This window comes from Streptomyces sp. NPDC018263 (genome assembly GCF_055562575.1).
On sequence record NZ_JBVHFA010000001.1, the window covers coordinates 506,636 to 618,293 of the forward strand.

Below are 111,658 nucleotides of genomic sequence, written 5' to 3' on the forward strand. Positions count from 1 at the left end.
CGTATGACAGCGCAGCCGCGGGGTACCCGCCCGAGCCAGAGGTACCGGAAGACGTCTTCCGGACGGAAGCTGGAAGAAAGGGAGGCCGTCATGGCCCACGACCCCACCGATCCGGACGAGATCGAGAGCCGCGACGACGACACCGCGTCCGGGATCGTCGATGTCGAGGCCGCCGAGCACGACGCCGCCGAGCAGCGCGCCCCCCTCACGGAGGAGCGGGACGAGCCGCTGACCGAGGTGGACCCGGACCGGGGCAGCGAGGGCGACCTCATCGAGCAGGCCCGCGTCGTGCGGACCGACGAGGAGGACTACCGCTGACCGGACGCGCACCGGGGCCGGGGCCACGGCTTTCGCCGTCGTCCGGTACGTGAAATTCTGCGCTCGCACCGCGCACGCCGGGGTTACCGAAAAGTACGATGGCCGCGCGGCCGACACCGCATGAGGACGACATTGGGAGGCGGCGTGACAGCCATCGAGCAAACAGAGGCAGCACGCCCGCGCGGCACCCGTCTGCCGCGCCGAGCCCGGCGCAACCAGTTGCTGGGCGCTGCCCAGGAGGTTTTCGTCGCCCAGGGCTATCACGCGGCCGCGATGGACGACATCGCCGAGCGCGCCGGAGTGAGCAAGCCGGTGCTCTACCAGCACTTCCCCGGCAAGCTGGACCTCTACCTCGCCCTGCTGGACCAGCACTGCGAGGCCCTGATCCAGGCCGTGCGCGCCGCGCTCGCCTCGACGACCGACAACAAGCAGCGCGTACGGGCGACCATGGACGCCTACTTCGCGTACATCGAGCACGACGGCGGCGCCTTCCGCCTGGTCTTCGAGTCGGACCTGACGAACGAGCCGGCCGTGCGCGAGCGGGTCGACAAGGTGACCAACGAGTGCGCGGAGGCGATCTGCGAGGTCATCGCGGAGGACACCGGCCTGTCCCGCGCGGAGTCGATGCTGCTGGCCTCCGGGCTCGGCGGGCTCGCCCAGGTGGTGGCGCGGTCCTGGCTGCACAGTGACCGCAGCGTGCCGCGCGACCAGGCGGTGCAGTTGCTCGCCTCGCTGGCGTGGCGCGGCATCGCCGGTTTCCCGCTGCACGGCACCGACCACCACTGACGCGCCGGTGAGGCGTGTTCGCTGATGGCGTTCCCGCCGGAAGCATGCGCGTCCCCTCACCGGGCTAATGTGTGCTGCGTACGGCGCGGCAGATCGCGCACATCACTGACCGTCGGAGGGACATAGCCGTGGAGGTCAAGATCGGCGTGCAGCACGCGCCCCGCGAGATCGTTCTGGAGAGCGGTCAGAGCGCCGAGGAGGTCGAGCGCGTCGTGGCCGACGCCCTGGCCGGCAAGTCGCCGCTGCTGAGCCTGGAGGACGAGCGCGGCCGCAAGGTCGTCGTCCCCGCGGACCGTCTGGCGTACGTCGAGATCGGCGCGCCGACCGCCCGCAAGGTCGGTTTCGGCACGCTCTAGGCGCGACACCCGTGAAGGGCCCGGTGGCACTCGCCACCGGGCCCTTTTCGCTGCGCCCGGGCGCAGCCGGCTCGCGCACGGCTCGCGCACACGGTGAGCCCAGGGGAGGATTGCAACGCGCAGGTCACGGGTATGTCGGGCTGTGACCGCATGAGCACGCAGACGTGGGAGGGACCCCTCGATGATCCTCGAAGTGCTCGGTTCGGCCGCGCTCGGACTCGTCCTCGCCTTCGCGGCGGCGCACCGCCTGCCGCACCGGCTGCCCACCCGCCCGCTGGTCTTCGCCACCGCGGTGGCGGGTGCGCTCTTCGGGGACTTCGTCACGCACAGCGCCCTCGGCCCGGCCCCGGTCCTGCTCACCCTGCTCGGCGCGGCCGTCATGGCCGCCGCGTCCCTGTCGCTGCTGTTGCGCCCGGCCGGGCGGCTCCGCCGGCGATCCGCGCCCGCGTAGCCGCCCCTGACGCCGGGTCAGGCCGCGAGGCCCAGCGCGGCCATCCGCTTGGTGTGGGCCTCGGTGATCCGGGTGAACATCCGGCCGACCTCCGCGAGGTCGAAACCGTCCGCGACCCCGCCGACCAGCATGGTGGACAGCGCGTCCCGGTCCGCGACGACCCGCTGCGACTGCGACAGCGCCTCGCCCATCAGCCGCCGCGCCCACAGCGCGAGCCGCCCGCCCACCCGCGGGTCGGCGTCGATGGCCGCGCGCACCTTCTCCACCGCGAACTCCGCGTGCCCGGTGTCGTCGAGGACGGCGAGGACGAGTTCCCGGGTGTCGGTGTCGAGGCGGGCCGCGACCTCGCGGTAGAAGTCACTGGCGATCGAGTCGCCGACGTACGCCTTGACCAGGCCCTCCAGCCAGTCCGAGGGCGCCGTCTGCTTGTGGAAGCTCTCCAGCGCGGCGACGAAGGGGTCCATCGCGGCGGTGGGCTCGGCACCGATCCCGGTCAGCCGGTCGCGCAGCCGCTCGAAGTGGTGGAACTCCGCCGAGGCCATCTTGGCCAGCTCCGCCTTGTCCGCGAGGGTCGGCGCCAGCTTGGCGTCCTCCGCGAGGCGCTCGAACGCGGCCAGCTCGCCGTACGCGAGCGCGCCGAGCAGGTCCACGACGGCGGCGCGGTACTGCGGGTCCGCCGCGGCCGTCGCCCAGTCCTGGGCGGCGACACCGGTGGCGGCGCCCGCGTTCTCGGGGTTCTCAGGCTTGTCAGAGCTAGTCATGAGGCGCACAATAGCCCGCTCGACCCGTCCCGGAAGCCCCTGGTCAACCACTGTGACCACGACTACGTGACCAATTCGGCCATCGCGTGTGCGGCAATCCGGGGTATGGTGGTATTGCGCCTGCTGAGTGCGCCGACGCTGTTCGGTGCGCTCGGCGCCCTGTGGCAGTGGCGCACGTATGAGGATGCCCGGTCGGTGGCCCGATCGGCTCCGACCTGACAGCCCTCCTGGGCCGTACGGCACCGCGCGTACGGCGAGCGGAGGGACATCCTTAGCGGTTCGAGCGCTAGAGCGTCGGCAGAGGTCCCGTGTCTTACGGCTTGCCCCGGTTGGTTCGCCCGTACGGCGGCCGACGTGCCCGGCACGGTCAGACATGATCCCCGCGCTCGCCTCGCGCCGCACACACAAGAAGAGGCAAAACCCTGACTACGACATTTCGTGACCTCGGCATTCTTTCCGAGACCGCCGAGGCCCTGGAAGCCGTCGGCATCATCAATCCCTTCCCCATCCAGGAGCTGACGCTCCCGGTCGCCCTCTCGGGCAACGACGTCATCGGGCAGGCCAAGACCGGTACGGGCAAGACCCTCGGTTTCGGCCTCCCCCTGCTGGAGCGCGTCGTCGTCCCCGCCGACGTCGAGGCCGGCCGCGCCGCCCCGGAGGCGCTGACCAGCGCCCCGCAGGCGCTCATCGTCGTGCCCACCCGCGAGCTGTGCACCCAGGTCACCAACGACCTGCTGACCGCCGGCAAGGTGCGCAACGTGCGCGTCCTCGCCATCTACGGCGGCCGTGCCTACGAGCCGCAGGTCGAGGCCCTCAACAAGGGCGTCGACGTCGTCGTCGGCACCCCCGGCCGGCTGCTGGACCTCGCGGGCCAGAAGAAGCTGGACCTCAGCCACGTCAAGTGCCTGGTGCTGGACGAGGCCGACGAGATGCTCGACCTGGGCTTCCTGCCCGACGTCGAGAAGATCGTCAACATGCTGCCGGCCAAGCGCCAGACCATGCTGTTCTCGGCCACCATGCCGGGCGCGGTCATCGGTCTCGCCCGCCGCTACATGTCCCGCCCCACGCACATCCGCGCCACCGCGCCGGACGACGAGGGCGCGACGGTCGCCAACATCAAGCAGTTCGTCTACCGCGGCCACTCCATGGACAAGCCGGAGATGATCGCGCGCATACTGCAGGCCGAGGGCCGCGGTCTGGCGATGATCTTCTGCCGTACCAAGCGCACCGCCGCCGACATCGCCGAGCAGCTCCAGCGCAGGGGCTTCGCCTCCGGCGCGGTCCACGGCGACCTCGGCCAGGGCGCCCGCGAGCAGGCGCTGCGCGCCTTCCGCAACGGCAAGGTCGACGTGCTGGTCTGCACCGACGTGGCCGCGCGCGGCATCGACGTCAGCGGCGTGACCCACGTCATCAACTACCAGTCCCCCGAGGACGAGAAGACCTACCTGCACCGCGTCGGCCGCACCGGCCGCGCCGGCAACAAGGGCACGGCCGTCACGTTCGTCGACTGGGACGACATCCCGCGCTGGCAGCTCATCAACAAGGCGCTGGAGCTGGACTTCAACGAGCCGGTGGAGACGTACTCGACGTCCCCGCACCTCTTCTCCGACCTCGACATCCCGGCCGGCACCAAGGGTGTCCTGCCGCGCTCGGAGCGCACGCGCGCCGGGCTCGAAGCGGAGATGGTGGAGGACCTCGGCGAGACCGGCGGCCGCGGTGCACGCGGTGGCGGCGGCCGTTCCGGCCGTGGCGGGCGTCCCGAGGCCGCGCCGGAGCGGGAGCGCACCGAGCGGGCCGAGCGGGGCGAGCGCACTCCGCGTCGTCGCCGTCGCATGCGCGGCGGTGCCCCGGTGGAGGCCGGTGCCGCTCCGGCGGAGACCGTGTCCGCCGAGGAGCCGCAGGCTCCCCGCACCCCGCGCCGCCGTCGCCGTACGCGCGCCGGGGCGTCGGGCGAGGCGGCTGCCGCCCCCGCCGTCGTGGAGACGGTGGTGACGCCGGAGGCCGTGGCCGTGGTCCAGGAGACCGAGGCGCTGGAGGCTCCGGCCCAGCCGCGTCGCCGCACCCGCAAGCGTGCGGAGGCGGCTCCCGTGGCCGAGGCCGTCGTCGAGGCGCCGGTCGTGGAGGCGGTCCCCGAGGCCGCCGTGGCCGAGGCTCCGAAGCAGCCGCGTCGCCGGACGCGCAAGGCAGTGGAGGCGGCTCCCGAGGCCGTCGCGGAGGCGCCGGTCGCGGAGGCGCCGAAGCGCCGTACCCGTAAGGCGGCTGCCGCTCCCGAGGCGGTCGTGGACGCGGTCGAGGCCCCCGAGGCCGAGACCAAGCCCCGCCGTACGCGGAAGACCGCCGTTGCCAAGGCCGTCGAGACGGCCGAGGTCGCCGAGGTCGTGGAGACCAAGCCGCGCCGCACCCGCAAGGCCGCCGCCGCCAAGACCACCGCGATGGAGCCGGTCGAGGCCCCCGAGGCCGAGGCCAAGCCCCGCCGTACCCGTAAGACGGCCGCTGCCAAGGCGGCCGAGACGGCCGAGGTCGCGGAAGTCACGGAGACCAAGCCGCGCCGGACGCGCAAGACCGCCGCCGCCAAGGCCGTCGCGACGGAGATCCCGGCGCAGGCGTCCGAGGAGCCGGAGGCCAAGCCGCGCCGCCGTACCCGCAAGGTCGCGGCCGTGGAGCCCACCGAGGCGTAAGCGGCACCCGGAAAGGCCCGGCTCCCTCTCAGAGAGGGAGCCGGGCCTTTCCGCTGTCAGTACTGCGTCTGCAGGTGCTCCCAGAAGCCGTCGCGCAGGGACCGGCGCAGGTCGGCCTGGCCGCGCAGGGAGTACTGGAGCAGCCCCTCCGCCTCCACCAGGAGGTCCTGGTCGACCGAGCCGGGCAGGTACGGGTGGCCGGGGAGAAGTTCCATCAGGCTGTCCCGGCCGCGCGAGGCCAGCCACTTCGCCGCGATCTGGGCGCCGACGAAGCGCACGTCCTCACGGGTCGGCCGGTTGCCCGTGGCCTCGTAGGCGGCGGACGTGCGGCGGGAGACGTACGGCTTGCAGAACTCCAGGTCGAAGGTGCGCTGGCTGTCGACCTCCCACAGCAGCGGCTCGGCCTGGTTGCGCCCCTCGGGTGCCTCGATGCCCCACAGATGGACCCGCGCGCCGTACCCCTGCGCCGCCTCGACCGCCGAGACCAGGTCCTCGTCGCCGCCGAGGAGCGCCGCGTCGCTGATGGCGCGGTGCCGGGCGAGGGACTCCAGGTCGGTGCGGATCAGGGAGTCGACGCCCTTCTGCTGGTTGTGGGCGTTGAGGTTGCCCAGGCGCACCTTGACATCGGGCAGCTCGGCGATCGACTGCTGCTCGGCGGTGTGGATGCGGCGCCGGGCGCCGTCGTACCAGTACACGCGCAGCAGGCGGCTGTCGGCGAAGATCGAGCGGGCCTTGTCGATGAGCGCGTCGATGACACCCTCGGCGTCCAGGTCGAAGGCGCGGCGGTCCTCGGTGCCGGCCACCAGCCGTCCGGCGGCCGCGTAGAGATAGCCCGCGTCCACGAAGATCGCGTGGGTGGAGGGTGTTTTCGCCACCTCGGCGAGCATGCGTTGCAGCAGTTCGTTGGTGTGGTCGATGCGGGCACCCAGAGCCGCCAGGTCGTCGTTCATCGGGTCCATTGTCCCGGCCGTCACGCTGCGAACACAACCGGTCCCCGTCAGTCCCGTCGAGAGGTCTTTTTACCGGACAGTAATTAGCCCGTGAAAAAATTTCCTTAGCGTAGGGAATGTTTGCGGTGGGCCGGTCGTTGTCTACACATGTGACACCGCGACAACACGTCGCACACCAGTAGTTCTCCACTGGAGGATGACCAGACGAAGGGAGAAGCCTTCATGCGCTTCGAAATCATGCGACTCGACGAGGTCGACGGCTCGACCGTGGACAGCACCGTCGTGGACGCCGCCTCCGTCAACCGGATCGTGCAACAGGCGGCCGCCATCGGCCAGCGCCTGTGGATCCGCCCCGCTGAAGGCTGCCCGGCCTCGTAGGGCGCACGACACTCAAGCCTTCCGGGGAAGCCGAGGCCGAGTCTCAGCTTCCCCGGATCACCTGAGTGACTCCGTTGATGATCTGCTGCACGGCGATCGCGGAGAGCATCATGCCCGCGAGCCGTGTCACCAGGACGACACCGCCGTCCTTGATGACCTTGATGACCAGCAGCGAGTAACGCATCACCAGCCACAGCACGACATGGATGGCGATGATCGCCGCCCACACCGAGACCTGCGTGGCCACACTTCCGGCCTTCTGTACGGCCAGGATCACCGAGACGATCGCGCCGGGCCCGGCGAGCAGCGGCATGCCCAGCGGGACCAGGGCGACATTGACGTCCTTGGTCTGCTTGGGCTCGTCGGTCTTGCCGGTGAGCAGATCGAGCGCGATCAGCAGGAGCAGCAGTCCGCCCGCGATCATCAGCGCCGGGACCGAGACGTGCAGGTAGTCGAGGATCTGGTGGCCGAGGACGCCGAAGACGGCGATGACTCCGCCCGCCACACAGACGGCCTGGAAGGCCATCCGCTTCTGGACCTTTGCGGGCCGCCCCGCGGTGAGGGCGAGGAAGATCGGGGTGATCCCCGGCGGGTCCATGATGACGAAGAGGGTCAGGAACAGGGAGCCGAAGACGGCGAGGTCGAACATCGTGTGCCTTGCATGATGGAGCCACCGCCGCACGACGCCCTGAGCCCCTCAAGGGCAGCAAGCGGGCGCGCACGGCGGACGTGCGGGTGATCGGGTGAGGGAGAAGCAGCAGGGTGGCGCTGCGGGGCGACGGCCCCGCCCGCGCCGGGGGCTCAGGCCCCGCCGGTCCCCGGTACGGGGAACGCGCCGGTCGCCCGGCGGATGATCTCGCCGTAGACCTCGGGGTCGGTGGTGTTCTCGCCGAGCGCGACGGTCTTGCGGGTGCCGTGGTAGTCCGAGGAGCCCGTGACCAGCAGGTCCAGATCCTTCGCGAGGCCGCGCAGCCGGGTCCTGGTGGCCTGGTCGTGCTCGGTGTGGTCGGCCTCGACACCGTCGAGCCCGGCGGCGGCCATCGCGGCGATCGCCTCCGGCGGCACCGTGCGGCCGCGCTTGGCGGCGGCCGGGTGGGCGAGGACGGTCACACCGCCCGCGCTCTTCACCAGCCGGATCGCCTCCAGCGGATCGGTCTCGTGCTTGTCGACGAAGGCGCGCCCGCCGTCGGCCAGCCACTCGGCCGTGAACGCGTCGCTCACGGTCGGGACGACACCCAGCTCCACCAGCGCGGACGCGAGATGCGGGCGGCCCACCGTGCCCCCGGCGGCGATCCGCTCGACCTGCTCCCAGGTGACCGGTACGCCGAGCGCGTTCAGCTTGGCGATCATCGCGTGGGCGCGCGGCACCCGGTCGTCCCGGACCAGCTCGCGCTCGGCGAGCAGGGCGGGCTCCTCGGGGTCGAAGAGGTAGGCCAGCAGATGCAGGGAGACGCCGTCGATCCGGCAGGAGAGTTCGGCGCCGGTGACCAGGGTGAGCCCCTCGGGAAGGGCGGCCTCGGCTTCGGCGTGCCCCCGGGTGGTGTCGTGGTCGGTCAGCGCGACCACGTCCAGTCCGGCTCCGGCGGCCGCGCGCATCAGCTCGGCCGGGGTGTCCGTACCGTCGGAGGCGGTGGAGTGGCAGTGCAGGTCGATGCGCACGGCTGCTCCAGACGGCTCGACGGGACGGTGAGGACACCTAAGGATAGCCGCGCCGACGGCATGCCCTGTCACCCCCGCTCCCCGGAGGCGCCCCCTACAGGTCGGGCCGCATCAGCCGGGGGGACAGCGCCCCGCAGGGCACCAGGTCCACCTCGGGGCCAGCGTCCCGCAGGTCGGTCAGCACCAGCTCGTCGTACATCAGCAGGCCGGACTGCGCGGGCCAGGTGACCGCCCACAGCCAGACGCCGAGCGCCTCGCCGGCGAAGACGGCGCGGTCGTCCGGGACGCCGTCGACGTGCCAGAGCGGGGTGGGACGGCCGGCCGCGAGCACCTTGGCCTGCGGGGGCTTCTCCACGTCCAGGTAGGGGCCGGGGTCGGGGCCGTCGAGGCCCGCGTACCGGGCGCCGAGGCCGACGCCCAGCTCCTCGGCGACGAGGATCAGCTCGCCCGGACCGCCGAGCGGGCCGGGACCGGAGCAGGCCACGACGGTGGCGCGGCCGCCGCCGGGGGCGTCACCGGCGTAGGCGACGCCGGTGAACAGCCAGCCGACCGGCAGCGGCCACGGCATCCACAGCGGGACATGGGTGCGCTGCACCACGGCGGTGAGCGCCTCGACGCTGGGCGGGATCACGGGTTGCAGCGGGTACACCGCGCCGTGCGCGTCGCACTGCCACGTATCGGCGAATAGGCCGGGAGCCCGGACCCGGCCACCACACCTCGGGCAACTGGGTTCGCCCCTCATAGAGCCCCACGGTCCTACCCCGGCCGCCGCACGTCAAGGATGATCACCCGTACGGCCCCGGCGCGATTGCGGGGTGCGGCCAACACCGCCCCATCGCACGGCACTTGGTGAGCTTGCTCACCCCGGCCCCGCTCAGGCCCCGGCCTCCAGCGGGACCGAGGCGCGGTTCGGGTCGCGCAGATCCGTGCCGTGGGTCAGCCACCGCTCCTGCAGCGCCCCCGCGCCGTGCACCCGCTTCCACGCGGCCTCGTTCGGCGTCATCGGCAGCAGCGGCAGGAAGCGCACCGGGTCCAGCGGGGCGTCCAGCTCCAGGTCCTCCACCAGCCCGCCCGGCTCCCCCACCAGGACCGAGGTGAAGGGCGCGCCGGGCCACAGCGGCTCCCCCACGTCCAGCGAGGCACCGGGTGCCACGATGACGCCCTCGACCTGCGGCGACGCGGCGAGCACGGCGAGCGGACGGAGCACGGGGCCGGTGTCGACCACACCGGCCCGGACCGAGAGGACCAGCTCGGCACGCGGCCCCTCAATGGGGTCGGCGACCATGGCCGTGGGGTCGCTCATGGGGTGCGCCGACATGCCCAGCGTGGCGTAGCGGACCACGTCCCCCTCCTGGAAGCGCAGCACCTCGATGCGGTCGGCGCCGAGGAAGGTGACCGAGGCGCGCGCGTCCGGTTCACCGAGCGCCGAGTTCAGCCGCGCCTCTACCAGAGGAAGAACATCAACCATGCGGTGAGCATAGAACTCGTCAGCGGCAGGCAAAGCTGCGCCTTGACACGATGGGCTGCTGCTACGCTGAGCCGGTGGTTCGGGGCCGCGTGCACATGCTCGCCGTCGAGTCCCCGACGCCGATGAGACTCCCTTACGAGGGACCGGCCGGAGGAGGTGGGGCTGTCATGGATCGAAGTCGACCGTGCAGTACCACTCGTTCTTCCGGCTGTTGATGTCATTCCTGGCTGACCGCCACCTTTTCGTTCGCTTCGCCGTCCGGAAGAGCACTTCGTTTCGCTTTGCCTGATCTGCCTGATCTGACTCAGTCCTGCATCAGTAGCGAAGTCGCCACCGCGACGGTGCGGTGCTCCCCGCTTTGTGGACGTGCCAAACGCATGCAGTCCGAACGTCCCCATTCCGGGTAGTTCCACCCGTCGCAGGCGCACTTTCGTTGCCCGCCCGCGAAGGAGCCTGCCCATGTCGATGATCCGCGACCTGCGAGCCGTGGTCCGACCGTCCAGCCGCCCGGTCCCGCCCAAGGAGGCGGCCGCTCCCTTCGAACCCGACACCACCACGTCCTCGGCCGTGGTCGACTGCGCCGTCTACCGCGACGGCGCCCGGGTGGAGAGCGGACGGCCCCTCAGCCCGCAGGAGGCGATGCGCGAGGCGCGCCGGGACGGCGGCTTCGTCTGGATCGGCCTGCACGAGCCGACCGAGGCCGAGTTCGCCGGTATCGCCAGCGCCTTCGGACTGCACCCGCTGGCCGTGGAGGACGCCGTCCAGGCCCACCAGCGCCCGAAGCTGGAGCGGTACGACGACTCGCTGTTCACCGTGTTCAAGACCGTCCACTACGTCGAGCACGACCAGCTCACCGCCAACAGCGAGGTCATCGACACCGGTGAGGTCATGTGCTTCACCGGCCGGGACTTCTTCATCACCGTCCGGCACGGCGGCCAGGGCTCGCTCCGGGCACTGCGTCACCGGCTCCAGGAGGACCCCGAGCTGCTCGCCAAGGGCCCCTCGGCGGTGCTGCACGCCATCGCCGACCATGTGGTGGACGGCTACATCGCGGTCGCGGACTCGGTGCAGGACGACATCGACGAGGTGGAGACGGAGGTCTTCTCCCCCGGCCGCAACGGCGGTGTCTCGCGCGGTGTCGACTCGGCCCGGATCTACCAGCTCAAGCGCGAGGTACTGGAGTTCAAGCGCGCGGTCGCCCCGCTGCAGCGCCCGATGCAGTTGCTGAGCGAGCGGCCGATGCGGCTGGTCGACCCGGACATCCAGAAGTACTTCCGCGACGTCGCCGACCACGTGGCGCGGGTGCACGAGCAGGTCATGGGCTTCGACGAGCTGCTGAACTCGATCCTCCAGGCCAACCTGGCGCAGGCGTCCGTCGCGCAGAACGAGGACATGCGCAAGATCACCGCCTGGGCCGCGATCATCGCCGTGCCCACCATGGTGTGCGGGGTCTACGGCATGAACTTCGACCACATGCCCGAGCTGCACTGGAAGTACGGCTACCCGGTGATCATGTGCGTCACGGTCGCCCTGTGTCTGGGCATCCACCGCACGCTGAAGCGCAACGGCTGGCTCTGAGCACTCCTGGATAGGCTGGGCGCATGACCAGCGAGCCGCCCGCCCAGGCCCTTTTCGACCAGGCCCTCATCGAGGAGGCCACCAAGAAGTCCGGCCTGATCTGGGTCCGGGGCGCGGGAGCGCCCGCCGCGCGCCCGCTCTGGCACGTCTGGCATGAGGGCGCGGCCCTGCTGGTCGGTGACGGTCCCGGCGAGCAGCCGCTGCCCTCTCTCGCCGACGGCGGCGCGGCCGAGGTCGCGGTGCGCAGCAAGGACAAGGGCGGCCGGCTGGTCACCTGGCGGGCGACCGCGTACCGGCTGGACCCCGCCTCGCCCGAATGGGAGGCGGCGGTAGCGGAGTTGAAGGGCAAGCGGCTCAACGCCCCCGGCGCCGAGGAGATCCCGGCCCGCTGGGCCCGCGACTGCACGGTGCTGCGTCTGGTCCCCACCGGCCAGGTGGAGCCGCCGCCCACCGGCAGCCTGGCCGAGCCCCCGCTGCCCACCCCGGCCACCACCCGCGTCCCGGTACCGCCCGCGCTGCCCAGGCTGCTGGCCCGGCGGCGCAAGCGGGGCTAGGGCGTGTCTCGTGGGTCAGGCCGGCGACAAGACACCCCCAGGCCGACAGGCTTCAGGAGTCGGGGAGTTGGCGGCCGTAGTCGACCGTCTCGGACTTGGCGGGCTCGGCGGCGGGGAAGTCCTTGCCCCACTCGGAGAAGGTGAGCGTCCCGGCGCCGCCGCCGCGCACCAGGCGCAGCGGGTAGGGCTTGCCCTCCAGGGAGACGTCGAGGGTGCCGCCGGGGCCGCCGTCGCCGGTGACCCGGATCGTGCGGGTGCCGGCCTGGGTGTGGTGGCCGGCCGTGGCGAGCTTGCCGTGCAGGGTGAGCAGCGCGGGCAGCAGCACGTCCTTCTCGGTGAAGCCGCTGAACTTCCGGTACGCCGGGTCCTTCTGGGGGACCTTCACGTACTTGCCGTCCAGCTTGCCCGCGGCGGAGGTGTCCCCGCCGTGGTTCCAGAAGGCGGCGTCGGCCTTGACGTACAGCTCGTCGCCGACGCGCAGCAGTTGGAAGGTGGAGCCCTTGGAGGTGACCGAGCCGCTGCCGCCGCCGGACTTCAGCCGCATGTCCAGCTTGAAGGCGACCCCGCCGGTGACGACCGTCCCGGCCAGGTGCACCGCCGGTGCCGCGTCGGCCGCCGCCCGGCTCTTGGTCTGGATCTTCTGCGCGGGCAGCCGGCCCACCCCGTTGGTCCCGGCGTCCGGGTCCTCCTCGCCGCATCCCGTCAGCATCGTCAGCGCCGACACGGCCAGCACGCACAGCGCGGCCACCCGCGCGGTCCGCGCCACTCTCCAGGTGTGGGCCTGGAAAATCGCAGTCACAGGTGGGGCTGCCTCTCTGCCGGTGCCGAATGGGCGTACGGCAGCGTACCGGGGGCACGCGCCCCGAGCGGAGCCCGTCCGTCCGGACCCCCCACCGGGGCGTTTCCGATCGGTACGGGCTAGCCTGAAGCGCACAAGCGTGGCCATATCGGAGCGAATCCGCACCAAATATCTACGCACCAAATATCTACGCAGCCCGTCCCCCGCGTCCCGAGCACGGCAAAGGAAGCACAGATGGCAGCCGGTGTCCCCCGGATCTTCGTCTCGCACCTCGCCGGGGTCCCCGTCTTCGACCCGGCGGGCGACCAGGTCGGCCGGGTGCGCGACATCGTCGTCATGCTGCGCGTCGGCCGCCGTCCGCCCCGCGTGCTCGGGCTGGTGGTGGAGCTGTCCACCCGGCGCCGCATCTTCCTGCCGATGACCCGCGTGACCGGCATCGACTCCGGCCAGGTCATCTCCACCGGTGTGGTCAACGTCCGCCGCTTCGAGCAGCGGCCCACCGAGCGCCTGGTCTTCGGGGAGCTGCTGGACCGCCGGGTGAAGCTGGTGGAGACCGGCGAGGAGGTCACCGTCCTCGACCTCTCCGTGCAGCAGTTGCCGGCCCGCCGGGAGTGGGAGGTGGACCGGGTGTACGTCCGCAAGGGCAAGAAGGGCGGCGCCTTCCGCCGGGCCAAGGGCGAGACGCTGACCGTGGAGTGGTCGGCCGTCACCGGGTTCTCCCTGGAGGAGCACGGGCAGGGCGCGGAGAACCTGCTGGCCACCTTCGAGCAATTGCGCCCCGCCGACCTCGCGAACGTCCTGCACCACCTCTCCCCCAAGCGGCGCGCCGAGGTGGCCGCCGCCCTGGACGACGACCGGCTCGCGGACGTGCTGGAGGAGCTGCCGGAGGACGACCAGATCGAGATCCTCGGCAAGCTGAAGGAGGAGCGCGCCGCCGACGTCCTGGAGGCCATGGACCCCGACGACGCCGCCGACCTGCTGGGCGAGCTGCCGGAGGAGGACAAGGAGCGCCTGCTGAGCCTGATGGAGCCCGAGGACGCGGCCGACATGCGGCGCCTGATGTCGTACGAGGAGCACACCGCGGGCGGGCTGATGACCACCGAGCCGATCGTGCTGCGCCCCGACGCCACGGTCGCCGACGCGCTCGCGCGGGTCCGCAACCCCGACCTCTCCCCCGCGCTCGCCGCCCAGGTGTACGTCTGCCGCCCGCCCGACGAGACGCCCACCGGGAAGTACCTGGGCACCGTGCACTTCCAGCGGCTGCTGCGCGACCCCCCGTACACCCTGGTCAGCTCGCTGCTCGACGACGACCTCCAGCCGCTGTCCCCGGACGCCACGCTGCCCGTCATCGCCGGGTTCTTCGCCACGTACGACATGGTCGCCGCCCCCGTGGTGGACGAGTCGGGGTCGCTGCTGGGCGCGGTGACCGTGGACGACGTACTCGACCACATGCTGCCCGAGGACTGGCGCGAGACGGAGTTCCACCTGGACGAGCTGCCGGAGGAGGAAGCCGGCCGCGGGGCGGGCACACATGGCTGAGCGTGAGGCCGGCCGCGAGGGCCGCGACCGTTCCCCCGCGGGCGCCACGGCGACCCGGCCGCGTACGCCGCGACTGGACCAGCCGCGCCCGCCGCGCCGCAGGGTGCTGCCGGAGTGGGACCCGGAGGCGTTCGGCCGGCTGTCGGAGCGGATCGCCCGGTTCCTCGGCACGGGCCGCTTCATCGTCTGGATGACGGTCGTCATCATCGTCTGGGTGGTGTGGAACGTCGCCGCGCCGGACGCGGTGCGGTTCGACTCCTACCCGTTCATCTTCCTGACCCTGATGCTGTCCCTCCAGGCGTCCTACGCGGCGCCGCTGATCCTGCTCGCGCAGAACCGGCAGGACGACCGCGACCGGGTCAACCTGGAGCAGGACCGCAAGCAGAACGAGCGGTCCATCGCGGACACCGAGTACCTGACCCGCGAGATCGCCGCCCTGCGCGCGGGCCTCGGCGAGGTCGCCACCCGCGACTGGATCAGGTCCGAGCTGCAGGACCTCGTGAGGGAGCTGGAGACGGAACGGACCGGCCGGCCGCCGGGGCGTGACGCAGACGACCGCTGAGGCACTGGCGGTCGGCCCACCCGAGCGCCGTACCATCGTCGTATGGCTACGGAAGACGCGGTGCGCGAGGCGCTGTCGACGGTGAACGACCCCGAGATCAACCGACCCATCACCGAACTCGGGATGGTCAAATCGGTGGAGATCGGCGCGGACGGAGCGGTCGCGGTCACGGTGTACCTGACGGTCTCCGGCTGCCCCATGCGCGAGACGATCACCCAGCGGGTGACCGACGCGGTCTCCCGCGTCGAGGGTGTCACCCGGGTGGACGTCACGCTGGACGTGATGAGCGACGAGCAGCGCAAGGAACTGGCCAGCGCGCTGCGCGGCGGACAGGCCGAGCGCGAGGTCCCCTTCGCCAAGCCCGGCAGCCTCACCCGCGTCTACGCGGTCGCCTCCGGCAAGGGCGGTGTCGGCAAGTCCTCGGTGACGGTGAACCTGGCGGCCGCGCTGGCCGCCGACGGCCTGAAGGTCGGCGTGGTGGACGCCGACATCTACGGGCACAGCGTGCCGCGCATGCTGGGCGCGGACGGCAAGCCGACCCAGGTCGAGAACATGATCATGCCGCCGTCGGCGAACGGCGTGAAGGTCATCTCCATCGGCATGTTCACCCCGGGCAACGCCCCGGTCGTCTGGCGCGGCCCGATGCTGCACCGGGCGCTCCAGCAGTTCCTGGCGGACGTGTACTGGGGCGACCTGGACGTGCTGCTGCTGGACCTGCCGCCGGGCACCGGTGACATCGCCATCTCGGTGGCCCAGTTGGTCCCGAACGCGGAGATCCTGGTCGTCACCACCCCGCAGCAGGCCGCGGCCGAGGTCGCCGAGCGGGCGGGCTCGATCGCGGTGCAGACCCACCAGAAGATCGTCGGCGTGGTCGAGAACATGTCCGGGCTGCCCTGCCCGCACTGCGACGAGATGGTGGACATCTTCGGCACCGGCGGCGGCCAGCTCGTCGCGGACGGCCTGACCCGCACCACGGGCGCCACGGTCCCGGTGCTGGGCAGCATCCCGATCGACGTGCGGCTGCGCGAGGGCGGCGACGAGGGCAAGCCCGTCGTGCTGACCGACCCCGACTCCCCGGCCGGCTCGGCCCTGCGTGCCATCGCGGGCAAGCTGGGCGGCCGTCAGCGCGGCCTGTCGGGGCTGTCGCTGGGCATCACCCCGCGCAACAAGTTCTGAGCCCGGACACGACGGGAGGGGGCACCGGCGGATTCCGCCGGCGCCCCCTCCCGTGTGTTCTCAGGCGTACGCGCCGATGTCCTTGACGACGGCGAAGCCGAGCCCGTAGGCGCTCATGCCCCGGCCGTACGCGCCGACGTGGACGCCCGCCTCGGTGGCACCGGCGAGCACCCAGCCGAACTCAGACTCCCGATAGTGGAACGGCGTGGCAACCCCGTCCACCGGCAGCGAGAGCTTCGCCCACTCCGAGCCGTCGAGGTCGTCGGCCAGCGCCCAGGCGGTCTCGGTCTGCTGGTCCAGCCAGTCGTCGCGCAGGGTGTGGTCCATCTGGCCGGGCCAGGTGACGGACAGCAGCCCCACCCCGGCCAGCCAGGCCGCCGAGGAGACCGAGGTGGCCTCCAGCAGCCCGGTGCCGTCCGCGCTGCGGCGGGAGGGGTTGACCGGCACGGTGACGACGACGGCGAACTTCTCGCGTGGCTCGTCCGAGGAGTTCGCGCTGTGCTCGTTGCGTACGGAGGGCTCGTCGCCGTGCCCGATCGAACCGTGCTCCACCGCACCGTCGGCGGCCAGGCCGACCTGGAGCAGCCAGCGCTGGCCCGTGAACGCCTCGTCGAGGCCGTACCAGGGGAAGGGTGCGCGCAGATAGCCGTCGACCGTCCGGCCGCCGAGGGGGCCGCGCCGGCCGCTCTCGGTGGCCGGCGTCTGCGCGCTTACCCGACTTGTGGTCTCCATCTGCCCGGACGCCTCCTCGTTCTCGTCGGACCGGGGCAAGGGCCCGCCCCCCTTCGGGCGTACGCGCCCGGTCCGCACAACAACTCGGCAGCATATCCACACCGCTGGGGCCTGCCCGGAATGCGACGGGCGCATGGGGCTCCGGGGACGGCCGAACGCGGGAGGTCCGGTCGGCGCACACGACGAAACCCGCCCGGTGAGGCGGGTTTCGTGGCGTGTCGTGATCCGTTCGGGCGGCGCGGGGCCGACCGGGTGATGCCCTCCGGTACGGGCGTCAGGTCGCGTCGGCGTCGAAGGGCGGGCGGTCGTCCTTGGCCGGCTCCGGCTTCTTCGTCATGTCGACCCGGCCGCCGGAGGGGGCCGCGGTGGTCGGGGCAGGGAGCGCCGGGGCGGTGTCGTGACCGTTCACGGAGTCCGTCAGCTCGGCCATCTCGCGCTTCAGGTCGAAGGTACTGCGGATGTCCTTGAGGCCCAGATCGTCGTTGTCGAGCTGCTTGCGCAGGAACGCCTTGGGGTTGAGGTCCTCGAACTCGAAGTCCTTGAACTCCGGGCCCAGCTCGCTGCGGATGTCGTTCTTGGCGTTGTCCGAGAACTCCCGGATCTTCCGGAGCGTGCGCGTGACGTCCTGGATGAACTTGGGGAGCTTGTCCGGACCGAAGACGAGCACGGCGAGGACGATGAGCGTGACCAGCTCAAGCGGCCCTATGTCATTGAACACCTGAAAGCTCCTTGCGTGTCCTCGGTCGCTCAACCGTACCCGGCACACCCGTGGGACCGGTACCGCCCCGAGGTGAGACTTGCGTCAGTTCTGCCCGGCCGCCCCCAGCCTCAGCGTGACGCTCCGCTCGGCGCCGGGGCGGCCAACGGTCAGGCGGAGCCGGTCGCCGGGGCGGTGGGCGCGGATCTTGACGATCAGCTCCTCGCCCGAGTGGACGGGGTGTCCGTCGACCCCGGTGATCAGGTCGCCGGGCTTGAGTCCGGCCCGGTCGCCCGGTCCGCCCCGCTGTACGGCGGGGCCGCCCGCGCCGCCCTCGGTGTCGATACGGGCGCCGTCACCGGCGTAGTCCATGTCGAGGGTCACGCCGATCACCGGGTGGGTGGCGTGCCCGGTGTTGATCAGCTCCTCGGCGACCCGGCGGGCCTGGTTGGCCGGGATGGCGAAGCCGAGGCCGATCGAGCCGGAGCGGCTCTCGGCGGAGTCGGAGTCCCGGTCGGCGGAGCGGATGGCGGAGTTGACGCCGATCACGCGGGCGTGGGCGTCGAGGAGGGGGCCGCCGGAGTTGCCGGGGTTGATCGGGGCGTCGGTCTGGAGGGCGTCGACGTAGCTGACGTCGGTGCCGTCGCCCTTCTCGCCGCCCGCCGTGATGGGGCGGTCCTTGGCGCTGACGATGCCGGAGGTGACGGTGTTGGCCAGGTCGAAGGGGGCGCCGATCGCCACGACGGGGTCACCGACGCGTACGGCGTCGGAGTCGCCGAGGGTCAGCGGGGTGAGCCCCTGGACGCCCTTCACCTGGACGACGGCCAGGTCGTAACCGCTGTCCCGGCCGACGACCTCCGCCTCCGCGGTGTCGCCGCCGCTGAACGTCACGGTGATGTCGCCACCGCCGGACGCGGGTGCCACGACGTGGTTGTTGGTGAGGATGTGGCCCCGCCCGTCGAGCACGAACCCCGTCCCGGTCCCGGCCTCGTCGCCACCCCGCACATGCAGCGTCACCACGCCGGGCAGCGCCCGCGCGGCTATCCCCGCCACGCTGTCCCGCTCCCGCCCGTCCGGCACGGCTCCGGCCCGCGGCAGCGTCACGGTGGTCGTCCCCTCCCGCTCGACCCAGGCCCCGACGACCCCGCCGATGCCACCGGCGAACAGCGTGACCCCGACAAACACCCCGAGAACCTTCCTCCACCCAGGCCACGCGTGCCGCGCCTCGGCCACGGGGGCGCCGGAGCAGTGCAGGGGGGCGCTCTGACGGGAGGGGGGCGTGGGGTCCCAGGGGTCGTAGCGGGGGGCTGCGGGGTCGGGCTGGGGCGCCGGGGACTGGGCAGGCGCCGGGGACTGGGCGTCCGCGTGGAGCGTGGCGGGGGCCGGGGGCGCGGTCGGGTGCGGCACGGGGGCCGGGGGGACCGGTGCATTCGCGTGGGGCGCGGCGGGCGCAGGGGGCGCGGGCGGCTGCGGGACGGGCGGGGCGGGGGCCCAGGGGCCGGGCTCGCCGTGGGGTGGCACCGGGGCGCCCTGAGACGGCGTCGGGTCCGGGCGGGGCGTCGCTCCGGGAACACCGGGCTCGACCGGAGACACCGCCGTGCCCTGGGCCGGGGTCGCCATGGGGTGCTGAACGGGCGGCGCGGGCGCCCAGGGGCCCGGCCCGCCGTACGGCGGGGTCCCGTAGGGGTCGGGGTCGTGCAACGGCTTGGGACGCCCGGAGCCGGCGTCACCCGCACGCGGGTCGGCGCGGCGGGCGTCGAGGGCCTCGTCCCCCGAATCCCACATGCTGTCGGGCAGTGGCTCGGCAGGGTTGTCGGGGACCTCGTCCCCGCCCCGCTCCGCAAGTCGGTCCGCCTCGGCCGGGTGCCGGGTGCCGGGCTCGTGGACTGTTCCGGAACCGGCGGAGCCGGCGGCAGCCGCCGGCTTGGCGAGTTCGAAGTCTTCGCTGGGCCCGGCCGGCTGCGGGTGACCCTCGTTCATGCTCTCCCCAGTCACGGTGTGGAGGCCGTACGGGGACGGCCTCACAGGATTCAACCAGGGATCGGGGGGTCAGGGGGCCGAGGGTGACGGGGAGTTGGTCGGGGCGGCTGCCGCGGTGGTCTCGGTGGACGGGGTCGCCAGGGTCCAGGAGTCCAGGGAGAACGGGGTGGTCTCGCCGAGCGGGCGTATCAGGGGGGAGACGGCGGCCGCGCCGGCCATCACCGGCATGGCGAGGTCCCGCGCGGTGTCCTGGACCCGCGCGTCGACCGGCGCCGGGATGCCCGGCAGCAGCGGCGCGGTGGCGGAGACCTGCGCGGCCGGGGTGCGGTTGAGCGTGCCTCCGCCCTGCGCGAGCAGCGGCGCGGCCGAGCGGCGCCGCTGAGTCTCCGGAGCACCCGTACCCGCCCCGGAGGCCGAGCGCGACGGCGCCACGTTGCTCCCGTTGCCCGAGCCGCTGCGGGCGTCGGCCGCGAGGTCGCCCGGAAGGGCGGTGGTGACTCCGCCGAGGGCCACGGCGGCCAGGGACACCGCTCCCGCGGCCGCCGCCGCGAACCGCAGTCCGCGCGAGGAGGGCCGGTCGGCGACGGGGTGGATACGGAAGCCGCGCTGCTCGGGGGCGTGCCCGGAGTCGGCCGGTACGTAGCTGAAGGCGAACCGCTCGCCGGGCCCGTCGGCGTCGCCGCCGGGGAGGCCCTGGAGGCGGGCGAGGAAGGACTCGGAGGGCGGCGGCGGGGCGGCCTCCGCGAAAACGTTCTTCAGCCGGCGCTGTGCGTCGGCCTCCGCCCGGCACCGGCAGCAGGTGGCCAGGTGGGCGAGGACGCGGTCGCGCGACTCATGACCGAGTTCTCCGTCCACCAGGGCGGAGAGCCGGTCTCCCAGATGCTGTTCCGCGAGGTGCGCCTCCGCGGGATCGGTTCCGGTTCCACTCACGCGGGCGTGCCCCCTCCCCCCAGCGCGGGCACGCGGGGCATGAACGAGCGGCGCTCGGCCTTGCGGGCCTCGGGGGAACGGTGGGCGAGGGCCTTGCGGAGCTGCGAACGCCCCCGGTGGATACGGGAGCGGACGGTGCCCAGCTTGACCCCCAGGGTCGCGGCGATCTCCTCGTACGACAGCCCCTCGATGTCGCACAGCACCACGGCCGCGCGGAACTCCGGCGCGAGGGTGTCCAGCGCCTGCTGGACGTCGGCGTCGAAGTGGGCGTCGTTGAAGACCTGCTGCGGGGACGGCTCGCGGCTGGGCAGGCGCTCGGCCGCGTCGTCGCCCAGGGCGTCGAAGCGGATGCGCTGCTTGCGGCGGACCATGTCCAGGAAGAGGTTGGTGGTGATGCGGTGCAGCCAGCCCTCGAAGGTGCCCGGCGAGTACGTCGACAGCGAGCGGAAGACCCGGACGAAGACCTCCTGCGTGAGGTCCTCGGCGTCGTGCTGGTTGCCCGTCAGGCGGTAGGCGAGGCGGTAGACGCGGCCGCTGTGCGTGCTGACGATCTCCTCCCAGGTGGGCGGAGTCCACGCCTGCCCGTCCGCGTCGGTGGCGAAGGTCGCGGTCTGGGTCTCGCCTGCGGCGGGACCGGTGGCGTGGTGGTCTGCAGCGGTGTCGGTCACGGATCTCGGCCTGCCCGACCCGAGAAAGCGCCGCAGCACTCCCCCTCGGTCCTCGGGTGCGGCCGCACCTCCCCTGTCGGCTCTGGTGGTGTCCAGTGGAGCCCCTACCATAGCCACCTCGCCCGTTAGCTCCGGATAAGCGGTTTTACGAAAATTTGACACGCGCCGACCCGGCTCGTCCGCCCGCGTCAGCATGTGCTCCGCACCCTCCGTCACCTCTCACCCCCCGTCGCGTGCCGGCCGCGCTCTTCGCGCGTGGTCTCTCCTGGGTGAACGCTCGGTCCCATCAGCGGGTTCCCGGCGCAACGGATACAGTCACGCCGAGGCAATCACGGGGACAGGAGAGGGTCATTACCGGCAACCGGCAGACGAGCTGGGCGTTCGCCGACGCCTTTGTCGCCGAGGACGAAGCGCTGCGCTGGGCCCGGGACCGTGCCCGCGACGCGGGGCTGCGCTCGGTGGCGCCCAGCACGGGCGCCGCGCTGCGACTGCTCGCCGCCTCCGTGGACGCCAAGGCGGTCGCGGAGATCGGCACCGGCTGCGGGGTGTCCGGAATCCACCTGCTGCACGGAATGCGCCCCGACGGCGTCCTGACCACCGTCGATCAGGAGCCGGAGCACCAGCAGTCCGCCCGGCAGGCGTTCCGCGCCTGCGGCTTCGCCAGCAACCGCGCCCGCTTCATCCCCGGCCCCGCCCTCGACGTGCTGCCCCGCCTCGCGGACTCGGGCTACGACCTGGTCTTCTGCGACGGTGACCGGCTGGAGTACTCGGACTACCTCGCTGAATCGTTGCGCCTGCTGCGGCCGGGCGGGCTGGTGGTCTTCGAGGGCGTCTTCGCCAGCGGCCGTACGGTCGACTCCGGCCCGCAGCCCACCGAGGTGGTCCGGCTGCGCGAGCTGCTGCGCACGGTGCGCGAGAGCCCGGAGCTGGTGACCTCGCTGCTGCCGGTCGGCGACGGCCTGCTCTGCGCCGTCAAGCGCTGATCCCGCGGCGGCGGCCCCCAGGACACGCGACTGCCCCGGCACCTGAACGGGTACCGGGGCAGTCGGAAGGAAAAGATCGCGGCGCGTCAGACGACGACCTTCTTGAGGGCGTCGCCGAGCGCCTCTGCCTCGTCGGGGGTCAGCTCGACGACGAGTCGACCGCCGCCTTCGAGCGGAACGCGCATGACGATGCCCCGCCCCTCCTTGGTCACCTCGAGCGGGCCATCACCCGTCCGCGGCTTCATGGCCGCCATGCTCGTACCCCTTCCTGAAACCAGGCTCATCGTCTGCCGACGACCCCACGGAGGGCACCCGCGGTCCAGGAGGGACACGCGACACCGGCATCGAACACATTGCTTCCCAGCCATTATCCCGCATCCCAGGACCCGATGACCAACATCGGTCCGCATCGCTTGGACAACGCGCGCGAGCAAAACCACTCAATTCGGGGATGTGCCTGCGATACTGCGCCGCCCCCGGCACACTCCCCGGCCACCTCTGTGGCGGTTTTGTTAGACGCAGGTCACACGTCCGGTGCGACTGCCGGGCCCGGATCTCCGCCATGCTGTCCCCGGACAACGACGTACCGGCCGGTACGTCGTCACGCGAAACGGACGAAACGGAGGGGACGCTCCATGGCCGACACCGTGCTCCACGAGGTCAACGACGGGCTCGCCACGATCACGCTGAACCGCCCCGAGGCGATGAACGCGCTGAACATCGCCACCAAGAACGCGCTGCGCGAGGCCGTCGAGGCCGCGGCGGCCAACGACGCGGTGCGGGCGATCCTGCTGACCGCGGCGGGCGACCGGGCGTTCTGCGTCGGCCAGGACCTCAAGGAGCACATCGGACTGCTCGCCGCCGACCGGGAGGGCGGGGGCGGGGGCCGGACGATGAGCACCGTCAAGGAGCACTACAACCCGATCGCGCGGGCGCTGGCGGGCGCGAAGAAGCCGGTGATCGCCGCGGTCAACGGCGTGGCGGCCGGCGCGGGCTTCGGCTTCGCGCTGCTCGCGGACTACCGCCTGGTGGCGGACACGGCCTCGTTCAACACCTCGTTCGCGGGCGTGGCGCTCAGCGCGGACTCCGGCATCTCCTGGACGCTGCCCCGCGTGATCGGCACGAGCCGCGCCACCGACCTGCTGCTCTTCCCGCGCACCGTCAAGGCCCAGGAGGCGCTGGAGCTGGGCATCGCCAACCGGGTCGTCCCGGCCGCCGAGCTGCGCGCCGAGGCGGAGAAGGTGGCCCGCGCCCTGGCGGAGGGCCCGACGGTCGCCTACGCGGCGATCAAGGAGGCCGTGGCGTACGGGCTGACGCACTCGCTGGACGAGGCGCTGGAGAAGGAGGACGAGCTCCAGACCCGCGCGGGCGCCTCCGAGGACCACGTCATCGCCGTGCAGGCGTTCGTGCAGAAGGAGAAGCCCAAGTACGTGGGCCGCTGACACCCTGAACGGCCGGGCGGGGAAAGCCACTCGGGCCCCCGCCCGCCCCTCAGCCGCGCGTGCCCGCGCCCCGGCTGACGCAGGCTTCGAGGTGGTCGTCGACCAGGCCGCACGCCTGCATCAGGGCGTACGCCGTGGTGGGGCCGACGAACCTCAGGCCCCGCTTCTTCAGCGCCTTGGACAGCGCGGTGGACTCCGGGGTCACCGCCGCCACGTCGCCCAGCACCCTGGGCACGGGCCGCCCGGCCGGGTCGGGGGCGTGGGACCAGATCAGCTCGTCCAGCTCGCCCTCGGACCAGCCCGCCAGCACGCGCGCGTTGGCGAGCGTGGCGTCCACCTTGGCGCGGTTGCGGATGATGCCGGGGTCGGCGAGGAGGCGCTCGCGGTCCGCCTCGGTGAAGGCGGCGACCTTCTCGATCCGGAAGTCCGCGAAGGCGAGCCGGAAGGTGGGCCGCCGCCGCAGGATCGTGATCCAGGACAGCCCGGACTGGAACGCCTCCAGGCTGAGCCGCTCGAAGAGGGCGTCGTCCCCGTGCACCGGGCGCCCCCACTCGTCGTCGTGATACGCGACGTAGTCCTCGGTGGACAGCGCCCAGGGGCAGCGCAGCGCGCCGTCCGCCCCGGCGAGGGCCTCCCCGGTGCTCATCGGCCGTCCTCCGGGCCGGGCTCGTCCGGCCGGGGCCGCACCGCGCGGGCCCCGGCGAGGGCGCTGAGGAGGTCCGCGATCCGGGCGTCCCGCTCGCCGAGTTCGGCGGCGAGGCGGCTGAGCGCGTCGTCCACGTCGGCCATGCGGTAGCCGCGCGCGGCGACCGGGAAGCGAAGGCTCTCCACATCGGCGCCGTGCAGCGGGCGGTCCGCGGGCAGCGGGTCCTGGAGCCGCTCGGGCGCCGCGTCCTGGAGCGGGGCGCTCTCGCCGCCGCCCACCACGGCGAGGGCCACCGCGCCGACCACGACGGCCAGCGCGAGGACCAGGAACAAGAACATCAGCATCGCCAGGGTTCCCCAAGCTCGATGTGCCGGACACCGGGCCCTTCGGACCCCGCGTCCGGAAGCCGGATGTGTCTGGGTCCGATCGTGCCATGCGAGGCTGACAGTCCGGGTCTTGAGGCGCCGGACGTCCGAGGTACGAGGAGAGGTCACAGGGGATGCTCAGGCTGGGCAAGCGGGAATTCGGGGCGCACGAACCGGTGATCATGGCGATCGTCAACCGGACCCCGGACTCCTTCTACGACCGGGGCGCGACGTTCGCCGACGACGCCGCCCTCGCGCGCGTGGAGCGCGCCGTGGCCGAGGGCGCGGCCATCGTCGACATCGGCGGGGTGAAGGCCGGGCCGGGCGAGGAGGTCACCGCCGAGGAGGAGGCCCGCCGCACGGTCGGCTTCGTGGCGGAGGTCCGCCGCCGCTTCCCCGACGTGATCATCAGCGTGGACACCTGGCGCGCCGAGGTCGGCGAGGCGGTGTGCGAGGCGGGCGCGGACCTCCTGAACGACGCATGGGGCGGCGTGGACCCCGGTCTCGCGGAGGTCGCCGCCCGCCACCGGGTGGGGCTGGTGTGCACGCACGCCGGGCGCGCGGAGCCCCGTACCCGGCCGCACCGGGTGGCCTACGACGACGTGATGGCCGACATCCTCGACGTGACCGTGGGGCTGGCGGAGCGGGCGGTGGCGCTGGGGGTGCCGCGCGAGTCGGTGCTGATCGATCCGGGGCACGACTTCAACAAGAACACCCGGCACAGCCTGGAGGCCACGCGCCGGCTGGACGAGATGGTGGCGACGGGCTGGCCGGTGCTGGTGTCGCTGTCCAACAAGGACTTCGTCGGGGAGACGCTGGACCGCCCGGTGAAAGAGCGGCTGATCGGCACGCTGGCGACCACGGCGGTCTCGGCGTGGCTCGGGGCGCAGGTGTACCGGGTGCACGAGGTCGCCGAGACCCGGCAGGTGCTGGACATGGTGGCGTCGATCGCGGGCCACCGGCCCCCGGCGACGGCCCGCAGGGGTCTGGCCTGACAGGGACTTGTTGTAGGGGGACGGCCGTAAGGGGCCGTCCCCCAGGGGGCGCGCCTCGGTACTACCGGGCCGCTTCCTTGGACACCAGGGCGACCGCCTCGTCCACGTCGTCCGTCACGTGGAACAGCAGCAGGTCCTTCTCGGCCGCCTTGCCCTGCGCGACCAGCGTGTTCCGCAGCCAGTCCATGAGCCCGCCCCAGTACTCGCTGCCGAACAGCACGATCGGGAAGCGGGTGACCTTCTGGGTCTGCACCAGGGTGAGCGCCTCGAACAGCTCGTCCAGCGTGCCGAGGCCGCCGGGCAGCACCACGAAGCCCTGGGCGTACTTCACAAACATCATTTTTCGGACAAAGAAGTACCGGAAGTTCAGCCCGATGTCGACATAGGGGTTCAGCCCCTGCTCGAAGGGCAGCTCGATGCCGAGGCCGACCGAGACGCCGCCCGCCTCCAGCGCGCCCTTGTTGGCCGCCTCCATGGCACCGGGGCCGCCCCCGGTGATCACCGCCCAGCCGGCCTCGACCAGACCGCGCCCGAGCCGCACACCGGCGTCGTACTCGGGCGAGTCCACCGGGGTCCGGGCCGAGCCGAACACGCTGATGGCGGGCGGGAGTTCGGCCAGGGTGCCGAAGCCCTCGATGAACTCCGACTGGATGCGCAGCACCCGCCAGGGGTCGGTGTGCACCCAGTCGGTGGGGGCGCGCTCGTCCAGCAGCCGCTGGTCCGTGGTGCTGGCCTGCACCTGGCCCCGCCGCCGGAGCACCGGTCCGAGCCGCTGCTCGTCCGGTGGGCGCTTCTTCCCCTCGGGGTTTCCGGTAGCCATGTGCGCTCCCTCCGCTTGCCGGTATTTCGTCCTCAGCCTAGATCCGCAACCGTTACGGAGGGGGGACGTGAGCATGTCCGGAACGCGGCGCCGCGCGGTGCGGGCGTCACGCGGTCAGCCAGGCGCGCAGCCGCTCCTCACCGGCGAGGACCTTGGCCACCTCGACCCGCTCGTCTCGCTTGTGCGCCAAGTGCGGGTTGCCGGGGCCGTAGTTGACCGCCGGGATGCCGAGGGAGGCGAAGCGGGAGACGTCCGTCCAGCCGTACTTGGGCATCGGGGTGCCGCCGACCGCCTCGATGAAGGCCGCGGCCGCCGGGTGGGACAGGCCGGGCAGGGCGGCGCCGCTGTGGTCGTCGATCACGAACTCCTCGACGCCGCAGTCCGCGAACACCTCGCGGACGTGCGCGACGGCCTCCTCCTCGGTGCGGTCGGGGGCGTAGCGGAAGTTGACGGTGACCACGCACTCGTCCGGGATGACGTTGCCGGCCACTCCCCCGCCGATACGGACCGCGTTCAGGCCCTCGCGGTACTCCAGCCCGTCGATCACCGGCCACCGGGGCTCGTAGGAGGCGAGGCGGGCCAGGGTCGGGGCGGCGGCGTGGATGGCGTTGGAGCCCATCCAGCCGCGCGCGGAGTGGGCCCGCTCGCCCTTGGTCTTCAGCAGCACCCGGAGCGTGCCCTGGCAGCCGCCCTCGACCTCGCCGTCGGAGGGCTCCAGCAGCACCGCGAAGTCGCCCCGCAGCCACTCGGGGCGGGCCTCGGCGAGGTGCTTGAGGCCGTTCAGCTCGGCGGCGACCTCCTCGTTGTCGTAGAACACGAAGGTCAGGTCGCGGTTGGGGTCCGGCACGGTGGCCGCGATCCGGAGCTGGACCGCGACACCGGCCTTCATGTCGCAGGTGCCGCAGCCCCACAGCACGCCGTCCTCGTCGAGGCGGGAGGGGACGTTCTCCGCGATCGGGACGGTGTCGATGTGCCCGGCCAGGATGACGCGTTCCGTGCGGCCCAGCTCGGTGCGGGCGAGGACGTTGTTGCCGAAGCGCTCCACCGTGAGGTGGGGCAAAGCGCGCAGCGCGGCCTCGATCGCGTCCGCGAGGGGCTTCTCGGTGCCGCTCTCCGACGGGATGTCCACGAGCCGGGCGGTCAGCTCGGCGGCGTCCAGCGTGAGGTCAAGGGTGGTGTCGGCCATGCTCGTGACCCTAACGCCCGTCCGGGGCGGGGGCCGCCGTGTCACCGGCACGGGCCCGCGGCGAGGGCCACAGCGGGCTCCAGTACCTTGTACGCGTGTCAGAGCCGTCCCCCTCTCGCCCCAAGCGTCGCGGCCGTGTGTTCCGGATCGGTGCGGCCCTGCTCGTCCTCGCCGGTGTCGGCGCGTACCTCGTCGTCCAGTACGTCACCGGGGGCGGCGCCGCGCGCGGCTGCACGGTGGTCTCCGTACAGGACGAGACGGTGTCGTACTCCTTCACGCCCGAGCAGGCCGTGAACGCGGCCACCATCGCGGCCGTCGGCACCGGGCGCGGCATGCCGCAGCGCGCTGTGACCATCGCGCTCGCCACCGCGCTCCAGGAGTCGGGACTGCGCAACATCGGCCACGGGGACCGGGATTCGCTCGGCCTGTTCCAGCAGCGGCCCTCGCAGGGCTGGGGCACCGAGCGGCAGATCATGGACCCGGCCTACTCGGCGGGCATCTTCTACGCGCACCTGGCCCATGTGCCCGGCTACGCCGAACTCCCGCTCACCGTCGCGGCGCAGAAGGTGCAGCGCAGCGGTTACCCGGAGGCGTACGCCAAGCACGAGCCGGACGCCGAGCTGCTGGCCGCCGCCCTCACCGGCCGCTCGGCGGCCACCCTGACCTGCGACGGCCGCACCTCCCGCACCGCCCGGGCGGCGAGCCCGGACGCCGTACGGACCGCGCTGGTACGGGACTTCGGGCGGGACGCGCTCCAGGAGACCGGCGCGGTGGTGGGCGGTACGGCCGTCCCCTCGCCCTCTCCCTCGCCCAGCGTGACCGCGTCGGCGCACGGGCGGACGGTGACCGTGCCGGTGCCGCAGGGCACCCGGACGGACGCCCACGGACGTACCGAGCGGGAGCGGGGGTGGCAGCTCGCGCAGTGGGCGGTGGCCAACTCCTCGGCGCTGCGCATCACTCGCGTGACGTACGAGGGGCGGGAGTGGACCGCGTCCAACGGCGGCGGGGACTGGCATCCGGCCAAGACCCCGACGTCCGGGGCGGCCGGGGCGGAGTCCTCACTGGCGTCCGTCCGCATCGTCACGGGGTCCTAGGGGGCCTGCGGACGCTTGTGCGGGGGCACCCCCGTAGGGGTTGCGGGGGCTGTCGGGGGGCGCGTGCGGGGGCGGGGGTGCGGGGACGACCCTCGGGCCTTGCGCCTCAAGGGGTGGAAGGATTCTGCGGGGCCTCTTCGCGACGGTCTTTGCCCGTTTTTATCCACACCTGATAATGCGATGCGTTATCCAGTCTTTACCTTCGGCGTCCGCAACCTTCGGCGGGTTCGAGCGGTAGTCAGTGCGTCCGGGCTCGGACACCACACCGTTCTCTCCTGTCGAATGGAGCATCATGTCCCTCCCCCTGACCCGCCGTATCGCCCGTGCCGCGCTGCTCGTCGCCGCGGGGGCGGCCGCCGGGGTCGGCGCCGCCGGTACCGCCGGTGCGGCCACCAACCAGCCGGCCGTGCCGGACCTCGGCGGTCTGACCAAGCTGGACGGTGCGACGCACGTGGACAAGGCCGTGGGCGGGCTGGCGGACAGCAAGGCCGTGAAGAAGGCCGTGCCGGCGCCTGCGGCGGGCAAGGCGGCGGGGAACGTCCTGGGCGGCCTCCCGCTGAAGGGCCTGCCGCTCGGCTAGTCGCTCGCCGCGAGGGGGTCCAGGGTTCTGCCCTGGGCCCCCTTGGCGTTTCCCGGGGCGGCGCCCGGCGCTGTAGGGCTGTGCCCACCCGTTCCGCCCTGCGGAACGACTGCCCACAGCCAGGGCGGCCAGCGGAGATCGCTGCTCGCCGCAGTGGTGCTACGCCGTCAAGCGAGAGATCGCCGCGTCGATGCGCTCGTCCGTCGCCGTCAGGGCCACGCGGACGTACTGATCGCCCGCCTCGCCGTAGAAGTCGCCCGGGGCCACCAGGATGCCGAGGTCGGCCAGGTGCGCCACCGTGTCCCAGCAGGACTCGCCCTTGGTGGCCCAGAGGTAGAGGCTGGCCTCGCTGTGGTCGATGCGGAAGCCGTGGGACGTGAGCGCCGCGCGGAGCTTGGCACGGCGGGCCGCGTAACGCTCGCGCTGGAGGCGTACGTGGTCGTCGTCGCCGAGGGCGGCCACCACCGCGGCCTGGGTCGGCGCGGAGGTCATCATGCCGCCGTGCTTGCGGATCTCCAGCAGCGGCATCAGCACCGCCGGGTCGCCCGCGACGAAGGCCGCGCGGTAACCGGCCAGGTTGGACCGCTTGGAGAGGGAGTGGACGGCGAGGAGGCCGTCGTAGGAGCCGCCGTTGACGTCCGGGTGCAGGACCGAGACCGGGTCGGCCTCCCAGCCCAGTTCCAGGTAGCACTCGTCGGAGACGATCAGTACGCCGTGCTCGCGGGCCCAGGCCACGATCCCGGTCAGCTCCTCCTGGGAGAGGACCTTGCCGGTGGGGTTGGACGGCGAGTTCAGCCAGAGCAGCTTGAGGTTCGTGGGGTCCAGCTCGCGCGGGTCGTCGTAGACCTCGTACTCGGCGCGGGCGAGGCGGGCGCCGACCTCGTAGGTGGGGTAGGCCAGGCGCGGGTAGGCGACCTTGTCGCCGGGACCGAGGCCGAGCTGGGTCGGCAGCCAGGCGACCAGCTCCTTGGAGCCGACGACCGGCAGCACGTGCCGGTGGGTGACGTCGCGGGCGCCGAGGCGGCGCTCCAGCCAGCCGGTGATCGCGTCGCGCAGCGCGGGCGTGCCCCAGACCGTCGGATAGCCCGGCGAGTCGGCCGCGTCGACCAGCGCCTTCTGGATCAGCTCGGGAACCGGGTCGACCGGGGTGCCGACGGAGAGGTCGACGATGCCGCCGGGGTGCGCGGCGGCGGTCTTCTTGTACGGCTCCAGCTTGTCCCAGGGGAAGGCGGGGAGCCGGTCGGAGACTGCGGACACGGGGCTTGCTCTCTCTTTCCTAGGGTGCGCGAAACGCCTCGGTCCCGTACGTCCCGGGGTGACCGGGCCGTACGGGACCGAGGCGGCGCGCTCATACGGGCCGCCGGGCCTTGCCGACCGGTTACTCGCCCTGGGGCGGGAGCGCGGCGATGAAGGGGTGGTCGCGCTCGATCAGACCCAGCTTGCTGGCGCCGCCGGGGGAGCCCAGCTCGTCGAAGAACTCGACGTTCGCCTTGTAGTAGTCCTTCCACTCCTCCGGAGTGTCGTCCTCGTAGAAGATCGCCTCGACCGGGCAGACCGGCTCACAGGCACCACAGTCGACGCATTCGTCCGGGTGGATGTACAAGGACCGCTGGCCCTCGTAGATGCAGTCGACCGGGCACTCCTCGATGCACGCCTTGTCCTTGACGTCGACACAAGGCTGCGCGATGACGTAGGTCACGCTGTCGTTCCTCCTCGATAGGGCGCTGGCGGGCCTCCTCAGGCTCCGCCGCCTGGCGCGCGGGAGCGCGGCGTCGTCGATGCCCGCACCTAGTATCTCCGTTCCGGAGCGTGATCCGAACAGGAGGGGTGGAGCGACCCGTGGAAATCTCGGTGACAGGACTGCTCAAGGTCCTCATCACCCCGGCAGACGTGGGCAAAAGGGTATCTGTACGGCAGTTGACGGGATCGGGTGCGGCGGGCGAGAAGTTCACCGACACGGTAGGCGTTCTCACATCCTGGGACGACGACGGCGTGCTCATGATCACACGGCGGGACGGCCGGGTGGTCAGGGCCGAAGCGTCGTCGCTGGTCGCGGGCAAGGTCGTACCGTCCGCCCCGGCGCGTCGCCGGGGGCCGTCGGCGGGGTACGAGGAGCTGGCGCGGATCGCCGCGCGGGCGTGGCGTCCGGTGGAGAGCGAGCGGCTCGGTGAGTGGGAGCTGCGGGCCGCCGGCGGCTTCACCCGGCGGGCCAACAGCGTGCTGCCGCTCGGCGAGCCGGGGCTTCCGCTCGACGCGGCCCTGACTTCCGTAAGACGCTGGTACGGCGAGCGCGGACTGCCCGCCTACGTCCAGACCGCCACCGGTGCCGAGGGCACGCAGGAGCTGCTGTCGGCGGAGCTGGCGCGGCGCGGCTGGACGCGGGAGGTCACGGCGGAGCTGTGGACCGGAGCGCCGGCGCCGGTCGCGGACCGGGACGGCGGCGCCGACGTGGTGCTCTCCCGCGAGGCGGACGAGGCGTGGCTCGCGCGGTACGGGCGCGAGGGAGTGAGCGAGGTGGCCCTGCGGGTGCTGCACGGCGGACCGTCGGTGTGGTTCGCCCGTGTGCCCGGCGCGGACGGCGAGCCGCCGGCGGCGATCGGGCGGTGCGTGGTGGACGGCCGGTGGGCCGGTTTCGCCGCGGTCGAGGTCGATCCGGCCCGGCGGCGCCAGGGGCTGGCCACGGCCGTGATGGCCGCGCTGGCCCGGCGCGCGCTGGACGAGGGCGCCTCGGCGGCGTGGCTCCAGGTCGAGGAGGACAACGAGGGCGCGCGACGGCTGTACGACGGTCTCGGCTTCGCCCGGCATCACGCGTACCACCACTACCGGGAGCCGGACACGGCCGGCTCCGGGCGGTCGTAGGAGGCCGTCGTGGAGCCCCAGGAACCGGCCCGCCGCCCCGCTTTCCCGCCGCCGTACCCGCCTCCGCCGGAGCGGTCGGCGGAGCTGCGGCGCCGGTTCGCGCAGGAGGCGCGGTCGCAGTGGCCCGACCTGTCCGCGCTGTGTCTCATGATCGGCGCGGAGGGGGACGGCACGCTGGACGAGGCCGGGATGGACGCGGCCCAGATCGAGCTGGACGAACTCGCCGGGCGGCTGCCGTTCCGGCCGGGCGAGCCGCTGGCGTGGGCGCGGGCGGTGGGCCGGCTGCTGGGCGGGACCGAGGGCTTCTGCGGGACGGCCGGGGAGTACGAGCGGCTGGAGTCCTCGCTGCTGCACTCCGTGCTGCGGCGGCGGCGCGGGCTGCCGATCCTGCTGTCGGTGGTGTGGATGGAGGTCGCCCGGCGCGCGGGCGCCCCGGTGTACGGGGTCGCGCTGCCGGGTCACTTCGTGGTCGGCTTCGGCACGGCCGGGGACCGGGTACTCGCCGACCCCTTCGAGGGCGGGCGGGTGCTCAGCGGGGCGGACACCGAGCTGCTGGTGGCCGGGGCGACGGGCGCGCCGCTGGAGCCCTCGATGCTGGTCCCGGCGGCCCCGCTCCAGGTCATCCAGCGCATCCTCAACAACATCCGCGCCTGGGCCACCGTCCGCCCCGAACGCTCCGACGTCGCCCTCTGGGCGGTGGAACTCGCCATGCTCCTCCCCTCCCGCCCGGCCCGCCTCCGCTACGAACGGGCCCGCCTCCTCGTCCAGCGCGGCGCCTTCACGGAGGGCGCGGCCGAACTGGAGGCGTACGCGGAACTGGTCTCGGTGGTCGACCCGACGGCCGAGGAGAAGGCACGAGCACAGGCCCACGCGGCAAGAGCCCTGCTCAACTGACCGGCTTCAGAGCCAGCCCTTTTCGCGGGCTATGCGGACGGCCTCCGCGCGGTTGCGGGCGGCGAGTTTCTGGATGGCGGTGGAGAGGTAGTTGCGGACTGTGCCCTGGGAGAGGTGGAGGGTTTGGGCGAGTTCGGCGTTGGTGGAGCCGTCGGCGGCGGCGCGGAGGATCTCGCGTTCGCGGTCGGTCAGGGGGTTGGCGCCCTCCGCGAGGGCCGCGGCGGCCAGGGTGGGGTCGATGACGCGTTCGCCGGTGAGCACCTTGCGTACGGCGGCGGCGAGTTGGGCGGCGGGGGCGTCCTTGACGAGGAAGGCGTCGGCGCCCGCCTCCATGGCGCTGCGGAGGTAGCCGGGGCGGCCGAAGGTGGTGAGGACGACAAGCTTCACGCCGGGGTGCGCCCGGTGGACCTGGGCGGCGGCCTCGATCCCGGTGCAGCCGGGCATCTCGATGTCGAGCAGGGCCACGTCCACCCCGTGCTCCCCCACGGCGGCCAGCACCTCGTCCCCGCGTGCGACCTGCGCGACGACCTCGATGTCGTCCTCCAGCCCGAGCAGCGCGGCGAGCGCCTCGCGGACCATCGACTGGTCCTCGGCGAGGAGGACCTTGATCGTGCTCGTCATGACCCGGATATTACGTCCGCGACGACGGCCGAGGGGACGCGGGCGACCACCCGGAACCCCTTGGCGGACCGCCCCGCCTCCAGCGTGCCCCCGGCCCCCTGGAGCCGTTCCGCGAGCCCGGTGAGCCCGTTGCCGGGCCCCTTGCCCGGCCCGCCCGAGCCGTTGTCCTCGACGGACAGCTCCAGCACCGGCCCGTCCAGGGTGTGCCGGTGCAGCAGCTCCACCGCGCACCGCTCGGCCCCGCTGTGCCGGACCACGTTGGTGACGGCCTCCCGCAGCGTCCACGCGAGCGCGGCCTCGGCCTCCTCGGGCAGCCCGGCGAGGTCGGGCTCGCCGGGGATCTCGGCGATGACCCCGGCAGCCGCCAACGCGACCTGCGCACCGGCCAGTTCGGCGGCGAGCCGGGGCCGCCGGTACCCCGTGACGGCCTCCCGTACATCGACCAGCGCCTGCCGGCTGACCCGCTCGATGTCCGCGACCTGCTGGGCGGCGTCCCCCGGGCGGCCTGGCAGCATCCGCCCCGCCAGCTCGCTCTTGAGCGTGATCAGGGACAGCGAGTGCCCCAGCAGGTCGTGCAGGTCACGGGCGAGCCGCAGCCGCTCCTCGTTGGCGGCGAGCTGCGCCACGGTCGCCCGCGCCTTGCGCAGTTCGACGGTGGTGCGGACGAGCTGCCGTACGCCCGTCATGGCGAAGCCGATCAGCACCACCAGCAGGATGAGGTTCCGCGCCTCCTCCTCGTCGCTGTGCAGCCCGACCAGGTACATCACGGCCGCCGAGGCCGGGATCGCCCAGTAGGTGGCCTTCGTCGGGAGGGTCGCCCCGCAGGCCACCGAGAGGTAGACGAAGAGGCCGAGCCAGGCGCTGCCGAGGGTGTAGGCGAGCAGCGGCGCGAGGATGCCGAGAACCAGCAGGAGCAGGACGACGGCCGGGCCGGAGAAGGTCCGGCCCATGTTGCGGAAGACCAGCCCCAGGTAGGCCACGACGAACGCGGCGAGTCCGACCGCTCCGGCCCAGGTGGCCGCCGTCCCGTGGCCGCCGCTCACCAGGTCGTGGACGGGTGAGCCGAGGAAGACCAGCCACACGCCGATCCACAGCAGCTTCGCCCACAGCTCGCGCCGCCCCCGCGGCGGACGCCCCACGGGGGTGTCCGTCTCGCCGCCGGCCCACCGGTCCTCCGTCATCGCGTTCACGCCTTCAGCGTGTCCTTCCGGTACAGCCAGGCCGCGCCGCCCGCGAAGAGGACGAAGTACACGGCGAGGACGGCGACGTCCCGCGCGTGCGGGGCCTGGCTCTGCTCGACCGCGCGTCCCAGGGCAGCGTACGCGTACGTCGGCAGCCACTCGGCGATGTCCTGGAGCCACCGGGGGAACCCGGCCGAGGGCATCCACAGGCCGCCGAGGAGGGAGAGCGCGAAGTAGACGATCATCGTGATGGGCCGTACCGCGTCCCCGGAGGCGAGGTAGCCGATGGCGACGCCGAGCGCGGCGAAGACGAGGCTGCCGGCCCAGATGACGCCGGTGAGGGCGAGCCACTGCCAGGCGTCGAGCCGTACGTCCTTCACGACGGCGGCGACGATGAACACCATCACGATGGACGGCAGGCTCACCACGGCCGCGCCGGCGGTCTTGGCGAGGACGTAGCCGTGGCCGGGCAGCGCGGTCAGCCGGAGCTGGCGCACCCAGCCGCTCTCCCGCTCCTTGGCGATGCGCTCGCTGTTGCCCATCAGCACGGCGGTCAGGGCGCCGAAGGAGGCCATGGAGACCATCAGGTAGGTGGCGACGGTCAGGCCGGTGCCGTCCACCTTCTCGTCGGTGCCCGAACCGCCCGCGAAGATCAGGAAGATGATCGAGGGATAGAGCACGGAGAAGAACAGGAACTTGCGGTTGCGCAGGGCGCGGGCGAGCTCCAGCTTGATCAGGGCCCGTGAGGCGAGGATGCCGGTCATGCGCGCTTGGCCTCCTCGGCCTCGGTGATGGCGACGAAAGCCTGCTCCAGGCCGAGCCCGGCGACTTCCAGGTTGCGGGGGCAGAGGCCGAGCCCGTAGACGGCGTGCACGGTGGCGTCGGCGTCGGAGGACTGGATGCGGACGGTCTGCCCGGAGACGTCCAGCGAGGTCAGCGCGGGCAGTCCGGCCAGCGCGGTCGCGTCGATGACGCCGGTCAGGTCGAAGGAGACCCGGCGGGCGCCCGCGCGGGCCTTGATCTCGGCGGCGGTGCCGTCGGCCAGCAGGCGGCCCCGGTGCAGGACGAGCACGCGGTCCGCGACGGCGTCGGCCTCTTCGAGGTAGTGCGTGGCGAAGAGGACGGTGCGGCCCTGGTCGGCCTGCTCCCGCATGGTGGCCCAGAACGCGTGCCGGGCGGTGACGTCCATGCCGGTGGTCGGCTCGTCCAGCACGATCAGGTCGCTGTCCCCGGCGGTGGCCAGGGCGAAGCGGACGCGCTGGGCCTGGCCGCCGGAGAGCTTGTTGACCTTGCGGTCGGCGATCCGCGTGATCCCGGCGCGGGCCAGCACGTCGGAGGCGGGGTAGGGGCGCGGATGCAACGAGCAGGCCAGTCCGATCAGTTCGGCGACCGTCACGTCCTCCATCAGCCCGCCGCTCTGGAGCATCGCCCCGACCCGCCCGGCGACGATGGCCTCGCGCGGGCCGGTCCCGAACACGGTCACCGTGCCCTCGTCCGGCTGCTTCAGCCCGAGCAGCAGATCGAGCGTGGTGGACTTCCCCGCCCCGTTGGGCCCCAGCAGCGCGACGGTCTCCCCGGGCCGCAGCACGAGCGACAGCCCGTCCACCGCCGGCACGTCCCCGTACGCCTTGCTCACCCGCTCGAACCCGGCCACCCCCGGCGCGGCGGTCGCGGTCGGTACCGCTGTCGTTGTCATGCCGTCCATGCTGGCGGTCAGGGGGGTGCGGGCGGCAGTGCCGTCGGTCCTGAGTGGCGGATGACAGATGTCATACGACGGCGAGGGCACCCGGAGCGGCTCCGGATGCCCTCGCTGTGCCGTGCGGGACTAGTTCGGCTTGGTGTCGATGGTGCCGATGCGCTCCGCCGCGGTCTTGCCGACCAGGGCCTTGCGCAGGGCCGCCACCACGTCCTGCGGGAGCACGTCCCGCTTGCCGGTGGCGCTCTCCACCTTCACGCCGTCGAAGGTGGTGCCGTACGCGGCCCTGAGCGCCTCAAGGTTGTAGGTGTCGGTGAGCTTGCCGCCCACCGCCTTGAACCCGAGGATCTTCGGCAGCGAGCGGGGCCCGAAGTTGATGCTGTGCGCCGCGTCGACCTGGACGGTGACGATGTTCGACATCGCGGGTTCCGCGAACGCCTTCATCTCGCGGTCGACCTCGGCGTTCGGAACCGTCGGCTGCTTGGTGGTGGTGGGGACGGTGACCGGGGTGGCGGTGCCGGTCTCGATCAGGGTGCGGTACGCCTGCTCGACGGCCTTGCTGGAGCCGGCCGCGTCGATGGCCTTGCCGGGCTTGCCGTAGACGGCGACGGCCTTGCCGGACTCGAACTTGATGCCGCCCTCGACGACCGAGCCCGAACCGCCGCCCGCCTGCTGGAGGGCGACCTGGAGCTTCTCCTCGTCCACCGGGGTGACCGGCTGGACGACCCGCTTCTGCCCGAAGAGGGAGCCGATCACGGAGAGCGGGTTGTAGTCGCTCTTGGCGGCGTCGCTGACCGTGGCCTGGTAGTCGAACTGCAGGCCCGCCTTGTCCGGGGTGAGCGCCACGTTGCCGCCGCCGACGGAGAGCTGGAGCGGCTTGTTCACCCGGTCCCGGAAGGCGTCGTCGAGCTTCTTGACCGCGTCGTCACGGGTGCCGCCGCCGATGTCCACGCCGAGCACGGTGGTGCCCTTGGGCACGTCGGTGCGGTTCATCAGCAGCCCGGCGCCGTAGGCACCGCCCACGACGACGACCACACCGGCGACCAGCAGCATCAGCTTGCTGCGGCCCTTCTTCTTGGGCTGCGGCGCGGCCTTCGCCTGCGGCGCGGGCGGCTTGGGGGCCGTGTACGCCGGGCGGTCGGCGGCCGGACCGAACGGGTCCGCCGCGTCGCCGGGGACGACCGGGATACCGCTGGTGACGGTGTGTCCGGAGACGGCGCCGTGCGGGGCGCGGCCGGGGGCGCCCGGGGCGGCGGCGAGCTGCTGCGGGGTGAGGATCGCGGTGTCGTCGCCGAGGGGGGTGCCGGCCTGCGGAGCCTGGGGGGCCTGGGGGGCGCCCTGCGGGCTCTGCGCACTCTTGGGCGGGGCGCCGCCGGGCGCGCGGAACGCGGGCGGGCCGTCGAAGGGCTCACCGGGCTCCATGCCCCGCATGCCGGGGGCACCGGGTGCGTTGCCCGGCACCGGACGGGTCGGCAGCGGGCCGTCGCCGGTGACCGGGCCGCCGGTCGGACCCGTGGGGCCGTTCGGGCCGGGGGCGCCGTGGCCGCCCGGGCCGTTGAAGCCGTTCGGACCGCCGGGGCCGCCACGGCCGTTGGCGCCGGGCGCACCCGGTCCACCGGCCGGGGCGCCGCCGTTGTCGGAGAAGAACGGCAGGTCGTCGCGGGCGGGCTCGCCCGGGCGCGTGCCCCCGCGCGGGCCTGCGGCCAGCGCCTCCGTCACGTCGAACGAGCCGGTGCCGCCGCCGTGGCCCGGCGCGACGGGGCCGCCGGTGGCGCCGGACATGCCGGAGCCGTTGGTGCCGCCGGAGCGGGGGGCGTTCGGGGCGGGGGCGCTGGGCCGCTGCGCGGAGGGGCCGGGGCCGAGCGCGGGCGCGCCGGTGCGCGGGACGCCCGTACCGGCGGCTGAACCGCCCGGCATTCCGGCGCCGTTGGTGCCACCGCCGCCGGAACCGCCCTTGGGGGCGCCGGACTTGCGGGGAGCGAACCAGTCGCTGGTCTTCTCCTCCGCCTGCGGGGCGGCCTCGGCGGCCGGTTCGGGCGCGGGCGGCGCGGCGGGCTCGGGCTGCGCGTCGACGGCCGGCTCGTCGCCGCCGCTCTCCCCGCCCGGGGCACCCTCGACGGTCTTGCGCATGACGACCGGCGGAATCGGCCGCGATCCGGGGATGTTGATCCGGACGCGCGTGGTCAGCGTGGTCTCCGTCTTGCGCTCCTCGGGACGCGCGTCCGGACTTCCCGCGCCGGTCCCGTCGCCGGAAGCCATGGGGGTCCCGTACGGCGGGGTGCCGGAGGGGTATGCGGCTCCGCCGCGCCCGTTGGGCCCGGAGGACGGAGTGTCAGTTTCACGACTCAAGGCAGGTTCTCCCGGTTGGCTCCGCCGCCCGTCACGACCTCAGCGGGCATCTCGGCGGCGCGCACCACCATACTGGCCACCTCTGGCGCGAATCCCACGACCGCCGGGGAAATCCGCACCGGACCCCCACGAGGGGCACGCGAAGTGGTACGTCACTTGCCAAGTCGGTTGGCATCGCCCTCGGGTTGCCGTCCGGGGGCCAAGGTGGCGCAGATCACAGCGAGGGCCATACCGCCGAGCAGGAAGATGTACGAGCCGCCGCCCGCGCCGAAGAGGAAGTCGCCTTCCGGGCGGCTGGCGGTGAGCAGGATGACCGCGATGACCCAGCCGAGCACCGGCGCGACGGCGCCCGAGCGGGCGCGCAGCGCGTAGCCCCCGCCGAGGAACAGTCCGCCCGCGCCCGCGAGGGCGAGCAGCAGGCCGAGCGGGAACCAGGCGGCCTGCACCAGCGCCCCGGCGACGCCGACGACCGCGCCGAGCAGCGCGAGCCCGAGCAGCGCGGCCATCCGGCCCAGCGACGGGCGTCGCAGCGGCTGGGCGAGCATCGAGCTGCTCATGACGCCACCTCCACCCCGGCGAAGAGGTCACTCTCGCCGGGTTCGGCACTGCCCCGCACCAGCTCGTAGTACTCGGTGCCGAACAGCGGCTGGGCGAGGTCGTTGGAGAGCGCGAAGTACTCGCCCGCGACGGTGATCTGGGTGGCGTGCGCGCGCATCGCGGCGGCCTTGGCGGCGGCGTACGCGGTGCCGTCGACGGCGGTGGTGATCCGCTCGTCCGGGACCACGCCGGGCAGGTCGGCGATGTCGGCGCTCTTGCCGAACGGCAGGCCGGGCAGCTCGTCGGCGAGCCGCGCGAAGGCGTCCTCGACGACCGTGCGGGGCATGCGGTTCCAGTAGACCTTGTCCACCTGATGCCCCCGGGCGGCGGCCAGCTCGACGGCGCGCATGGCGACGCGGTGGGCCTGGATGTGATCGGGGTGCCCGTACCCGCCGTTGTCGTCGTACGCGACGACGACCTGCGGCCGGACCTCCAGCAGCACGTCCGCGAGCGCCCCGGCGGCCTCATCGAGGTCGGCCTGCCAGAAGGCGGCGGGGTCGTCGTTGTCCGCCAGCCCCATCATCCCGGAGTCCCGGTACCCGAGCACCCGCACATCACGGACCCCCAGCTCGGTGAGGGCGGCGTCCAGCTCGCCCCGCCGGTACGCCCCCAGCGCATCCCCCTCCAGATGCCGCAGCTCCGGCGGGATCACCTCCCCCCGCTCCCCCAGCGTGCAGGTCACCAGGGTCACGTGCGCCCCCTCGGCCACGTACTTGGCCATGGTCGCGCCGTTGTTGATCGACTCGTCATCAGGATGCGCGTGCACGAGCAGCAGACGCCGGGCGGGCAGTTCGGTCATGGGGTCCAGCGTACGAGGCGGGACGGGCGAAGGTGCCTCCGGCGGTCCCCTCAGGGACCGTGCAGCTCGGTCTCCCACGCCTCGAACGGAGGCTCCGCCTCGTAGCCGGGATCACATGTCATCCGGATCCACTGAGCGACGCGGTACTGGGCGTCGCCGTCATTGAGCGTCTCTCCGTGTTCGTCGACCTCGAGGACGTTGGCGTAGATCGCGAAGATCATCTCCAGGTCCGAGCCGTACTGGAGCAGGTGGGCGCGGTAGTCGATGCCGTCCAGCAGCTCGACGTCCAGCGTGCCGTTGCCCAGGTAGAACGCGAAGAACCGCAGAGCGGACCGTACATCTGTCGAAAGGTGTGCCACGCGATCATCTTCAGCCACCCGGCTTCGCCTCAGCGGGGCGGGTGCTCCCGGCAGTCGCGGCAGTGGCCCGGCTCGGGGGCTCGGAAGACGCGGTCGCAGCCGTCGCAGGTCTGGAAGGGGTGCTGGACGGGAGGTGGGGCGACGGCGGGTGAAGCGAACCGGGGTGGGGGCGGCAGATGCCTGGTCAGCCGGTGGGCGAGCAAGGCAGCGGGGCGTTGCAGCGGCTCCGTCGGCAGGCCGTTGATCAGAGCGTGGCGTACGGCTGACGGAGTGACGTCCCGCTCCAGCCAGGCGGCCACTCCGGGGGCGAGGTGGGCCGTGTCGGTGATGGAGAGCAGCAGGCGGGTGTCATGGCGGCGGAGGTCCGCGAGGACGTCGGTGGCGGCCTGGAGGAGTGCGGGGGCGGAGCAGGAGGGGGACGGTACGGCGGGGAGGGCCTTGGGGCGCGCGACCGGGGCACGGCGCGGGCGGGGTTCGTGCACCTCGCGGACGCCGCCCGGCTGGTTGCAGGAGATGGTGCGGGTGATGATGCGGCCGCCGGGGGTGCGTTGGCGTTCGCGGCGCAGGTAGCCGTGGTGCTCCAGCTCGCGCAGGGCGGCGGCGATGCGGGTGACGCCTTCCGGGAAGCGGGCCGCGAGCGACTTGATGTCGATACGGGCGCCTCGCGGCAGCGACTGGATGTGCGTGCCGAGGCCGATCGCCAGCAGGGAGAGCTCCGCGTGCTGGGCGAGGTGGTTGCCGATCACCGTGAAGCGGGCGGTGTGGCGGGAGTTGTCGTGGATGAGACCACCCCGGTTCGGGTGGTCATGCCCCGCAATACGGGACCGGAGGCGCGAGGGCGCGCTAGGGTTCTGGTTACCCATCGGGAAGCTCTTTCTTCCTTGATGGTCAGGCCCTCGCACTGGGAAGCCACTCCCGGCGGGGGCCGACGTATGTCTGCGGTTGTGTTGCGCTGAGCGTAGAGCCGCCAAGGGTGTCAATTGCCAGCGGAAACAGCGATGTTCACCCGCCCGAGTGAGGCTGCCGCCGTGGGCGGGAGGGGTGGGGCTTGGTGGGGTGCTTTCCCCAGGTCTTCCAGGTCTTAATGACCCCCCGCCCCACCGGAGCACGGCGCACCGGGTTCCGGTACGCCGAGATCCAGTTCAGCCCAAACGATCTTGCGCGGAAACCGGTCCTCGGCCACCCCCCAGCGGTCGGCCAGGGCGGCCACCAGCAGCAGCCCCCGGCCCGTCTCGTCCTCCGCCCCCGGCTCCCTCCGCACCGGCCGCCGGTCACCCCGCGTGTCCGTCACCTCGATCCGGAGGGTGCCGCGCGCGGCATGCAGCGCGAGCCGGAAACTCCGCCCCGGCAGCCGGCCATGGGTCGCCGCGTTCGCCGCCAGCTCCGCGACGATCTGCGCGGCCGCCTCCCAGGGCAGTCCCCAGCCACGAAGCTGCTCAGCGGCGAGCAGGCGGGCGAGACGGGCACCTCGCGGCGTCGAGGAGAACAGCACGCTGAAGTCGCGTGCGCGGGCATCGAGTTGGGCCGCAGCCCCGGTGTTTTCCTGATTCACATCACCCAGGGTGTCCGCCCCGCCCTACCGTGAAGAGTGATCGCACCGTTGCGTACGGTCACTGTCGGCGGCTTGTCCGGTGGTGTCCACGCTGTCGGCAGGGGCAAGGAGGAGTGCGGATGTCAGTGGACGACGAGGCGGTACGGCCCGCTTCGGAGACGGACGAGCCCGGCTGGGAAGTCGAGGCGGACGACGACTGGGGCGCGGCGGTGATCGCCACGGTGGGCCGCCAGTTGAAGCTACGACGCGAGGCCGCGGGGCTGCGAGCGGCGGAGTTCGGCACGCGGATCGGGTACGGGGAGGACCTGGTCTACAAGGTGGAGGCCGGCAAGCGGATTCCCCGGCAGGAGTATCTGGACAGGTCGGACGAGGTACTGGACGCGGGCGGGTTGATCTCGGCCGCGTGGGACGACGTGAAGAAGGTCCGATACCCCAGGAAAGTTCGAGAGCTGGGCAAGCTGGAGGCACAAGCGGTCGAGATCGGGGTGTACGAGTGCAACAGCATCAACGGGCTGGTGCAGACAGGGGCACACGCTCGCGCCCTGTTCGAAGCCGCACAACCGCCCTACTCACCGGACGAGGTTGAGCGCATGGTGGCCGCGCGAATCGCTCGTCAGTCGGTGTTCCAGCGCTCGCCCGCCCCAGCACTCAGCTTCGTCCTGGAAGAGGCGGCTCTGAAGCGCCCCATCGGGGGCACAATGGTGTGGCGCCAACAGCTTGAACGTGTGCTGGAGGTAGCCAAGTTGCACAACGTCGTGCTTCAGATCATGTCGAACAAGTGCACCACCCATTCCGGGTTGGACGGTCGGATCGAGCTGCTGAAATTCGCAGACGGTTCAGCGGTGGGCCGGTCAGACGGTGCGTTCAACGGCAGGCCGATCTCTGAGCCCAAACACCTGCGCATCCTTGAGCTGCGGTATGGCACGATCCGGGCTCAGGCACTCCCACCAGAGGAGTCGCTGGACCTCATCGAGAAAATGCTGGGAGAGACATGATCCACAAGACCACTGCCGGGGGCACCTCCGAGCTGGCGTGGTTCAAGAGCAGCTACAGCAGCGGTAACGACGGCAACTCCTGCGTCGAACTCGCCGTAACCCCCAGCACCATCCACGTCCGCGACTCCAAGCACACCGCAGGCCCTCAGCTCGCCCTCACCCAGGACACCTGGACGGCCTTCGTCACCGGCGTACGCGACTGAGCCCTGACGGCCCCGGCACAGGCATGCCGGGGCCGCACAGTTGGGCAGCCTCTGCCCCATGAGCGAAAACCTCAGCACGCCGAAGTGGTTCAAGAGCAGCTACAGCGGTGGCAACGACGGCAACTCCTGCGTCGAGGTCGCCATAACGCTCAACTGGTTCAAGAGCAGCCACAGTGACGGGCCGGACGGCAACTCCTGTGTTGAAGTCGCGCGAGCGCCCCGCGCAGTCCACGTCCGTGACTCCAAGCACCCCGTAGGCCCCCGCCTCGCCCTCGCCGAGGACGCCTGGGCCTCCTTCCTCGCCGGCGTCCGCGACTGACCCCCTACGGCCCCGGCAGAGCCCGCCGGGGCCGCCTTCCCCTTGACGTAACCCTCCGCACCGGTACAGTGCAAGGAGCGGCATGCCCGCGCCCCATGTCCGGCGCCGGTGTCGCTTTCTTCTCTCAGCCCTCGTGCTCACGGTCTTCGACCGGGCCGGGCTTCTTCTGATCAGCACCTCTTGACCAGGGCTTTCGTCGCCGTCAGTGGTGCGTTTCCGTCGCCCGGAGGCAGGCGTCTCCGTGATCCGCGGCCCTTCCTGAACTCTGTCCGGAAAGGACACCCCCACCATGACCACCACCCTCGAACGCCCCACCAGAACCCAGAGCACGACCCTCACCGGCGTCCTCGACATCGACGCGCACGGAAAGGGCCACCTGAGGGCCGCCGCGAGCCTCCTGCCGTCGCCCGCCGACCCCCACGTCTCCCCCGCTCTCATCCGCCGCCACGGCCTCCGCAAGGGCGACCTCGTCGAAGGCGTCGCCGGACCCCAGCGGACCCTCACCGAGGTCACCGGAATCGAGGCCCCCACAGGGCAGCGGAGGCACTTCCGCGACCTGACCCCCTTGCACCCCCACGACCGGCTCCGCCTGGAGCACCCCGCCTCGGGCCTGGCCGGCCGCCTTACGGACCTGCTCGCACCCGTGGGCAAGGGGCAGCGCGGCCTCATCGTCGCCCCGCCGAAGAGCGGGAAGACCGTACTCATCCAGCAGTTCGCCGCGGCGGTCGCGGGCAACCACCCCGAGTGCCGCCTGATGGTGCTGCTGCTGGACGAACGCCCGGAGGAAGTCACCGACATGCGCAGGTCGGTGCGCGGCGAGGTCTACGCCTCCACCTTCGACCGCCCCGCCAAGGAGCACACCGCCCTCGCCGACCTCGTCATGGAGCGGGCCAAGCGGCGGGTGGAGGCCGGGGAGGACGTGGTGATCCTGCTGGACTCGCTGACCCGGCTCTGCCGCGCCCACAACAACGCCTCGGCGGCGGGCGGCCGTACGCTCAGCGGAGGCGTCGACGCGGGCGCGCTGCTGGGACCCAAGCGGTTCTTCGGGGCGGCACGGCAGGCGGAGGAGGGCGGTTCGCTGACGATCCTCGCGACCGCGCTCGTGGACACCGGCTCGCGCGCCGACGGCTACTTCTTCGAGGAACTGAAGAGCACCGGCAACATGGAACTACGGCTGGACCGCGAACTCGCGTCCCGCCGCGTCTTCCCGCCCGTGGACATCGACCGCACCGGCACCCGCCGCGAGGAACTTCTCTTCACCCGAGAGGAGTTGACCGTCACCAGGGGCCTGCGCCGCGCCCTGCGCTCACACGGGGACGCGTCCCTGGAAACCCTGCTGACGCGCCTGCGGGAGACCCCGGACAACGCCACGTTCCTGCGCCGCGTCCAGCCCACCCTGCCGACGAGCTGAGCACACAGGAGGGGCGACAACAGACGCCATCACCCCGCCCCGCGTCAGAACTTGATGCTGCCGATCATGCTGGCGACGTTCGTGGTCAGCTCGCTGATCGTGGGTGCGATGGTCGAGGAGGCGAGATAGAAGCCGAGGAGCATGCAGATGGCCGCGTGTCCCCCCTTCAGTCCCGACTTCTTGATCAGCAGGAAGACGATGATCGCCAGCAGCACCACCGCCGAAATCGAGAGTGCCACGGCGGCTCACCTCCAATGAATCCCAGGGACACGGGGGGTTCGGACTATGGGGGTTGTGACTTCGGTACAGCCCCGGCGGACCGGCCCGAGAGCCAAGTCCACGCGGACGCCGCCAGGTTCATACCCACGCAGCGACAGTGATCATAACTATGTGTGCTCGCGCATCGCTCGGCGCACGGCCGCACAAGGGGGCGCATGGCCAATATGGTCGGGCCATGACGACCCAGACAGCCGGCACCGACTCCTTCCCCCGCCGACACGCCCGGACCCAGCGCTTCTCGCTCGGCGCGCCGCGCGCGTTCACCGTGGCCCCCGACGGCTCCCGTGTCGCGTTCCTGCGCTCCGGCTCCGGCACGGACCGCGCCAACTCCCTGTGGGTACTGGACACCGCGGACGGCACCGAACGCCTCGCCGCCGACCCCCGCGCCCTCCTCGCGGGCGCCGACGAGGAGCTGTCACCCGAGGAACGCGCCCGCCGCGAACGCAGCCGCGAGGGCGGCGCGGGCATCGTCGGGTACGCCACCGACACCGCCGCCGAACTGGCCTCTTTCGCCTTGTCGGGGCGGCTGTTCACGGCCGAGCTGCGCGCCGGAACCGCCCGTGAACTCCCCGTCCCCGGCCCGGTGATCGACCCCCGCCCCTCCCCCGACGGCACCCGCGTCGCCTACGTCGCCGGAGGCGAGCTGCGTGTCGTCGGCGCCGAGGGAGCCGACGACCGGGCCCTCGCGACCCCCGAGAGCGACGAAGTGGCCTACGGCCTCGCGGAGTTCGTCGCCGCCGAGGAGATGGACCGTACGCGGGGCTTCTGGTGGTCCCCGGAGTCGGACCGGCTGCTGGTGGCGCGGGTGGACGACACGCCGGTGCGGCGCTGGTGGATCGCGGACACGTCACACCCGGACCGTGAGCCACACCACGTGCGCTACCCGGCGGCCGGCACCGCCAACGCCGAGGTGACCCTCTTCGTCATCAGCCTGGACGGCACCCGCACCGAGGTCCGCTGGGACCGCGAGCGGCACCCCTATCTGGCGCGAGTGCACTGGTCACAGGCGGGTGCGCCCCTCCTCCAGGTGCAGTCGCGGGACCAGCGGAGCACGCTCGTCCTGGCCGTCGACCCGGACACCGGCGAGACCCGGACGCTGCACGCCGACGAAGATCCAACATGGCTTGATCTTTTCGCCGGGGTGCCCGCCTGGACCCCCTCCGGGGAACTGGTCCGCATCGCGGACAAGGACGGCGCGCGGGTCCTCACGGTGGGCGAACGCCCGCTGACCGGCCCGGAGTTGCACATCCGCGCGGTGCTGGACGTGTCGTCGGACGACGTACTGGTCTCGGCCTCCGCCGGAGCGGCGGCCGAGGACCCGGAAATCGGCGAGATCCATGTGTACCGGGTCGGCGCGACGGGCGTGGAGCGCGTGTCGCGGGAGCCCGGCGTGCACTCGGCGGTGCGCGCGGGCGATGTGACCGTGCTGGTCTCCGCGACCCTGGACAGCCCCGGCGCCCGTGTCCAGGTGCTGCGTGACGGAAAATCGGCGCTCGGTGTCCGCTCGTGCGCCGAAGACCCCGGTATGTCCCCCCGCGTGACCCTGACCGAGGGGGGCGCACGGCGAATTCCGTGCGCCGTGCTTATGCCATCGGACTACCCCGACGACACTCCCCTGCCGGTCCTGCTCGACCCCTACGGGGGCCCGCACGGCCAGCGGGTCGTCGCCGCCCACAACGCCCATCTGACCTCGCAGTGGTTCGCCGACCAGGGCTTCGCGGTGATCGTCGCGGACGGCCGGGGCACCCCCGGCCGCTCCCCCGAGTGGGAGAAGTCGATCCACCAGGACTTCACGGTCACCCTCGACGACCAGATCGACGCCCTGCACGACCTCGCCAAGCGCTACCCGCTCGACCTCGACCGCGTGGCCATCAGGGGCTGGTCGTACGGCGGTTACCTCTCCGCGCTGGCCGTCCTGCGCCGCCCGGACGTCTTCCACGCGGGCGTCGTCGGCGCCCCGGTCACCGACTGGCGGCTCTACGACACCCACTACACCGAGCGCTATCTGGGCGACCCCGACGCGGACCCCGAGAGCTACACCCGCAACTCCCTGATCACCGACGAGGGCCTGTCCGACCCCGCCGAACCGCACCGGCCCATGATGATCATCCATGGTCTGGCCGACGACAACGTGGTGGCCGCACACACCCTCCGGCTCTCCTCCGCCCTGCTGGCCGCCGGGCGCCCGCACGAGGTGCTTCCGCTGTCCGGCGTCACCCACATGACCCCGCAGGAACAGGTCGCGGAGAATCTGCTCCTCCTCCAGGTCGACTTCCTCAAGCGCGCCCTGAGCGGCCCCAGCGCGCCCGAACAGCGTTAACGCACAGGCAACTTCGCCGAAGCCACCACGATATGAGCACCCGCGAGGCTGATCGCGTACGGCCGTGCGGGTGCCGTGAAACGGGCCGGGATACGCCATGTCATCCCGGCCCGTTGCCGTGCCCCCCGTGTTCCTCCATGGCCCCCGGCACCACCCGCCGCTCCGCCGCGAACAGACACGCCGACGGATGCGCGACCGGGCCCCCGGCCCCCCGGAACTCCTCCGGCACCGCCAGCTCCGGCACCTCCCGCGCGCACCGCTCCTCGGCCTTCCAGCACCGGGTGCGGAACCGGCACCCGGAGGGGATCGCCGTAGGAGACGGCACATCACCGCTCAGGATGATCCGCTCCCGGTGCGCCCGTGCCTCCGGATCGGGCACCGGCACCGCCGACAGCAGCGCCTGGGTGTACGGGTGGGTGGGATGCTCGTAGATCTCCGCGTCCGTGCCGGTCTCCACGATCCGGCCCAGGTACATCACCCCGACCCGGTCGGAGATGTGCCGCACGATCGACAGGTCGTGCGCGATGAACACGTAGGACAGCCCGAACTCCGCCTGGAGCCGCTCCAGCAGGTTGATCACCTGCGCCTGCACCGACACGTCCAGCGCGGACACCGGCTCGTCCGCCACGATCACCTCCGGGCGCAGCGCCAGCGCCCGCGCGATGCCGATCCGCTGCCGCTGGCCGCCGGAGAACTGGTGCGGATAGCGGTTCAGGAACTCCGGGTCGAGCCCCACCACCTCCAGCAACTCCTGGACCCGGCGCCGCCGTTCACCCTTCGGCGCGACCTCGGGATGGATCTCGTACGGCTCCCCGACGATGTCCCCCACCGTCATCCGGGGGTTGAGCGAGGTGTACGGGTCCTGGAACACCATCTGGATGTTGCGGCGCACCTCCTTCAGCCGACGCCCGGACACGCCCGTGATGTCCTCGCCCCGGAACCGGATCTCGCCCGCCGTGGGCCGCTCCAGATGGCAGAGCAGCCTGGCCACCGTGGACTTGCCGCACCCCGACTCGCCCACGATGCCGATGGTCTCGCCCCGGCCCAGGCTGAAGTCGACGCCGTCGACGGCCTTCACGGCGCCGACCTGCTTGCGCAGCACGATGCCCCGGGTCAGCGGGTAGTGCTTGACCAGGCCGCGCGCCTCCAGCACGGGTTCAGCCGTCGAGGCCATCGAGGCACTCCCTCCAGAAGTGGCAGGCGCTCACCCGGCCGGGACCGGCCGGGTACAGCGGGGGCTCGTCCGTGCGGCAGACGTCCCGCGCCATCGCGCAGCGCGGGTGGAAGGCGCAGCCGGACGGGATGTGGGTGAGGCTGGGCGGCAGACCCCGGATGGCGTACAGCTCGCGGCCCTTGTGGTCGAGGCGGGGGATGGAGTCGAGCAGGCCGCGCGTGTAGGGGTGGGCCGGTGCCTTGTAGATGTCGTGCACGGGCGCCGACTCCACGATCCGGCCCGCGTACATCACGGCGATCCGGTCGGCCACGTCAGCGACCACGCCGAGGTCGTGGGTGATGAGGACCAGCCCCATGTCGTACTCCCGGCGCAGCTCCGCGAGGAGGTCCATCACCTGGGCCTGGACGGTGACGTCGAGCGCGGTGGTGGGTTCGTCGGCGATGACCAGCGCGGGTTCCAGCGCGATCGCCATGGCGATCATGATCCGCTGGCGCATGCCGCCGGAGAACTGGTGCGGATAGTCCCGCACCCGCTGGGCGGCGCCCGGGATGCGCACCCGGTCCATCAGCTCGACGGCCCGCTGGCGCGCCTCCTTGCGGGACATCCCCCGGTGGACGGTGAACATCTCCCCCAGTTGATCGCCGACGGAGAGCACGGGGTTGAGGGCGGACAGCGCGTCCTGGAAGATCATCGCCATTCCGGCGCCCCGGATCTTCCGCCGCTCCTCCTCCTTCAGGTCAAGCAGGTCGCGGCCCTGGAAGAGGATCTGACCGCCGGTGATCCGGCCGGGCGGCATGTCGAGGATGCCCATCACGGCCTGCGCGGTCACCGACTTGCCGGAGCCGGACTCCCCGAGCACGGCGAGCGTCTCGCCCGCGGCGACCCCGTACGACACCCCGTTGACCGCCTTGGCGACGCCGTCGCGGGTGCGGAACTCCACGTGCAGGTCACGCACTTCGAGCAGCATGGCGCCGTCACCTCAGCTTCGGGTCGAGGGCGTCGCGTACCGCGTCGCCGAGCATGATGAAGGCCAGGACGGTGATCGCCAGCGCCCCGGAGGGCCAGAGCAGGGCGTGCGGGGCGTTGCGGATGTAGGGGGAGGCGGCGGAGATGTCGATGCCCCAGGACACGCTGGGCGGCTTCAGGCCGACGCCGAGGTAGGACAGGGTGGCCTCCAGCGAGATGTAGGTGCCGAGCGCGATGGTGGCCACGACGATGACGGGGGCGACCGCGTTGGGCGCGATGTGCCGCAGCAGCAGCCGGGCGGGCGAGGCGCCGAGCGCGCGGGCCGCCTGGACGTAGTCGTTCTGCCGGGTGGTGATGACGGAGCCGCGCGCGATCCGGGAGATCTGCGGCCAGCCGAGCAGCACCATGAACCCGACGACCGGCCAGACGGAGTTGCTGGTGACCACCGACAGCAGCACCAGGCCGCCGAGGACGACCGGGATGGCGAAGAAGACGTCGGTGATCCTCGACAGCACCGCGTCCCAGGCCCCGCCGAAGAAGCCGGCGAGCCCGCCGAGAACCGACCCGAGCAGCGCGACCCCGAGCGTGGCGCACACGCCCACCGTGACCGACGTGCGGGCGCCGTAGACGGTCCGGGTGTACACGTCGCAGCCCTGCCCGTCGAAGCCGAAGGGGTGGCCGGGCGCTGAGCCGTCCTGGGCCTTGGCGAGGTCGCAGTCCAGGGGGTTGCCGGAGGTGATGGCCGAGGGCCAGAGGGAGATGAAGACCAGGAAGAGGATCACCAGGGCCGAGAGCAGGAAGACCGGGTTGCGCCTGAGGTCCCGCCAGGCGTCCGACCAGAGCGAGCGCGGCCTGCTGTCGGGCCCGCCGCCCGCCGGTCCGCCCGGCACCCGCTCCAGGGTCGCGGCCTCACCGGTCGCGAGGTCCATCGCGCCGCCCATGCCGGTCCCGGCGACGGCCCCCCGCGACTCGTACGACGACGGCTCAGGCATAGCGAATCCTCGGGTCGAGTACCGCGTAGAGCAGGTCCACCAGCAGGTTGGCGACCAGGAAGACCAGCACCAGCACGGTGACGAAGCCGACCACCGTCTGCGTGTTCTGCCGGAGGATGCCCTGGTAGAGCTGGAAGCCGACGCCGTGGATGTTGAAGATCCGCTCGGTGACGATCGCGCCGCCCATCAGCGCCCCGATGTCGGTGCCGATGAAGGTGACGACGGGGATCAGCGAGGTCCGCAGCAGGTGCCGCACCACGACCCGGCGCCGGGGCAGCCCCTTGGCGACGGCGGTACGGACGTAGTCCGAGCGCCGGTTCTCCGCGATGGAGGTACGGGTCAGCCGGGTGACGTAGGCGAGCGACACCGACGCCAGCACCAGCCCCGGCACGATCAGTTCGTTGAACGGCGCCTCCGGGGAGACCGACGGCTTGATCCACCCCCACTCCACGCCGAGCAGCAGTTGGAGCACCAGACCGGTGACGAAGGTCGGCACGGAGATCACCACGAGGGTGAGCAGCAGTACGCCGGTGTCGACGGGCCGGCCCCGGCTCAGTCCGGTGAGCACGCCGAGGCTGATGCCGACGACGAGTTCGAAGAGGATGGCGACGATGGTCAGCCGGACGGTGACGGGGAAGGAGACCGCCATCAGCTCGGTGACGGGCTGTCCGTTGAAAGCGGTGCCGAAGTCGCCGGTGAAGACGTTGCCCATGTAGGTCGCGTACTGCTGCCAGAGCGGCTGGTCGAGACCGAACTCGGCGCGGAGCTGGGCGGCCGTGGCCGCGTCGCACTGCCGCTCCCCGCACAGGCCCGCGACGGGGTCGCCCATCACGTTGACCATCAGGAAGATCAGCAGGGTGGCCCCGACGAACACCGGCACCATCTGGAGCAGCCGCCGGACGACGTAGCGTCCCATCCGCTCAGCTCACCTTGATCTCGTTGTACACCGGCACGCTGAACGGGTTGAGCTGGACGTCGGTGAGGCGCTGGGAGTAGCCCGCGTTGCCGTTCTGGTACCAGAGCGGGATGGCGGCCATGTTGTCCCGGACGACCTCCTCGGCCTGCTGGAAGGTGGCGACCGACTTGGCCGGGTCGGTCTCGGCGTTGGCCCGGTCCACCAGCTCGTCGAACTCGGAGTTGGACCACTGGCCGTCGTTGGAGGAGGCGCCGGTGAAGTACAGCGGCTGGAGGAAGTTCTGGATGAGCGGGTAGTCCATCTGCCAGCCCGCCCGGAAGGGGCCGCTCATCTTGTGCTGCCCCATCTGGTTGCGGAAGTCGGCGAAGGTGCCGACCGGGTTGCCGACGCAGGCGTTGTCGTCGCCCAGGGCGTGGTTGATGGAGTTGCAGACCGCGTCGACCCACTCCCGGTGCGAGCCGGTGTCCGCGTTGTAGGTGAGCTTCAGCGAGCCGCCGGGGATGCCGCCGCCCTGCCGGACCAGCCGCTTGGCGGCCGCCGGGTCGTACGTACAGGCGCGGCCGCACAGGCCCGCCTTGTAGCCGCCGTCGGTGCCGAGGACGGGTGAGGTCCAGTCGGTGGCGGGGGTGCGGGTGCGCTGGAAGATCGTCTTGGTGATCTGGTCCCGGTTGATGGCCATGGAGAGCCCGGTGCGGACCTTCTCCATGCCGGGGCGGTTCCAGCGCTCGTCGTAGTACGGGAAGGCGAGGGTCTGGATGATGCCGGCCGGGGTGTTGATGTACCGCTCGCCGAGGTCGGTCCTGACGTTCTTGAGCTGGGCGGCCGGGATGTCGTCGGCGAGGTCGAGGTTGCCGGCCATCAGGTCGGTGTAGGCGGTGTTGTTGTCGGTGTAGACCTTGAGGATCACCCCGTCGTTGAGCGCCTTGTCGCCGCCGGGGTAGCCGTTCCACTTCCGCAGGGTCATCTGGGAGCCCTTGGTGTAGGACTCGATGGCGTAGGGGCCGTTGCCGACCGGGGTCTTCAGCCAGGCGGTGTGGTCGGTGAAGAAGGCGCGGGGCAGCGGGGCGAAGGCGGCGTAGCCGAGGGTGTCGGGGAAGCCGGAGAACTTCTGGTTCAGGGTGACGGTGAAGGTGTGGTCGTCGACCACCTTGAGCCCGGAGAGGGTGTCCGCGCGCTGGCTCCCCATCTCGGGGTGGACCTGGTCGTAGCCCTCGATGTAGCCGAAGAAGTACGCGTTCTTCTGCTTGTTCCTCAGGCTCGCGCCGTAGTTCCAGGCGTCGGTGAAGGAGCGGGCGGTGACCTTCTCGCCGTTGGAGAAGGTCCAGCCGTCCTTGAGCTTCACGGTGTAGTGCCGGGAGTCGGTCGTCTCGATGGACTGGGCCAGCATGTTCTGGGCCTCGCCGGTCCTCGGGTCGTACCGCTTCAGGCCCCGGAAGACCATGTCGAGCACCTTGCCGCCCTGCACCTCGTTGGTGTTGGCCGGCTCCAGCGGGTTCTGCGGGTCGCCCCAGGAGGAGGTGAGCATCCCGCCGTCCGCCGCCCCGCTCGCTCCCCCGCCGCACCCGGTGGCCAGGAGCGCCAGCGCGGCGGCGCCGGTCAGCCATCGGGCGTGCGTGAATCCGCGCATGCTGCCTCCTCAGGGATCACCTCACCGTTACCGGTCAATATCGGCCCGTAGGGAACATCCCGCATGCCCGCCGCCCGATTGCCCCGCCTTTGGGGGGACACGTCAGCCATATGCAGGCAGGTCCGGCACGCCCCCGGTGATCTTGCGGACAAGACGCAATGGATCGCCGCGCAACGTTGCCGAAACGTTGGATCGTGACGCGCCGATGTACGCATTTCGACACCCCACCGTCCGGATATCGAACCCATTGGTTGATTTGCCCGAATTACCCGAAGTGAAGCACGGATTGATTACGGTCGCGCTACACGCGTAGCTACGGATGCGTCATGCAGAGGTAAAGAAGGTAAAGACAAGACCAAGTCGACCGAGAATTTATTGACCTTGAATGAATTGCGTTGAAAAAGTCCGGCGTAGCCCGTAGGGGAGCGCCCTGCGGAGTCCTCAGACCCTCCTTGGGCCAGGAGCACCAATGACCACCCCCACTCCATCGGCGGCTGCCGCGCTTGAGGTGACCGACGTTCCCGTCGAGAAGTCGGGTACTCCGGACGGCCCCAAGGGCAGCGAGAGCCGGTCCCCCGGCCGGCTTGCCTGGAAGCGTTTCAAGCGCGACCGGACCGGCGTCGTGTCCGCCTTCGTCGTCCTCTTCTTCTTCCTCATCGCCATAGCGGCGCCGCTCATAGCCAAGCTGTACGGCAAGAACCCGTACACCACCTACGCGAGCGAGCGGCCCGAGCTGCTGGACGCGTTCTCCTACCCGGTCGGCGCCAACGGCGGCATGAGCTCGGAGTTCTGGTTCGGCGTCGAGCCCCAGCTCGGGCGGGACGTCTTCACCTTCCTGCTCTACGGCATCCGGACCTCGCTGGGCATCGCCCTCGCCGCCACGATCCTCACCACGGTCGTCGGTGTCGTCATCGGTGTCACGGCGGGCTACCTGGGCGGCAAGACCGACTACTTCGTCGGCCGGATCATCGACATCGTGCTGTCGTTCCCGTCCACGCTGTTCTTCATCGCCTTCATGCCCGTGGTCTACGGCATCTTCATCGCTCCCGACGAGAACGTGCCGACCTGGCTGGTGTCGGTCGCGCTGATCATCGTGCTCTCGGCGTTCGGCTGGGCGTCCATCGCGCGACTGCTGCGCGGTCAGGTGCTGGGCCTGCGCGAGCGGGAGTTCGTCGAGGCCGCCAAGGTCACCGGCGCCTCCCCGCGGCGCATCGTGTTCAAGGAGCTGCTGCCCAACCTGTGGACGCCCATTCTCATCCAGTCCACGCTGATGCTCCCGGCCTACGTGACCGCTGAGGCGGGCCTGGCCTTCCTCGGCGTCGGTATCACCGACCCGACCCCGGACTGGGGCGTGATGATCGGCCGCGGCGCCTCGTTCTACTCCCAGGACATCACCTTCATGCTGTTCCCCGGCATCTCCATGGTGATCTTCGTCCTCGCGTTCAACCTGCTCGGCGACTCCGTGCGCGACGCGCTCGACCCGAAGTCGAAGCGGTAGCAGGCCAGTTCCACCCCGCCCGGTCCTCCATGACGTCCGGCTGATTCCGATCGTCCGAATCTGACACTCACAGGCAGGCTCAGCATGGCTTTTTCCCGTAGGAACTTCCTGATCGCCACCGGTGTGGCCGCGGCCTCCACCAGCGTGCTGACCGCCTGCGGCAGCGGCGACGGCAAGGGTTCCGGCCCCCAGGTCCCGTCCGTGAGCAAGGGCAAGACCATGAACATCCCGGTCGGCACCAAGGCCGACTCGACGGGTCCGGCCCCCGAGGTCCCGGGCGCGGTCAAGGGCGGGACGATCTACTCGCTCGACCAGTTCGACATGGACCACATGGACCCGGCCCAGATCTACGTCTCGACCGAGGCCGCCATCACCGTGCCGATCATGCGCGGTCTGACCGGCTACCGGATCGACGACAAGGGCGGCTGCACCCTGGTCGGCGACGCGGCCACGGACGCCGGCACCATGAAGGACGGCGGCCGCACCTGGTCCTTCACGATCAAGGACGGCATCAAGTGGGAGGACGGTTCCGACCTCTCCATGGACGACGTCCGCCACACCTTCGAGCGCCTCTTCGCCGGCTTCATCACCGAAGGTCCGCGCTACGTCCAGCAGTGGCTGGTCGGCGGCGACAAGTACAAGGGCCCCTACGAGGGCAAGAAGCTCGACTCGGTCGAGATCTCCGGCAAGACGATCACCTTCCGTCTCACCGAGCCCCGCGCCGACTTCAACTACACGCTCGCCATGCGTGGTTACTCCCTCGTGTCCAAGAAGAAGGACACCAAGGAGAAGTACGACAAGCGCCCCTTCTCCTGCGGCCCGTACCGCATCGAGAGCCGCAGCATCGGCAAGTCGATGACCTTCGTGCGCAACGAGCACTGGGACCCGAAGACCGACTCGATCCGCAACAACTACCCGGACAAGTACGTCTTCCAGTTCGGCTTCCAGCCCGTCGCCTCGACCGACCGCTTCATGTCGGACCGCGGCAACGACCAGTACGCGATGTCGATCTTCAACGAGGTCGCCGCCGAGCGCGTCGCCCAGGTGCTGACCGACGCCAAGCTCAAGAAGCGCGTCCTCACCGCGGTCGACACGGTCACCTACTACTGGCCGATCAACACCACCCGCATCAAGGACGTCAAGGTCCGCCAGGCCATCAACTGGGCCTGGCCGCACCAGCAGCTCCAGACCATCCGCGGCGGCCGCGCCACCAGCGAGATAGCGAGCACGGTCCTCAGCCCGGTCACCCCCGGTTACCAGGACTTCGACCTGTACGGCGCGGAGAAGAAGCCCGCCGGCGACCCGGCCAAGGCCAAGGCGCTGCTGAAGGAGGCCGGCAAGCTCGGCCAGAAGCTGGTCATCGCCTACCAGCAGTCGGACAACATGGTGAAGCAGGCCGTCCAGATCAAGAACTCGCTGGAGGAGGCAGGCTTCGTCGTCGTCAACAAGCAGATCGACAAGTCGACCTTCTACACCCAGATCGGCAAGGTCGACAACGGTTACGACCTCTTCGCCGCCGGCTGGAGCCCGGACTGGCCGAACGGTTACTCCGTGTTCTACCCCTGCTGGAGCGGCAAGAACATCGGCGACGGCCGCAGCAACTACGCCCAGCTCAACGACCCGAGCGTGAACAAGGCGATCGACGCCGCGTCCAAGATCGCGGACGTCGAGGCCGCCAACAAGGCGTGGGGCGCCGTCGACCGCCAGATCATGGAGCTGGCCGCCGTGGTCCCGGACTACCACTCCATCCGTAACTGGATGCACGGGTCCAAGGTCGGCAACGTGATCTACGACTCGGGCAACACCTGCGTCGCGCTCTGCAAGCTGTACGCCATGAAGTAAGCGCGCACCACCCATCGGGGGCGGCCACGACCGGGCCGCCCCCTCCGGCCCCCCTCACCCCGGCGACGGCGCCCCGTCCGGAAAGTCACGCCCCATGCTCCGCTTCCTCGTCCGCCGAGTCTTCGGCGCGCTGGTGATTCTGTTGATCATCAGCGCCGTCACCTTCTGGCTCTTCTACGCCATCCCGCGTGACCCCGCCACGATGTCGTGCGGCAAGAACTGCACGCCCGACATGCTCGCGCAGGTGCGGCACAACCTGGGCATCGACCACCCGGTCCCGGTGCAGTACTGGTACTGGATCAAGGGCATCTTCGTCGGGCGCAGCTACGGCGACTTCGGCGACTGCAGCGCTCCGTGCCTGGGGTACTCCTTCGCCAACCGGGAGCCCGTGCTCGGCACGATCATGGACCGGCTCCCGCTGACGCTGTCGCTGGCCCTCGGCTCGGCCGTCGTCTTCCTGATCTTCGGTATCGGCGCGGGCATGATCGCCGCGGTGAAGCAGGGCAAGTGGCAGGACAAGCTGGCCAGTTCGGCCTCGCTGGTGGCCTCCTCGCTCCAGATCTACTTCGTCGGCTACATCGCCATGTACTTCCTGGTGGCCAAGCTCGACGTCCTGGACAACCCGTCCTACACGCCACTCACCGAGAACCCGGCCGCCTGGGCCTCGGGCCTGCTGCTGCCGTGGCTGGTGCTGGCGCTGATCTGGACCGCCAACTACACCCGTATGACGCGCTCGCAGCTCGTGGAGACGCTGAGCGAGGACTACGTCCGCACCGCCCGCGCCAAGGGCCTCTCCGGCCGCAACGTGTTCTTCCGGTTCGCCTGGCGCGGCGCGATGGGCCCGATCGTCACCATCTTCGGCATCGACCTGGCCACCCTCATCGGCGGCGCGATGATCACCGAGTACACCTTCAGCCTCCAGGGAGTGGGCCGGCTCGCGGTGGACTCCGTGGAGAAGAGCGACCTGCCCATGCTCATGGGCGTCACCCTGCTGTCGGCCGGCGCGATCGTCGTCTTCAACATCCTCGTCGACGCGGTGTACGGCCTGATCGACCCGCGCATCCGGCTCGCCTGACCTCCGCCCGTCCGACTACCCCCCTCGCATCACCCCCAGGAGCGTCCCCGTGACGAGCACCCATCAGCAGCCGTTCCTCTCCGTCAAGGACCTCAAGGTCCACTTCTCCACCGAGGACGGCATGGTCAAGGCCGTCGACGGACTCACCTTCGACCTGGCCAAGGGCCAGACGCTCGGCATCGTGGGCGAGTCGGGTTCCGGCAAGTCCGTCACCAACCTGACGATCCTGGGCCTGCACGACCGCGATCACACCGAGATCGAGGGCCAGATCCTGCTGGACGGCGAGGAACTCCTCGGCGCCCCGGAGCGGAAGCTGGAGAAGCTCCGCGGCAACAAGATGGCGATGATCTTCCAGGACGCCCTGGCCTCGCTGTCGCCGTACCACACCATCGGGACCCAGATCGGCGAGGTCTACCGCAAGCACACCGGCGCCTCGAAGAAGGCCGCGCGGGAGCGGGCGATCGAGATGCTGCGCCGGGTGGGCATCCCGCAGCCGGACCGCCGGGTGGACAACTACCCGCACGAGTTCTCCGGCGGTATGCGCCAGCGCGCGATGATCGCCATGGCCCTGGTCTGCGACCCGAAGCTGCTGATCGCGGACGAGCCGACCACCGCGCTGGACGTCACCGTGCAGGCCCAGATCATGGACCTGCTCAAGGACCTCCAGCAGGAGTTCGGCACCTCGATCATCTTCATCACCCACGACCTGGGCGTCATCGCGGACATCGCCGACGACGTGCTGGTGATGTACGGCGGCCGCTGTGTGGAGCGTGGCCCGAAGGAGGAGGTGCTGCGCACCCCGCAGCACCCCTACACCTGGGGTCTGCTCGGCTCGATGCCGAGCCTGGACGGCCCGGTCGACGTGCCGCTCAACCCGATCCCGGGCTCCCCGCCCTCGCTGCTGAACCCGCCCACCGGCTGCCGTTTCCACCCGCGCTGCGCCTTCGCGTCCGAGGTGAAGGGCAACCGGTGCGCCACCGAGCGCCCCCCGCTGCAGATCGAGGACGGCCGCGGCAACGCCTGCCACCTTTCCGACGGCCAGCGCCGTGAGTTCCTCGCCGACCTTGCCGCCAGCAAGGCCATCTGACGTACAAGAGACGGGATTTCACCACCATGAGCAGTTCCACTCCCCTCCTGGACGTCTCCGGGCTGACCAAGCACTTCCCGATCAAGGGCGGCTTCCCGATCCGGCGCACCGTCGGCGCGGTGCAGGCCGTGGACGGGCTGGACTTCCAGGTCGCCGAGGGCGAGAGCCTGGGCCTGGTCGGCGAGTCCGGCTGCGGCAAGTCCACCACCGGGCGCCTGATCACCCGGCTGATGGAGCCGACCGCGGGCCGGATCGCGTACCGGGGCCAGGACATCACGCACGCCGGCCGCAAGGACCTCGCGCCGATCCGGTCCGAGATCCAGATGATCTTCCAGGACCCGTACGCCTCGCTGAACCCGCGGCACACCGTCGGCAAGATCATCTCCGGCCCGATGGAGATCAACGGCATCGAGCCCCCCGGCGGCCGCGAGAAGCGGGTGCGGGAGCTGCTGGAGATCGTCGGCCTCAACCCCGAGCACTTCAACCGCTTCCCGCACGAGTTCTCCGGCGGCCAGCGCCAGCGCATCGGCGTCGCCCGCGCGCTGGCCCTGAACCCGAAGCTGATCGTGGCCGACGAGCCGGTCTCCGCGCTGGACGTCTCCATCCAGGCCCAGGTCGTCAACCTGCTCCAGAAGGTCCAGCGCGAACTCGGCATCGCCTTCGTGTTCATCGCCCACGACCTGGCCATCGTGCGGCACTTCTCGCAGCGCGTCGCGGTGATGTACCTCGGCAAGATCGTGGAGATCGGCGACCGCGACGACCTCTACGACAACCCGCGCCACCCCTACACCCGCGCCCTGCTCTCCGCCGTCCCGGAGGCCACGGTGGACGAGACCCCGCGCGAGCGCATCCGCCTGGTCGGGGACGTGCCCTCGCCCATCGACCCGCCCTCGGGCTGCCGCTTCCGCACCCGGTGCTGGAAGGCGACGGAGAAGTGCGCCACCGAGGCCCCGCCGCTCGCGGAGGCCGAGGGCAACAAGCCCGGCCACCTCACGGCGTGCCACTACCCGGAGACCCAGGAGATCATCCCGGTCGCCGGCCTCTCCAAGACCCCTCAGAAGACGGTCTGACACACCCCCCGAAGGCCCGCGTCCACCCCGGCGCGGGCCTTCGCGCTGCCCACCGCGGCCGGAACCGTGTGAGACTGCGGTGGTGGCACCCCAACCGTTCAACGACCTTTTCGTCGCGGCCCATTACGACGTCCTCAACCCCTGGGGCCCGGGCGACGACTTCCACCTCGACTTGATCCGGTCGGCGCACTCGGTGCTGGACATCGGCTGCGGCACCGGCCAGTTGCTCCGCCGGGCCCGCGCCGAGGGGCATCCCGGACGGCTGACCGGACTCGACCCGGCCGCCGCCATGCTGGTCCACGCCAGGGAGGGCGCCCCGGAGATCGAGTGGGTGCTCGGGGACACCCGGAGCCGGCAGTGGAAGGGCGAGTTCGCGCTCGCGGTGATGACCGGGCACGCCTTCCAGCAGTTGCTCCGGGACGATGACGTACGGCAGTGTCTGGGCGCGGTGCGGGAGGCCCTGGCGGAGGGCGGACGCTTCGTCTTCGAGACCCGCAATCCTGAGGCCCGCCCCTGGGAGGGCTGGGCCCCGGACCGGGTACGCACCGTCACCGGCCCGGACGGCGCCGAGATCCGGGTCCACCACGAGGTGACCCACGGCCCGGCGGGCGGCCTCGTCGGCTTCACCGAGACCTGTACAAGCGCGAGTTGGCCCGCCCCGAGGGTCGGCCGCAACACTCTGCGCTTCCTCGGCCCCGGTGAGCTGGACCGCTTCCTCACCGAGGCCGGGCTGCGCACGGTGGCCCGCTACGGCGACTGGGACCGGAGCCCGCTGGGCCCGGCGTCGCCGGAGATCATCACCGTCGCCGAAGCGGCACGCTAGTCCTTGGCCGTGTCCTCCTCCAGCGCCACCAGCGCCGGGTCGAGGACGATGTCCTCCTCGCGCGCCTCGGTTGTCGGCTCCTCCGGGAAGTGGCAGGCCGTCAGGTGGCCGGCCCGGTTACCCGAGAGCTGGACCAGCGGCGGCTCCTCGGACGCGCACTTGTCCTGCGCCTTCCAGCACCGGGTGCGGAAGCGGCAGCCCGACGGCGGGTCGATCGGGGACGGCACGTCACCGGCGAGCCGGATGCGCTCGCGGGCCGGGGCCTCCTCGCCCGCCACGCTCACCTCGGGCACGGCCGAGAGCAGGGCGTGGGTGTAGGGGTGCCGGGGGCGGGTGTAGATGGAGTCCCGGTCACCGACCTCGATGATCTTGCCCAGGTACATCACCGCGACCCGCTGCGAGAAGTGCCGGACGATCGCCAGGTCGTGCGCGATGAAGAGGAACGCGATGCCGAGTTCCCGCTGCACCTTCTGGAGCAGGTTGACGACCTGGGCCTGGATGGACACGTCCAGCGCGGACACCGGCTCGTCCGCCACGATCAGCTTGGGCTCCAGCGCGAGTGCCCGCGCCACCCCGATGCGCTGGCGCTGGCCGCCGGAGAACTCGTGCGGGAAGCGGTTGAAGTGCTCGGGGTTGAGACCCACGATCTCCAGCAGCTCCCGCACCCGCTTCTCGCGGCCGCCGGGCGGCTCGATGCCGTTGATCTCCATCGGCCCCGAGATGATCTTGCCGACCGTCTGGCGGGGATTGAGGGAGGAGTACGGGTCCTGGAAGATCATCTGGATCTCGGACCGGACCGGCGCCAGCTCCCGGCGCGAGGCCCGGCTGATGTCCTTGCCCCGGTAGGAGATCGTGCCCGCGGTCGGCTCCATCAGCCGGGTGATCAGCCGGCCCGTGGTCGACTTGCCGCAGCCCGACTCACCGACCAGCCCGAAGCTCTCGCCCACCCCGACCGACAGGTCGATGCCGTCCACCGCCTGGACCGCGCCGATGGTCCGCCGGATGGGAAAGCCTCCCTTGACCGGGAAGTGCTTGGTCAGCCCGGAGACCTCCAGCAGCGGTTCGCCCCCGGCGTCGGCGCCCTCGTCCCGCGGCGCGGGCAGGAGCAGGTCCTTGGTCATGACGGTTCTCCTTCACGCCCTTGGGAGGCGTCTCGTCGATCCCTAGCCCAGCCGGGGCTTGATCTCGTCCACGAAGATGTCCCGCTTCTGCGCCGGGGTCAGATGACACGCCGACTCCCCCGCGCCGAGCAGCGGGCGCTCGGTCACGCACCGGGTGCCCTCGACCCGGTCCTGGAAGGGGCAGCGGGGGTGGAAGCGGCAGCCGGAGGGCGGGTTGAGCAGGGAGGGCGGGGCGCCCGGAATGGGGGTGAGCGCGATGGACGGGTCGGAGTCGAGCCGCGGCATCGAGTTCAACAGGCCCCAGGTGTAGGGGTGTTCGGGGGCGTGCAGCACGGAGTCGACCGAGCCGCGCTCCACCGCGCTGCCCGCGTACATCACCATGATGTCGTCGGCCATGTCCGCGATGACACCCAGGTCGTGGGTGATGAAGATGATGCCCGAACCGAACTCCTGCTGGAGGTCCTTGAGCAGGTCGAGGATCTGCGCCTGCACGGTGACGTCCAGCGCGGTGGTCGGTTCGTCCGCGATCAGCAGGTCGGGGTCGCAGACCAGGGCCATGGCGATCATCGCGCGCTGGCGCATGCCGCCGGAGAACTGGTGCGGGTAATCCCCCGCCCGTGCCTTGGGGTTGGGGATGCCGACCTTGCCCAGCATCTCCACCGCGCGGTTCCACGCCTCCTTCCTGGAGGCGCCGGTGTGCTTCATGTACGGCTCGGCGATCTGCCGGCCGACCGTGTAGTAGGGGGAGAGCGCGGTGAGCGGGTCCTGGAAGATCATGGCGACCTTGTTGCCGCGCAGCTTCTCCAGCTCCGACTCGCGCGCGGTCGTCAACTCCCGCCCGTCCAGCAGGATCTCACCCTCGACGGTGGTGAACATCGGGTTGTGCAGGCCGAGGACGGTCAGGTTGGTGACCGACTTCCCCGAGCCCGACTCCCCCACGATGCCGAGCGTCCTGCCGCGTTCCAGGTCGAAGGAGAGCCCGTCCACGGCCCGTACGATGCCGTCCTCGGTCTTGAAGCTGACGTGCAGGTCGCGCACGGACAGCAGCGGACCGTCGCCCGCCGGGGCCGGAACACCGGCCTCCTTGGTCAAAGTGGTCACGACAGTGCTCCTAGGACAGCCGCACGCGCGGGTCGATGAAGGCGTACGCGGCGTCGACGACGATGTTGAAGAGCAGGATCATGGCGGCGGCGAACAGCATCACGCCCAGCAGCAGCGGCAGATCGCTGAAGAACACGGACTGCACGGACAGTTGGCCGAGGCCCGGCAGACCGAAGGTCCACTCGGTGATGATGGCGCCGCCGAGCAGCGAGCCGAGGTCGATGCCGAAGATGGTGACGATCGGGATCAGCGAGCCGCGCCAGGCGTACCGGAAGAACACGTACCGCCGGGACATGCCCTTGGCGCGGGCGGTGCGGACGTGGTCCTCCTGGAGCTGCTCGATCATCGAGGAGCGCGCCATACGGGTGTACTGCGCCGCGAAGATGGTGGAGAGGATCACCCAGGGGATGATCAGCCCCGCGAACCAGTTCAGCGGGTTCGCGGTGAACTCGTGGTACGCGGGCTTCTCGAACCAGTGGGTCTGGTAGACGAGCAGCGCCAGGGCCAGCGGGCCGAGGAAGTAGATCTGCATCCCGGAGACGACCATCGCGCCGGCCGTCGCGATCTTGTCGATCACGGTGCCGCGCCGCCAGGCGGCCACCAGTCCGGCACCGATGCCGATGACGAGGAAGAACACCGCGCTGCCGATGGTCAGCGAGACCGTGGTGGGCAGCCGGTCGATCAGCGTGTCCCAGACCGGCTCGTTGGAGTGGTACGAGTAGCCGAAGCAGGGCGCCGGGCACGGCCCTTGGGCGAAGCCGTCACTGCCCAGGACCAGGTTGTGCAGGAAGCCCAGGTACTGCTCGGGTATGGACTTGTCGAGGCCGAGCACATGGTGGATGTTCTCGATGGCCTCCGGGTTGCAGGTCTTGCCGCACATCAGCAGCGCCGGGTCGCGGGGCACCCCGAAGAACAGGATGAACGTGACGATGCTCAGCAGGAACAGGATGACGACGGCACCGAGGGTCCGGCGGACGAGGAAGCGCAGCATGACAGGGGCAGCTCTCTGACGTCGGCGGTCCGGGGCCCGGCACCCGGCGCGCTCCGAAGGGGGCGCGCCGGATGCCGGACGGGGGCGGTTACTTGATGAAGAGGCGACGCGGGTCGATGCCGCTGAGCACGTCGTCGTAGACGAGGCCGCCGACCTTGGAACCGGCGATCTGGGTCTGCTTGTAGTACGCGGTCGGGACGACGTTGATCACGTCCTTCACGATGTACTGGTCGAGCTTCTCCCACTCGGACGCGGCCTTCGCCGGGTCGGTGATCTTGGCGATCCGGTCGATCTCGCTGTTGATCTTCGGGTCGTTGACCTGCGAGTAGTTCTGCGCGCCCTCGGCGATCACGCGGCCGTCGTACAGCGGCGGGATCACGGTCGAGGCGGACGGCCAGTCGGCACCCCACGCGGTGTGGAAGATGTCGTAGTTGTTGTTCAGCTTGGAGACCTGGTCGTAGTAGGTCTCGGCCGGGATCTCCTGGCGCTGGACGTCGAAGCCGGCCTTCTTCAGGCCCGCCGCCATGGCGGTGGAGTACTGCTGGCCCTCGGGGGTGTTGATGTAGCCGAAGGTCAGCTTCATGTTGAGCTTGCCGGCCTTCTTCAGCAGCTCCTTGGCCTTGGCCGCGTCACCGGCGGGCTTCTTCTTCTTGCCCCACGGGTCGAAGGCGGCGTCGTAGCCGGAGACGGTCGGGGAGATCAGACCGCCCGCGACCTCCATGGCGTCGGTGCCGCCGTAGGCACGGACGAACGGGGTGACCGGCAGGGCGTAGGCGATGGCCTCGCGGACCGTCTTGTCCTGCATGGGCTTGTGGCTCATGTTGATGTTCATCTGGCCCACGAACGACTGGTACCCGGAGACCGTGCGGGACTTCAGCTTGGGGTCCTTGAGCACCGAGGACAGGTTGCCCGCGTCGACCTGGTTGTTGAAGCTGATGCCCGTCCGGTCCGCGCCGCCGTCGGCGAGCAGGGCCTTGGTGGACGCCTCGTACTGCTGGTTGAAGCTGAAATTGAGCCGGTCGATGTACTGGTGGCGGATCGGGTCCGTCTTCGGGTCCCAGTTGGTGTTCTTCACCAGCACCATCGACTTGCCGGACTTGAACGACTCGACCTTGTACGGGCCGGTGGCCACGGGCGCCTTGTCGTAGCGCTCCTTGGTGTCGCCCTTCTGCGAGACGACTCCGTAGCCCGCCATGGCCAGCGCGTACGGCAGGTCGGCGTGCGGGGTCTTGAAGTGGAAGACGATCGTCTTGTCGTCCGGCGTCTCGAGCACCGAGTCGGGCAGGTGCTTGCCCTTGTAGGGGCCGTCCTTGAGCAGCTTGCGGTAGCTCGCGCCCGGCGAGTCGGCGAGCCACTGCTGGAGGAAGGTCGGGCCCTGGTTGATGAAGGGCGCGAAGAGCCGCTCGACGGAGTGCCGGACGTCCTTGGACGTGATCGGCGTGCCGTCCTGGAACTTGATGCCGTCCTTGAGCGTGTACTTCCAGGTCTTGCCGCCGTCGGTGGTGGTGCCCGAGTCGGTGGCGAGGTCGCCGACGACCTCGTGCTTGCTGCCGTCGTTGCTGGTCGCCTTGTAGCCGGTGAGACCGCGGTGCAGCAGGGTGGCGAGCGCGCCCTCGTCGGCCACGTAGATCTGTCCCGGGTCGAGGTGCGCGTAGCTGTCGCGCTGGAGGACCTCCAGGGTGCCGCCGGACTTGGCGCCGGGCACCTCGGCCGCCGGTCCGGTGGACGCCTTCTCGTCCCCGAACTTGATCAGCGCCTGCTGGCGCTGGGCGTTCTGCTGCTGCTTCTTGTCGTCGTCGCCGCCGTCGCTGCCACCCTTGCTGCAACCGGTGAGCACAAGCGCTCCGGCCGCGAGCACGGAGAGTGCGCCGTATGTGTGGCGTCCGCCCCTACTCATCACGAGGTTCCCACCCATCTCTGTGTCACCAGTGCGTTCCTGTGTCACCAGTGCGAAAGAAACTGCTGGTAGTGCTGTGCGAGGTGCTGTGGTGCTGTGAAGTGCCCGGTCAGCGGGCGGTCTTGGGGTCGAACGCGTCCCTGACCGAGTCCCCGAGCAGGTTGAACGCCACGATGAAGATGATCATCGAGATGCCCGGGAAGAACATGTAGGTGATGTCGTTCTGCATCACCAGTTCCGTGGACGCCTTGGAGAACATCTGTCCCCAGTCCGGCGTCGGTTCGACGATGCCCACGCCCAGGAAGGAGAGCCCGGCCTCGGCGGTGACGAAGGAGGGCAGCAGGTAGGTCGCCTGCACCAGCAGCGGGGTGACCACGTTCGGCAGGATCTCCTTGCGGATGATCCGCCACGACGAGGCCCCGCTGACCCTGGCCGCCTCGATGAACTCCCGCTCCCGCAGGGCGAGTGAGGTGCCGCGCAGAATGCGGGCGAGGCTCATCCAGCCGAGGAACCACTGGACGATGATCAGCGCCAGTACCCGGACGTAGGTGGGGGTCTCGTCGCGGGGGCTGACGAACAGCGAGACGACGACCGGCATGCTGGCGATGAAGAACAACTGCGCCGGGAAGGCGAGCAGGAAGTCGATGACCCGGCCGATGACGAAGTCGGTGCGCCCGCCCAGGTATCCGGCCGCGACCCCGAGCAGGATGCCGGTGAGGACGACGGTGACGGTGACCGCGAGCGAGATCATCAGCGAGGTGCGGATGCCGAAGAGCAGCTTGGTGAAGACGTCGTAGCCGTTGCCCGGTTCGAGCCCGAACCAGAACTCGCCGCTGATACCGCCGTTGGGCTGCACCGGGACGCCCGCACTGTCGAACAGCTCGGGACGCTCGTCCGCGTACACCGTGTACGGGTCCTTGCCGTACAGCTTGGAGATCAGCGGGGCGAGCAGCCCGATCAGGAAGAAGAAGAGCACGACACAGGCCGAGATCACGCCGGTGCGGTCGCGCTTGAAGCGCATCCACATCAGCCGGCCGGGAGAACGGCCCTCGAGCTGGACGGTCTCGGTCTTCGCCGGCGGCCCTGGTTCGCCGTCGACGACGACCGAAGTCCCGCCGCCCTCGATGTCGATAGGACTTGTCACGGTTCGTCCGTTTCGCAGATATGAGTGCGGGAGGTTCCGGGATTGCTGGACAGCGCGCGAACTCGCAGTCGGACGCGCGTAGTTCTAGGGCCGGATCACACCGCTGGAAGCGACGAACAGCCTCCGTTGACCCGAGCGGTACGCGGCTAACTATGTGACATGCGCCAAGTGGCGACCACTGTCTTTAAATCTCGATTCAGTCACGACTGACGGGCGGAACTTCCAAAAACCGGACAAACGGCTCCCCTACGGAAGGCCGCGAAACGGACGTGTTACATGGCTATCGGTCCGGGATCTCCGCGTTCCGGACACCGGAGGGCCCGGCGGCGGGAAATAAGCGGTTGCGAAAAAGCCCGGCCGCCCCCGAGACGGGGACGGCCGGGCTCAACCACTCGGCGGTCACGCCGAGTTGTTCAGTCGTCAGTTGTGCTTGGCACGGCTCGCGGTGCGGCCGCGCTCCTTCTGGTCGAGGACGACCTTGCGGATGCGAACCGCCTCCGGGGTCACCTCGACGCACTCGTCGTCGCGGCAGAACTCCAGCGACTGCTCCAGGGAGAGCTTGCGCGGCGGGACGATCGCCTCGAACGAGTCGGCCGACGCGGACCGCATGTTCGTGAGCTTCTTCTCCTTGGTGATGTTGACGTCCATGTCGTCGGAGCGCGAGTTCTCGCCGACGATCATGCCCTCGTACACCTCGGTGCCGGGCTCGGTGAAGAGCACGCCGCGCTCCTGGAGGTTCGTCATCGCGAACGCGGTGACGGAGCCGGCGCGGTCGGCGACCAGGGAGCCGTTGTTACGGGTCTGGAGGTTGCCGAACCACGGCTCGTGGCCCTCGTGGATGGAGTGGGCGATGCCCGTACCGCGGGTGTTGGTCAGGAACTCCGTGCGGAAGCCGATGAGGCCGCGGGAGGGGACGACGAACTCCAGACGGACCCAGCCGGAGCCGTGGTTGGACATGTTGTCCATCCGGCCCTTGCGGACGCCCATGAGCTGCGTGACCGCGCCCATGTGCTCCTCGGGGACGTCGATCGTCATGCGCTCGACCGGCTCGTACACCTTGCCGTCGATCACCTGGGTGACGACCTGGGGCTTGCCGATGGTCAGCTCGAAGCCCTCGCGGCGCATCTGCTCGACCAGGATGGCGAGCGCCAGCTCACCGCGGCCCTGGACCTCCCAGGCGTCCGGGCGGTCGGTGTCGAGCACGCGGAGGGAGACGTTACCGATCAGCTCGCGGTCGAGGCGGTCCTTGACCTGGCGGGCGGTGACCTTGCGGTCCTTGACCGCGGACTTGGCGTCCGCGCCCTTGCCGGTGCCGCCGCGGCCGACCAGCGGCGAGGTGTTGGTACCGATGACCATGGAGATCGCGGGCTCGTCCACCGTGATCAGCGGGAGCGCGACGGGGTTCTCCGGGTCGGCGAGGGTCTCACCGATCATGATGTCCGGGATACCGGCGACGGCGCAGATGTCACCGGGGCCCGCCACCTCGGCCGGCTTGCGGGTGAGCGCCTCGGTCATCATCAGCTCGGTGATGCGGACGTTCTGGACGGTGCCGTCACGCTTGATCCAGGCGACCGTCTGCCCCTTGCGCAGCTCGCCCTGCTCGACGCGGAGCAGCGCGATACGGCCGAGGAAGTTGTCCGCGTCGAGGTTGGTGACGTGGGCCTGGAGCGGCGCGTCCTCCTCGTACGTGGGGGCCGGGACGTGCTCCAGGATCGTGGAGAAGAACGGCTCCAGGCTGTCGGAGTCCGCCGGGACCGTGCCGTTCTCCGGCTTGGTCAGCGACGCGATGCCGTCACGGCCGCAGGCGTAGACGATCGGGAACTCGATCTGCTCCTCGTCCGCGTCCAGGTCGAGGAAGAGGTCGTAGGTCTCGTTGACGACCTCGTCGATGCGCGAGTCCGGGCGGTCCGTCTTGTTGATGCACAGGATGACCGGAAGCCGCTGCTGGAGGGCCTTGCGCAGCACGAAGCGGGTCTGCGGCAGCGGACCCTCGGAGGCGTCGACGAGCAGGACGACGGCGTCGACCATCGACAGACCACGCTCGACCTCGCCACCGAAGTCGGCGTGGCCGGGGGTGTCGATGATGTTGATCGTGATCGGCTCGCCGCCGTCCTTGGGGTGGTACTTCACCGCCGTGTTCTTGGCGAGGATCGTGATGCCCTTCTCACGCTCCAGGTCGTTCGAGTCCATCATGCGGTCGTCGACGGAGTCGAGCTGGTGAGCGGCGAACGCGCCGGCCTGCTTCAGCATGCCGTCGACGATGGTGGTCTTGCCATGGTCGACGTGAGCGACGATGGCGACGTTACGGATGTCGTGGCGCGTGGCCATATTGCGGCGTACTCCCGGGAGTGTGCGGACTGCCCTGCGCGGGATTCTCTTGCGCGGGACCTGCCGGGCTGGACACGCCACGGCCTCACCCCATGGTACGTGGCCCTGCGGGGGACGGCCTCCGCAGGGCCACGGGGCCCGATTTCCGGGGAAAACAGGGGTGCGGTCAGGGGTGGGACCAGGGGTCAGTTCCCGGTCGGGCTGGGTGAGACCTTCGCGCCCTTCTTCAGGAAGCCCATGTCCTCGTAGACCGGCGCCTGGAACCCGAAGGCACCCGTGTTGACCAGGGTCTTCCGTACGCCGACGAGCTGGGGGCGCTGGTAGAGCGGGATGGAGCCGGCGGCCGCCCAGATGCGGGTGTCGGCCTTGCGGATGAGGTCGCGGGACTCGTCCTCGTCCAGCGTGGAGGCGGCCTGGTCGAAGAGCTGGTCCACCTGGTCGGTGCCGACCCGGGTGTAGTTCTGCTCGACGTTCACCGAGCCGTCGGCGGCGGGCGCGGGCTTGGCGAAGATCGGGCGCGCGTCGGTTGCCGGGAAGGCGGAGGCGGGCCAGGAGTAGAGGGCGAGGTCGAAGTCGCCGGCCGCGATGTGGTCCTTGAAGTAGCTCTCGTCCGGGACCTTGATGAGGGTGGTGCGGATGCCGACCTTCTCCAGCATCGCGGAGATCCGCCCGGCCACGGTGTTCAGGGTCTCCGAGCCCGCGCCGGTGGGGAGCACGAAGCGCAGGTTGAGCGCCTGGCCGTCCTTGGCGAGCGGCCCGTTGACCGCGCCCGCCGGGGCGGCGGTGCCCTTGGGGGCGTAGGCGCCGGGGGCACCGCCCTGGCCGGTGTACTGCTTGCCGTCCTGGGCGAGGTGGCGGCCGGTGCCGTCGCCCTGCTCGTTCTTGCCGTCGCTGTTCTCGCCGTCGCTGTTCTTGCCGTCGCTGTTCTTGTCGTCCTCGCCGACGACGTACTCGCCGTCCTTGCCGCCCTCGGACTGGTCGTCGTCCTCCTTGGTGCTGCTCTCGGGTCCGGCGGCCTTGTCGCCCTTCTTCTCCGTCTTGACCGGCCCGCCCGGCACCCAGCCCGCGTCCGAGAGCAGGGCCTGCGCCTCCTTGGTGTCCTGGCCGCCGAGGGCGTCGCTGTTGTCGGCGTAGGCGGGCTGGCCCTCCAGCGCCAGGTGGCTGCCGACCGGCTCGGCGGGCAGGCCGAGCGGGGTCAGCACCAGCTTGGCCAGCTCCTTGCGGTCCAGCGCGCGGGCCACGGCCCGGCGTACCCGCTCGTCGGCGAGCAGGCCCCCGGCGCCGTTCAGGGCGAGCTGGGTGTAGGCGGGCTCCAGGGACTTGCGCACCTCGTAGGAGCGGAGCCCGTCCTGCTCCTCCAGGTACCGGGTGATGGCCTTGCGCAGCTTCTTCCGGCCCGCGTGCTCGACCTTCTCCGCCGGCAGACCGTGGGCGAGCGCCCAGGAGCGGAGCTTCTTGGCGGAGGTCTTGCCGCCGCCCACGAGCGGGCTGCCGGTCCCGGCGCCACCCGCGGCGCCGTTGATCCGCCCGGCCGTGGAGGGGTCCACGTCGGCGACGTCGACCGTGCCGTCGGCCAGCGCGGTGGCCCGCTCGTCGCGCGGGACGGTGTGCAGCACGATCCTGTCGAGCTTGGCGGGCTGCCCCCACCAGCGCGGGTTGCGGGTGAGGACGACGTCCTTGGAGGCGGTGTCGACCTTGTCCACCCGGAAGGGGCCCGCACTGGTCCTGAGCTTGCGCCGGGCGCCGTCGTTGAAGGCGTCCGGGGTGCCCATGACGTCCTTCGGGTACAGCGGGGAGAACAGCGACTTCCAGTCGGCGTACGGACGCGAGAAGGTGACCCGGACCTGGAGGTCGCTGGCACCGCGCTCGATCTTGGAGATGCGGTCGTACCCGGCGTTGCGGGCGGTCCAGAAGGCGCTGTCCTTGCCGGACAGGGCGCGCCACTGGGCGACGAAGTCGGCGGCGCCGATCTCGCGTCCGTCGCTCCAGACGGCCTGCTGGTTCAGCTTGTAGAGCACGACCTGGCGCGGCTCGGTCTCGATGACCTTGGCGGACTCCAGGTAGGCGGGGTTCGCCGCCGGGCGGCCGTTCGCGTCGAGCTGGAACATCGAGGGGAGGGTGGCCTGGGCGACCCGGGTGGTGCCCGCGTCGGCGTCGGCCTGGTAGGTGTTGAGCGTCTCCGGCAGCGCGTCCACGGCCCACTTCACGGTGCCGCCCGCCACGACCTTGTCACGGGTGACGTGGGCGATGTCCGGTCCGGCCAGCGGGCGGCCGGCCTTCTCGTCCGAGCCGCAGCCGGCGAGGAGGGGCACCGCGAGGGCGCCCGCGGTGAGGAAGGCGGTCGCGCGCAGGACCGCGCGTGAGCCGACGCCGTCGTGGGACATCTCTGCTACCTCCGGAAAGCCGCGGGCGTGTTGATCACTTTTGGCGGTATATGGAGCTGATCAGATCTATGCGCCCACTGAAAACGACAGCGCCGGGGGAAGCGGGGCGACACGACCGCGCCGCGCGGCAACCCCACCCGTGCGGCGCAACCCCGTCGGCTCGCGGGGCCGCGAAGGCGCCCATACGCTCCCAAAGTGACGTCCTCCCTGGTCCGGGGCCGCCCCCGGCACGCCACGGCGCACATACGCGTGCGGGTCGCGCACGCGCTCGTCGGCGCGGTCGCGGGGGCGGGCTGGCTCGCCATCCCGGTGCTCGCGGCCCAGGAACCGGCGACCGCGTCCGCGCCCCCCACCGCCCCGGCCGCCCTCGCGGCCCCTGGGGACGAGGGGTCCTCCGCCGTCGACCTGATCCTCCCGGTCGCCGTGCTCGGCACCGCCGGTGCCGTGGCCGCGTACAGCTATGTACGCCGGGGCCGCCGCTCCTCCGGCGCCGCCTCCTTTGCACCGGCCGCTCCGGCCCCGGCCGACTCCGACCGCCAGGCCCGCGAGGCCCTGGTCCGGGCCGACGACAGGGTCCGGGCGAGCGAGGAGGAGCTGCCCTTCGCGGCCGCGCTCACGGACGAGCGCACCGTCGCTCGCTTCCGCCACGCGATCCGCACCGCCCGCGCGGAACTCTCCGCCGCCTTCGCCCTGTGGCACCGGTACGAGGAGGGCGAACCGCGCGACCCCGGCGACCGCAGGCAGGCCCTGGCCGGGATCGTCGGCCGGTGCGCGGAGGCGGGGCGGGTGCTGGACGCGCGGGCCGGGGAGCTGGACCGGCTGCGCCGGCCGGAGGCGGGTACGGCGCTGGAGGTGGCGGAGGAGGCGTTCCGCGGACTGGCGGCGCGTGCGGCGGGCGCGCGGGCCACGGCCTCGGAACTGCGCGAGCGGTACGGGCCCTACGTCGGCGCGCGGGCCGCCGGGTGCGTCGAAGAGGCCATGGACCGGCTGGTGTTCGCCACCGCCCGGCTCAACGAGGCCCGCCGCGCGGCCGACTCGGGCGAGGAGGAGCGCGCGGTACGCCAACTCCGGGCCGCCGAGGGGGCGGTGGCGCAGGCCGGGGTTCTGGTGGCCGGGCTGGACCGCACGGTCCGTCGGCTGCGGGAGGCGGCGGCACTGGTACCGGCCGCGCTGACCGGGGCGGAGGCGGCACTGGCGCGGGCACGGGCCACGGGCACACCGGTCCCCTCCGGGGCCGACGACACCCTTGCCGCCGTACGCGAGGAGCTGACGGCGGGCCCGTACGACCCGCTGGACGCCCTGCGCCGGATCACCCGCGCCCTGGTCCGGCTGCCGGATGCCCGGAGCGGAGCGCTGGACACCGCCGCCGACCTGGTCGCCCGGGCCGCCGTCGGAGAGGCGGAGGACTTCGTCACCGTGCACCGGGGCGCGATCGGCGCCGACCCCCGCTCCCTCCTCGCGACAGCGGTACGCACCCTCGCCATCCCCCACCCCGTCGAGGCGGCGGTCCTCGCCCAGCGGGCGCGGGAACTGGCCGAACGGGACGTACGGACGCACGGGACACCGGCGTCCGACCGCCTCCGGCCCGGAACGGACTGAGCGGCGCGGGCTTCCGCGGGGTCCCTCAGAACAGGCTGAGCAGCGCCTCCGCCGGGTCGGTCAGGGGGCTGTCTCCGCCGGGGAGCGGCAGCTCGAACCACACCGTCTTGCCGCGCGGGGTGCGGCGGGAGCCCCAGGCCGCACTGAGCAGGCCGACCAGTTGCAGGCCCCGTCCGCCCTCGTCGGTGTCACGGGCGCGCCGCCTGCGGGGCTGGACCAGGCCCGCGTCCCACACCTCACAGACCAGGGTGCGGTCCAGCAGCAGCCGGAGCCTGATCTCCCCCTCGCCGTACCGCAGGGCGTTGGTCACCAGCTCGCTGACCAGGAGTTCCGTGGTGTCGACCAGCGGTTCGAGGTCCCAGCTCAGCAGTTGGGCCCGCGCGTACTCGCGGGCCCGGCCCACGCTGCGCGGCTCGCGGGGCAGCGTCCAGTCACCGACCGACTCGGTGGGCAGGCCCTGGACGCGGGCCATGAGCAGCGCGATGTCGTCCTCGCCGTGCCGGGTGTCGAGGCTGTTCAGGACGTGGTCGCAGACGTCCTCCAGCGGCTGGGAGGGGTCGGTGAGCGCCTGCACGAACGCCTGGAGCCCTTCGTCCAGCGGATGGTCGCGGGACTCGACCAGGCCGTCGGTGTAGAGGGCGAGCAGGGCGCCCTCGGGCAGCTCGACCTCCACCTCCTCGAACGGCTCGCCGCCCACGCCCAGCGGCATGCCGGGCGGCACGTCCAGCATCAGCGCGGTCTCGCCGGGCTCCACCAGCACCGGCGGCAGATGGCCCGCGTTGGCGAAGGTGCAGCGCCGGGTGACGGAGTCGTAGACCGCGTACACACAGGTGGCGAGGTAGACCTCGCACAGGTCGGCGTCGCGCGGCTGGCGCGCCGCGCGGGTGGCCTGCTGGACGCCGCCGGGGGTGCCGAGGCCGCGGGCGATCTCGTCCAGCGCGGAGAGCACCTCGGCCGGCTCCAGGTCGAGCAGGGCCAGGGTGCGCACCGCCGTACGGAGTTCACCCATCGCCACGGCCGCGCGCAGACCGCGTCCCATCACGTCGCCGACCACCAACGCGGTGCGGTGGCCGGGGAGTTCGATGACGTCGAACCAGTCGCCGCCGACCTCGGTGGCCGCGTTGCCGGGCAGGTAGCGGCAGGCGATGTCCAGGCCGGACGCCTCGGGGTCGCCGGGCGGCAGCAGGGACCGCTGGAGTATCAGCGCGCGTTCGTGCTCGCGCCGGTAGAGCCGGGCGTTGTCGATGCAGACGGCGGCGCGCGCGGCCAGCTCCACCGCGAGGTCGCGGTCACGGTCCCCGAACGGCTCGCTGCCCTTGGTGCGGGCGAACTGCACGATGCCCACCACGGTGTCGTGCGCGACCATCGGCACGGCGAGCGTGGACTGCACAAGGCCGCCCTCCTCGGCGGGCACCCGCTGCGGGCGGGCGGTGCGCAGGGCGTCCGCGCAGGGCGAGTTGAACGGGAAGCGGTGCACCGCGCCCAGCTCCACCCGCTCCCCCGACCCGCCGAAGGGCGCGTCGGATACGGCGCTGGCGAAGGCGACCCGGCGCAGTTCCGCGCTGCCGTCGGCCAGCTTGGGCGGGGCCTCGTCACCGGTCAGCAGCGCCTGGTACAGGTCGACGGTGGCCAGGTCGCAGAAGCCGGGGACGACCACGTCGAGCAGTTCGCGGGCGGTCGTCTCCAGGTCGAGCGAGTTCCCGATGCGGGCGCCGGCCTCGTTGAGCAGGGCGAGGTTGCGCCGCGCGGAGGCGGCCTCGCGGGCGGCCTCGCGCCGGGCGGTGATGTCGGTGCCGAGCCAGGCCACGCCGATGGGGCGCCCGCTGCCGCTGTGCACGCGGTAGAGGTTGATGGACCAGTGCCGGCGCTCGTCGGAGTCCGGTACGAAGCCGGTGACATGCATGTCGGTGATGGACTCGCCGGACTCCAGCACCCGGCGCATGGTGGCCGAGACCCGGTCCGCCTCGGCACGCGGCAGGTAGTCGTGCACGCCCTTGCCCCGGTGGTCGTCCGGGGTGCCGCCGAAGATCGACGCGAACCGCGTGTTGGCCCGGCGCACCCGCAGATCGGTGTCGATCAGCAGGAACCCGAACGGAGATTGGCCGAATATCGCCTGCGAGGCGGCGAGGTCGGTCTCGATGCTGCGCAGGGTCCGCACGTCCACCACGATGCAGACGGCGGCCTTGTCGCCCTCGGCGGTACGGGTGGGCATGACGTAGACCTCCGCCAGGCCCTCCTCGCCGCGCGAGCCGTCCTCCCCGTCCGGCATCCGGAAGGGGACCACACCGGTCCACTCCCGCCCGTCCAGGATCTCGGCCATCTTGCGCTGACCGCGACTGCGCAGGTCGGGGTCGACAAACGCCTCGATCGGGTCGAGCCCCACGGCACGGCTCGCGGGGATGCCGAAGAGCTGTTCGGCGCGCAGGCTCCACTGCTCGATCAGCCCGCCGGGGCTGAGGGAGAAGGACGCGACCTTTATGTAGTCGTACATCGAGCCGGGCGGACTGCTCTGCCACATGTCGGCGGGGGCCGCCTCCTCGGCGGCCCGGCCCCTCGCGGCGTCCGACGGGTCCTCGGACTCCGTGGCCTTCGCTGGTATCCCGCTCACGCGAACCGTCCCCTCCAGCTCACCGCGTCCGGCACCGGTCACCGGGGGCGGCTGCCCGCAGTATCCAGCACTACGGCGCCGCACAACACGGTGTTCACGATCACAGCTCGGTACGGGTGCCTTCCGGACCGCGCCGCGACAACACTTCCAGTCTTCTAACCAGGGAACACGGCCTCGAACCACGCGCCCGGCAACGCGCTTGCGCACCGGGGCACGAGCCGACCCACGCCGGGGCGCGCGCACCCCCTCCGTACCCCCGGCTCACCCCCGCCGTGCCCCTGATGCACCCGCCCGCGCTCCGGGTCGTCGGGCGGGTGGAGGCATCATTCGGGAATCGCCAGTTCGAACCAGACGGTCTTGCCGCTCCCGCCGGGCCGGGTGCCCCAGCGGGCGGAGGAACCGGCGACGAGCGCCAGGCCCCGCCCGCTCTCGTCCTCGGGCCGCGCGATCCGCTCGCGCGGCGGGTCCGGCACCTGGTCGGAGACCTCCACCAGGAGCGCCCCGCCGAGTCCCGCCGACCGCACCAGACGCAGCCCGATCGGGCCGTCCGCGTGCCGCAGGGAGTTGGTCACCAGCTCGCTGACCAGCAACGCCGTCAGATCGGCGAGGGAGTCCAGGTGCCAGCGGCGCAACTGGCCCCGGACCACGGCACGGGCCGCGCGCACCGCGCCGGGTTCCGGGGGGAACGTCCATTCGGCGCAGTCGCCCTCGGTGTCGAACACGCCGATCACTTCCCAGGCAAGGGAGCCCACCCATGTCCGATTTCATGGGGTTACTGGCCACATACCCGGTATCCGGTGGGCAGTACCGCGCGGGTGGGGGCACTGTGGCACGAACGGCGTACAGCCTCGGTGCCCCCGGTCCGGCTTCAGCCGCGTATGCCGGGCGACGCACCCCGTACGCCGGTCAGCGCGCCTGCGCGCCGAGGCGGGCGGCGATCTCCCGGACGGCCGGGACGTCCTGGTCGAGCCAGGGCACGTCCCAGAGGTGGTCGGGGGTGAGCCAGCGCAGTTCGTCGTGGTCCTGGAGGGCCTCGGGTCCGGGGGAACCCGGACGGAGCCGGGCGGTCCACACCCAGAGCACGTAAGGGTTTTTCAGGGGCCACTCCCCCGGCACGCGTTCGACCGCCTCGGCGTCGACGCCGAGTTCCTCGCGCAGTTCGCGCACCAGGGCGTCGTCGGGCCGCTCGCCGGGCTCGACCTTGCCGCCGGGCAGCTCCCAGCGGCCGGCCAGCTCCGGGGGCGCGCTGCGGCGTGCGGCGAGCAGCCGGTCCCCGTCGAGCAGGGCGGCTCCCACCACCACGATCCGTTCGGTCATGGTCCGGAGCCTACGGGAGCGCGCGCGGGGTCAGTTGCGCGTGCTCTCGCCGTGCTGGCTCACGCGCTCCACGCTGTAGAGCTGCTTGTGCCCGTGGCCGTCGAGACTGTCGGCCATCTTCTGGGCCTCCGCCCGCGTCGCGTACCGGCCGACCCGGTAGCGATTGCCGTTGTCGTCCTGCCGTATGACGAGCCAGGGCAGAAGGACCGCACCCTCGTTCATCGCCCCCACCGTTTCCCTTCCCGTGCCCCTAAGCACCCGCCCCACCCGCTCTCCGCTCCGGGGCTCCAAGGTGTCCCGCCCGAGGAAACCGCAATACGCATATGCCCGAGCGTACGCCCAACCTTCACACAGCGAATACGGCTTTTCACGAAGAGGTACGCAACCGGCCAGAACGCAGGGGGGCGCACGGAATCGAACGCGCCGCGTCGGGGAAGTGCCCCCGGGAACGGCCGCGACCGCCGCCCACCAGGGACGACGGCCGGACAGCCGTGCGGCGACGACAGGAGGCGCGGGATTCGCACGCCGGGGCACGCCCCCGGGGAGCGCGTCCCGTGTGCGCTACCTCACGACGACCCGCTACCGCACGGACAGGTGGTACGCGACCTGGTAGCGGTCGGCCGGGATGACGACGTCGGCGGTCTCCACCGGGCGGCCCGAGGCGTAGTAGGTGCGCTGGATGACCAGGACGACATGGCCGGGAACGCCACCGAGCAGGAGGAGTTCCTCCGCGAGGCCGGGGCGGGCGCCGACCTCCTCGGTGACGTTGTCCACGATCACGTCGATGGCGCGCATCCGCTCGACCACGCCCATCCCGCCGAGCGGGCCCTCCTCGGGCAGCATGACCGGAGTGCGGCCGGTCACCGCGAGCGGCTCCCAGGAAGTGGAGAGCATCATCGGCTCCCCGGCGTCCCGGAACAGGTACTTGGTGCGCATCACCGGCTCGCCCGGCTTGATCCCGAGCCGCTCCGCCACCCCGGCCCCCGCCTCGGCGCGCTCGCTGCTGGACTCCCAGGTGCCGCGCGCGGTCGCGTCGGCCTGCTCCTGCCGGAAGGGGGTGGCGCCGCCCTGCGGGCGGTACCCCGAGCGCGCCACACTGCGCGGCACCGGGCGCTCGCGCACATACGTCCCCGAGCCGGACCGCCCCTCGACCAGCCCCTCGGCCATCAGCACCTTGCGGGCCTCCAGCGCGACCGTGTCCGAGACGCCGTACTCCTCGCGGATGCGGGCCTGCGACGGGAGGCGGGTATGGGGCGGCAGTGAACCGTCGACGATCTTCTGGCGGAGATCACCCGCCACGCGCAGGTACGCCGGCTGCTCACCGAATGTCACGGGCCGCTCCCATCAGGTTGTACAGACAGCAACAGCCTGGCAACCGTGGGTTGTGCCATGCAAGCAAAGGCCAGAGAATCACTCGATGTGATGACGAGGGGGCGCGCACACCTGCGTCCAGCGATTTTCTCCGCCGAAGGCTCCCCCGTCCGGCCGTGATCACACCTCGGAGCCGTCGTCCCCCGCGTCGCCGCCGGTGTCCTGGCCGCCGGAACCGGGAGGGGTGGTCGCCAGCTTCAGCGACTCGCGGGCGGGGATGTCGGCGTCCCCGTCGATCATGGTGAGACCGGCGTCGTAGGACACGTAGAACGCCTCGGCATCGGTGGCGCGGGCCGCCTTGTCCCAGAGGGCGCGGGCCTTGTCCAGCCGGGCGGCCATGTCGGCCATGGGGGCGCGGGCGGCGGCGGGCCAGGGGTGGGCGCGCAGGGTGTGCGACCAGGTGGCCAGGGCGCTGGAGACGCGACGGGCCCACGCCTTGTGACCCGGCAGGTCGTCCTCGACGAGTTCGGTGTCGGGCTCGGAGCCGAGAGCGACGTTCAGTGTGTGAGCCCCTTTCAGGTAGGCGACCTGGTGGGCGTCGAGAGTGGTCCGGTCGGCGCGGAGCGAGCCGGTGAGGGTGCCGCCCTCGGTGGTGCTGCCGAGTACGCAGGTGATCCTGCGGTCACCGAGCGACCAGGTCTCCCTCGACGGGCTCAGGTGGAAGACGTCGACGTCGTCGGGAAGCGCCCAGCCGTCCATCGCATAGGCGTCCAGCAGGCCGACGCAGCGTTCGGCGGCGTCCAGCACGGCGTCGTCGCCGGGGTAGGGGCCGTTGCCCATCGTGAAGGTGGCGAAGACCTCGCCCTCGTGCGCGCCCTCGCAGGGCACCGTACGGATGTCGTGGACGGCCCTCCCCAGGTCGCCACCGCCGGAGTCGAAGCAGTCGCCCTTGGCCAGCGAAAGGTTCACGCTCTCGCGCACGCCGTCCTTGACGTGGTGCCACATCCAGCCCGTGGCCCCGGTGGTGAGCAACAGGACGGCGAGCGCGAGGCCGACGCCGGAGAGCGCACTCCCGACAACGGCCGCGGCCCGCCCCCGCTGCCCCCGCTTGCGAACCTGCACGAGCGCGACGAGCCCCAGAACGAGACCGACACCGGGAAGACAGCAGAGGATGCCGGTGACGAGGGAGGCGATCGCGAAGGGGTTGGTGGGGGTGGGGGGTGCGTAGGGGGTGTGGGGGGTGGGGAGTCCGTTGAGGGCGTAGGGGTTTGGTGTCCCGTGGGGGGTCGGTGCCCGGGAGGGGTCAGGCGGCCCGTAGGGGGTCGGCGCCCCGGACGTGGCGTGTGACCCGGAGGGGGTCGGCGCCGCGGAGGGGGCGGGTGGCCCGTAAGGGGCCGCTGCCTCGTCAGGGTTGGGTGAGCCCGAGGGGGTCGGTGACCCGGAGGGGGTCGGTGACCCGGTGAGGTTCGGTGCCCCGGAGGGGGCGGGCGGCCCGGAGGGGGTCGGTGTTCCGGAGGGGGCGGGCCCCCCGGAGGGGCCCTCGGGGTCGCCGGGTTCGCGGGCAGGGGATATGGACACCGGTACCGTTTCTGGGACGAGTTGCGGCAGCCGGGGCGGACGAGGGGTCTCGGGCGGGCTACCGTACGAATGCGCGCATGGTAAGCGGGTCCGGACAAGACCGGAAAACGGTTTCGGTCCCGAACGGGCGGCGCGCGGAACGGACATGGGGGCGGGGCGTGGGGGACGGAATGAGCGGCGCCGGCATACGGGCGGTCAACGCCCTCACCGCACGCTGGGCACGGACGGTCGCGGCCGACGAGGGGACGGTGTTCTCGGCGGCCGGGGTGTGGCCGCTGCTGGCCTTCCTGGCGGACGGCGCGGACGGCCGGACACGGGCGGAACTGTCGGAGGCACTGGGCGTCCCCGCCGACATGGCGGCTGCGGCCGCCCGTCAACTCCTCGCCGAAATGGCCTCGGTGACCGGCCTGGACGCCGCCCTCGGCCTCTGGACACAGCAGTCGCTACGACTCCGGGACGACTGGCGCGCGGGCCTGCCGGCCGGCACGTACGGCACGTTCGGGGACGACCTGATCACCGCGCAGGAACACCTCGACGCGTGGGCCGCCGAGCGCACCGGCGGCCTGGTCGAACGGATGCCGCTGAAGCTGACGCGCGACGCGCAGGTGGTCCTGGCGAGCGCGCTCTCCCTGCGGACGACGTGGCGCCAGCCCTTCACCGAGTTGCCGCTGCGCCCGGAGCACGGGCCGTGGCAGGGCCGTACGCTGCTCGGCCTGTTCCGCAGGTCGGTACGGCCGGACCGGGTGGGCGTGGCCGCGACCCCGGACGGCCATGTCACCGCCCTGACGGTCCCCGGAGACAACGGCATCGACATCCACCTCGTGCTCGGCGAGGAGGGCATGACACCGGGCCAGGTCATCACAGCCGGCGTGGGCCTGGTCGAGCGCACCCTCCCGTTCACCGAGGGCGGCCGCCTCCCCCTGGGCCACGTGGGCCCGGGCCTCCACGTCGGGCAACGCCCGTCCGCAAGCCCGGAACCGATCGCCCTGGACGTCCGCACAGTGGCCTACGAGGTCCGCGCCGACCACGACCTCCTGACCACCCCGGACCTTTTCGGCCTCCCGACCACCCCGCACGCCCACTTCCCCGGCATCTCGGAAGCCCCCCTGACGATAGGCGCGGCCCGCCAGTCGGCAGTGGCCCAGTTCAGCGCGAAGGGCTTCCGAGCAGGAGCGGTGACGGCGGTGACGGCAACCCCGGGCGGGGCCCCACTCCCCCCGACGCACACCACAACGGTCCTGACCCTCACCTACGACCGCCCCTTCGCCTTCCTCACCACCACCCGCTCCCCCCGCCTCCTCCTCACCACCGGCTGGGTGACAGCCCCCACCCCCTACCCGGCGATGCACCTCACCCCTGCGAGCACCTGATGACCAAGCGCCTGATTTCCCTGTACGCGGCGGTACTGGTGACCCTGAGCATCCTGGCCGCCGCCCCGGCGGACACGATCGCCCACCCCGCCATGACCGTGTGGACCCTGGCGGCCCTGCCGTCGTCGGTCCTGATGACCGTGGCCTGGATGGCCGCAAGCACCCTGTTCCCGCCCGGCGCCGAACCGGGCCCGGCACTCTCCACCCTTCTCACCCTGGGTTTCACCCTGACGGCAAGCGCCGTGAACATCGGGGCGTTGCTGCTGCTCAGGAAGGCATGCAGGAGGTGCCGCGTCCTGTCGGCACGGGCGTTTCACACATGACACCGCCCGCCGTCGAAGTAGAACGGCAGCCACTCTTCGAGGAAGGACGAGAAGGGAGCCGCGGCGGGGCACACGCGCATGTTGAAGCCTGAGAGCGTCACCATGCCCGCGGGAAGACCCTCCGCCCGGTCGAAGAGGGCGATCATCACCTCGTAGATGTGGCGCCGTCTCGCCGCGACGACGCCTGCCCGGACGGCCGCAGAGTCCAAGTCCTCCGCCTGAGCTCCTCGCCGGATGAGCTCCCCCGCGATGGCCGGCACGACGTTGTTGCAGAGAACCGTGATGAGCTTGGGATTCGGAGACAGTTCGGGTCGCCCCGAGGGGCCGTAACCCGACCGGTTGACGAAGACCTCGGTGAAAGGCAGCAGTGATCGCAGTGTTCCGAGCCGGTCCACCAGCGCTCCCACCGCCTTCAGTGATCCGGCCGTGAGATGCAGTTGCGCTGCCAGCAGCGCTTCTTGCAGGCGCGACATGGCGACCAGCTCCCGCGCCATGCGGTACTCCCGCGCCGTGAAGGGAAGCCGGCCGATCCTGTAGGACGCCGCAAGCTCTCGGGCTTCCGCCTCCGTCAGCACCACGTGCGGACCGTCGGCACGTGCGTCCAGGGGTCTTGGGTCCGTTCCGTCTCGGGGGACCGATGGCGTCACGACCGCCTCATGGAACTCTCGCAGCACGGCGGACGCGCGAACCGGCCCGTCCGGCTGCCCTCGACCGGCGTCCACGAGGAGGGACCAGTCCCGAGCAAGCATCCGCATCGCCTTGCGGCAGGCGTCTGCCGGGCCGGCACCCGTCCTGACGGCGATCGTGTCGATGCCGCGCAACAAATGGTCCGCCGGCGAGAGAGGCACCACCGCGTTCCGCGCTCGCGAGAAGGCGACCTCACCGCTTCGCCCCGCGTCGACGGTGAAGTACGCGTCCAAGGAGGAGTGATCAGCCGCGCCGAAACGGACCGCGATGTCCCGTGCCGGCGTGACCGCGCTCCAGTACTCGCTCCGCACCGGGCAGCGGCGAGGCCCGGGCGGCTCCGGTCGACCCTGCGGGGCAGCAGTACTCCAGTCCAGCCCCACGCTCATGAGCGAGCGCGCAAACCGGTCATTGGCACGGATCTGCTGCGGACGAGCGCCACGGAACCAAAGCTCCGATGACATCTTCATCGTTTGAATCTCTTCATTCACCGACCGCAGGTAGACATCGAGATTGCGGCGGTCCACCGTCATGAGACAGATTCCGTTGTCTCATCCACCAGAGCCATGTAGTTGCGCAGAAGCCGCCTAGTGATCACTTCACCCTCAGCCCCCAAGTCGAACCACTTCGCACACAAAGCAGAGCCGAGGGACGCGAACGCGGTAGCGGTGATCAGCGAATCCGTGTCCGCGTCATCCAGCCAGCCCGCGGTGACCGTGAGGTCGCCGATGAATGACGGCAAGGAATCGACGGCCAAGCCATCCGCCGATCCGTCGCCGCCGACTCCCGCCCCCGGCTTCGGCAGAAGCAGATGGAGGGCCGGAAGGAGGGAACGCAACTCGGCGATCGATTCCCCGGCTGACGTCGGAAGGGCCCACCTCACGTCGTTCACCGATCGCGCGCACGCTGTCTCGACAACCTCACGGATGGCTTCGGGCGACATCTCCCGGAGCCAGATACGCGCGCGCTTACGCCGCGTCTCCCGCATGTCGGCGAAGAAGGGCATATTGAGAGGACCTTGGAGGTCGTACTGCAGCCTCTGCACAAGCTGCTCGACAGAAGACCCCTGCCGAACGGCAGTGTGCTCCAAGCGTCTGGCACGCAGATTGTTGAGCGTGACGCCCGCGCATTGCCGTGCGTACCACGCTTCGAAAGCCGGCCCGGTGAGCATGTGCCGGCGCGGGTCCACGATCAGCCCCGACCCCTTGGACACTCGTTCAAGGGCTGCTTCGATGCCCGGCATCTCCTGACCGACAGCCGTGAGGAACTGCTCCCGCGAACCGCCTTCGGCAAGGAACTGCCGGAGCGGTGAGCGCCCGGCCTCCGTCGCACCAAGACACTCATCGCTGTCGTCGGTCCGATGGAACGAGGCCATCACCGCGCTACGGGCTGCCCCGGCCGAGGTTCGATACCGATGGTGCACCAGTCTGCTCGCCGCGAACATCGTGTGACACGGCCTTGCAAGGTCCGTCAGATGCACCACAAGGGGTACGGGCGTGTCAAGGAATCCGGCCTGCGCCAGAAGCACCTCGTCAACCCGTTCCCTGGAAGGGAAGATGCAAGCGTCTTCGTCACTCCAGACGCCCCCGTCCGACTCCACGAAACATTGCCGGAACAGCCGGTTCGTGTGCGGTAAGTAGGTCAGCCCCTGCCCCGAGGGCCCCCGCGCACTGCCCAGCGTCCATGTGACGACCACTTTGTACTCGTCCATGAAGGGGCTGTTGTCCAGGTGCAGAGTGTTGTCGCGCGCGACCACGTCGACGGGGTACGTGTCCTTGGCGCGCAGATCGACAATCTTCACCGGGCCGCCCAGCGCGTGGGCGATCAGCACGACCAGGAGCGGATGGGCGACCGTCTCCCATAATCCGGGGCTTTTAAGCAGTGGACCTGACGAGACGACATTCAGATAGCTGTGCAGCGAGCCACGACTGCCCTTGGCGCGCATCTCCGCATCGTAGGTCTGCCGGAATTCGTCGAACAGACCCTGCGGGAGCAAACCGGTCAGACTGACGGCACCCTCGGCCGCGAGCGCCCGGTGCAAGGTGTCGAAGGTCTCTCTTCCCACCAGGTCTTCGAGCGCTTCACGGAAGCGCCCGTCAGCGGCGGAGCGCGCCGACTGACGGTACGACTGCGGACTGGCCAGCCGATCCACCGGGACCAGGGGTGTGTGCCGCAGAGGCATGTCGTCGCCCTCTCACGCCAGCTCGTCCGTGGCGAACCGGTCGAGGTCTGTGAGGACGCGATGAACCTCGGCCACGGCGCTGTCGTTGCCCGCTCGGGTGTACGCGTCTTCGAGCTGCTCCAGAATCGCCCGCACCGACCGGGAGTTGCCGAGCGCGTCCTCCGCCCGCCACGCACGCTCCAGCCAGGTGCAGCCCTTCTCGAGGTCTCCGGACTTCACTCCGGCCGTCCCGAGAACCCTCAGTGCCAGCGCCCGGCCGTACGCGTTCGCCTGGTCCTCACACATCGCCAGGCTGCGGAGGCCGAGGTCTTCCGCCCAGGTGTAGCGGCCCAGTTCGATGAGGGCGCGGGCCGCGTCGTACAGTCCTCGCGCCTCTCGAACGGCGTTGTTGTTGCGTCGGGACTCTCGGGCCGCCCGCATCCCCCAGCGCAGGGCTTCGCGGAAGTTCCCCGCACGGAGGGAGAGTTCGGACATGGCGTGCTGCGTGGACGCTGTCTGGCTGGTGTCCCCCCGTGACGTCTCGATGTCGAGAGCCGCCAGAAGCTGCTCCTTCGCCGAGTCGAGCCGCCCGGCGTCGGCCAGTGCCCTGCCAAGTCCGCGCCGGCAGTGAGCCTCCATCGGACGGTCGCCGGCGATGGCGGCTTCGAGCGACCGCTCCTGTACGGCGAGCGTCTTGGACACGTCCTGCCGCCAGTAGAGATAGGTGTTCACGGACCAGGCGAAGCGGGTCACGAACTCGTAGTCGCGCATGGCTGCCGCTTCGTCCATCAGGCTGAGCATGGACGGTGTGATCACACTGAACCAGGCGAGTGCCTCGGGAAGCGTGAACCTGACCTGATGCGCGATCTGCTCCGTGACCTCGCCCAGAGCGATCGGGTGCCGGTTGGGGTCGATCACCCGGTCGGCCGCGAAACTGAGCGCAAGGTAGGTGGTGCGAATCCTGCGAGCGATATCGGCCTGTTCGGCCCGGTCGAGCACCTGGGCACGCGTCTCCGACAGATAGGCCCGGATGATGTCGTGCATGCGATAGTGCCCCAGGCTGGTCTCGTCGATCAGGGACGCGAGACTCAGCGCGCGCAGGGTCCGGTCACATCTCGACTCGCTCTGTTCGAGAACAAGGCGGAGCACGGTGGTGGACAGCTCGGTGGTGGGCAGCATCGAGGCCACGTACAGGACGTACTTGGTCTCGGCATCGAGGTCTTCGACGGACCACGACACCACCCGGCCGATCTCTATCCCCAGCTCGGCGTCGTCCAGGAAGCCCAGGGGGGTGTCGCCGGACTGGATGCCCGCGAGCGCGTCCTGGAGGTCCCAGGTCGTGTGGACCGCGAGCTTGGCGGCGACGATGGCGAGGGCCAGCGGGTGGCCCTCCAGCAGCTCGACGATCCTGGTCGCGCTCTGGTTGTCTTTGCCCACGCGGACAAATCCCACCCGTTCCGCCAGCAGTTCGATACCTTCTTCTACGCTGAGCAGTGGCAATTTGAGTACTCGCGCTTGGTGACGGATGATCATTTCAGGGATTGCTCGCCGACTGGTGACGATCAGGCTCGATCCCACTCCAGGGACAAGATCCTTGACATCGCCGTAGGACGACACGTTGTCGACTATGACGAGGCACTTCTTTCCCGAAGTCGCAGCACGGAACGCGTGTCCCCATCCGGCATCGTCGACGAGGTCGGAGCGGTCGGCGCCCAGCGCGGCGAGAAAAGTGCGCAGTGCGTCCCGCGACTCCACGCGTGGCGCATTCGAATACGCCTGCATGTCCACGAAGAACTGGCCGTCGGGATAATTCTCCAGACGAGAACCGGACCAGGCGAGCGCCAGTGTGGTCTTCCCCGATCCAGCCAGTCCCCATAACACGCAGCAGCGGGAACCAGAGGATTCCATGGCCTCGTCCATGGCCTTGAGGAGGTGGGACCGGCCGATGACGCGGCCGACGCCACCGGGAAGCATATGAGGAATTTCCGCACGGCTCACCGACGGCGAGCGCTGGACGTATATCGGCCCCGACGATCCCACCTGAAGGAGCTGATTCGCCGACAGCCGCTCCGCGATGTTGTGCGGAGCACCTTCCAGCTCGGGGTTCACGGAGCCCTGCCTCCAGCGTGAATCAGCGTCACATGGTGACGTCACCGACGTTTTGGGCCTGGATGAGCTTCTGCACGACACTGGATGTCACGGAATTGCTGGCACCGACCGAGGTGGTGGCCCTTTGCAGCCGATCCCTGAATTCGGGGTCCTGGTCCGCGTGTCTGAGCAACAGTTCCCGCAGTTCTTGCTCGTCCTGGGTCGAGAGATCGCCGCCCTCCGCCCGGTCGAGCAGCTCCATTTCCTGCGAGGAGTCCTGATTCCGGGAGAAATAACCACGGACAAGGTCGATGAGCGCGGCCCCGGACCCTTCAGCCATCCTCGCCAGTGCTGCGGTGACAATGTCCTCGATCACGCGGAACTCCCCCCACCGAGTGTGCGGACGTGACGAATGAGCAAGATCAGGAAATGAGACTCGTGACAGGCAAGAACATCGCGCTAAGGCTACCCCCCGACTTGACCGGGCGAACCGCAAGTCGCCGGAAAAAACGATTCCCCTCTCGACAAGCCTGCGATCAGGAGGTCGACCGGGCCGGGCGGGACGAACACTCCGCCCGGCCCACGCGAAAGGGCCCGACTCCACGGAATCGGACCCTTCTCACCTGCAAGCTCGCCGAAGCGGCCCCGGCTACACGTTGAAGCGGAACTCCACCACATCCCCGTCCCGCATCACATACTCCTTGCCCTCCATACGCGCCTTGCCCTTCGCGCGGGCCTCGGCCACGGAACCGGTCTCCACCAGGTCGTCGAAGGAGATGACCTCCGCCTTGATGAAGCCCTTCTGGAAGTCCGTGTGGATGACGCCGGCGGCCTCGGGGGCGGTGGCGCCCTTGGGGATGGTCCAGGCCCGGGATTCCTTGGGGCCGGCCGTGAGGTAGGTCTGGAGGCCGAGGGTGTTGAAGCCGACGCGGGCGAGGGTGGCGAGGCCGGGCTCCTCGGCGCCGACGGACTCCAGGAGCTCCATCGCGTCCTCCTCGTCCAGCTCCGCGAGGTCCGCCTCCAGCTTGGCGTTGAGGAAGATCGCCTCGGCCGGGGCCACCAGCGCGCGCTGGGCGTTCTTGAACTCCTCGTCGGTCAGCTCGTCCTCGTCCACGTTGAAGACGTAGAGGAAGGGCTTGGTCGTCAACAGGTGCAGGTCGTGCAGCAGTTCCGCGCGCTCCGAGCCCTGGAGGATGCCCTGGGAGGACAGGGTGTCGCCCCTCTCCAGGATCTCCTTCGCCTCCTCGATGGCCTTCACCTTCGGCGCGACGTCCTTCTTGATCCGGGACTCCTTCTGGAGCCGCGGCAGCACCTTCTCGATGGTCTGGAGGTCGGCGAGGATCAGCTCGGTGTTGATCGTCTCGATGTCGTCCTTCGGCGAGACCTTGCCGTCGACGTGCACGACGTTCTCGTCCTTGAAGGCGCGGATGACCTGGCAGATCGCGTCGGACTCGCGGATGTTCGCCAGGAACTTGTTGCCCAGGCCCTCACCCTCGGAGGCACCGCGCACGATGCCCGCGATGTCGACGAAGTCCACCGTCGCCGGGAGGATGCGCTCGGAGCCGAAGATCGACGCGAGCCGCGCCAGACGGCCGTCGGGGACGCCGACCACGCCGACGTTCGGCTCGATCGTGGCGAACGGGTAGTTGGCCGCCAGCACGTCGTTCTTGGTCAGGGCGTTGAACAGGGTCGACTTGCCGACATTGGGCAGGCCGACGATTCCGATCGTGAGCGACACGTTGCGACTTCCCGTAGAGGAGTGGGGCCAAAGGCTGCCAGGCCCCAGGGGACACCGGCCGATCCACCAGTTTACGGCGTCCGCGCGGGGCAATCAGCGGGAGCATCCCCCGTCCGGCCGGAGTGACCCCGCGGACATGTCTTCGGCGTGTCTGAAGGGCGATTCGGCACATAAACAGACCTAAGTTGGTCCAGTGGAGCAACACAGAACGCGACCTCCGAAAGACGGGCCGCGACGCGGCACACCCACGCCCGCGCACCTTCCGCCCCAGGCCCGGCGGCGTCCGGACGCCGCGCGCGGTCCGGCCGGGGTGCCCGTCGCGCCCCGCCGCGGCCACGAGGCCGTCCGTGGACCCGTCGCGGAGGCGGGCTCCGCGCCCACCGGCCGGCGCTTCCCGAACCCCCGGCTCACCGGGCTCGGCGGCGGCCTGTTCTGCGTGGCCGCGATGCTGCTGCTCGGCGGCCTGGACGCCCTGCTGTTCGGCTCGTCGCTGATCGCCTACGGCGTGCTGTTCCTGCCCGTGTGCGTGCTCACCGCGCTCTGGGTACGCCCCGGCGACCTGCTGACCGCCCCCGTCGCCCTGCCGATCGCCTTCGGCGCCGGACTCTTCCCCGTAGCCGACGGCAGCGCCGGCTTCCTCGGCTCCCTGATGGGCGTCTTCACCGGCCTCGCCACCCAGGCGGGCTGGCTGTACGGCGGGACGCTGATCGCCGGGGTGATGGTCCTCGTGCGCCGGGTGCGCTGGGTCCGCAGCAGACGACGCCGAGCCGCGTGAGTGCCGCCGCTGAACCGGTGTACGGGCCGAGGCCGGGCGGCTGATCGTGGAGGGGAACCTCGTCTCGGCCGTCCGGCTGGACGCCAGGCCCTCCGGTGACTTCACCTGCACGCTCGAACGCTGAGCGCGAAAGGGGCCCGACCGGCGGAACGCACCGGTCGGGCCCCTGACTACGACTGCTCCGCAGCCGCCCGCTGCTCCGCCCGCATCGCCGCGCCCACGATGCCCGCGTTGTTCTGGAGCTGGGCCGGGACGATCTCGGCCTTGATGCCCTTGATGTGCGGGAGGAACTTCTCGGCCTTGCGGCTCACTCCGCCGCCGATGATGAACAGCTCCGGCGAGAAGAGCATCTCCAGGTGCGCGAGGTACTTCTCGACCCGGCGCGCCCAGTGCTCCCAGGTGAGGTCGGCGTCCTCCTTGGCCTTGCTGGACGCCTTCTTCTCCGCGTCGTGGCCGTTCAGCTCGAGATGACCCAGCTCGGTGTTGGCGACCAGCACGCCGTCGGTGAAGACCGCGCTGCCGATGCCGGTGCCGAAGGTGAGCACGATGACCGTGCCCTTCCGCCCGCGCCCGGCGCCGAACCGCATCTCGGCGAGGCCGGCCGCGTCCGCGTCGTTGACCAGGGTGACGGGCAGCCCGCCCAGCTTCTCGCTGAACAGGGTGCGGGCGTCCGTACCGACCCAGCTCTTGTCGACGTTCGCCGCGGTGAGGATGGTCGCGCCGTCCTGGACCACTCCGGGGAAGGTCAGCCCGACCGGGCCGGTCCAGCCGAAGTGGTCGATCACTTCCTTGACGCCGTCGGCGACACCCTCGGGGGTCGCCGGATGCGGGGTGAGCACCTTGCAGCGCTCCTGGGCGAGATCGCCCTTGTCCAGGTCCACCGGGGCACCCTTGATGCCGGACCCGCCGATGTCCACGCCGAAGATCTGCATGGCCCCACGTTACGACGTACGACTGACGGTCACGCCCCGGGCGTACCGGTTCCGCCACGCTCGGCCGCCAGGGCGGCGGCCTCCTCGCGCAGGTCGCGGCGGAGTTCCTTGGGCAGCGAGAAGGTGATGGACTCCTCGGCCGCCTTCACCAGCTCCACGTCGCCGTAGCCGCGCTGGGCCAGCCACTCGAGGACCTCCTCGACCAGCACCTCGGGCACGGAGGCGCCGGAGGTGACGCCGACCGTGGTGACGCCCTCCAGCCAGGCTTCGTCGATCTCGCCGGCGAAGTCCACCAGGTACGCCTGGCGGGACCCGGCGAGCTTGGCGACCTCGACGAGCCGCACGGAGTTGGAGGAGTTGCGCGAGCCGACCACGATGACCAGCTCGGCCTCGGCGCCCATCTGCTTCACCGCGAGCTGACGGTTCTGCGTGGCGTAGCAGATGTCGTCGCTGGGCGGGGAGACGAGGCCGGGGAACTTCGCCTTCAGGGCGTCGACGGTCTCCATGGTCTCGTCCACGGACAGCGTGGTCTGGGAGAGCCAGACGATCTTGGACGGATCGCGGACCTCGACCTTGGCGACGTCCTCGGGGCCGTCGACGAGCTGGATGTGCTCGGGGGCCTCGCCGGAGGTGCCGATGACCTCCTCGTGGCCCTCGTGCCCGATCAGCAGGATGTCGTAGTCGTCCTTGGCGTAGCGGACGGCTTCCTTGTGGACCTTGGTGACCAGCGGGCAGGTGGCGTCGATGGTGGCGAGCCGGCCGCGCTTCGCCTCCTCGTGCACGGTCGGGGCGACGCCGTGCGCGGAGAACATCACGATCTCGCCCGGCGGCACCTCCTCCGTCTGCTCGACGAAGATCGCGCCCTTCTTCTCCAGGGTCTGCACGACGTACTTGTTGTGGACGATCTCGTGCCGGACGTAGATCGGGGCCCCGTACTGTTCGAGGGCCTTCTCGACGGCGATCACGGCGCGGTCCACACCGGCGCAGTAGCCACGGGGGGCGGCGAGCAGGACACGGCGGCCAGGCGAAGCGGTCATGCGTCCCATCGTAAGGCCGGGTGCCGGACCCCGTAGATCCCCCCAGGGGGGTGTCCCCGGCACACCCCCGTTGTCGGCGGCGGCCGTTACCCTCGCCGCATGGCTGTGAACACGTCGCCCGAGGCCCCGCTCCCGGTCAGGGAGGTCTCCCGGCTCATCGGACGCTGGATCGACCGGCTCGGCGCGGTGTGGGTGGAGGGGCAGATCACCCAGTTGTCGCGGCGTCCCGGCGCCGGGGTGGTGTTTCTGACGCTGCGCGACCCCTCGCACGACATCTCGGTGAGCGTCACCTGCTTCCGGCAGGTCTTCGACGCGGTCGCGGACGTGGTCGGCGAGGGCGCGCGGGTCGTGGTGCTCGCCAAGCCGGAGTGGTACGCCCCGCGCGGCCAGCTCTCGCTGCGCGCCGCCGAGATACGGCCGGTGGGCGTGGGCGAGCTGCTGGCGCGGCTGGAGCAGCTCAAGAAGTCGCTGGCGGCCGAGGGGCTGTTCGCGGCCGACCGCAAGAAGCCGCTGCCCTTCCTGCCGCAGCTCATCGGGCTGGTGTGCGGCCGGGCCTCGGCGGCGGAGCGCGACGTGCTGGAGAACGCCCGGCACCGCTGGCCCGCCGTCCGCTTCGAGGTGCGCAATGTGCCGGTGCAGGGGGTGCACGCGGTGCCGCAGGTGGTCCAGGCGGTCAAGGAGCTGGACGCGCGGGACGACGTGGACGTGATCGTGGTGGCCCGCGGCGGGGGCAGCGTGGAGGATCTGCTGCCGTTCTCCGACGAGGAGCTGATCCGGACGGTCGCCGGCTGCCGTACACCGGTGGTCTCGGCGATCGGGCACGAGCCGGACACCCCGCTGCTGGACCTGGTGGCCGACCTGCGCGCCTCCACCCCGACCGACGCGGCCAAGAAGGTCGTCCCGGACGTGGGCGAGGAGCTGGCGCGGGTACGGATGCTGCGCGACCGGGGCAGGCGCTGCGCGCACTCCCTGCTGGAGCGGGAGGAGCGGGGGCTGGCGCACGCGCTGGGCCGGCCGGTGATGGAGCGCCCGCACCGGATGCTGGACGAGCGGGAGGAGCAGGTGGAGGCGCTGCTGGGCCGGGCCCGGCGCACGCTGGGCCATCTGCTGGACCGGGCGGAGTCGGAGCTGACCCACACGCACGCGCGCGTGGTGGCCCTCTCCCCCGCGGCCACCCTCCGGCGCGGTTACGCGGTCCTGCAGAAGGAGGACGGCCATGTGGTCCGCGACCCGGCCGAGGTGACCGACGGCGAGCCGCTGCGGGCCCGGGTGGCGGCGGGCGAGTTCGCCGTACGGGTCGATGTCGGCGGCGATGAATAGGGTGGGCGGATGAGCAGCAAGGTGGACGAGTCGCTCTCGTACGAGCAGGCGCGGGACGAGTTGATCGAGGTCGTACGGCGACTGGAGGCGGGCGGTTCGACGCTGGAGGAGTCGCTCGCACTGTGGGAGCGCGGCGAGGAGCTGGCCAAGGTGTGCCGGCGCTGGCTGGAGGGGGCGCGGGAGCGGCTGGACGCGGCGCTCGCGGAGGAGGCGGAGGACGAAGAGGGCGAGTAGCGGGCCGGGGCTCGCCGGGAGGCTTTGTTAAAGCTTGAACTTCTTTGGCGTAGGGTCGGGTCCGTCATCAGGTCCCGCCCAGCGGACCGTACGCGCACCCCAGGAAGTCACAGATGTCTCTCGTTCTCGACCCGGCCGCCCAGGACCTGCTCTTCCGCGAGGCCCGCACCGCGAACTCCTTCACCGACGAGCCGGTGACCGACGAGCAGGTCCGGGCGATCTACGACCTGGTCAAGTACGGCCCCACCGCCTTCAACCAGACCCCGCTGCGGATCACCCTGGTCCGCTCCCCCGAGGCCCGCGAGCGCCTGGTGGCCCTGATGGCCGACGGCAACAAGCCCAAGACGGCCGCCGCCCCGCTGGTCGCGATCCTCTCCGCGGACAACGAGTTCCACGAGGAGCTGCCGGCCCTGTTCCCGGCGTTCCCGCAGGCCAAGGACGCCTTCTTCGCCGAGCGCCCGGTGCGTGAGCGCTCCGCCGCGCTGAACGCCGCGCTCCAGGCGGCCTACTTCGTCGTCGGTGTCCGCGCCGCCGGCCTGGCCGCGGGCCCGATGACCGGCTTCGATGCCGAGGGCGTCCGCAAGGAGTTCCTGGACGACGACCACACCCCGCTGATGATCGTCAACATCGGCCGCCCGGCCGCCGACGCCTCGCACCCGCGCGGCCCGCGCCTGTCGTACGACGACGTGATCACGACCGTCTGAGCAGCGCCCTTCCGCCGGTCCACGGCGGACGCGAAGGCCCCCGGAATGCGCTTCCGGGGGCCTTCGCGCATCGTGAGAGGGAGCCGCTACGCCATCTTGAGCGACGAGGCCATGGTGGTCAGGCGGTCGAAGGAGGCGGTACCGGAGACCACCGTGGTGGAGCCGGGGGTGTCCTCCAGGACGAGGGCGTCGTAGCGGCCGCCGGTGTACCGGGTCCAGGTGCGGCCGTCGATCTTCTCGGTCTTCTTGGTCGCCGAGGAGCCCTGGGTGGCCTGCTCGATGAAGTCGGAGCGCTTCTGGGTGGACTGCTCGACCTGCACGTACTGGCCCTCGGGGTCCTGGAAGCCGAGGTGCCAGCGGTCGGACTCGTCGCCGCGGAAGCGGACGGAGGTCGCCTTCCAGGTGTCCGGCAGCCCCTCGGGCGCCGCCACCGGGTAGCTCACGGCCCTGCGCGCCGTGGTCGTCTCGACCGTGTAGTCGACCCGCGGGAGGTCGGGCTTGTGGTCGTCGTGCGGGACGAAGACGTAGATGACCGCCGCCGCGATACCGATCAGGGCCAGGGAAAGGATCATGTCCCGGACCGTCTTCTGCTTGCCGTTCGAACCTGCCACGTCCCCTATGGTCTCAGGTGCCCTCCGCGCTCATCCGTGGGGCCCCCTGCTCATCTTGTAAGCCCGGCGATAGAGTCACCCCATACTCATCCGGCCGTCGTCGTATCAGAAAGGTGCGCTCCGATGACCGAGCATCATCTGCCGTCCGAACTCGATGTCCCCTCCGAGGCCCCCGACCGCAACCTCGCCCTGGAACTCGTGAGGGTCACCGAGGCCGCGGCCATGGCCGCGGGCCGCTGGGTCGGCCGCGGCGACAAGAACGGCGCCGACGGCGCCGCCGTGCGCGCCATGCGGACCCTCGTCTCCACCGTCTCGATGAACGGCGTCGTCGTCATCGGCGAGGGCGAGAAGGACGAGGCACCGATGCTCTTCAACGGGGAGCAGGTCGGCGACGGGACGGGACCCGAGGTCGACATCGCCGTCGACCCGATCGACGGGACCACCCTGACGGCGAAGGGCATGGCGAACGCGATCGCCGTGCTGGCCGCCGCCGAGCGGGGCGCCATGTTCGACCCGTCCGCCGTGTTCTACATGGACAAGCTGGTCACCGGGCCCGAGGCGGCCGACTTCGTGGACATCGACGCGCCCGTGTCGGTCAACATCCGCCGGGTCGCGAAGGCGAAGCGGCGCACCCCTGAGGACGTCACGGTCGTCATCCTGGACCGGCCCCGGCACGAGGGCGTGATCAAGGAGATCCGGGACACCGGCGCCCGGATCAAGCTGATCTCGGACGGCGATGTGGCGGGGTCCATCCTGGCGCTGCGCGAGGGCACCGGCATCGACATGCTGCTCGGCATCGGCGGCACCCCCGAGGGGATCATCTCGGCCTGCGCGGTGAAGTGCCTGGGCGGCACGATCCAGGGCAAGCTCTGGCCCAAGGACGACGAGGAGCGGGAGCGGGCGATCGCCGCCGGCCATGACCTGGACCGGGTGCTCACCACGGACGACCTGGTGAGCGGGGAGAACGTGTTCTTCGTGGCGACCGGGATCACCGACGGGGAGCTGATGCGGGGGGTGCGGTACCGGTCGGAGACCGCGACCACCGATTCCATCGTGATGCGGTCCAAGTCGGGGACCGTGCGCAAGATCGAGTCCGAGCACCGGCTCAGCAAGCTGCGGGCCTACAGCGCGATCGACTTCGACCGGGCGAAGTAGCGGTTCAGGGGGCGCGGGTGGCTCTGCGGGTGCCGGTCCTTCGCGGCCGGCCGCGCAGTTCCCCGCGCCCCTGAAAAGCTTTCGGCTCAGCCCGCTATACGCGTTGCCGTCGCCTTCTTGAGTTCCACCTCGCGCCTGCGCCTGCGGGCCAGGACCACGCGGCGCTCGGCCGCGGTCAGGCCGCCCCAGACGCCGTACGGCTCGGGCTGGAGCAGGGCGTGCTCGCGGCACTCGATCATCACCGGGCAGCGGGCGCACACCCGCTTGGCCGCCTCCTCGCGGGACAGACGCGCGGCGGTCGGCTCCTTCGACGGGGCGAAGAACAGACCGGCCTCGTCGCGGCGGCACACCGCCTCGGTGTGCCAGGGCGCGTCCTGATCCCTGTCTCGCGCCGGGCCCCGCTGGGCCGGAACGGCGGCTACCTGCGGGGACGAATGCGGCGGTTGCAGCACGGTCTACTCCTGACGACGAATTCGCTAGCGAGAGACGATGCAGCAAGCCCTACCCGTTGTACGCGCGCCTATGCACTGCGTTCCCAACCACCGGCGCACGACGGCTTGTTCGGCGTCAGTGCCCCAGGTGTCTGCGCAGCTTTCGGTCCACCTTGTCGTGCGCCCGCTCGACCTGGCCCTGGACCCGGTCGAGGATGTCCGCGACGAACCGGCCGCGCCGGGGCCGCGCCTCCACATTGCCCAGCACCGACCAGCCGTCCACATAGATCACCGGCGCGTCCGACTGCACCGAGTCCAGCGTGCTGACCTCGAAGTTGCCCAGCACGCTGCCGCCGGTGCCGCGCAGCGACACGTTCTCCGGGACCCGGATCTGGACGTCCCCGAAGACCGATACCGCCTTGATCACCACCTGCTGGTACTCGAAGACGGCCTCGCTGAGGTCTATCTCCACGCTGCCGAACACCGCGAAGGCGTGCACCCGGCGACCGGCGCGCCAGCGGCCCCGGCGCACGGCGCTGCTGAAGACGGCGACCACGCTGGTGTCGGCCTCGGCCGGGAGGGTGCCGGGCCGCGGACGGGGCGGGGCGGAGGCGTACGCGGGTCCGGCCGGGCGGTCGTGCGCGGCGGGCAGATCGCGTATGAAGACGTCCAGCTCGCCGACGGTCTTGGTGTGCAGCACCCCCTCCACCCGCTCGGCGTGCTCCTCGGCCGTCAGCCGGCCCTCGGCCAGGGCCTCGCGGAGGATGTCGGCGACCCGGTCGCGGTCGGCGTCCGAGGCGCGCAGGTCGGCCGGGGGCGGGGCGGTGTCCGCGGGCTGCGCGTGCTTCTGAAGGTCCACGAGAGCAGAGTACCGAAACGCGATAGATCGCGACTAGGGCCTGTGGACAACTACCGGGCAACGTTGCCGGGGCCCCGGACGGCGACGCCGGACAGCGGCGGCGGGAGGCAAGTGAGTCTTACCTCACCAGAGCATTGTCCGAGCCGGGTTCTACGCTGGACAGGCCCGCCAGCGTCGGCGGGCGCCGTCCGTCGAGTGAGGAATGGGCTGAGATGCCTGAGTTCGCGTACACCGATCTGCTCCCCCAGGGAGAGGACACCACGCCGTACCGGCTGGTGACCTCCGAGGGCGTGTCCACCGTCGAGGGGCCGGACGGGCGGACGTTCCTCAAGGTGGAGCCGGAGGCGCTGCGCAAGCTGGCCGAGGAGGCCATCCACGACATCCAGCACTACCTGCGCCCCGCCCACCTCGCCCAGCTCCGCCGGATCATCGACGACCCCGAGGCGTCCGGCAACGACAAGTTCGTCGCGCTGGACCTGCTGAAGAACGCGAACATCGCCGCGGCCGGCGTGCTGCCCATGTGCCAGGACACCGGCACGGCGATCGTCATGGGCAAGCGCGGGCAGAACGTGCTGACCGAGGGCCGCGACGAGGAAGCGCTGAGCCGCGGCATCTACGACGCGTACCTGAACCTCAACCTGCGGTACTCGCAGATGGCTCCGCTCACCATGTGGGAGGAGAAGAACACCGGCTCCAACCTCCCGGCGCAGATCGAGCTGTACGCGACCGACGGCGGCGCCTACAAGTTCCTCTTCATGGCGAAGGGCGGCGGCTCGGCCAACAAGTCGTTCCTGTACCAGGAGACGAAGGCCGTCCTGAACGAGTCCTCCATGATGAAGTTCCTGGAGGAGAAGATCCGTTCGCTGGGCACGGCCGCCTGCCCGCCGTACCACCTCGCGATCGTGGTCGGCGGTACGAGCGCCGAGTTCGCGCTCAAGACCGCGAAGTACGCCTCCGCGCACTACCTGGACGAGATCCCGGCCGAGGGCTCCGCGCTCGGGCACGGCTTCCGGGACAAGGAGCTGGAGGAGAAGGTCTTCGAGCTGACCCAGAAGATCGGCATCGGCGCGCAGTTCGGCGGCAAGTACTTCTGCCACGATGTCCGCGTGGTGCGTCTGCCCCGGCACGGCGCGTCCTGCCCGGTCGCCATCGCGGTCTCCTGCTCGGCGGACCGCCAGGCCGTCGCGAAGATCACCGCCGAGGGCGTCTTCCTGGAGCAGTTGGAGACGGACCCGGCGCGCTTCCTGCCGGAGACGACGGACGAGCACCTCGACGAGTCCTCGGACGTCGTCAAGATCGACCTCAACCAGCCGATGGACACGATCCTCGCCGAGCTGACCAAGTACCCGGTCAAGACCCGTCTCTCGCTCACCGGCCCCCTGGTCGTGGCCCGCGACATCGCGCACGCCAAGATCAAGGAGCGGCTGGACGCGGGCGAGGACATGCCGCAGTACCTCAAGGACCACCCGGTGTACTACGCGGGCCCGGCCAAGACCCCCGAGGGGTACGCCTCCGGTTCCTTCGGCCCGACCACGGCCGGGCGGATGGACTCCTACGTGGAGCAGTTCCAGGCGGCCGGCGGCTCCAAGGTGATGCTGGCCAAGGGCAACCGCAGCAAGCAGGTCACCGACGCGTGCGACGCCCACGGCGGCTTCTACCTCGGTTCCATCGGCGGCCCCGCCGCCCGCCTCGCCCAGGACTGCATCAAGAAGGTCGAGGTCCTGGAGTACGAGGAGCTGGGCATGGAGGCCGTCTGGAAGATCGAGGTCGAGGACTTCCCGGCCTTCATCGTGGTCGACGACAAGGGCAACGACTTCTTCCAGGACCCGGCGCCCGCGCCGACGTTCACGAGCATCCCGGTCCGGGGCCCCGGTCTGGCCTGAGACCCCTCCTGGGGGGCCGATCCGGTCGGCCCCCTAGGGTGCCCGCATGACTACCGAGGCTTATCTCTCCGGGTTGTTCGCGCTGGACGGCCGCGTCGCCGTCGTCACCGGGGGCAGCTCCGGCATCGGGCGGGCGATCGCCGAGGCGCTGGCGCGGGCCGGGGCCTCGGTGGTGGTCGTGGCTCGGGGCGAGGAGGCGCTGGAGGCGACCCGCGCCCAGCTCGCGGAACTCGGCTGCCGTGCCGGGTGGGTGAGCGCCGACCTCAGTACGCGGGACGGGGTGCGGGCTGCCGCCGAGGAGGTGGCCGGGGTGTTCGGGGAGCCGGACATCCTCGTCAACTGCGCCGGGATCAATCTGCGGCCGCCCTTCAGCGAGTTGAGCGACGAGGAGTGGGACCTCACCCTCGCCGTCAACCTCACCGCGCCCCATCTGCTGAGCCGGCGGTTCGGGCCCGGCATGGCCGAGCGGGGCTTCGGGCGGATCATCCACATCTCCTCCCAACAGGCGCACCGCGCCTTCGTCCGCTCGGGGGCGTACGGGGTGTCCAAGGGCGCGCTGGAGTCGCTCGCGCGCTCCCAGGCCGAGGAGTGGTCGCCGTACGGCGTCACCGTCAACACGCTGGTGCCGGGGTTCGTGATGACGCCGCTCAACGCGCGGCTGTCGTCCGACCCGGAGAAGGTGGCCGCGCTGGCCGCGCGGACGATGGTCGGGCGCAACGGCCTCGCCGAGGACTTCGCGGGCGCCGCCGTCTTCCTGGCGAGCCGCGCCTCGGGGTACGTCACCGGCCAGTCCCTCTTCGTGGACGGCGGCTTCTCGGTGCACTGAAAAGCGGGTGCGCTGAAAAGCGGGTTCGCTGAGAAGCGGGTGCACTGAAGACCCGTCCGGCCCTGCCCAGGAACATCACGGCGCCCCCGTTCGCTGTACCGGGTATGACCGACGAGTACCGCACCGAGCACGACTCCATGGGCGAGGTCCGCGTCCCCGCCCACGCCAAGTGGCGCGCGCAGACCCAGCGCGCCGTCGAGAACTTCCCCCTCTCCGGGCAGCGTCTGGAGCGCGCGCACATCGAGGCGCTGGCCCGGATCAAGGGCGCGGCGGCGAAGGTGAACGCCGATCTCGGCGTGCTGGACCGGGACGTGGCCGACGCGATCCAGGGCGCCGCCGAGGAGGTCGCGGCCGGTACCTGGGACGAGCACTTCCCGGTGGACGTCTTCCAGACCGGCTCCGGCACCTCCTCCAACATGAACGCCAACGAGGTCATCGCCACCCTCGCCGGCGAGCGCCTGGGCCGGGACGTGCACCCCAACGACCAGGTCAACGCCTCCCAGTCGTCCAACGACGTCTTCCCCTCCTCGATCCACATCGCGGCCACCGCCGCCGTGGTCCACGACCTGATCCCCGCCCTGGAACACCTGGCCGCCGCCCTCACCCGCAAGGCGGAGGAGTTCGCCGACGTGGTGAAGGCGGGGCGCACGCACCTGATGGACGCGACCCCCGTGACCCTGGGTCAGGAGTTCGGCGGCTATGCGGCGCAGGTGACGTACGGCGTGGAGCGGCTGCGTGCCTCGCTGCCCCGGCTGGCCGAACTCCCCCTCGGCGGCACGGCGGTGGGCACCGGCATCAACACGCCGCCCGGCTTCTCGGCGGCCGTCATCGAGGAGGTGGCGCGGGCGACCGGGCTGCCCTTCACCGAGGCCCGCGACCACTTCGAGGCGCAGGGCGCGCGCGACGGGATCGTGGAGACCAGCGGGCAGTTGCGCACCGTCGCGGTCGGCCTGACGAAGATCGCCAACGATCTGCGCTGGATGTCCTCCGGCCCGCGCACCGGCCTCGCCGAGATCCGCCTGCCCGACCTCCAGCCCGGCTCCTCCATCATGCCGGGCAAGGTCAACCCGGTCGTCCCGGAGGCGGTGCTGATGGTCGCGGCCCAGGTCATCGGCAACGACGCCACCATCGCCACGGCCGGCGCGGCCGGCAACTTCGAGCTGAACGTGATGCTCCCGGTCATGGCGAAGAACGTGCTGGAGTCGGTGCGGCTGCTGGCCAACGCCTCCCGCCTGCTGGCCGACCGCACCGTCGACGGCATCACCGCCGACCGCGACCGCGCCCGCGAGTACGCCGAGTCGTCCCCCTCGGTGGTGACCCCGCTCAACCGCTACCTCGGCTACGAGGAGGCCGCGCGGATCGCCAAGAAGTCCCTCGCGGAGCGGAAGACGATCCGTGAAGTGGTGCTGGAGGAGGGCTACGTGGAGCGCGGCGACCTGACGCTGGAGCAGTTGGACGAGGCGCTGGATGTCCTGCGGATGACGCGCCCGTGACGCCCGGCGAACGGCACCGCTGATTTCCCGCCACCTGTCCGGAAGGGTGACGCGCACCGCAGCACCGGGTGCTTCCGGCACCTAATATCTGTCCATGACGGACGACGAAGCGGTGAGACGAGCGGAAGCGGCCCCTACGGCGTACTGGACGCCCGGCACCCCGATCCTGTGGCGGTACCGGGAGAACGCGGGCGACGCGTTCCACATCGCGCGTCCCGTCACCGTCGTCCGGGACGACGCCGACCTGCTCGCCGTATGGCTGGCCCCCGGCACCGAGTGCGTCAAGCCGGCGCTCGCCGACGGCACCCCGGTCCACCTGGAGCCGCTGGAGTCCCGCTACACCAAGCCGCGCGTGGTGCGGCGGGACCGCTGGTTCGGCACCGGCGTGCTGAAGCTGGCCCGGCCCGGCGAACCCTGGTCGGTGTGGCTGTTCTGGGAACCGGGCTGGCGCTTCAAGAACTGGTACGTCAACCTGGAGCAGCCGCTCGCCCGTTGGGCCGGCGGGGTCGACTCCGAGGACCACTTCCTGGACATCTCCGTCCACCCGGACCGCACCTGGCACTGGCGGGACGAGGACGAGTTCGCCCAGGCCCAGCGGGACGGCCTGATGGACGCGGAGACCGCCGGGCGGGTGAAGTCGGCGGGACGGCGGGCGGTGGAGGTGATCGAGGCGTGGGGCTCCCCCTACACCGACGGCTGGCAGCACTGGCGGCCCGACCCGTCCTGGTCGGTGCCCGCGCTTCCGGAGGACTGGGACCGTACGCCCGCGCACGTGTCCTCATGAGACCCTTGATGCGCCCCCGGACCACAACCGTAGGATCGTCCTCCGCAAGGGCACCGAGGTACAACTACCGGAGTCTGCGCAGAGCCTGACCATATGTCACCGAGGGGCGGCAGCACGTGAGCGAGGGGTACGAGGCGGGCGGCGGCGCGGCCGGCGCGGGGTTCACCCGCTCGGCGGAAACCGCCCCTGACCACGCGGGAATTCCGTTCCTGGGGCACGTAATCCGGGTATCGGGACTTCGGCGGCATCTCCTGCGCGCCCGCCGCGCAGCCCCGGACGGACGGATTCGACACGCGTGACGGAGCAGCCCACTTCCTCCTGCGGACGCCCCCAGCCGGGCGTCGACCCCGCCGTGCGCGGGGCGCTGCTGGGCGCACCGGCCCAGACCCGGGGCGGCGAGGGCACGGGGAAGAACCAGAAGAAGGAGCGCCCAGTCAACGGCCCTGAGCACTCGCAGCCTGCCGCCGCCGAGCCCATGGGGGAACCTCCCGCGCGCGCGAAGTCCAGCGTGGGGGAACACCGTCCGCGGCCGGCGCCGGAGTCCATTCCCGCCCAGCCGGGCGCCGAGCAGGAGCGCGCACCGGGCGGCCAGGAGCGGCGTACCGGCCGCGGTGGCCCGCCCGGACGACCGATGCCGATGCGCCGTGACGGCGACCGGCTGCGGTTCGTCGGCGCGGCCACCCGGCGCATCGCCCGCGGTCTCGACCTGGACGAGATCGTCATGGGCCTGTGCCGCGCCACCGTGCCCACCTTCTCCGACGCGATCCTGGTCTATCTGCGCGATCCGCTGCCGGTCGGCGACGAGCGGCCCACCGGGCCGGTGGTGCTGCGGCTGCGCCGCACCGACCGGATTCCGGACGAGCGGGAGACCGAGGGCCTGCTGCTGCCGCCCGCGTTCCCGGAGCCGGACGCCGAGGCGGCGGCGCTGGCCGCGCTCTCGGGCCCGGCCGCGCTCACCGCCGAGCTGTGCGAGGTGCGCCCCGGCGGCGCGCTGAACGAGGTGCTGCGCGGGGTGCGCCCGGTGTTCGCGGACTCCCCCGCCGCCCGTGCCGCGCTGCCGGAACTGCTCGGTGAGGACGGCGAGGCGCTCGTACCGTCCGGACAGCGGGCGATCCTCGCGCCGCTGCGCGGACGGCGCCGGGTGATCGGCGCGGCGGTGTTCCTGCGCCGCCCGGACCGCCTGGCGTTCGAGGCGGAGGACCTGCTGGTGGCGGCGCAGCTCGCCACGCACAGCGCGCTCGGCATCGACAAGGCGGTGCTGTACGGCCGCGAGGCGTACATCGCCGACGAGTTGCAGCGCACCATGCTCCCCGAGACCCTCCCGCACCCCACCGGTGTGCGGCTGGCCTCGCGCTATCTGCCCGCGGCGGAGACCGCGCGGGTGGGCGGCGACTGGTACGACGCGATCCCGCTGCCCGGCAGCCGGGTGGCGCTGGTGGTCGGCGACGTGATGGGCCACTCCATGACCTCGGCCGCCATCATGGGCCAGCTCCGCACCACCGCGCAGACCCTGGCCGGTCTCGACCTGCCCCCGCAGGAGGTCCTGCACCACCTGGACGAGCAGGCCCAACGGCTCGGCACCGACCGCATGGCGACCTGCATGTACGCGGTCTACGACCCCGTCGCGCACCGCATCACCATCGCCAACGCCGGCCATCCGCCGCCGGTTCTGCTGCACCTGGGCGGCACCGCCGAGGTACTGCGGGTACCGCCGGGCGCGCCGATCGGCGTCGGCGGGGTGGACTTCGAGGCCGTCGAACTGGACGCGCCCGCCGGGGCCACGCTGCTGCTGTACACCGACGGCCTGGTGGAGTCCCGGCTGCGGGACGTGTGGACGGGCATAGAGCAGTTGCGGGAGCGGCTGACGGCGACCGCGCAACTGACCGGCCCGGACCACCCGCCGCCGCTGGAGGCGCTGTGCGACGAGGTGCTGGACATGCTCGGCCCCGGCGACCGGGACGACGACATCGCCCTGCTCGCGGCCCGCTTCGACGGCATCGCGTCCGGCGACGTGCGGTACTGGACGCTGGACGCGGAGGACGCGACACCCGGCAAGGCCCGCCGGCTGGCCCGCGAGGCACTGGCCGACTGGGGCCTCGCGGACCTCACCGACTCGGTCGAGCTGCTGGTCAGCGAGGTGGTCACCAACGCGGTGCGCTATACGACGCGTCCGGTGACCCTGCGGCTGCTGCGCACGGACGTGCTGCGCTGCGAGGTCGGTGACGACGTGCCGCAGCTCCCCCGGCTGTGCCAGGCGCGCGCCACCGACGAGGGCGGCCGGGGCCTGTACCTGGTCAACAAGCTGGCCCGGCGCTGGGGCGCGACCCGGCTGAGCGTCGGCAAGGTCGTCTGGTTCGAGCTGCACGGCGGCTGATCCCCGCCGACTCCGTCCCGTACGACGCGAAGGGCGCCCGGCACGATGCCGGGCGCCCTTCGCGTGCGCCGAGGTCCTACTGGCCGTCGTCCCGCGGCTTCGGGTCGAACGGGTTGCGCGGGGTGAAGCCCGGTGACGGCGGCTGGGTGGTCGGCGTCTGGCTCGGGCTCTGGGTGGGAGGCTCCGAGGTCGGTGTCTCGCTCGGGGTCTCGCTGGGCGTCTCGGACGGGGGTTCGGAGGTCGGCGGTTCGCTGCTCGGGGTCTCCGACGGCGTCCGGGACGGCGTCTCGCTGGGGGTCGGCGGCGGGGTCGGGGCGACGGCGGCACCCTGGGTGGTGTCGAGGTCGAACTCGGCCTGCCGGGTCACACCGAAGGTGTAGGCCGCCCAGATCTGGGCCGGGGGCCCGCCGCCGTTGACGCGGCCGCCGCCCATGGCGCCCTTGAGCGAGACATGGGCGAACCGCTTGACCTTCTCGCCCTCGCAGCCGGTGCCGCCGTCCTTGTGCGCCTCGCCGAACAGGCCGACGGAGGTGACGAGGTCGGGGGTGTAGCCGGTGAACCAGGCCGAGCGGTCGCAGTCGGAGGTACCGGTCTTGCCCGCCACCTGCTGCCCGGCCCGCAGCGGGTTGTTGGCCACGGACTGGCGGGCGGTGCCGTCGTCGACGACGCCGGTGAGCACGGATGTCACGGTGTCGGCGGTGGTCCGGTCGAGCACCCGCTCGCCGACCGGGCTCGGCAACTGGACCGTACGGCCCTGCTGTTCGGCCGACTTGATGATGCTCGGGGTGACCTTGCGGCCGTGGTTGTCGAGGGTGGCGTACATGCCCGCCATCTCCAGCGGGCTCGCGCCCATGGAGCCGAGGGTCTGCGCGGGGACCGCCTGCATGCCCTCGGTGTCCATGCCGAGCCGCTTCGCGGTGTCCATCACCTTGTCCATGCCGACGTCCACGCCCATCTGCGCGAACACGGAGTTGACGGACTTGTTCATGGCCGTCTGGACGCTGATCGGGCCGTAGTCGGCGTCGTCCTCGTTGGGCGGGGCGAAGCCGACGCGGGAGCCGTGGTCGAGGACCTGGCGGCGGCTGGTGCCGTCGTAGACGGTGCCGGCGCCGATGAGCGTGCCGGTCTGGGTGGTGGCGCCGTGCTCCAGCGCGGCCGCGAGGATGACCGGCTTGAAGGTGGAGGCGGGCTGGTAGTCGCGGCGAGTCGCGTTGCTGAAGAAGTGGTCGTAGTAGTCCTTGCCGCCGTAGAGGGCGACGATCCGGCCGGTCTTCGGGTCGACGGAGACCGCGCCGGCCTGGACGTCGGCGTCGACGGGCCGCTGCTTCGGCTCCAGCTTGCTGGTGAGCTGGGTCCTGACCGACTTCTCCAGCGCCGCCTGCTTCTTGCGGTCGACGTTGAGGGTGATGGTCCAGCCCTGCTCGTGGACCTTGGCCTCCGCCTCGGAGCGGGAGATGCCCTCTTGCTTCATGATCTGGTTCTGGAGCTGGGAGTTGGCCAGCGAGACCAGGTAGCCCTTCTGCCCGTCCATGCCGGGGGCGCCCTTGGGCTCCTTCGGCACCGGGAACTTCAGGGCGGCGCGCTTGCCCGCGTCGAGCCAGTGCTCCTTGACCATGTTGTTCAGGACGTAGTTCCAGCGGTCGGTGACCAGCCGCTTGCCGGTCGGCGTGGCGGTGGACCAGTCGTACTGGCTGGGGGCCTGGAGCAGCGCGGCGAGGTAGGCGCCCTGCTGGACCGTGAGGTCCTGGGCGTCGACGTGGTAGTACGCCTGGGCGGCGGCCTGGATGCCGTAGGCGCCGCGGCCGTAGTAGCTGGTGTTGATGTAGCCGGCGAGGATCTCGTCCTTGGACTTCTCGCGCTCCACCTTCAGCGAGATGACCATCTCCTTGAGCTTGCGGGAGACGGTCTGGTCCTGGCTCAGGTAGTAGTTCTTGACGTACTGCTGGGTGATGGTCGAGCCGCCCTGCTTGCCGCGCCCCGCGAGGGTGTTGAGCAGGCCGCGGGCGGTGCCCTTCAGGTCTACGCCGGGGTCGGTGTAGAAGGACTTGTTCTCGGCGGCGACGAAGGTGAGCTGCACCTTGCGCGGCACCTTGGAGAGGTCGACTATCTCGCGGTTGACCTCGCCGTCGCGGGCGAGGACGGTGCCGTCGCTGTACTTGTAGACGTTGCTCTGCCGCTGGGCGGCCACGTTGCCCGCAGGCACGTCGACCGACAGGTAGAGCGCGGCGAAGCCGGCCATGCAGAGCAGGCAGAGACCGAAGACCGTGCCGAGGATCTTCTTCCAGGTGAAGAGCCTGCGTATTCGGCCCTTGGCGGGCTTGCCGCCGGTGCCCTCGGACGACTCGGAGGCCGGGGCTGCCGAACGGCGTCCGGGTGCCGCGCGGTGGCCGCCGCGCTGTCGCGCTCGTCTCTCGTCCGCTCGTCCCATGGGTCCCTTGGCTCCGCTTCCGTCTCGGGGTCAGCTCCGAAAGCTAACACCCCTCTATGCGACAAAGAGCGCCCGATCCACTCTTTTACGGACGTGAGAATGAGCACCCACCCCAAAGGAACCGACGGGCAGGAAGGGTTCAAGGTTGCCCTCGGAGACGCCCGAAAAAGCGGAGTTGCCCGTTCCGCACCCCCTATGAACCGGGGGTATACACCGTGTGTAGAGTGCTCGCCATGTCCATCGGTCACACCCTTCTAGGACTCCTGGAGTCCGGCCCCCGGCACGGTTACGACCTCAAGCGGGCCTTCGACGACACCTTCGGCCACGACCGGCCGCTCGCCTACGGGCAGGTCTACGCGACCATGTCCCGGCTGCTGAAGAACGGCCTCGTGGAGGTCGACGGCATCGAGGCGGGCGACGGGCCCGACCGGAAGCGGTACGCCATCACCGACGCCGGCGTCACGGACGTCGAGCAGTGGCTCGCGAGCCCGGAGAAGCCGGAGGACTACCTCCGCTCGACCCTGTACACCAAGGTCGTACTGGCCCTGCTGACCCACCGCGACGCCGCCGACGTCCTCGACACCCAGCGCGCCGAGCACCTGCGCACCATGCGCGTGCTCACCGACCGCAAGCGCAAGGGCGACCTGGCCGACCAGTTGATCTGCGACCACGCCCTGTTCCATCTGGAGGCCGACCTCAGATGGCTGGAACTGACCGCGGCACGCCTGGACAGACTGCGCACGGAGGTGGTCGCATGACCCCGCCCGACGGCTCCCTGCTCGTCGCCCGAGACCTGCGCAAGTCCTACGGTCCCACCGCCGCGCTCGACGGCGCCGCCTTCTCGGTCCACCCCGGTGAGGTCGTCGCCGTGATGGGCCCCTCCGGCTCCGGCAAGTCCACCCTGCTGCACTGCCTCGCCGGGATCGTCCGCCCCGACTCCGGTTCGATCACCTACGCCGGACGCGAGCTGACCACGATGAGCGACACCGAGCGCAGCGCGCTGCGGCGCGGCGAGTTCGGCTTCGTCTTCCAGTTCGGCCAGCTCGTCCCGGAGTTGACCTGCGTGGAGAACGTGGCGCTGCCGCTGCGGCTGAACGGCACCCCGCGCAAGGAGGCCGAGCGGGCCGCGCTCACCTGGATGGAGCGCCTGGAAGTGGCCGACCTCGGGCGCAAGCGGCCCGGCGAGGTCTCGGGCGGCCAGGGCCAACGGGTCGCGGTGGCACGGGCGCTGGTCACCGGGCCCCGGGTGCTGTTCGCCGACGAGCCGACCGGCGCGCTGGACTCGCTCAACGGCGAGCGCGTGATGGAACTGCTCACCGACGCCGCCCGCTCGGCCAACGCCGCCGTCGTCCTCGTCACCCACGAGGCACGGGTGGCGGCCTGGTCCGACCGCGAGATCGTCGTGCGCGACGGCCGGTCACGGGACATGGAGCACAGCGCATGAGCGTGCGGCAGTACGCCCGCGACCTGGGGATGGGGGCCCGGTTCGCCGTGACCGGGGGGCGCGAGGGATGGGTCCGTACGGCGCTGACCGCGGTCGGCGTCGGTATGGGCGTGGCGTTGCTGCTGCTCACCACCGCACTGCCCGGTGTCGTCTCCGCGCGCCACGCGGTGGAGGAGGCGCGCGCCGACTACACGTTCGCCGTGCACCCGCTCCCCAAGGGCGACGACACCCTGCTGCTCGCGGACACCGGCACCTGGTGGCGGACCACGTCCGTTCGCGGCCGCCTCCTCGAACCCGAGGGCCCTAAGGCCCCGCTGCCGCCGGGCATCGACAGCTTCCCGGCCAAGGGCGAGATGCTGGTCTCCCCCGCGCTGGGCGAACTCCTCGCCTCCGGCGACGCGAAGCTGCTGCGCGAGCGGCTGCCGTACCGGATCACCGGGACCATCGGCGCGAAGGGGCTGCTCGGCCCGCGCGAACTCGTCTACTACGCGGGCGCCGAGGGCCTGAAGCCGAAGGCCGGGGGTGCCCGTACCGAGCGGCTGCGCGCGTTCGGCGACCTGCAGCCGGACACTGCGCAGGCCGACCCGGTGCTGCTGATGATGGTGCTGGTCGTGTTCGTGGTGCTGCTGATGCCGGTCGCGGTGTTCATTGCCGCCGCCGTGCGCTTCGGCGGCGAACGGCGCGACCGCAGGCTGGCCGCGCTGCGGCTGGTGGGCGCCGACAGCCGGACCACCCGGCGGATCGCGGCGGGCGAGGCGCTGACCGGCTCGCTGATCGGACTGGTCATCGGCACCGGCCTCTTCCTGGCCGGACGGCAGCTCGCCGGTTCGGTGACGGTCATGGGCGAGAGCTTCTATCCCGCCTACCTCGACCCCTCTCCCCTGCTCGCCCTGCTGGTCGCGCTCGCGGTGCCGGCGTGCGCGGTGCTGGTCACGCTGCTGGCCATGCGCGGGGTGGTCATCGAGCCGCTCGGCGTGGTCCGCACCGCCGTGCCCGCCCGGCGCCGGCTGTGGTGGCGGCTGCTGCTGCCGCTGGCCGGCCTGGCGCTGCTCTACCCCATGACCGGCCAGGGCCACTCGAACGGGGACTTCAACCAGTACCTCGTCATCGCCGGTGTCCTGCTGCTCCTGACCGGCGTCACCGCCCTGCTGCCCTGGCTGGTGGAACGCGCCGTCGCCCGGCTCGACCCGGGCCCGCTGTCCTGGCAACTGGCCGTGCGCAGACTCCAGTTGAGCAGCGGTACGGCCGCCCGTACGGTCAACGGGGTCGCGGTCGCGGTGGCCGGGGCCATCGCGCTCCAGATGCTGTTCGCGGGCGTGCAGGGCCAGTACGAGAAGAACACCGGGAAAGACCCGGCCCGCGCCCAGTTGGAGATCGCCCTGTCCGACCACACGCGGGTCGGCCCGGCCGCCGCGGCGGTCGCCCGGACCGAGGGGGTGCGGGCCTCGGTGGGTCTGGCCACCGCCTCGCTCGGCGAGAAGCCGCGCGACTCCGGTGCCGCGCTCGACCTCGTCGTGGGCGACTGCGCCTCGCTGCGGGAGCTGGCGCACCTGCCGTCCTGCCGCGACGGCGACACCTTCGCCCTCGCCAGTCCGGAGTACGGCACCGACTTCGACCGCTCGTCCCGCGACGCCGTGCTGCGCCCCGGTCACGACGCCTACATCGACCCCGGGTACGCCGAGATCGAGGGCCTCTCGGTGCCGATCACCGTCCCGAAGGACCTGCGCTGGGCCACGGCCCGCGAGGACTCGCTGATGCCCCGCGCCAACGGCCTGCTGGTCACCCCGGCCGCGCTCCCGGCGGCGGCCGAACCGGCGCTGTCCGGCGAGATCTTCGTACGCATGGACCAGGCGCTGCCGGACGTGCAGGAGTACGTACGCAACACCGCCGCGCGGGTCGACCCGGTCGCGGACATCATGGCCGTGACCCCGACCGAGACGTCCGCCCGGTACGCCTCGCTGCGCACCGGCATGCTGATCGGCGCCTCCTGCGTGCTGGTGCTGATCGGGGCGAGCCTGCTGGTCTCACAGTTGGAGCAGTTGCGCGAACGGCGCAGGCTGCTGTCGGCGCTGGTCGCGTTCGGCACCCGGCGCCGCACGCTCGGTCTGTCGGTGCTGTGGCAGTCGGCGCTCCCGATCGCGCTCGGCCTGCTGCTGGCCTCGGTGGTGGGCGTGGGCCTGGGCGCGGTGCTGCTGCGGATGTCGGCGGCCGAGGTGACCGTGGTCTGGCCCGAGGTCCTGGCGCTGACCGGCGTCGGCGCGGCCGTCGTCCTCGCGGTCACCCTGCTCACCCTGCCGCCCCTGCTCCGCATGACCCGCCCCGACGGGCTGCGCACCGAGTAACCCGTCAGTCCGCCGTGCCCACGATCCGTACGGGCAGGGGGCTCATCGCCTCGCGCAGGGCCGCGGCCAGCTCCTCGTACTCGGCGGAGCGGGCCGCGGCCGTGCGCATGGCGAGGGCGATCCGGCGGCTGGGGGCCGGGGCCGTGAAGGAGCTGGTGAGGACCTTGCTGCCGCGGGTCGCCTCCAGCCGTATCGCGGTGCGCGGCAGCAGGGTGCAGCCGAGGCCGCCCGCGACCAACTGGACCAGGGTGGAGAGCCCGGCGGCGGTCGTGGTGACCGGGGCCGCGCCCCCGCCCCGGATCTCCCGGCCGGCCTCCCGGCAGATCTCCAGCGCCTGGTCGCGCAGGCAGTGCCCCTCGTCCAGCAGCAGCAGATTCAGCTCGCGCAGCGCCTCGCGCGGGATGCCGCTGCGGCAGCCGAGTTCGTGGCCGAGCGGGGTGACGAGCACGAAGTCCTCGTCGAACAGCGGGAGTTCGCTCACTCCGGGCACGCCGAGGGGCACCGCGAGCAGCAGCAGGTCGAGCCGTCCGGAGTGCAGGCCCTCCAGCAGGCTGGCGGTCTGCTCCTCGTGCACCTGGAGGTCGAGCTGCGGATAGCGCTCGTGCACCAGACGCAGCACGGTCGGCAGCAGATAGGGGGCGACGGTCGGGATGGCGCCGAGCCGCAGCACCCCGGTGAAGGGCGCCCGTACCGCCTCGGCCTCCTCCAGCAGCGCGCCCATCTCGGCCAGTACCGCCTTGGCCCGCACCGCGAGCCGCTCGCCGGCGGGCGAGAGCAGCACCTTGCGGGTCGTACGCTCCACCAGGGCCACGCCGAGGGTCTCCTCCAGCGCGGCGACCGCCCCGGACAGCGCGGGCTGGCTCATCCCGATGGCGGCGGCCGCGTCCCTGAAGTGCAGGTGCTCGGCGACCGCGGTGAAGGCGCGCAACTGCGCCAGGGTCGGCTGCTTCCGCTTGCCGCTACTGATGGTCACTGATAGCCACCTCCGATCAACCAGGCCGAGTGTAGCTATTTCACTAATCAATCCACCCTGTGCCACCATCGGCCCAGTCCAACCCATGGGAGACATCCCGCAAGCTGGGGTGTCCCCGCGCTGCAAGGAGAGCACGTGCTCACTGTCGGTGACAAGTTCCCCGAGTTCGAACTGACCGCCTGCGTCTCGCTGGAGAAGGGCAAGGAGTTCGAGACGATCGACCACAAGACCTACGAGGGCAAGTGGAAGATCGTCTTCGCGTGGCCCAAGGACTTCACCTTCGTGTGCCCGACCGAGATCGCGGCCTTCGGCAAGCTGAACGACGAGTTCGCCGACCGTGACGCGCAGGTCCTCGGCTTCTCCGGTGACTCCGAGTTCGTCCACCACGCCTGGCGCAAGGACCACCCGGACCTGACCGACCTGCCGTTCCCGATGATGGCGGACTCCAAGCACGAGCTGATGCGCGACCTGGGCATCGAGGGCGAGGACGGCTTCGCCAAGCGCGCCGTCTTCATCGTCGACCAGAACAACGAGATCCAGTTCACCATGGTGACCGCCGGCTCCGTCGGCCGTAACCCCAAGGAGGTCCTGCGGGTCCTCGACGCTCTCCAGACGGACGAGCTGTGCCCGTGCAACTGGAGCAAGGGCGACGAGACCCTCGACCCGGTCGCGCTG

The 111,658-nt window shown here is 71.2% G+C and carries 106 protein-coding genes (1 of these 106 only partly in view); 46 read left to right on the top strand and 60 right to left on the bottom strand.

Annotation, left to right across the window (positions count from 1 at the left end):
* The first annotated feature begins 90 nt into the window (after positions 1-90).
* The 4 genes from ACZ3HQ_RS02290 (at position 91) to ACZ3HQ_RS02305 (ending at position 1,911) form a co-directional block, all read left to right on the top strand.
* Positions 91-318: a hypothetical protein gene (locus ACZ3HQ_RS02290; RefSeq protein WP_467507227.1), complete on the top strand. Its 228-nt coding sequence runs from the start codon at positions 91-93 to the stop codon at positions 316-318.
* Between the two features lie 144 nt (positions 319-462).
* Complete coding sequence (locus ACZ3HQ_RS02295) at positions 463-1,104, top strand: TetR/AcrR family transcriptional regulator (protein ID WP_350898859.1); 642 nt, start codon at positions 463-465, stop codon at positions 1,102-1,104.
* 128 nt (positions 1,105-1,232) lie between these two features.
* Positions 1,233-1,460: a DUF3107 domain-containing protein gene (locus ACZ3HQ_RS02300; RefSeq protein WP_030807269.1), complete on the top strand. Its 228-nt coding sequence runs from the start codon at positions 1,233-1,235 to the stop codon at positions 1,458-1,460.
* Between the two features lie 181 nt (positions 1,461-1,641).
* Complete coding sequence (locus tag ACZ3HQ_RS02305; RefSeq protein WP_467507229.1) at positions 1,642-1,911, top strand: hypothetical protein; 270 nt, start codon at positions 1,642-1,644, stop codon at positions 1,909-1,911.
* 17 nt (positions 1,912-1,928) lie between these two features.
* On the opposite strand, the gene ACZ3HQ_RS02310 is transcribed toward ACZ3HQ_RS02305, so the two are convergent.
* Positions 1,929-2,672, bottom strand: a complete 744-nt coding sequence (locus ACZ3HQ_RS02310) for a ferritin-like fold-containing protein (RefSeq protein WP_467507230.1) — start codon at positions 2,670-2,672, stop codon at positions 1,929-1,931.
* Between the two features lie 473 nt (positions 2,673-3,145).
* Between ACZ3HQ_RS02310 and ACZ3HQ_RS02315 the strand changes: the two genes are divergently transcribed.
* Complete coding sequence (locus ACZ3HQ_RS02315; protein ID WP_467507965.1) at positions 3,146-5,350, top strand: DEAD/DEAH box helicase; 2,205 nt, start codon at positions 3,146-3,148, stop codon at positions 5,348-5,350.
* Between the two features lie 56 nt (positions 5,351-5,406).
* Here the strand turns inward: ACZ3HQ_RS02315 and ACZ3HQ_RS02320 are convergent, their stop codons facing one another.
* Positions 5,407-6,300: an NYN domain-containing protein gene (locus ACZ3HQ_RS02320; protein ID WP_467507231.1), complete on the bottom strand. Its 894-nt coding sequence runs from the start codon at positions 6,298-6,300 to the stop codon at positions 5,407-5,409.
* 222 nt (positions 6,301-6,522) lie between these two features.
* On the opposite strand from ACZ3HQ_RS02320, the gene ACZ3HQ_RS02325 reads away from it, so the two are divergent.
* On the top strand, positions 6,523-6,678 hold the full coding sequence (locus tag ACZ3HQ_RS02325) for a hypothetical protein (RefSeq protein WP_086693633.1): 156 nt from the start codon (positions 6,523-6,525) through the stop codon (positions 6,676-6,678).
* 43 nt (positions 6,679-6,721) lie between these two features.
* Here the strand turns inward: ACZ3HQ_RS02325 and ACZ3HQ_RS02330 are convergent, their stop codons facing one another.
* From ACZ3HQ_RS02330 to ACZ3HQ_RS02345, 4 genes are all read right to left on the bottom strand, one after another.
* Positions 6,722-7,327, bottom strand: coding sequence for a MarC family protein (locus tag ACZ3HQ_RS02330; protein ID WP_467507233.1), 606 nt, complete (start codon positions 7,325-7,327; stop codon positions 6,722-6,724).
* 152 nt (positions 7,328-7,479) lie between these two features.
* Positions 7,480-8,337, bottom strand: a complete 858-nt coding sequence (locus ACZ3HQ_RS02335; RefSeq protein ID WP_467507235.1) for a PHP domain-containing protein — start codon at positions 8,335-8,337, stop codon at positions 7,480-7,482.
* Positions 8,338-8,431: 94 nt separating this feature from the next.
* Complete coding sequence (locus tag ACZ3HQ_RS02340) at positions 8,432-9,079, bottom strand: DUF6758 family protein (protein WP_467507237.1); 648 nt, start codon at positions 9,077-9,079, stop codon at positions 8,432-8,434.
* A 132-nt stretch (positions 9,080-9,211) separates the two neighbouring features.
* Positions 9,212-9,805, bottom strand: coding sequence for a suppressor of fused domain protein (locus tag ACZ3HQ_RS02345; protein ID WP_467507238.1), 594 nt, complete (start codon positions 9,803-9,805; stop codon positions 9,212-9,214).
* Positions 9,806-10,264: 459 nt separating this feature from the next.
* Here ACZ3HQ_RS02345 and ACZ3HQ_RS02350 point away from each other — a divergent pair, with 459 nt between their 5' ends.
* Positions 10,265-11,383 carry a magnesium and cobalt transport protein CorA gene (locus ACZ3HQ_RS02350; protein WP_467507239.1) on the top strand — a complete coding sequence of 373 codons (1,119 nt, stop codon included), beginning with the start codon at positions 10,265-10,267 and terminating at the stop codon, positions 11,381-11,383.
* A gap of 23 nt (positions 11,384-11,406) precedes the next feature.
* The gene (locus ACZ3HQ_RS02355) at positions 11,407-11,937 is read left to right on the top strand and encodes a hypothetical protein (protein WP_467507240.1); all 531 of its coding nucleotides are present in this window, start codon (positions 11,407-11,409) and stop codon (positions 11,935-11,937) included.
* A 52-nt stretch (positions 11,938-11,989) separates the two neighbouring features.
* Here the strand turns inward: ACZ3HQ_RS02355 and ACZ3HQ_RS02360 are convergent, their stop codons facing one another.
* Positions 11,990-12,736 (bottom strand): hypothetical protein, encoded by a 747-nt coding sequence (locus ACZ3HQ_RS02360; protein ID WP_467507241.1) that lies wholly within the window; start codon positions 12,734-12,736, stop codon positions 11,990-11,992.
* 234 nt (positions 12,737-12,970) lie between these two features.
* On the opposite strand from ACZ3HQ_RS02360, the gene ACZ3HQ_RS02365 reads away from it, so the two are divergent.
* Genes ACZ3HQ_RS02365 through ACZ3HQ_RS02375 form a run of 3 tightly spaced genes read left to right on the top strand, consistent with a single transcriptional unit; the run spans position 12,971 to position 16,013 of the window.
* Complete coding sequence (locus tag ACZ3HQ_RS02365; RefSeq protein WP_467507243.1) at positions 12,971-14,275, top strand: magnesium transporter MgtE N-terminal domain-containing protein; 1,305 nt, start codon at positions 12,971-12,973, stop codon at positions 14,273-14,275.
* Positions 14,268-14,837 carry a DUF1003 domain-containing protein gene (locus ACZ3HQ_RS02370; RefSeq protein ID WP_467507245.1) on the top strand — a complete coding sequence of 190 codons (570 nt, stop codon included), beginning with the start codon at positions 14,268-14,270 and terminating at the stop codon, positions 14,835-14,837. The genes ACZ3HQ_RS02365 and ACZ3HQ_RS02370 overlap by 8 nt, the downstream gene beginning before the upstream one ends.
* Before the next feature lie 42 nt (positions 14,838-14,879).
* Positions 14,880-16,013, top strand: coding sequence for an Mrp/NBP35 family ATP-binding protein (locus ACZ3HQ_RS02375; protein ID WP_359702498.1), 1,134 nt, complete (start codon positions 14,880-14,882; stop codon positions 16,011-16,013).
* Between the two features lie 60 nt (positions 16,014-16,073).
* Here ACZ3HQ_RS02375 and ACZ3HQ_RS02380 read toward each other — a convergent pair whose 3' ends face one another.
* From ACZ3HQ_RS02380 to sigE, 5 genes are all read right to left on the bottom strand, one after another.
* The gene (locus ACZ3HQ_RS02380; protein WP_467507967.1) at positions 16,074-16,745 is read right to left on the bottom strand and encodes a hypothetical protein; all 672 of its coding nucleotides are present in this window, start codon (positions 16,743-16,745) and stop codon (positions 16,074-16,076) included.
* A gap of 274 nt (positions 16,746-17,019) precedes the next feature.
* A complete protein-coding gene (locus ACZ3HQ_RS02385; protein WP_467507248.1) occupies positions 17,020-17,463 on the bottom strand; it encodes a sec-independent translocase in 444 nt (147 codons plus the stop codon).
* Positions 17,464-17,547: 84 nt separating this feature from the next.
* Positions 17,548-19,422, bottom strand: coding sequence for a S1C family serine protease (locus ACZ3HQ_RS02390; RefSeq protein WP_467507250.1), 1,875 nt, complete (start codon positions 19,420-19,422; stop codon positions 17,548-17,550).
* A gap of 69 nt (positions 19,423-19,491) precedes the next feature.
* Positions 19,492-20,352, bottom strand: a complete 861-nt coding sequence (locus tag ACZ3HQ_RS02395; RefSeq protein WP_467507251.1) for an anti-sigma factor family protein — start codon at positions 20,350-20,352, stop codon at positions 19,492-19,494.
* Positions 20,349-21,131, bottom strand: coding sequence for an RNA polymerase sigma factor SigE (sigE, locus tag ACZ3HQ_RS02400; protein ID WP_467507253.1), 783 nt, complete (start codon positions 21,129-21,131; stop codon positions 20,349-20,351). Before sigE ends, ACZ3HQ_RS02395 begins: the two co-directional genes overlap by 4 nt.
* 158 nt (positions 21,132-21,289) lie before the next feature.
* Here sigE and ACZ3HQ_RS02405 point away from each other — a divergent pair, with 158 nt between their 5' ends.
* Positions 21,290-22,003 carry an O-methyltransferase gene (locus ACZ3HQ_RS02405; protein ID WP_467507255.1) on the top strand — a complete coding sequence of 238 codons (714 nt, stop codon included), beginning with the start codon at positions 21,290-21,292 and terminating at the stop codon, positions 22,001-22,003.
* An 86-nt stretch (positions 22,004-22,089) separates the two neighbouring features.
* Here ACZ3HQ_RS02405 and ACZ3HQ_RS02410 read toward each other — a convergent pair whose 3' ends face one another.
* Positions 22,090-22,257 (bottom strand): DUF3117 domain-containing protein, encoded by a 168-nt coding sequence (locus tag ACZ3HQ_RS02410; protein ID WP_018544333.1) that lies wholly within the window; start codon positions 22,255-22,257, stop codon positions 22,090-22,092.
* A 381-nt stretch (positions 22,258-22,638) separates the two neighbouring features.
* Here ACZ3HQ_RS02410 and chcB point away from each other — a divergent pair, with 381 nt between their 5' ends.
* The gene (gene chcB, locus ACZ3HQ_RS02415; RefSeq protein ID WP_467507257.1) at positions 22,639-23,445 is read left to right on the top strand and encodes a 2-cyclohexenylcarbonyl CoA isomerase; all 807 of its coding nucleotides are present in this window, start codon (positions 22,639-22,641) and stop codon (positions 23,443-23,445) included.
* 49 nt (positions 23,446-23,494) lie between these two features.
* Here the strand turns inward: chcB and ACZ3HQ_RS02420 are convergent, their stop codons facing one another.
* A complete protein-coding gene (locus ACZ3HQ_RS02420) occupies positions 23,495-24,091 on the bottom strand; it encodes a DNA-3-methyladenine glycosylase I (protein ID WP_467507259.1) in 597 nt (198 codons plus the stop codon).
* A complete protein-coding gene (locus tag ACZ3HQ_RS02425) occupies positions 24,088-24,435 on the bottom strand; it encodes a DivIVA domain-containing protein (protein WP_467507261.1) in 348 nt (115 codons plus the stop codon). Before ACZ3HQ_RS02425 ends, ACZ3HQ_RS02420 begins: the two co-directional genes overlap by 4 nt.
* A 155-nt stretch (positions 24,436-24,590) precedes the next feature.
* Between ACZ3HQ_RS02425 and folP the strand changes: the two genes are divergently transcribed.
* Positions 24,591-25,451 carry a dihydropteroate synthase gene (gene folP / locus ACZ3HQ_RS02430; protein ID WP_366571983.1) on the top strand — a complete coding sequence of 287 codons (861 nt, stop codon included), beginning with the start codon at positions 24,591-24,593 and terminating at the stop codon, positions 25,449-25,451.
* 61 nt (positions 25,452-25,512) lie between these two features.
* Here folP and ACZ3HQ_RS02435 read toward each other — a convergent pair whose 3' ends face one another.
* Positions 25,513-26,271, bottom strand: a complete 759-nt coding sequence (locus ACZ3HQ_RS02435) for an LOG family protein (protein WP_366571982.1) — start codon at positions 26,269-26,271, stop codon at positions 25,513-25,515.
* A 106-nt stretch (positions 26,272-26,377) separates the two neighbouring features.
* Positions 26,378-27,457: a succinyl-diaminopimelate desuccinylase gene (gene dapE / locus ACZ3HQ_RS02440; RefSeq protein ID WP_467507263.1), complete on the bottom strand. Its 1,080-nt coding sequence runs from the start codon at positions 27,455-27,457 to the stop codon at positions 26,378-26,380.
* A 95-nt stretch (positions 27,458-27,552) separates the two neighbouring features.
* Here dapE and ACZ3HQ_RS02445 point away from each other — a divergent pair, with 95 nt between their 5' ends.
* Positions 27,553-28,551: a VldE C-terminal domain-containing protein gene (locus ACZ3HQ_RS02445; RefSeq protein ID WP_467507265.1), complete on the top strand. Its 999-nt coding sequence runs from the start codon at positions 27,553-27,555 to the stop codon at positions 28,549-28,551.
* A gap of 292 nt (positions 28,552-28,843) precedes the next feature.
* Positions 28,844-29,131, top strand: a complete 288-nt coding sequence (locus tag ACZ3HQ_RS02450) for an ATP-binding protein (protein WP_135783992.1) — start codon at positions 28,844-28,846, stop codon at positions 29,129-29,131.
* Positions 29,132-29,290: 159 nt separating this feature from the next.
* Here ACZ3HQ_RS02450 and ACZ3HQ_RS02455 read toward each other — a convergent pair whose 3' ends face one another.
* Entirely contained in the window at positions 29,291-30,388 is a 1,098-nt protein-coding gene (locus ACZ3HQ_RS02455; RefSeq protein WP_467507267.1) for a bifunctional succinyldiaminopimelate transaminase/glutamate-prephenate aminotransferase, read from the bottom strand.
* A gap of 121 nt (positions 30,389-30,509) precedes the next feature.
* Positions 30,510-30,830 carry a ferredoxin gene (fdxA, locus tag ACZ3HQ_RS02460; protein ID WP_018561461.1) on the bottom strand — a complete coding sequence of 107 codons (321 nt, stop codon included), beginning with the start codon at positions 30,828-30,830 and terminating at the stop codon, positions 30,510-30,512.
* Positions 30,831-30,970: 140 nt separating this feature from the next.
* On the opposite strand from fdxA, the gene ACZ3HQ_RS02465 reads away from it, so the two are divergent.
* Positions 30,971-31,990 carry a GNAT family N-acetyltransferase gene (locus ACZ3HQ_RS02465; RefSeq protein WP_467507269.1) on the top strand — a complete coding sequence of 340 codons (1,020 nt, stop codon included), beginning with the start codon at positions 30,971-30,973 and terminating at the stop codon, positions 31,988-31,990.
* 9 nt (positions 31,991-31,999) lie between these two features.
* Entirely contained in the window at positions 32,000-32,884 is an 885-nt protein-coding gene (locus ACZ3HQ_RS02470; protein ID WP_467507271.1) for a transglutaminase family protein, read from the top strand.
* 6 nt (positions 32,885-32,890) lie between these two features.
* Here the strand turns inward: ACZ3HQ_RS02470 and ACZ3HQ_RS02475 are convergent, their stop codons facing one another.
* The 10 genes from ACZ3HQ_RS02475 to ACZ3HQ_RS02520 form a co-directional block, all read right to left on the bottom strand.
* The gene (locus ACZ3HQ_RS02475) at positions 32,891-33,505 is read right to left on the bottom strand and encodes a response regulator transcription factor (RefSeq protein WP_350898805.1); all 615 of its coding nucleotides are present in this window, start codon (positions 33,503-33,505) and stop codon (positions 32,891-32,893) included.
* Entirely contained in the window at positions 33,502-34,686 is a 1,185-nt protein-coding gene (locus ACZ3HQ_RS02480; protein WP_467507969.1) for a sensor histidine kinase, read from the bottom strand. The genes ACZ3HQ_RS02475 and ACZ3HQ_RS02480 overlap by 4 nt, the downstream gene beginning before the upstream one ends.
* A 5-nt stretch (positions 34,687-34,691) precedes the next feature.
* Positions 34,692-35,450 carry an ABC transporter permease gene (locus ACZ3HQ_RS02485; protein ID WP_467507273.1) on the bottom strand — a complete coding sequence of 253 codons (759 nt, stop codon included), beginning with the start codon at positions 35,448-35,450 and terminating at the stop codon, positions 34,692-34,694.
* A complete protein-coding gene (locus ACZ3HQ_RS02490) occupies positions 35,447-36,382 on the bottom strand; it encodes an ABC transporter ATP-binding protein (RefSeq protein WP_467507275.1) in 936 nt (311 codons plus the stop codon). Before ACZ3HQ_RS02490 ends, ACZ3HQ_RS02485 begins: the two co-directional genes overlap by 4 nt.
* Before the next feature lie 129 nt (positions 36,383-36,511).
* Complete coding sequence (locus ACZ3HQ_RS02495; RefSeq protein WP_467507277.1) at positions 36,512-38,731, bottom strand: hypothetical protein; 2,220 nt, start codon at positions 38,729-38,731, stop codon at positions 36,512-36,514.
* Between the two features lie 152 nt (positions 38,732-38,883).
* Positions 38,884-39,288 (bottom strand): DUF6113 family protein, encoded by a 405-nt coding sequence (locus ACZ3HQ_RS02500; protein WP_467507279.1) that lies wholly within the window; start codon positions 39,286-39,288, stop codon positions 38,884-38,886.
* On the bottom strand, positions 39,285-40,127 hold the full coding sequence (gene mshB, locus ACZ3HQ_RS02505) for an N-acetyl-1-D-myo-inositol-2-amino-2-deoxy-alpha-D-glucopyranoside deacetylase (protein ID WP_467507280.1): 843 nt from the start codon (positions 40,125-40,127) through the stop codon (positions 39,285-39,287). Before mshB ends, ACZ3HQ_RS02500 begins: the two co-directional genes overlap by 4 nt.
* Positions 40,128-40,177: 50 nt before the next feature.
* Positions 40,178-40,486: a DUF7677 family protein gene (locus tag ACZ3HQ_RS02510; protein WP_467507282.1), complete on the bottom strand. Its 309-nt coding sequence runs from the start codon at positions 40,484-40,486 to the stop codon at positions 40,178-40,180.
* 29 nt (positions 40,487-40,515) lie between these two features.
* Positions 40,516-41,349, bottom strand: coding sequence for a helix-turn-helix domain-containing protein (locus ACZ3HQ_RS02515; RefSeq protein ID WP_467507283.1), 834 nt, complete (start codon positions 41,347-41,349; stop codon positions 40,516-40,518).
* Positions 41,350-41,567: 218 nt separating this feature from the next.
* Entirely contained in the window at positions 41,568-42,038 is a 471-nt protein-coding gene (locus ACZ3HQ_RS02520) for an ATP-binding protein (RefSeq protein ID WP_467507285.1), read from the bottom strand.
* Positions 42,039-42,157: 119 nt separating this feature from the next.
* Between ACZ3HQ_RS02520 and ACZ3HQ_RS02525 the strand changes: the two genes are divergently transcribed.
* From ACZ3HQ_RS02525 to rho, 4 genes are all read left to right on the top strand, one after another.
* Positions 42,158-43,033 (top strand): helix-turn-helix domain-containing protein, encoded by an 876-nt coding sequence (locus ACZ3HQ_RS02525; RefSeq protein WP_467507287.1) that lies wholly within the window; start codon positions 42,158-42,160, stop codon positions 43,031-43,033.
* Positions 43,030-43,236: a DUF397 domain-containing protein gene (locus ACZ3HQ_RS02530; protein ID WP_467507289.1), complete on the top strand. Its 207-nt coding sequence runs from the start codon at positions 43,030-43,032 to the stop codon at positions 43,234-43,236. Before ACZ3HQ_RS02525 ends, ACZ3HQ_RS02530 begins: the two co-directional genes overlap by 4 nt.
* Before the next feature lie 58 nt (positions 43,237-43,294).
* Positions 43,295-43,555: a DUF397 domain-containing protein gene (locus tag ACZ3HQ_RS02535; RefSeq protein WP_467507290.1), complete on the top strand. Its 261-nt coding sequence runs from the start codon at positions 43,295-43,297 to the stop codon at positions 43,553-43,555.
* 289 nt (positions 43,556-43,844) lie between these two features.
* Positions 43,845-44,966: a transcription termination factor Rho gene (gene rho / locus ACZ3HQ_RS02540; RefSeq protein WP_467507291.1), complete on the top strand. Its 1,122-nt coding sequence runs from the start codon at positions 43,845-43,847 to the stop codon at positions 44,964-44,966.
* A 44-nt stretch (positions 44,967-45,010) separates the two neighbouring features.
* Here rho and ACZ3HQ_RS02545 read toward each other — a convergent pair whose 3' ends face one another.
* Positions 45,011-45,205, bottom strand: coding sequence for a hypothetical protein (locus ACZ3HQ_RS02545; protein ID WP_018544306.1), 195 nt, complete (start codon positions 45,203-45,205; stop codon positions 45,011-45,013).
* Between the two features lie 215 nt (positions 45,206-45,420).
* Between ACZ3HQ_RS02545 and ACZ3HQ_RS02550 the strand changes: the two genes are divergently transcribed.
* Positions 45,421-47,565, top strand: coding sequence for a S9 family peptidase (locus tag ACZ3HQ_RS02550; protein ID WP_467507293.1), 2,145 nt, complete (start codon positions 45,421-45,423; stop codon positions 47,563-47,565).
* Between the two features lie 100 nt (positions 47,566-47,665).
* Here ACZ3HQ_RS02550 and ACZ3HQ_RS02555 read toward each other — a convergent pair whose 3' ends face one another.
* From ACZ3HQ_RS02555 to ACZ3HQ_RS02575, 5 genes are read right to left on the bottom strand one after another with little or no spacing between them, the layout of a single operon-like run.
* Positions 47,666-48,739, bottom strand: coding sequence for an ABC transporter ATP-binding protein (locus ACZ3HQ_RS02555; RefSeq protein WP_467507295.1), 1,074 nt, complete (start codon positions 48,737-48,739; stop codon positions 47,666-47,668).
* Complete coding sequence (locus tag ACZ3HQ_RS02560) at positions 48,723-49,706, bottom strand: ABC transporter ATP-binding protein (protein WP_467507297.1); 984 nt, start codon at positions 49,704-49,706, stop codon at positions 48,723-48,725. The genes ACZ3HQ_RS02555 and ACZ3HQ_RS02560 overlap by 17 nt, the downstream gene beginning before the upstream one ends.
* A gap of 7 nt (positions 49,707-49,713) precedes the next feature.
* On the bottom strand, positions 49,714-50,697 hold the full coding sequence (locus ACZ3HQ_RS02565) for an ABC transporter permease (protein WP_467507299.1): 984 nt from the start codon (positions 50,695-50,697) through the stop codon (positions 49,714-49,716).
* On the bottom strand, positions 50,690-51,613 hold the full coding sequence (locus tag ACZ3HQ_RS02570) for an ABC transporter permease (RefSeq protein ID WP_467507301.1): 924 nt from the start codon (positions 51,611-51,613) through the stop codon (positions 50,690-50,692). The genes ACZ3HQ_RS02565 and ACZ3HQ_RS02570 overlap by 8 nt, the downstream gene beginning before the upstream one ends.
* A 4-nt stretch (positions 51,614-51,617) precedes the next feature.
* Positions 51,618-53,240 (bottom strand): peptide ABC transporter substrate-binding protein, encoded by a 1,623-nt coding sequence (locus ACZ3HQ_RS02575; protein WP_467507303.1) that lies wholly within the window; start codon positions 53,238-53,240, stop codon positions 51,618-51,620.
* 469 nt (positions 53,241-53,709) lie between these two features.
* Here ACZ3HQ_RS02575 and ACZ3HQ_RS02580 point away from each other — a divergent pair, with 469 nt between their 5' ends.
* From ACZ3HQ_RS02580 to ACZ3HQ_RS02605, 6 genes are all read left to right on the top strand, one after another.
* The gene (locus ACZ3HQ_RS02580; RefSeq protein WP_467507304.1) at positions 53,710-54,738 is read left to right on the top strand and encodes an ABC transporter permease; all 1,029 of its coding nucleotides are present in this window, start codon (positions 53,710-53,712) and stop codon (positions 54,736-54,738) included.
* An 84-nt stretch (positions 54,739-54,822) separates the two neighbouring features.
* Positions 54,823-56,580, top strand: a complete 1,758-nt coding sequence (locus tag ACZ3HQ_RS02585) for an ABC transporter substrate-binding protein (protein ID WP_467507306.1) — start codon at positions 54,823-54,825, stop codon at positions 56,578-56,580.
* Between the two features lie 94 nt (positions 56,581-56,674).
* Complete coding sequence (locus tag ACZ3HQ_RS02590; RefSeq protein ID WP_467507308.1) at positions 56,675-57,655, top strand: ABC transporter permease; 981 nt, start codon at positions 56,675-56,677, stop codon at positions 57,653-57,655.
* A 49-nt stretch (positions 57,656-57,704) separates the two neighbouring features.
* Entirely contained in the window at positions 57,705-58,742 is a 1,038-nt protein-coding gene (locus tag ACZ3HQ_RS02595; protein ID WP_467507309.1) for an ABC transporter ATP-binding protein, read from the top strand.
* 26 nt (positions 58,743-58,768) lie between these two features.
* Positions 58,769-59,812, top strand: a complete 1,044-nt coding sequence (locus ACZ3HQ_RS02600; RefSeq protein ID WP_467507311.1) for an ABC transporter ATP-binding protein — start codon at positions 58,769-58,771, stop codon at positions 59,810-59,812.
* An 82-nt stretch (positions 59,813-59,894) separates the two neighbouring features.
* Complete coding sequence (locus ACZ3HQ_RS02605) at positions 59,895-60,635, top strand: class I SAM-dependent methyltransferase (RefSeq protein ID WP_467507313.1); 741 nt, start codon at positions 59,895-59,897, stop codon at positions 60,633-60,635.
* Here ACZ3HQ_RS02605 and ACZ3HQ_RS02610 read toward each other — a convergent pair.
* From ACZ3HQ_RS02610 to ACZ3HQ_RS02640, 7 genes are all read right to left on the bottom strand, one after another.
* Entirely contained in the window at positions 60,632-61,756 is a 1,125-nt protein-coding gene (locus tag ACZ3HQ_RS02610; RefSeq protein ID WP_467507314.1) for an ABC transporter ATP-binding protein, read from the bottom strand. The two genes, ACZ3HQ_RS02605 and ACZ3HQ_RS02610, sit on opposite strands and share 4 nt — an antisense overlap.
* 42 nt (positions 61,757-61,798) lie before the next feature.
* The gene (locus ACZ3HQ_RS02615; RefSeq protein ID WP_467507315.1) at positions 61,799-62,857 is read right to left on the bottom strand and encodes an ABC transporter ATP-binding protein; all 1,059 of its coding nucleotides are present in this window, start codon (positions 62,855-62,857) and stop codon (positions 61,799-61,801) included.
* A 10-nt stretch (positions 62,858-62,867) separates the two neighbouring features.
* Positions 62,868-63,848, bottom strand: a complete 981-nt coding sequence (locus ACZ3HQ_RS02620) for an ABC transporter permease (RefSeq protein ID WP_467507317.1) — start codon at positions 63,846-63,848, stop codon at positions 62,868-62,870.
* Positions 63,849-63,936: 88 nt separating this feature from the next.
* Entirely contained in the window at positions 63,937-65,745 is a 1,809-nt protein-coding gene (locus tag ACZ3HQ_RS02625) for an ABC transporter substrate-binding protein (RefSeq protein WP_467507318.1), read from the bottom strand.
* A 109-nt stretch (positions 65,746-65,854) separates the two neighbouring features.
* Positions 65,855-66,889 carry an ABC transporter permease gene (locus tag ACZ3HQ_RS02630; protein WP_350898746.1) on the bottom strand — a complete coding sequence of 345 codons (1,035 nt, stop codon included), beginning with the start codon at positions 66,887-66,889 and terminating at the stop codon, positions 65,855-65,857.
* A 420-nt stretch (positions 66,890-67,309) separates the two neighbouring features.
* Positions 67,310-69,217, bottom strand: coding sequence for a translational GTPase TypA (typA, locus tag ACZ3HQ_RS02635; RefSeq protein ID WP_467507321.1), 1,908 nt, complete (start codon positions 69,215-69,217; stop codon positions 67,310-67,312).
* A gap of 185 nt (positions 69,218-69,402) precedes the next feature.
* Entirely contained in the window at positions 69,403-71,601 is a 2,199-nt protein-coding gene (locus tag ACZ3HQ_RS02640; RefSeq protein ID WP_467507322.1) for an ABC transporter family substrate-binding protein, read from the bottom strand.
* A gap of 195 nt (positions 71,602-71,796) precedes the next feature.
* Here ACZ3HQ_RS02640 and ACZ3HQ_RS02645 point away from each other — a divergent pair, with 195 nt between their 5' ends.
* On the top strand, positions 71,797-73,200 hold the full coding sequence (locus tag ACZ3HQ_RS02645; protein WP_467507324.1) for a hypothetical protein: 1,404 nt from the start codon (positions 71,797-71,799) through the stop codon (positions 73,198-73,200).
* Positions 73,201-73,225: 25 nt separating this feature from the next.
* On the opposite strand, the gene ACZ3HQ_RS02650 is transcribed toward ACZ3HQ_RS02645, so the two are convergent.
* The 6 genes from ACZ3HQ_RS02650 to ACZ3HQ_RS02675 form a co-directional block, all read right to left on the bottom strand.
* The gene (locus tag ACZ3HQ_RS02650) at positions 73,226-75,808 is read right to left on the bottom strand and encodes a SpoIIE family protein phosphatase (RefSeq protein WP_467507326.1); all 2,583 of its coding nucleotides are present in this window, start codon (positions 75,806-75,808) and stop codon (positions 73,226-73,228) included.
* Positions 75,809-76,131: 323 nt separating this feature from the next.
* Complete coding sequence (locus tag ACZ3HQ_RS02655) at positions 76,132-76,560, bottom strand: ATP-binding protein (RefSeq protein ID WP_467507328.1); 429 nt, start codon at positions 76,558-76,560, stop codon at positions 76,132-76,134.
* Positions 76,561-76,714: 154 nt separating this feature from the next.
* Entirely contained in the window at positions 76,715-77,125 is a 411-nt protein-coding gene (locus ACZ3HQ_RS02660; RefSeq protein ID WP_467507330.1) for a (deoxy)nucleoside triphosphate pyrophosphohydrolase, read from the bottom strand.
* Positions 77,126-77,155: 30 nt separating this feature from the next.
* Positions 77,156-77,347: an SPOR domain-containing protein gene (locus tag ACZ3HQ_RS02665; protein ID WP_467507331.1), complete on the bottom strand. Its 192-nt coding sequence runs from the start codon at positions 77,345-77,347 to the stop codon at positions 77,156-77,158.
* 357 nt (positions 77,348-77,704) lie between these two features.
* The gene (locus ACZ3HQ_RS02670; protein WP_467507332.1) at positions 77,705-78,457 is read right to left on the bottom strand and encodes a GntR family transcriptional regulator; all 753 of its coding nucleotides are present in this window, start codon (positions 78,455-78,457) and stop codon (positions 77,705-77,707) included.
* 159 nt (positions 78,458-78,616) lie between these two features.
* A complete protein-coding gene (locus tag ACZ3HQ_RS02675; protein WP_467507334.1) occupies positions 78,617-80,161 on the bottom strand; it encodes a DUF4190 domain-containing protein in 1,545 nt (514 codons plus the stop codon).
* Positions 80,162-80,184: 23 nt separating this feature from the next.
* Here ACZ3HQ_RS02675 and ACZ3HQ_RS02680 point away from each other — a divergent pair, with 23 nt between their 5' ends.
* On the top strand, positions 80,185-81,384 hold the full coding sequence (locus ACZ3HQ_RS02680) for a serpin family protein (protein WP_467507335.1): 1,200 nt from the start codon (positions 80,185-80,187) through the stop codon (positions 81,382-81,384).
* Complete coding sequence (locus ACZ3HQ_RS02685; RefSeq protein WP_467507337.1) at positions 81,384-81,707, top strand: hypothetical protein; 324 nt, start codon at positions 81,384-81,386, stop codon at positions 81,705-81,707. The genes ACZ3HQ_RS02680 and ACZ3HQ_RS02685 overlap by 1 nt, the downstream gene beginning before the upstream one ends.
* On the opposite strand, the gene ACZ3HQ_RS02690 is transcribed toward ACZ3HQ_RS02685, so the two are convergent.
* The 5 genes from ACZ3HQ_RS02690 to ychF form a co-directional block, all read right to left on the bottom strand.
* A complete protein-coding gene (locus ACZ3HQ_RS02690; RefSeq protein ID WP_467507338.1) occupies positions 81,698-82,924 on the bottom strand; it encodes a hypothetical protein in 1,227 nt (408 codons plus the stop codon). The two genes, ACZ3HQ_RS02685 and ACZ3HQ_RS02690, sit on opposite strands and share 10 nt — an antisense overlap.
* The gene (locus tag ACZ3HQ_RS02695; RefSeq protein WP_467507340.1) at positions 82,921-84,573 is read right to left on the bottom strand and encodes a hypothetical protein; all 1,653 of its coding nucleotides are present in this window, start codon (positions 84,571-84,573) and stop codon (positions 82,921-82,923) included. Before ACZ3HQ_RS02695 ends, ACZ3HQ_RS02690 begins: the two co-directional genes overlap by 4 nt.
* Positions 84,574-84,585: 12 nt before the next feature.
* Positions 84,586-86,661 (bottom strand): hypothetical protein, encoded by a 2,076-nt coding sequence (locus tag ACZ3HQ_RS02700; protein WP_467507342.1) that lies wholly within the window; start codon positions 86,659-86,661, stop codon positions 84,586-84,588.
* A 28-nt stretch (positions 86,662-86,689) separates the two neighbouring features.
* Complete coding sequence (locus ACZ3HQ_RS02705; protein ID WP_467507343.1) at positions 86,690-87,016, bottom strand: hypothetical protein; 327 nt, start codon at positions 87,014-87,016, stop codon at positions 86,690-86,692.
* A gap of 273 nt (positions 87,017-87,289) precedes the next feature.
* Positions 87,290-88,378, bottom strand: coding sequence for a redox-regulated ATPase YchF (gene ychF, locus ACZ3HQ_RS02710; protein ID WP_467507345.1), 1,089 nt, complete (start codon positions 88,376-88,378; stop codon positions 87,290-87,292).
* Positions 88,379-88,688: 310 nt separating this feature from the next.
* Here ychF and ACZ3HQ_RS02715 point away from each other — a divergent pair, with 310 nt between their 5' ends.
* Positions 88,689-89,153, top strand: a complete 465-nt coding sequence (locus tag ACZ3HQ_RS02715; protein ID WP_467507347.1) for a DUF6542 domain-containing protein — start codon at positions 88,689-88,691, stop codon at positions 89,151-89,153.
* A 170-nt stretch (positions 89,154-89,323) separates the two neighbouring features.
* Here the strand turns inward: ACZ3HQ_RS02715 and ppgK are convergent, their stop codons facing one another.
* Complete coding sequence (gene ppgK / locus ACZ3HQ_RS02720; protein WP_467507349.1) at positions 89,324-90,085, bottom strand: polyphosphate--glucose phosphotransferase; 762 nt, start codon at positions 90,083-90,085, stop codon at positions 89,324-89,326.
* A 29-nt stretch (positions 90,086-90,114) separates the two neighbouring features.
* A complete protein-coding gene (locus ACZ3HQ_RS02725) occupies positions 90,115-91,131 on the bottom strand; it encodes a 4-hydroxy-3-methylbut-2-enyl diphosphate reductase (protein WP_467507351.1) in 1,017 nt (338 codons plus the stop codon).
* A gap of 90 nt (positions 91,132-91,221) precedes the next feature.
* Between ACZ3HQ_RS02725 and xseA the strand changes: the two genes are divergently transcribed.
* The 3 genes from xseA (at position 91,222) to ACZ3HQ_RS02740 (ending at position 93,380) form a co-directional block, all read left to right on the top strand.
* Positions 91,222-92,442 carry an exodeoxyribonuclease VII large subunit gene (xseA, locus tag ACZ3HQ_RS02730; RefSeq protein WP_467507352.1) on the top strand — a complete coding sequence of 407 codons (1,221 nt, stop codon included), beginning with the start codon at positions 91,222-91,224 and terminating at the stop codon, positions 92,440-92,442.
* Between the two features lie 9 nt (positions 92,443-92,451).
* Complete coding sequence (locus ACZ3HQ_RS02735) at positions 92,452-92,676, top strand: exodeoxyribonuclease VII small subunit (RefSeq protein WP_467507353.1); 225 nt, start codon at positions 92,452-92,454, stop codon at positions 92,674-92,676.
* Positions 92,677-92,789: 113 nt separating this feature from the next.
* The gene (locus tag ACZ3HQ_RS02740; protein WP_399566498.1) at positions 92,790-93,380 is read left to right on the top strand and encodes a malonic semialdehyde reductase; all 591 of its coding nucleotides are present in this window, start codon (positions 92,790-92,792) and stop codon (positions 93,378-93,380) included.
* 86 nt (positions 93,381-93,466) lie between these two features.
* Here the strand turns inward: ACZ3HQ_RS02740 and ACZ3HQ_RS02745 are convergent, their stop codons facing one another.
* Positions 93,467-93,991 carry a DUF4245 domain-containing protein gene (locus ACZ3HQ_RS02745; protein WP_467507355.1) on the bottom strand — a complete coding sequence of 175 codons (525 nt, stop codon included), beginning with the start codon at positions 93,989-93,991 and terminating at the stop codon, positions 93,467-93,469.
* 123 nt (positions 93,992-94,114) lie between these two features.
* Between ACZ3HQ_RS02745 and glpX the strand changes: the two genes are divergently transcribed.
* Entirely contained in the window at positions 94,115-95,146 is a 1,032-nt protein-coding gene (glpX, locus tag ACZ3HQ_RS02750; RefSeq protein WP_467507356.1) for a class II fructose-bisphosphatase, read from the top strand.
* Positions 95,147-95,232: 86 nt separating this feature from the next.
* On the opposite strand, the gene ACZ3HQ_RS02755 is transcribed toward glpX, so the two are convergent.
* Positions 95,233-95,598 carry a WhiB family transcriptional regulator gene (locus ACZ3HQ_RS02755; RefSeq protein WP_361651298.1) on the bottom strand — a complete coding sequence of 122 codons (366 nt, stop codon included), beginning with the start codon at positions 95,596-95,598 and terminating at the stop codon, positions 95,233-95,235.
* A 115-nt stretch (positions 95,599-95,713) separates the two neighbouring features.
* The gene (locus tag ACZ3HQ_RS02760) at positions 95,714-96,436 is read right to left on the bottom strand and encodes a DUF1707 SHOCT-like domain-containing protein (RefSeq protein ID WP_467507359.1); all 723 of its coding nucleotides are present in this window, start codon (positions 96,434-96,436) and stop codon (positions 95,714-95,716) included.
* 212 nt (positions 96,437-96,648) lie between these two features.
* Here ACZ3HQ_RS02760 and ACZ3HQ_RS02765 point away from each other — a divergent pair, with 212 nt between their 5' ends.
* The 5 genes from ACZ3HQ_RS02765 (at position 96,649) to ACZ3HQ_RS02785 (ending at position 103,796) form a co-directional block, all read left to right on the top strand.
* Entirely contained in the window at positions 96,649-98,319 is a 1,671-nt protein-coding gene (locus ACZ3HQ_RS02765) for a fumarate hydratase (protein ID WP_467507360.1), read from the top strand.
* A gap of 46 nt (positions 98,320-98,365) precedes the next feature.
* Complete coding sequence (locus tag ACZ3HQ_RS02770; protein ID WP_467507362.1) at positions 98,366-99,145, top strand: SDR family NAD(P)-dependent oxidoreductase; 780 nt, start codon at positions 98,366-98,368, stop codon at positions 99,143-99,145.
* A 104-nt stretch (positions 99,146-99,249) separates the two neighbouring features.
* Positions 99,250-100,638 (top strand): class II fumarate hydratase, encoded by a 1,389-nt coding sequence (locus ACZ3HQ_RS02775; protein WP_467507363.1) that lies wholly within the window; start codon positions 99,250-99,252, stop codon positions 100,636-100,638.
* 94 nt (positions 100,639-100,732) lie between these two features.
* Entirely contained in the window at positions 100,733-101,422 is a 690-nt protein-coding gene (gene fomD / locus ACZ3HQ_RS02780) for a cytidylyl-2-hydroxypropylphosphonate hydrolase (RefSeq protein ID WP_467507364.1), read from the top strand.
* Positions 101,423-101,717: 295 nt separating this feature from the next.
* Positions 101,718-103,796 carry an ATP-binding SpoIIE family protein phosphatase gene (locus ACZ3HQ_RS02785; RefSeq protein ID WP_467507366.1) on the top strand — a complete coding sequence of 693 codons (2,079 nt, stop codon included), beginning with the start codon at positions 101,718-101,720 and terminating at the stop codon, positions 103,794-103,796.
* 76 nt (positions 103,797-103,872) lie between these two features.
* Here ACZ3HQ_RS02785 and ACZ3HQ_RS02790 read toward each other — a convergent pair whose 3' ends face one another.
* Positions 103,873-106,224, bottom strand: a complete 2,352-nt coding sequence (locus tag ACZ3HQ_RS02790; RefSeq protein ID WP_467507368.1) for a transglycosylase domain-containing protein — start codon at positions 106,222-106,224, stop codon at positions 103,873-103,875.
* A 233-nt stretch (positions 106,225-106,457) separates the two neighbouring features.
* Here ACZ3HQ_RS02790 and ACZ3HQ_RS02795 point away from each other — a divergent pair, with 233 nt between their 5' ends.
* Genes ACZ3HQ_RS02795 through ACZ3HQ_RS02805 form a run of 3 tightly spaced genes read left to right on the top strand, consistent with a single transcriptional unit; the run spans position 106,458 to position 110,010 of the window.
* On the top strand, positions 106,458-106,982 hold the full coding sequence (locus ACZ3HQ_RS02795; RefSeq protein ID WP_467507370.1) for a PadR family transcriptional regulator: 525 nt from the start codon (positions 106,458-106,460) through the stop codon (positions 106,980-106,982).
* Positions 106,979-107,668, top strand: coding sequence for an ABC transporter ATP-binding protein (locus tag ACZ3HQ_RS02800; protein WP_467507372.1), 690 nt, complete (start codon positions 106,979-106,981; stop codon positions 107,666-107,668). The genes ACZ3HQ_RS02795 and ACZ3HQ_RS02800 overlap by 4 nt, the downstream gene beginning before the upstream one ends.
* On the top strand, positions 107,665-110,010 hold the full coding sequence (locus ACZ3HQ_RS02805; RefSeq protein WP_467507374.1) for an ABC transporter permease: 2,346 nt from the start codon (positions 107,665-107,667) through the stop codon (positions 110,008-110,010). The genes ACZ3HQ_RS02800 and ACZ3HQ_RS02805 overlap by 4 nt, the downstream gene beginning before the upstream one ends.
* Before the next feature lie 4 nt (positions 110,011-110,014).
* Here the strand turns inward: ACZ3HQ_RS02805 and ACZ3HQ_RS02810 are convergent, their stop codons facing one another.
* Entirely contained in the window at positions 110,015-110,983 is a 969-nt protein-coding gene (locus ACZ3HQ_RS02810; protein WP_467507376.1) for a hydrogen peroxide-inducible genes activator, read from the bottom strand.
* A gap of 135 nt (positions 110,984-111,118) precedes the next feature.
* Between ACZ3HQ_RS02810 and ACZ3HQ_RS02815 the strand changes: the two genes are divergently transcribed.
* Positions 111,119-111,658 carry the 5' portion of a peroxiredoxin gene (locus tag ACZ3HQ_RS02815; protein WP_030806994.1) on the top strand. Its footprint extends 15 nt past the window's final position, so only the first 540 of its 555 coding nucleotides appear in the window; its start codon is at positions 111,119-111,121; its stop codon lies beyond the right edge, outside the window.

What these genes read in the sequence shown, in the direction of transcription:
- ACZ3HQ_RS02290 (WP_467507227.1), top strand. Translation starts at nt 91, where the DNA reads ATGGCCCACGACCCCACCGATCCGGACGAGATCGAGAGCCGCGACGAC.
- ACZ3HQ_RS02425 (WP_467507261.1), bottom strand. Translation starts at nt 24,435, where the DNA reads ATGCTGATGTTCTTGTTCCTGGTCCTCGCGCTGGCCGTCGTGGTCGGC.
- ACZ3HQ_RS02640 (WP_467507322.1), bottom strand. Translation starts at nt 71,601, where the DNA reads ATGTCCCACGACGGCGTCGGCTCACGCGCGGTCCTGCGCGCGACCGCC.
- ACZ3HQ_RS02370 (WP_467507245.1), top strand. Translation starts at nt 14,268, where the DNA reads ATGGCTGAGCGTGAGGCCGGCCGCGAGGGCCGCGACCGTTCCCCCGCG.
- ACZ3HQ_RS02575 (WP_467507303.1), bottom strand. Translation starts at nt 53,240, where the DNA reads ATGCGCGGATTCACGCACGCCCGATGGCTGACCGGCGCCGCCGCGCTG.
- fomD (WP_467507364.1), top strand. Translation starts at nt 100,733, where the DNA reads ATGACGGACGACGAAGCGGTGAGACGAGCGGAAGCGGCCCCTACGGCG.
- ACZ3HQ_RS02330 (WP_467507233.1), bottom strand. Translation starts at nt 7,327, where the DNA reads ATGTTCGACCTCGCCGTCTTCGGCTCCCTGTTCCTGACCCTCTTCGTC.
- ACZ3HQ_RS02625 (WP_467507318.1), bottom strand. Translation starts at nt 65,745, where the DNA reads ATGAGTAGGGGCGGACGCCACACATACGGCGCACTCTCCGTGCTCGCG.
- ACZ3HQ_RS02675 (WP_467507334.1), bottom strand. Translation starts at nt 80,161, where the DNA reads ATGTCCGTTCCGCGCGCCGCCCGTTCGGGACCGAAACCGTTTTCCGGT.
- ACZ3HQ_RS02610 (WP_467507314.1), bottom strand. Translation starts at nt 61,756, where the DNA reads ATGACCAAGGACCTGCTCCTGCCCGCGCCGCGGGACGAGGGCGCCGAC.
- ACZ3HQ_RS02320 (WP_467507231.1), bottom strand. Translation starts at nt 6,300, where the DNA reads ATGAACGACGACCTGGCGGCTCTGGGTGCCCGCATCGACCACACCAAC.
- ACZ3HQ_RS02515 (WP_467507283.1), bottom strand. Translation starts at nt 41,349, where the DNA reads ATGGGTAACCAGAACCCTAGCGCGCCCTCGCGCCTCCGGTCCCGTATT.
- dapE (WP_467507263.1), bottom strand. Translation starts at nt 27,457, where the DNA reads ATGGCCGACACCACCCTTGACCTCACGCTGGACGCCGCCGAGCTGACC.
- folP (WP_366571983.1), top strand. Translation starts at nt 24,591, where the DNA reads ATGCTCAGGCTGGGCAAGCGGGAATTCGGGGCGCACGAACCGGTGATC.
- ACZ3HQ_RS02765 (WP_467507360.1), top strand. Translation starts at nt 96,649, where the DNA reads ATGCCTGAGTTCGCGTACACCGATCTGCTCCCCCAGGGAGAGGACACC.
- ACZ3HQ_RS02790 (WP_467507368.1), bottom strand. Translation starts at nt 106,224, where the DNA reads ATGGGACGAGCGGACGAGAGACGAGCGCGACAGCGCGGCGGCCACCGC.
- ACZ3HQ_RS02355 (WP_467507240.1), top strand. Translation starts at nt 11,407, where the DNA reads ATGACCAGCGAGCCGCCCGCCCAGGCCCTTTTCGACCAGGCCCTCATC.
- ACZ3HQ_RS02690 (WP_467507338.1), bottom strand. Translation starts at nt 82,924, where the DNA reads ATGACGGTGGACCGCCGCAATCTCGATGTCTACCTGCGGTCGGTGAAT.
- ACZ3HQ_RS02775 (WP_467507363.1), top strand. Translation starts at nt 99,250, where the DNA reads ATGACCGACGAGTACCGCACCGAGCACGACTCCATGGGCGAGGTCCGC.
- ACZ3HQ_RS02620 (WP_467507317.1), bottom strand. Translation starts at nt 63,848, where the DNA reads ATGCTGCGCTTCCTCGTCCGCCGGACCCTCGGTGCCGTCGTCATCCTG.
- ACZ3HQ_RS02340 (WP_467507237.1), bottom strand. Translation starts at nt 9,079, where the DNA reads ATGAGGGGCGAACCCAGTTGCCCGAGGTGTGGTGGCCGGGTCCGGGCT.
- ACZ3HQ_RS02580 (WP_467507304.1), top strand. Translation starts at nt 53,710, where the DNA reads ATGACCACCCCCACTCCATCGGCGGCTGCCGCGCTTGAGGTGACCGAC.
- ACZ3HQ_RS02390 (WP_467507250.1), bottom strand. Translation starts at nt 19,422, where the DNA reads ATGAACGAGGGTCACCCGCAGCCGGCCGGGCCCAGCGAAGACTTCGAA.
- ACZ3HQ_RS02560 (WP_467507297.1), bottom strand. Translation starts at nt 49,706, where the DNA reads ATGCTGCTCGAAGTGCGTGACCTGCACGTGGAGTTCCGCACCCGCGAC.
- ACZ3HQ_RS02485 (WP_467507273.1), bottom strand. Translation starts at nt 35,450, where the DNA reads ATGACCGGCATCCTCGCCTCACGGGCCCTGATCAAGCTGGAGCTCGCC.
- sigE (WP_467507253.1), bottom strand. Translation starts at nt 21,131, where the DNA reads ATGGTAGGGGCTCCACTGGACACCACCAGAGCCGACAGGGGAGGTGCG.
- ACZ3HQ_RS02685 (WP_467507337.1), top strand. Translation starts at nt 81,384, where the DNA reads ATGACCAAGCGCCTGATTTCCCTGTACGCGGCGGTACTGGTGACCCTG.
- ACZ3HQ_RS02680 (WP_467507335.1), top strand. Translation starts at nt 80,185, where the DNA reads ATGAGCGGCGCCGGCATACGGGCGGTCAACGCCCTCACCGCACGCTGG.
- ACZ3HQ_RS02500 (WP_467507279.1), bottom strand. Translation starts at nt 39,288, where the DNA reads ATGAGCAGCTCGATGCTCGCCCAGCCGCTGCGACGCCCGTCGCTGGGC.
- ACZ3HQ_RS02555 (WP_467507295.1), bottom strand. Translation starts at nt 48,739, where the DNA reads ATGGCCTCGACGGCTGAACCCGTGCTGGAGGCGCGCGGCCTGGTCAAG.
- ACZ3HQ_RS02410 (WP_018544333.1), bottom strand. Translation starts at nt 22,257, where the DNA reads ATGGCGGCCATGAAGCCGCGGACGGGTGATGGCCCGCTCGAGGTGACC.
- ACZ3HQ_RS02475 (WP_350898805.1), bottom strand. Translation starts at nt 33,505, where the DNA reads ATGACGAGCACGATCAAGGTCCTCCTCGCCGAGGACCAGTCGATGGTC.
- ACZ3HQ_RS02380 (WP_467507967.1), bottom strand. Translation starts at nt 16,745, where the DNA reads ATGGAGACCACAAGTCGGGTAAGCGCGCAGACGCCGGCCACCGAGAGC.
- ACZ3HQ_RS02660 (WP_467507330.1), bottom strand. Translation starts at nt 77,125, where the DNA reads ATGACCGAACGGATCGTGGTGGTGGGAGCCGCCCTGCTCGACGGGGAC.
- ACZ3HQ_RS02740 (WP_399566498.1), top strand. Translation starts at nt 92,790, where the DNA reads ATGTCTCTCGTTCTCGACCCGGCCGCCCAGGACCTGCTCTTCCGCGAG.
- ACZ3HQ_RS02435 (WP_366571982.1), bottom strand. Translation starts at nt 26,271, where the DNA reads ATGGCTACCGGAAACCCCGAGGGGAAGAAGCGCCCACCGGACGAGCAG.
- ACZ3HQ_RS02805 (WP_467507374.1), top strand. Translation starts at nt 107,665, where the DNA reads ATGAGCGTGCGGCAGTACGCCCGCGACCTGGGGATGGGGGCCCGGTTC.
- ACZ3HQ_RS02375 (WP_359702498.1), top strand. Translation starts at nt 14,880, where the DNA reads ATGGCTACGGAAGACGCGGTGCGCGAGGCGCTGTCGACGGTGAACGAC.
- ACZ3HQ_RS02310 (WP_467507230.1), bottom strand. Translation starts at nt 2,672, where the DNA reads ATGACTAGCTCTGACAAGCCTGAGAACCCCGAGAACGCGGGCGCCGCC.
- ACZ3HQ_RS02570 (WP_467507301.1), bottom strand. Translation starts at nt 51,613, where the DNA reads ATGGGACGCTACGTCGTCCGGCGGCTGCTCCAGATGGTGCCGGTGTTC.
- ACZ3HQ_RS02365 (WP_467507243.1), top strand. Translation starts at nt 12,971, where the DNA reads ATGGCAGCCGGTGTCCCCCGGATCTTCGTCTCGCACCTCGCCGGGGTC.
- typA (WP_467507321.1), bottom strand. Translation starts at nt 69,217, where the DNA reads ATGGCCACGCGCCACGACATCCGTAACGTCGCCATCGTCGCTCACGTC.
- ACZ3HQ_RS02530 (WP_467507289.1), top strand. Translation starts at nt 43,030, where the DNA reads ATGATCCACAAGACCACTGCCGGGGGCACCTCCGAGCTGGCGTGGTTC.
- ACZ3HQ_RS02695 (WP_467507340.1), bottom strand. Translation starts at nt 84,573, where the DNA reads ATGCCTCTGCGGCACACACCCCTGGTCCCGGTGGATCGGCTGGCCAGT.
- ppgK (WP_467507349.1), bottom strand. Translation starts at nt 90,085, where the DNA reads ATGCAGATCTTCGGCGTGGACATCGGCGGGTCCGGCATCAAGGGTGCC.
- ACZ3HQ_RS02525 (WP_467507287.1), top strand. Translation starts at nt 42,158, where the DNA reads ATGTCAGTGGACGACGAGGCGGTACGGCCCGCTTCGGAGACGGACGAG.
- chcB (WP_467507257.1), top strand. Translation starts at nt 22,639, where the DNA reads ATGGCCGACACCGTGCTCCACGAGGTCAACGACGGGCTCGCCACGATC.
- ACZ3HQ_RS02550 (WP_467507293.1), top strand. Translation starts at nt 45,421, where the DNA reads ATGACGACCCAGACAGCCGGCACCGACTCCTTCCCCCGCCGACACGCC.
- ACZ3HQ_RS02725 (WP_467507351.1), bottom strand. Translation starts at nt 91,131, where the DNA reads ATGGGACGCATGACCGCTTCGCCTGGCCGCCGTGTCCTGCTCGCCGCC.
- glpX (WP_467507356.1), top strand. Translation starts at nt 94,115, where the DNA reads ATGACCGAGCATCATCTGCCGTCCGAACTCGATGTCCCCTCCGAGGCC.
- ACZ3HQ_RS02420 (WP_467507259.1), bottom strand. Translation starts at nt 24,091, where the DNA reads ATGAGCACCGGGGAGGCCCTCGCCGGGGCGGACGGCGCGCTGCGCTGC.
- ACZ3HQ_RS02565 (WP_467507299.1), bottom strand. Translation starts at nt 50,697, where the DNA reads ATGCCTGAGCCGTCGTCGTACGAGTCGCGGGGGGCCGTCGCCGGGACC.
- ACZ3HQ_RS02325 (WP_086693633.1), top strand. Translation starts at nt 6,523, where the DNA reads ATGCGCTTCGAAATCATGCGACTCGACGAGGTCGACGGCTCGACCGTG.
- rho (WP_467507291.1), top strand. Translation starts at nt 43,845, where the DNA reads ATGACCACCACCCTCGAACGCCCCACCAGAACCCAGAGCACGACCCTC.
- ACZ3HQ_RS02800 (WP_467507372.1), top strand. Translation starts at nt 106,979, where the DNA reads ATGACCCCGCCCGACGGCTCCCTGCTCGTCGCCCGAGACCTGCGCAAG.
- ACZ3HQ_RS02600 (WP_467507311.1), top strand. Translation starts at nt 58,769, where the DNA reads ATGAGCAGTTCCACTCCCCTCCTGGACGTCTCCGGGCTGACCAAGCAC.
- ACZ3HQ_RS02795 (WP_467507370.1), top strand. Translation starts at nt 106,458, where the DNA reads ATGTCCATCGGTCACACCCTTCTAGGACTCCTGGAGTCCGGCCCCCGG.
- ACZ3HQ_RS02345 (WP_467507238.1), bottom strand. Translation starts at nt 9,805, where the DNA reads ATGGTTGATGTTCTTCCTCTGGTAGAGGCGCGGCTGAACTCGGCGCTC.
- ACZ3HQ_RS02490 (WP_467507275.1), bottom strand. Translation starts at nt 36,382, where the DNA reads ATGACAACGACAGCGGTACCGACCGCGACCGCCGCGCCGGGGGTGGCC.
- ACZ3HQ_RS02535 (WP_467507290.1), top strand. Translation starts at nt 43,295, where the DNA reads ATGAGCGAAAACCTCAGCACGCCGAAGTGGTTCAAGAGCAGCTACAGC.
- ACZ3HQ_RS02585 (WP_467507306.1), top strand. Translation starts at nt 54,823, where the DNA reads ATGGCTTTTTCCCGTAGGAACTTCCTGATCGCCACCGGTGTGGCCGCG.
- ACZ3HQ_RS02305 (WP_467507229.1), top strand. Translation starts at nt 1,642, where the DNA reads ATGATCCTCGAAGTGCTCGGTTCGGCCGCGCTCGGACTCGTCCTCGCC.
- ACZ3HQ_RS02480 (WP_467507969.1), bottom strand. Translation starts at nt 34,686, where the DNA reads ATGACGGAGGACCGGTGGGCCGGCGGCGAGACGGACACCCCCGTGGGG.
- ACZ3HQ_RS02350 (WP_467507239.1), top strand. Translation starts at nt 10,265, where the DNA reads ATGTCGATGATCCGCGACCTGCGAGCCGTGGTCCGACCGTCCAGCCGC.
- mshB (WP_467507280.1), bottom strand. Translation starts at nt 40,127, where the DNA reads ATGACCGAACTGCCCGCCCGGCGTCTGCTGCTCGTGCACGCGCATCCT.
- ACZ3HQ_RS02450 (WP_135783992.1), top strand. Translation starts at nt 28,844, where the DNA reads ATGTCCCTCCCCCTGACCCGCCGTATCGCCCGTGCCGCGCTGCTCGTC.
- ACZ3HQ_RS02665 (WP_467507331.1), bottom strand. Translation starts at nt 77,347, where the DNA reads ATGAACGAGGGTGCGGTCCTTCTGCCCTGGCTCGTCATACGGCAGGAC.
- ACZ3HQ_RS02590 (WP_467507308.1), top strand. Translation starts at nt 56,675, where the DNA reads ATGCTCCGCTTCCTCGTCCGCCGAGTCTTCGGCGCGCTGGTGATTCTG.
- xseA (WP_467507352.1), top strand. Translation starts at nt 91,222, where the DNA reads ATGGCTGTGAACACGTCGCCCGAGGCCCCGCTCCCGGTCAGGGAGGTC.
- ACZ3HQ_RS02770 (WP_467507362.1), top strand. Translation starts at nt 98,366, where the DNA reads ATGACTACCGAGGCTTATCTCTCCGGGTTGTTCGCGCTGGACGGCCGC.
- ACZ3HQ_RS02735 (WP_467507353.1), top strand. Translation starts at nt 92,452, where the DNA reads ATGAGCAGCAAGGTGGACGAGTCGCTCTCGTACGAGCAGGCGCGGGAC.